110 protein-coding genes, 1 tRNA gene and 4 pseudogenes (2 of these 115 cut by a window edge) are annotated in these 110,945 nt (G+C 68.5%); 42 read left to right on the top strand and 73 right to left on the bottom strand.

Going from position 1 to position 110,945, the window contains the following annotated elements; all coding sequences use genetic code 11:
- The 4 genes from GVO57_RS09685 to GVO57_RS09670 all read left to right on the top strand — a co-directional run.
- Positions 1-1,437 carry the 3' portion of a TonB-dependent receptor gene (locus GVO57_RS09685; protein WP_160592972.1) on the top strand. The gene continues 981 nt to the left of window position 1, outside the view, so the window shows 1,437 of its 2,418 coding nt (coding positions 982-2,418); the start codon falls outside the window, past its left edge; its stop codon occupies positions 1,435-1,437.
- Between the two features lie 49 nt (positions 1,438-1,486).
- The gene (locus GVO57_RS09680; RefSeq protein WP_160592971.1) at positions 1,487-2,452 is read left to right on the top strand and encodes a tetratricopeptide repeat protein; all 966 of its coding nucleotides are present in this window, start codon (positions 1,487-1,489) and stop codon (positions 2,450-2,452) included.
- 121 nt (positions 2,453-2,573) lie between these two features.
- A complete protein-coding gene (locus GVO57_RS09675; RefSeq protein ID WP_160592970.1) occupies positions 2,574-3,947 on the top strand; it encodes a class II 3-deoxy-7-phosphoheptulonate synthase in 1,374 nt (457 codons plus the stop codon).
- Between the two features lie 333 nt (positions 3,948-4,280).
- Positions 4,281-4,769, top strand: a complete 489-nt coding sequence (locus tag GVO57_RS09670) for a MucR family transcriptional regulator (protein WP_160592969.1) — start codon at positions 4,281-4,283, stop codon at positions 4,767-4,769.
- A gap of 113 nt (positions 4,770-4,882) precedes the next feature.
- Here GVO57_RS09670 and GVO57_RS09665 read toward each other — a convergent pair whose 3' ends face one another.
- A complete protein-coding gene (locus GVO57_RS09665) occupies positions 4,883-5,557 on the bottom strand; it encodes a lysoplasmalogenase family protein (protein ID WP_233281321.1) in 675 nt (224 codons plus the stop codon).
- Between the two features lie 37 nt (positions 5,558-5,594).
- On the opposite strand from GVO57_RS09665, the gene trmFO reads away from it, so the two are divergent.
- Positions 5,595-6,920 (top strand): methylenetetrahydrofolate--tRNA-(uracil(54)-C(5))-methyltransferase (FADH(2)-oxidizing) TrmFO, encoded by a 1,326-nt coding sequence (trmFO, locus tag GVO57_RS09660; RefSeq protein ID WP_160592968.1) that lies wholly within the window; start codon positions 5,595-5,597, stop codon positions 6,918-6,920.
- Positions 6,921-6,949: 29 nt separating this feature from the next.
- On the opposite strand, the gene GVO57_RS09655 is transcribed toward trmFO, so the two are convergent.
- Together GVO57_RS09655 and GVO57_RS09650 are read right to left on the bottom strand one after the other, a co-directional pair.
- Positions 6,950-7,396: an EF-hand domain-containing protein gene (locus GVO57_RS09655; RefSeq protein ID WP_233281320.1), complete on the bottom strand. Its 447-nt coding sequence runs from the start codon at positions 7,394-7,396 to the stop codon at positions 6,950-6,952.
- Positions 7,397-7,493: 97 nt separating this feature from the next.
- Positions 7,494-8,156 carry a squalene/phytoene synthase family protein gene (locus GVO57_RS09650; protein ID WP_160592966.1) on the bottom strand — a complete coding sequence of 221 codons (663 nt, stop codon included), beginning with the start codon at positions 8,154-8,156 and terminating at the stop codon, positions 7,494-7,496.
- Between the two features lie 178 nt (positions 8,157-8,334).
- On the opposite strand from GVO57_RS09650, the gene GVO57_RS09645 reads away from it, so the two are divergent.
- From GVO57_RS09645 to GVO57_RS09635, 4 genes are read left to right on the top strand one after another with little or no spacing between them, the layout of a single operon-like run.
- Positions 8,335-10,098, top strand: a complete 1,764-nt coding sequence (locus GVO57_RS09645) for a Tad domain-containing protein (RefSeq protein ID WP_233281319.1) — start codon at positions 8,335-8,337, stop codon at positions 10,096-10,098.
- On the top strand, positions 10,095-10,409 hold the full coding sequence (locus GVO57_RS15035; RefSeq protein WP_233281318.1) for a TadE/TadG family type IV pilus assembly protein: 315 nt from the start codon (positions 10,095-10,097) through the stop codon (positions 10,407-10,409). The genes GVO57_RS09645 and GVO57_RS15035 overlap by 4 nt, the downstream gene beginning before the upstream one ends.
- Positions 10,406-10,735: a hypothetical protein gene (locus GVO57_RS15030; protein ID WP_233281317.1), complete on the top strand. Its 330-nt coding sequence runs from the start codon at positions 10,406-10,408 to the stop codon at positions 10,733-10,735. Before GVO57_RS15035 ends, GVO57_RS15030 begins: the two co-directional genes overlap by 4 nt.
- Before the next feature lie 8 nt (positions 10,736-10,743).
- A complete protein-coding gene (locus tag GVO57_RS09635; protein ID WP_160592964.1) occupies positions 10,744-11,460 on the top strand; it encodes a TadE/TadG family type IV pilus assembly protein in 717 nt (238 codons plus the stop codon).
- Between the two features lie 43 nt (positions 11,461-11,503).
- Here GVO57_RS09635 and GVO57_RS09630 read toward each other — a convergent pair whose 3' ends face one another.
- From GVO57_RS09630 to eno, 4 genes are all read right to left on the bottom strand, one after another.
- Positions 11,504-12,862 (bottom strand): pyruvate dehydrogenase complex E1 component subunit beta, encoded by a 1,359-nt coding sequence (locus GVO57_RS09630; protein WP_160592963.1) that lies wholly within the window; start codon positions 12,860-12,862, stop codon positions 11,504-11,506.
- Positions 12,862-13,869, bottom strand: coding sequence for a pyruvate dehydrogenase (acetyl-transferring) E1 component subunit alpha (pdhA, locus tag GVO57_RS09625; protein WP_233281565.1), 1,008 nt, complete (start codon positions 13,867-13,869; stop codon positions 12,862-12,864). The genes GVO57_RS09630 and pdhA overlap by 1 nt, the downstream gene beginning before the upstream one ends.
- Positions 13,870-14,007: 138 nt before the next feature.
- On the bottom strand, positions 14,008-14,373 hold the full coding sequence (locus GVO57_RS09620; protein WP_160592961.1) for an FtsB family cell division protein: 366 nt from the start codon (positions 14,371-14,373) through the stop codon (positions 14,008-14,010).
- A gap of 31 nt (positions 14,374-14,404) precedes the next feature.
- Positions 14,405-15,691 carry a phosphopyruvate hydratase gene (gene eno / locus GVO57_RS09615; protein WP_160592960.1) on the bottom strand — a complete coding sequence of 429 codons (1,287 nt, stop codon included), beginning with the start codon at positions 15,689-15,691 and terminating at the stop codon, positions 14,405-14,407.
- A gap of 149 nt (positions 15,692-15,840) precedes the next feature.
- Between eno and GVO57_RS09610 the strand changes: the two genes are divergently transcribed.
- The 5 genes from GVO57_RS09610 (at position 15,841) to GVO57_RS09590 (ending at position 18,018) form a co-directional block, all read left to right on the top strand.
- The gene (locus GVO57_RS09610; protein WP_160592959.1) at positions 15,841-16,413 is read left to right on the top strand and encodes a hypothetical protein; all 573 of its coding nucleotides are present in this window, start codon (positions 15,841-15,843) and stop codon (positions 16,411-16,413) included.
- A gap of 20 nt (positions 16,414-16,433) precedes the next feature.
- Positions 16,434-16,754, top strand: a complete 321-nt coding sequence (locus GVO57_RS09605; RefSeq protein WP_160592958.1) for a phage holin family protein — start codon at positions 16,434-16,436, stop codon at positions 16,752-16,754.
- Entirely contained in the window at positions 16,751-17,221 is a 471-nt protein-coding gene (locus GVO57_RS09600; RefSeq protein WP_160592957.1) for a hypothetical protein, read from the top strand. Before GVO57_RS09605 ends, GVO57_RS09600 begins: the two co-directional genes overlap by 4 nt.
- Before the next feature lie 2 nt (positions 17,222-17,223).
- Complete coding sequence (locus tag GVO57_RS09595; RefSeq protein WP_160592956.1) at positions 17,224-17,646, top strand: hypothetical protein; 423 nt, start codon at positions 17,224-17,226, stop codon at positions 17,644-17,646.
- Positions 17,647-17,796: 150 nt separating this feature from the next.
- The gene (locus GVO57_RS09590) at positions 17,797-18,018 is read left to right on the top strand and encodes a DUF4170 domain-containing protein (protein WP_160592955.1); all 222 of its coding nucleotides are present in this window, start codon (positions 17,797-17,799) and stop codon (positions 18,016-18,018) included.
- A 33-nt stretch (positions 18,019-18,051) separates the two neighbouring features.
- Here GVO57_RS09590 and GVO57_RS09585 read toward each other — a convergent pair whose 3' ends face one another.
- The 4 genes from GVO57_RS09585 to carA form a co-directional block, all read right to left on the bottom strand.
- Positions 18,052-18,678 (bottom strand): rhomboid family intramembrane serine protease, encoded by a 627-nt coding sequence (locus GVO57_RS09585; protein ID WP_160592954.1) that lies wholly within the window; start codon positions 18,676-18,678, stop codon positions 18,052-18,054.
- A gap of 38 nt (positions 18,679-18,716) precedes the next feature.
- A complete protein-coding gene (gene greA, locus GVO57_RS09580) occupies positions 18,717-19,196 on the bottom strand; it encodes a transcription elongation factor GreA (RefSeq protein WP_160592953.1) in 480 nt (159 codons plus the stop codon).
- 82 nt (positions 19,197-19,278) lie between these two features.
- Positions 19,279-22,524 (bottom strand): carbamoyl-phosphate synthase large subunit, encoded by a 3,246-nt coding sequence (gene carB, locus GVO57_RS09575; protein WP_160592952.1) that lies wholly within the window; start codon positions 22,522-22,524, stop codon positions 19,279-19,281.
- Positions 22,525-22,532: 8 nt separating this feature from the next.
- Positions 22,533-23,714, bottom strand: a complete 1,182-nt coding sequence (carA, locus tag GVO57_RS09570) for a glutamine-hydrolyzing carbamoyl-phosphate synthase small subunit (RefSeq protein ID WP_160592951.1) — start codon at positions 23,712-23,714, stop codon at positions 22,533-22,535.
- Between the two features lie 96 nt (positions 23,715-23,810).
- On the opposite strand from carA, the gene GVO57_RS09565 reads away from it, so the two are divergent.
- The 5 genes from GVO57_RS09565 (at position 23,811) to GVO57_RS09550 (ending at position 30,712) form a co-directional block, all read left to right on the top strand.
- The gene (locus tag GVO57_RS09565) at positions 23,811-24,263 is read left to right on the top strand and encodes a GatB/YqeY domain-containing protein (RefSeq protein ID WP_160593936.1); all 453 of its coding nucleotides are present in this window, start codon (positions 23,811-23,813) and stop codon (positions 24,261-24,263) included.
- Between the two features lie 91 nt (positions 24,264-24,354).
- Positions 24,355-25,740, top strand: coding sequence for a DNA primase (gene dnaG, locus GVO57_RS09560; protein WP_327785512.1), 1,386 nt, complete (start codon positions 24,355-24,357; stop codon positions 25,738-25,740).
- Positions 25,741-25,772: 32 nt separating this feature from the next.
- On the top strand, positions 25,773-26,276 hold the full coding sequence (locus GVO57_RS15025) for a hypothetical protein (RefSeq protein ID WP_233281316.1): 504 nt from the start codon (positions 25,773-25,775) through the stop codon (positions 26,274-26,276).
- Positions 26,277-26,302: 26 nt separating this feature from the next.
- Positions 26,303-28,312, top strand: a complete 2,010-nt coding sequence (gene rpoD, locus GVO57_RS09555) for an RNA polymerase sigma factor RpoD (RefSeq protein ID WP_407695686.1) — start codon at positions 26,303-26,305, stop codon at positions 28,310-28,312.
- A gap of 210 nt (positions 28,313-28,522) precedes the next feature.
- Positions 28,523-30,712: an ATP-binding protein gene (locus GVO57_RS09550; RefSeq protein WP_160592949.1), complete on the top strand. Its 2,190-nt coding sequence runs from the start codon at positions 28,523-28,525 to the stop codon at positions 30,710-30,712.
- Here the strand turns inward: GVO57_RS09550 and GVO57_RS15470 are convergent.
- The 5 genes from GVO57_RS15470 to GVO57_RS09525 form a co-directional block, all read right to left on the bottom strand.
- Positions 30,649-30,924 (bottom strand): DUF3526 domain-containing protein, encoded by a 276-nt coding sequence (locus GVO57_RS15470; protein WP_327785560.1) that lies wholly within the window; start codon positions 30,922-30,924, stop codon positions 30,649-30,651. The genes GVO57_RS09550 and GVO57_RS15470 overlap by 64 nt on opposite strands.
- Before the next feature lie 961 nt (positions 30,925-31,885).
- Entirely contained in the window at positions 31,886-33,259 is a 1,374-nt protein-coding gene (locus GVO57_RS09540; protein ID WP_160592948.1) for a DUF3526 domain-containing protein, read from the bottom strand.
- Positions 33,260-33,326: 67 nt separating this feature from the next.
- Positions 33,327-34,070, bottom strand: a complete 744-nt coding sequence (locus GVO57_RS09535) for an ABC transporter ATP-binding protein (protein ID WP_160592947.1) — start codon at positions 34,068-34,070, stop codon at positions 33,327-33,329.
- The gene (locus tag GVO57_RS09530) at positions 34,067-36,193 is read right to left on the bottom strand and encodes a TonB-dependent siderophore receptor (RefSeq protein WP_233281315.1); all 2,127 of its coding nucleotides are present in this window, start codon (positions 36,191-36,193) and stop codon (positions 34,067-34,069) included. The genes GVO57_RS09535 and GVO57_RS09530 overlap by 4 nt, the downstream gene beginning before the upstream one ends.
- Before the next feature lie 133 nt (positions 36,194-36,326).
- On the bottom strand, positions 36,327-38,246 hold the full coding sequence (locus GVO57_RS09525) for a TonB-dependent receptor domain-containing protein (protein WP_160592946.1): 1,920 nt from the start codon (positions 38,244-38,246) through the stop codon (positions 36,327-36,329).
- Between the two features lie 625 nt (positions 38,247-38,871).
- On the opposite strand from GVO57_RS09525, the gene GVO57_RS09520 reads away from it, so the two are divergent.
- A complete protein-coding gene (locus tag GVO57_RS09520; RefSeq protein ID WP_160592945.1) occupies positions 38,872-39,981 on the top strand; it encodes a helix-turn-helix transcriptional regulator in 1,110 nt (369 codons plus the stop codon).
- A gap of 42 nt (positions 39,982-40,023) precedes the next feature.
- On the opposite strand, the gene GVO57_RS09515 is transcribed toward GVO57_RS09520, so the two are convergent.
- The 6 genes from GVO57_RS09515 to GVO57_RS15020 all read right to left on the bottom strand — a co-directional run bounded on the left by GVO57_RS09515 (position 40,024) and on the right by GVO57_RS15020 (position 47,584).
- The gene (locus tag GVO57_RS09515; protein WP_160592944.1) at positions 40,024-41,571 is read right to left on the bottom strand and encodes an ABC transporter transmembrane domain-containing protein; all 1,548 of its coding nucleotides are present in this window, start codon (positions 41,569-41,571) and stop codon (positions 40,024-40,026) included.
- The gene (locus GVO57_RS09510) at positions 41,568-43,127 is read right to left on the bottom strand and encodes a protein kinase/lanthionine synthetase C family protein (protein WP_160592943.1); all 1,560 of its coding nucleotides are present in this window, start codon (positions 43,125-43,127) and stop codon (positions 41,568-41,570) included. Before GVO57_RS09510 ends, GVO57_RS09515 begins: the two co-directional genes overlap by 4 nt.
- Positions 43,124-44,281: a class III lanthionine synthetase LanKC N-terminal domain-containing protein gene (locus GVO57_RS09505; protein ID WP_160592942.1), complete on the bottom strand. Its 1,158-nt coding sequence runs from the start codon at positions 44,279-44,281 to the stop codon at positions 43,124-43,126. The genes GVO57_RS09510 and GVO57_RS09505 overlap by 4 nt, the downstream gene beginning before the upstream one ends.
- Positions 44,282-44,934: 653 nt before the next feature.
- Positions 44,935-46,086, bottom strand: coding sequence for a sensor histidine kinase (locus tag GVO57_RS09500; protein ID WP_160592941.1), 1,152 nt, complete (start codon positions 46,084-46,086; stop codon positions 44,935-44,937).
- Positions 46,076-47,314 (bottom strand): sigma-54-dependent transcriptional regulator, encoded by a 1,239-nt coding sequence (locus GVO57_RS09495; RefSeq protein WP_233281314.1) that lies wholly within the window; start codon positions 47,312-47,314, stop codon positions 46,076-46,078. The genes GVO57_RS09500 and GVO57_RS09495 overlap by 11 nt, the downstream gene beginning before the upstream one ends.
- Before the next feature lie 84 nt (positions 47,315-47,398).
- On the bottom strand, positions 47,399-47,584 hold the full coding sequence (locus GVO57_RS15020) for a hypothetical protein (RefSeq protein ID WP_233281313.1): 186 nt from the start codon (positions 47,582-47,584) through the stop codon (positions 47,399-47,401).
- Here GVO57_RS15020 and GVO57_RS09490 point away from each other — a divergent pair.
- From GVO57_RS09490 to GVO57_RS09475, 4 genes are read left to right on the top strand one after another with little or no spacing between them, the layout of a single operon-like run.
- On the top strand, positions 47,568-48,713 hold the full coding sequence (locus GVO57_RS09490; RefSeq protein WP_233281312.1) for an efflux RND transporter periplasmic adaptor subunit: 1,146 nt from the start codon (positions 47,568-47,570) through the stop codon (positions 48,711-48,713). The two genes, GVO57_RS15020 and GVO57_RS09490, sit on opposite strands and share 17 nt — an antisense overlap.
- Positions 48,714-48,744: 31 nt before the next feature.
- A complete protein-coding gene (locus GVO57_RS09485; protein ID WP_160592940.1) occupies positions 48,745-49,422 on the top strand; it encodes an ABC transporter ATP-binding protein in 678 nt (225 codons plus the stop codon).
- 10 nt (positions 49,423-49,432) lie between these two features.
- The gene (locus tag GVO57_RS09480; RefSeq protein WP_160592939.1) at positions 49,433-51,850 is read left to right on the top strand and encodes an ABC transporter permease; all 2,418 of its coding nucleotides are present in this window, start codon (positions 49,433-49,435) and stop codon (positions 51,848-51,850) included.
- Positions 51,843-53,081 carry a TolC family protein gene (locus GVO57_RS09475; RefSeq protein WP_160592938.1) on the top strand — a complete coding sequence of 413 codons (1,239 nt, stop codon included), beginning with the start codon at positions 51,843-51,845 and terminating at the stop codon, positions 53,079-53,081. Before GVO57_RS09480 ends, GVO57_RS09475 begins: the two co-directional genes overlap by 8 nt.
- A 13-nt stretch (positions 53,082-53,094) precedes the next feature.
- Here the strand turns inward: GVO57_RS09475 and GVO57_RS09470 are convergent, their stop codons facing one another.
- From GVO57_RS09470 to GVO57_RS09410, 13 genes are all read right to left on the bottom strand, one after another.
- A complete protein-coding gene (locus GVO57_RS09470) occupies positions 53,095-53,844 on the bottom strand; it encodes a GIN domain-containing protein (RefSeq protein WP_160592937.1) in 750 nt (249 codons plus the stop codon).
- Positions 53,845-53,930: 86 nt separating this feature from the next.
- Entirely contained in the window at positions 53,931-54,539 is a 609-nt protein-coding gene (locus tag GVO57_RS09465) for a LysE family translocator (protein WP_160592936.1), read from the bottom strand.
- 13 nt (positions 54,540-54,552) lie between these two features.
- The gene (locus GVO57_RS09460; RefSeq protein ID WP_160592935.1) at positions 54,553-55,245 is read right to left on the bottom strand and encodes a VIT1/CCC1 transporter family protein; all 693 of its coding nucleotides are present in this window, start codon (positions 55,243-55,245) and stop codon (positions 54,553-54,555) included.
- Complete coding sequence (locus GVO57_RS09455) at positions 55,232-55,768, bottom strand: helix-turn-helix transcriptional regulator (protein WP_407695685.1); 537 nt, start codon at positions 55,766-55,768, stop codon at positions 55,232-55,234. Before GVO57_RS09455 ends, GVO57_RS09460 begins: the two co-directional genes overlap by 14 nt.
- A gap of 4 nt (positions 55,769-55,772) precedes the next feature.
- On the bottom strand, positions 55,773-56,420 hold the full coding sequence (locus GVO57_RS09450) for a cytochrome b/b6 domain-containing protein (RefSeq protein WP_201752612.1): 648 nt from the start codon (positions 56,418-56,420) through the stop codon (positions 55,773-55,775).
- Positions 56,413-56,682: a hypothetical protein gene (locus GVO57_RS09445; RefSeq protein ID WP_160592933.1), complete on the bottom strand. Its 270-nt coding sequence runs from the start codon at positions 56,680-56,682 to the stop codon at positions 56,413-56,415. Before GVO57_RS09445 ends, GVO57_RS09450 begins: the two co-directional genes overlap by 8 nt.
- Positions 56,683-56,984: 302 nt before the next feature.
- A tRNA-Arg gene (locus tag GVO57_RS09440) sits at positions 56,985-57,061 on the bottom strand.
- A gap of 39 nt (positions 57,062-57,100) precedes the next feature.
- The gene (locus GVO57_RS15015; protein ID WP_160592932.1) at positions 57,101-57,559 is read right to left on the bottom strand and encodes a TonB-dependent receptor; all 459 of its coding nucleotides are present in this window, start codon (positions 57,557-57,559) and stop codon (positions 57,101-57,103) included.
- Positions 57,498-59,534, bottom strand: coding sequence for a TonB-dependent receptor plug domain-containing protein (locus GVO57_RS09430; protein ID WP_160592931.1), 2,037 nt, complete (start codon positions 59,532-59,534; stop codon positions 57,498-57,500). Before GVO57_RS09430 ends, GVO57_RS15015 begins: the two co-directional genes overlap by 62 nt.
- Before the next feature lie 48 nt (positions 59,535-59,582).
- Positions 59,583-60,035, bottom strand: a complete 453-nt coding sequence (locus GVO57_RS09425) for a DUF1178 family protein (RefSeq protein ID WP_160592930.1) — start codon at positions 60,033-60,035, stop codon at positions 59,583-59,585.
- Positions 60,032-60,862: a carbon-nitrogen hydrolase family protein gene (locus tag GVO57_RS09420; RefSeq protein WP_160592929.1), complete on the bottom strand. Its 831-nt coding sequence runs from the start codon at positions 60,860-60,862 to the stop codon at positions 60,032-60,034. Before GVO57_RS09420 ends, GVO57_RS09425 begins: the two co-directional genes overlap by 4 nt.
- A 7-nt stretch (positions 60,863-60,869) precedes the next feature.
- Positions 60,870-61,130 (bottom strand): glutaredoxin 3, encoded by a 261-nt coding sequence (gene grxC / locus GVO57_RS09415; RefSeq protein WP_160593931.1) that lies wholly within the window; start codon positions 61,128-61,130, stop codon positions 60,870-60,872.
- 58 nt (positions 61,131-61,188) lie between these two features.
- Positions 61,189-61,962: a ComF family protein gene (locus GVO57_RS09410; protein WP_160592928.1), complete on the bottom strand. Its 774-nt coding sequence runs from the start codon at positions 61,960-61,962 to the stop codon at positions 61,189-61,191.
- An 89-nt stretch (positions 61,963-62,051) separates the two neighbouring features.
- On the opposite strand from GVO57_RS09410, the pseudogene GVO57_RS09405 reads away from it, so the two are divergent.
- Positions 62,052-62,929 (top strand): annotated as a pseudogene (locus GVO57_RS09405) (class I SAM-dependent methyltransferase).
- 18 nt (positions 62,930-62,947) lie between these two features.
- On the opposite strand, the gene GVO57_RS09400 reads toward GVO57_RS09405, so the two are convergent.
- From GVO57_RS09400 to GVO57_RS09325, 15 genes are all read right to left on the bottom strand, one after another.
- Positions 62,948-63,373, bottom strand: a complete 426-nt coding sequence (locus GVO57_RS09400; RefSeq protein ID WP_160592927.1) for a (deoxy)nucleoside triphosphate pyrophosphohydrolase — start codon at positions 63,371-63,373, stop codon at positions 62,948-62,950.
- 34 nt (positions 63,374-63,407) lie between these two features.
- Positions 63,408-64,469 carry a tyrosine-type recombinase/integrase gene (locus tag GVO57_RS09395; protein WP_160592926.1) on the bottom strand — a complete coding sequence of 354 codons (1,062 nt, stop codon included), beginning with the start codon at positions 64,467-64,469 and terminating at the stop codon, positions 63,408-63,410.
- 234 nt (positions 64,470-64,703) lie between these two features.
- Positions 64,704-65,237: a hypothetical protein gene (locus tag GVO57_RS09390; RefSeq protein WP_160592925.1), complete on the bottom strand. Its 534-nt coding sequence runs from the start codon at positions 65,235-65,237 to the stop codon at positions 64,704-64,706.
- A gap of 338 nt (positions 65,238-65,575) precedes the next feature.
- Entirely contained in the window at positions 65,576-65,764 is a 189-nt protein-coding gene (locus GVO57_RS09385; protein ID WP_160592924.1) for a hypothetical protein, read from the bottom strand.
- Positions 65,761-66,084, bottom strand: coding sequence for a hypothetical protein (locus GVO57_RS09380; RefSeq protein ID WP_160592923.1), 324 nt, complete (start codon positions 66,082-66,084; stop codon positions 65,761-65,763). The genes GVO57_RS09385 and GVO57_RS09380 overlap by 4 nt, the downstream gene beginning before the upstream one ends.
- Complete coding sequence (locus tag GVO57_RS09375) at positions 66,056-66,391, bottom strand: hypothetical protein (protein WP_160592922.1); 336 nt, start codon at positions 66,389-66,391, stop codon at positions 66,056-66,058. The genes GVO57_RS09380 and GVO57_RS09375 overlap by 29 nt, the downstream gene beginning before the upstream one ends.
- Before the next feature lie 1,361 nt (positions 66,392-67,752).
- Positions 67,753-67,953 carry a helix-turn-helix transcriptional regulator gene (locus GVO57_RS09365; RefSeq protein ID WP_201752611.1) on the bottom strand — a complete coding sequence of 67 codons (201 nt, stop codon included), beginning with the start codon at positions 67,951-67,953 and terminating at the stop codon, positions 67,753-67,755.
- A gap of 128 nt (positions 67,954-68,081) precedes the next feature.
- Complete coding sequence (locus tag GVO57_RS09360) at positions 68,082-68,324, bottom strand: hypothetical protein (RefSeq protein ID WP_160592919.1); 243 nt, start codon at positions 68,322-68,324, stop codon at positions 68,082-68,084.
- Between the two features lie 293 nt (positions 68,325-68,617).
- Complete coding sequence (locus tag GVO57_RS09355; protein ID WP_160592918.1) at positions 68,618-69,811, bottom strand: phage major capsid protein; 1,194 nt, start codon at positions 69,809-69,811, stop codon at positions 68,618-68,620.
- Positions 69,766-70,488 carry an HK97 family phage prohead protease gene (locus GVO57_RS09350; RefSeq protein WP_160592917.1) on the bottom strand — a complete coding sequence of 241 codons (723 nt, stop codon included), beginning with the start codon at positions 70,486-70,488 and terminating at the stop codon, positions 69,766-69,768. Before GVO57_RS09350 ends, GVO57_RS09355 begins: the two co-directional genes overlap by 46 nt.
- Before the next feature lie 59 nt (positions 70,489-70,547).
- The gene (locus GVO57_RS09345) at positions 70,548-70,730 is read right to left on the bottom strand and encodes a helix-turn-helix domain-containing protein (RefSeq protein ID WP_160592916.1); all 183 of its coding nucleotides are present in this window, start codon (positions 70,728-70,730) and stop codon (positions 70,548-70,550) included.
- Between the two features lie 266 nt (positions 70,731-70,996).
- Complete coding sequence (locus tag GVO57_RS09340) at positions 70,997-71,461, bottom strand: hypothetical protein (RefSeq protein WP_160592915.1); 465 nt, start codon at positions 71,459-71,461, stop codon at positions 70,997-70,999.
- An 18-nt stretch (positions 71,462-71,479) separates the two neighbouring features.
- Positions 71,480-71,998: a hypothetical protein gene (locus tag GVO57_RS09335; protein ID WP_160592914.1), complete on the bottom strand. Its 519-nt coding sequence runs from the start codon at positions 71,996-71,998 to the stop codon at positions 71,480-71,482.
- A 22-nt stretch (positions 71,999-72,020) separates the two neighbouring features.
- Positions 72,021-72,482: a hypothetical protein gene (locus GVO57_RS09330; protein WP_160592913.1), complete on the bottom strand. Its 462-nt coding sequence runs from the start codon at positions 72,480-72,482 to the stop codon at positions 72,021-72,023.
- Positions 72,483-72,540: 58 nt separating this feature from the next.
- Positions 72,541-73,272 (bottom strand): hypothetical protein, encoded by a 732-nt coding sequence (locus GVO57_RS09325; RefSeq protein ID WP_160592912.1) that lies wholly within the window; start codon positions 73,270-73,272, stop codon positions 72,541-72,543.
- 180 nt (positions 73,273-73,452) lie between these two features.
- Here GVO57_RS09325 and GVO57_RS09320 point away from each other — a divergent pair, with 180 nt between their 5' ends.
- From GVO57_RS09320 to GVO57_RS09310, 3 genes are all read left to right on the top strand, one after another.
- A complete protein-coding gene (locus GVO57_RS09320) occupies positions 73,453-73,644 on the top strand; it encodes a Flp family type IVb pilin (protein ID WP_160592911.1) in 192 nt (63 codons plus the stop codon).
- A 151-nt stretch (positions 73,645-73,795) separates the two neighbouring features.
- Positions 73,796-73,975 carry a Flp family type IVb pilin gene (locus GVO57_RS09315; RefSeq protein WP_160592910.1) on the top strand — a complete coding sequence of 60 codons (180 nt, stop codon included), beginning with the start codon at positions 73,796-73,798 and terminating at the stop codon, positions 73,973-73,975.
- A 160-nt stretch (positions 73,976-74,135) separates the two neighbouring features.
- Positions 74,136-74,315 carry a Flp family type IVb pilin gene (locus GVO57_RS09310; RefSeq protein WP_160592909.1) on the top strand — a complete coding sequence of 60 codons (180 nt, stop codon included), beginning with the start codon at positions 74,136-74,138 and terminating at the stop codon, positions 74,313-74,315.
- 91 nt (positions 74,316-74,406) lie between these two features.
- Here GVO57_RS09310 and GVO57_RS09305 read toward each other — a convergent pair whose 3' ends face one another.
- From GVO57_RS09305 to GVO57_RS09290, 4 genes are all read right to left on the bottom strand, one after another.
- On the bottom strand, positions 74,407-75,855 hold the full coding sequence (locus tag GVO57_RS09305) for a M48 family metalloprotease (RefSeq protein ID WP_160592908.1): 1,449 nt from the start codon (positions 75,853-75,855) through the stop codon (positions 74,407-74,409).
- 67 nt (positions 75,856-75,922) lie between these two features.
- Entirely contained in the window at positions 75,923-76,870 is a 948-nt protein-coding gene (locus tag GVO57_RS09300) for an acetyl-CoA carboxylase carboxyltransferase subunit alpha (RefSeq protein WP_160592907.1), read from the bottom strand.
- Between the two features lie 10 nt (positions 76,871-76,880).
- Positions 76,881-77,741, bottom strand: a complete 861-nt coding sequence (locus GVO57_RS09295) for a tyrosine-type recombinase/integrase (RefSeq protein WP_160593930.1) — start codon at positions 77,739-77,741, stop codon at positions 76,881-76,883.
- Positions 77,742-77,847: 106 nt separating this feature from the next.
- Positions 77,848-79,740 carry a hypothetical protein gene (locus tag GVO57_RS09290; protein ID WP_160592906.1) on the bottom strand — a complete coding sequence of 631 codons (1,893 nt, stop codon included), beginning with the start codon at positions 79,738-79,740 and terminating at the stop codon, positions 77,848-77,850.
- A gap of 232 nt (positions 79,741-79,972) precedes the next feature.
- On the opposite strand from GVO57_RS09290, the gene GVO57_RS09285 reads away from it, so the two are divergent.
- The gene (locus tag GVO57_RS09285; RefSeq protein ID WP_160592905.1) at positions 79,973-80,665 is read left to right on the top strand and encodes a type 1 glutamine amidotransferase domain-containing protein; all 693 of its coding nucleotides are present in this window, start codon (positions 79,973-79,975) and stop codon (positions 80,663-80,665) included.
- Between the two features lie 69 nt (positions 80,666-80,734).
- On the opposite strand, the gene GVO57_RS09280 is transcribed toward GVO57_RS09285, so the two are convergent.
- Both GVO57_RS09280 and GVO57_RS09275 read right to left on the bottom strand, forming a co-directional pair.
- Positions 80,735-82,537 (bottom strand): acyl-CoA dehydrogenase C-terminal domain-containing protein, encoded by a 1,803-nt coding sequence (locus GVO57_RS09280; protein ID WP_160592904.1) that lies wholly within the window; start codon positions 82,535-82,537, stop codon positions 80,735-80,737.
- A gap of 154 nt (positions 82,538-82,691) precedes the next feature.
- The gene (locus tag GVO57_RS09275) at positions 82,692-83,162 is read right to left on the bottom strand and encodes a MerR family transcriptional regulator (protein ID WP_160592903.1); all 471 of its coding nucleotides are present in this window, start codon (positions 83,160-83,162) and stop codon (positions 82,692-82,694) included.
- Positions 83,163-83,311: 149 nt separating this feature from the next.
- On the opposite strand from GVO57_RS09275, the gene GVO57_RS09270 reads away from it, so the two are divergent.
- Positions 83,312-83,989, top strand: a complete 678-nt coding sequence (locus GVO57_RS09270) for a DUF6975 family protein (protein WP_160592902.1) — start codon at positions 83,312-83,314, stop codon at positions 83,987-83,989.
- Positions 83,990-84,281: 292 nt separating this feature from the next.
- Complete coding sequence (locus tag GVO57_RS09265) at positions 84,282-85,136, top strand: AAA family ATPase (protein WP_160592901.1); 855 nt, start codon at positions 84,282-84,284, stop codon at positions 85,134-85,136.
- Between the two features lie 39 nt (positions 85,137-85,175).
- Here GVO57_RS09265 and GVO57_RS09260 read toward each other — a convergent pair whose 3' ends face one another.
- The gene (locus GVO57_RS09260; protein WP_160592900.1) at positions 85,176-86,576 is read right to left on the bottom strand and encodes a methyl-accepting chemotaxis protein; all 1,401 of its coding nucleotides are present in this window, start codon (positions 86,574-86,576) and stop codon (positions 85,176-85,178) included.
- 139 nt (positions 86,577-86,715) lie between these two features.
- Between GVO57_RS09260 and GVO57_RS09255 the strand changes: the two genes are divergently transcribed.
- The gene (locus tag GVO57_RS09255) at positions 86,716-87,900 is read left to right on the top strand and encodes a vWA domain-containing protein (RefSeq protein ID WP_160592899.1); all 1,185 of its coding nucleotides are present in this window, start codon (positions 86,716-86,718) and stop codon (positions 87,898-87,900) included.
- A gap of 39 nt (positions 87,901-87,939) precedes the next feature.
- On the opposite strand, the gene GVO57_RS09250 is transcribed toward GVO57_RS09255, so the two are convergent.
- Both GVO57_RS09250 and GVO57_RS09245 read right to left on the bottom strand, forming a co-directional pair.
- Entirely contained in the window at positions 87,940-88,254 is a 315-nt protein-coding gene (locus GVO57_RS09250) for a P-II family nitrogen regulator (protein WP_233281311.1), read from the bottom strand.
- Positions 88,251-89,216: a sodium-dependent bicarbonate transport family permease gene (locus GVO57_RS09245; RefSeq protein ID WP_160592898.1), complete on the bottom strand. Its 966-nt coding sequence runs from the start codon at positions 89,214-89,216 to the stop codon at positions 88,251-88,253. Before GVO57_RS09245 ends, GVO57_RS09250 begins: the two co-directional genes overlap by 4 nt.
- Before the next feature lie 291 nt (positions 89,217-89,507).
- On the opposite strand from GVO57_RS09245, the gene GVO57_RS09240 reads away from it, so the two are divergent.
- Together GVO57_RS09240 and GVO57_RS09235 are read left to right on the top strand one after the other, a co-directional pair.
- Positions 89,508-90,212 (top strand): RBBP9/YdeN family alpha/beta hydrolase, encoded by a 705-nt coding sequence (locus tag GVO57_RS09240; protein WP_160592897.1) that lies wholly within the window; start codon positions 89,508-89,510, stop codon positions 90,210-90,212.
- Entirely contained in the window at positions 90,209-90,646 is a 438-nt protein-coding gene (locus tag GVO57_RS09235; protein WP_201752610.1) for a PaaI family thioesterase, read from the top strand. Before GVO57_RS09240 ends, GVO57_RS09235 begins: the two co-directional genes overlap by 4 nt.
- Positions 90,647-90,745: 99 nt before the next feature.
- Here the strand turns inward: GVO57_RS09235 and dxs are convergent, their stop codons facing one another.
- The 3 genes from dxs to GVO57_RS09220 all read right to left on the bottom strand — a co-directional run bounded on the left by dxs (position 90,746) and on the right by GVO57_RS09220 (position 93,797).
- A complete protein-coding gene (gene dxs / locus GVO57_RS09230) occupies positions 90,746-92,671 on the bottom strand; it encodes a 1-deoxy-D-xylulose-5-phosphate synthase (protein WP_160592896.1) in 1,926 nt (641 codons plus the stop codon).
- 116 nt (positions 92,672-92,787) lie between these two features.
- Positions 92,788-93,282, bottom strand: coding sequence for a Fur family transcriptional regulator (locus GVO57_RS09225; protein ID WP_160592895.1), 495 nt, complete (start codon positions 93,280-93,282; stop codon positions 92,788-92,790).
- A 146-nt stretch (positions 93,283-93,428) separates the two neighbouring features.
- Positions 93,429-93,797 carry a MerC domain-containing protein gene (locus tag GVO57_RS09220; protein ID WP_201752609.1) on the bottom strand — a complete coding sequence of 123 codons (369 nt, stop codon included), beginning with the start codon at positions 93,795-93,797 and terminating at the stop codon, positions 93,429-93,431.
- Positions 93,798-93,883: 86 nt separating this feature from the next.
- On the opposite strand from GVO57_RS09220, the gene GVO57_RS09215 reads away from it, so the two are divergent.
- Together GVO57_RS09215 and cutA are read left to right on the top strand one after the other, a co-directional pair.
- The gene (locus GVO57_RS09215) at positions 93,884-94,945 is read left to right on the top strand and encodes a COX15/CtaA family protein (RefSeq protein ID WP_160592894.1); all 1,062 of its coding nucleotides are present in this window, start codon (positions 93,884-93,886) and stop codon (positions 94,943-94,945) included.
- The gene (cutA, locus tag GVO57_RS09210) at positions 94,942-95,304 is read left to right on the top strand and encodes a divalent-cation tolerance protein CutA (protein WP_327785511.1); all 363 of its coding nucleotides are present in this window, start codon (positions 94,942-94,944) and stop codon (positions 95,302-95,304) included. The genes GVO57_RS09215 and cutA overlap by 4 nt, the downstream gene beginning before the upstream one ends.
- Here the strand turns inward: cutA and thiS are convergent.
- Positions 95,265-96,277 (bottom strand): annotated as a pseudogene (thiS, locus tag GVO57_RS09205) (sulfur carrier protein ThiS). The gene cutA and the pseudogene thiS sit on opposite strands and share 40 nt — an antisense overlap.
- 159 nt (positions 96,278-96,436) lie before the next feature.
- On the opposite strand from thiS, the gene aroQ reads away from it, so the two are divergent.
- From aroQ to accC, 3 genes are read left to right on the top strand one after another with little or no spacing between them, the layout of a single operon-like run.
- Complete coding sequence (aroQ, locus tag GVO57_RS09200) at positions 96,437-96,859, top strand: type II 3-dehydroquinate dehydratase (RefSeq protein ID WP_233281562.1); 423 nt, start codon at positions 96,437-96,439, stop codon at positions 96,857-96,859.
- A gap of 29 nt (positions 96,860-96,888) precedes the next feature.
- The gene (gene accB / locus GVO57_RS09195; protein WP_160592893.1) at positions 96,889-97,371 is read left to right on the top strand and encodes an acetyl-CoA carboxylase biotin carboxyl carrier protein; all 483 of its coding nucleotides are present in this window, start codon (positions 96,889-96,891) and stop codon (positions 97,369-97,371) included.
- A gap of 4 nt (positions 97,372-97,375) precedes the next feature.
- Positions 97,376-98,722, top strand: a complete 1,347-nt coding sequence (gene accC / locus GVO57_RS09190) for an acetyl-CoA carboxylase biotin carboxylase subunit (protein ID WP_160592892.1) — start codon at positions 97,376-97,378, stop codon at positions 98,720-98,722.
- A 108-nt stretch (positions 98,723-98,830) separates the two neighbouring features.
- Here the strand turns inward: accC and GVO57_RS09185 are convergent, their stop codons facing one another.
- Both GVO57_RS09185 and GVO57_RS09180 read right to left on the bottom strand, forming a co-directional pair.
- Complete coding sequence (locus GVO57_RS09185) at positions 98,831-99,136, bottom strand: PilZ domain-containing protein (RefSeq protein WP_160592891.1); 306 nt, start codon at positions 99,134-99,136, stop codon at positions 98,831-98,833.
- A gap of 89 nt (positions 99,137-99,225) precedes the next feature.
- Positions 99,226-100,446, bottom strand: coding sequence for a polyhydroxyalkanoate depolymerase (locus tag GVO57_RS09180; protein WP_160592890.1), 1,221 nt, complete (start codon positions 100,444-100,446; stop codon positions 99,226-99,228).
- Positions 100,447-100,590: 144 nt separating this feature from the next.
- On the opposite strand from GVO57_RS09180, the pseudogene GVO57_RS09175 reads away from it, so the two are divergent.
- Both GVO57_RS09175 and GVO57_RS09170 read left to right on the top strand, forming a co-directional pair.
- Positions 100,591-102,371 (top strand): annotated as a pseudogene (locus tag GVO57_RS09175) (ABC transporter transmembrane domain-containing protein).
- Positions 102,372-102,456: 85 nt separating this feature from the next.
- Complete coding sequence (locus tag GVO57_RS09170; RefSeq protein WP_160592889.1) at positions 102,457-103,383, top strand: SDR family NAD(P)-dependent oxidoreductase; 927 nt, start codon at positions 102,457-102,459, stop codon at positions 103,381-103,383.
- A gap of 216 nt (positions 103,384-103,599) precedes the next feature.
- Here the strand turns inward: GVO57_RS09170 and GVO57_RS09165 are convergent, their stop codons facing one another.
- A complete protein-coding gene (locus GVO57_RS09165) occupies positions 103,600-103,941 on the bottom strand; it encodes a DUF2794 domain-containing protein (RefSeq protein WP_160592888.1) in 342 nt (113 codons plus the stop codon).
- A complete protein-coding gene (gene epsC, locus GVO57_RS09160) occupies positions 103,938-104,723 on the bottom strand; it encodes a serine O-acetyltransferase EpsC (protein WP_160592887.1) in 786 nt (261 codons plus the stop codon). Before epsC ends, GVO57_RS09165 begins: the two co-directional genes overlap by 4 nt.
- On the opposite strand from epsC, the pseudogene GVO57_RS09155 reads away from it, so the two are divergent.
- A pseudogene (locus tag GVO57_RS09155) lies at positions 104,722-105,788 on the top strand (sulfite exporter TauE/SafE family protein). The gene epsC and the pseudogene GVO57_RS09155 overlap by 2 nt on opposite strands.
- Positions 105,789-105,837: 49 nt before the next feature.
- Here GVO57_RS09155 and dapE read toward each other — a convergent pair.
- The 6 genes from dapE to rnpA all read right to left on the bottom strand — a co-directional run.
- On the bottom strand, positions 105,838-106,971 hold the full coding sequence (gene dapE, locus GVO57_RS09150) for a succinyl-diaminopimelate desuccinylase (RefSeq protein ID WP_160592886.1): 1,134 nt from the start codon (positions 106,969-106,971) through the stop codon (positions 105,838-105,840).
- A complete protein-coding gene (locus GVO57_RS09145; RefSeq protein WP_160592885.1) occupies positions 106,968-107,636 on the bottom strand; it encodes a glutathione S-transferase family protein in 669 nt (222 codons plus the stop codon). Before GVO57_RS09145 ends, dapE begins: the two co-directional genes overlap by 4 nt.
- 326 nt (positions 107,637-107,962) lie before the next feature.
- Complete coding sequence (gene yihA / locus GVO57_RS09140) at positions 107,963-108,688, bottom strand: ribosome biogenesis GTP-binding protein YihA/YsxC (protein WP_160592884.1); 726 nt, start codon at positions 108,686-108,688, stop codon at positions 107,963-107,965.
- Positions 108,688-110,406, bottom strand: a complete 1,719-nt coding sequence (gene yidC / locus GVO57_RS09135; RefSeq protein ID WP_160592883.1) for a membrane protein insertase YidC — start codon at positions 110,404-110,406, stop codon at positions 108,688-108,690. Before yidC ends, yihA begins: the two co-directional genes overlap by 1 nt.
- A gap of 44 nt (positions 110,407-110,450) precedes the next feature.
- The gene (gene yidD / locus GVO57_RS15005; RefSeq protein ID WP_233281561.1) at positions 110,451-110,606 is read right to left on the bottom strand and encodes a membrane protein insertion efficiency factor YidD; all 156 of its coding nucleotides are present in this window, start codon (positions 110,604-110,606) and stop codon (positions 110,451-110,453) included.
- Between the two features lie 154 nt (positions 110,607-110,760).
- On the bottom strand, positions 110,761-110,945 hold the 3' portion of the coding sequence (gene rnpA / locus GVO57_RS09125) for a ribonuclease P protein component (protein ID WP_407695684.1). 310 nt of this gene lie beyond the right edge of the window; 185 of the gene's 495 nt are visible here — the last part of the coding sequence; its start codon lies off the right edge, out of view; the stop codon is at positions 110,761-110,763.

Below are 110,945 nucleotides of genomic sequence, written 5' to 3'. Positions count from 1 at the left end.
GGGCCGGGCGAGCTGACATCGGTCACGGCATGGCGTTACTGGAACTGGGGGCCGTCCAATGACCGCGACTTTACCGGCCTGCCGATCACAACCGTATCGGCCAATCCGTCGCGCCAGCGGCAATGGACGCAGGAAATCCGCTATGCGTCGACTGGCAACAACCGCATCGATTATGTGATCGGCCTGTTCGGCTTTCACCAGACCATCCATACCGACGGTCTGCAGGTGCAGGGCGCGGCAGCGTCGCGCTGGCTGCTCAACCCCGCCAGCGCCAATGCGAACAATCCGGCGGTGCTCGCCGGGCTGACGTCGCGCAACGACATTGATTTTTCCAACACCAGCGCCGCCGCCTTTGGCCAGCTGACCTGGCGGGTGACCGACAGGCTGCGCATCCAGCCCGGTGTCCGGATCAACCATGACAGGAAAACCGGATCCTATGTCGCGACGGTGACGACGGGCAGCGGATCGACGGTGCTCAATGCCGACCAGCGTTCGGTGCTTGCCCCGCAAAGCTACCGCGCGCGCTTTTCCGACTGGAACCTGTCGGGCGACCTGACCCTCAGCCTCGATCTCGCGCCCGATATTCTGAGCTACGCCACCTATGCGCGCAGCTTCAAATCGGGCGGCATCAACCTGTCGGGCCTGCCGCTCGATGCGGCGAACACGCCGATCCAGTCGGCGGCGACCGTGAAGCCCGAACGCGTCGATCATGTCGAAATCGGCCTCAAAAGCCAGTTCTTCAACCGCCGCCTGACCCTCAACCTTGCCGCGTTCCAGACGGCGATCCGCGACTATCAGGCGACCGTCATCAACGGCCAGCTCGGCGTGCTGCGCGGCTATCTTGCCAATGCCGGCAAGGTCCGGGTGCGCGGGATCGAGGCCGATCTGGCCGCCCGCCCGTCGGCGCGGCTCAGCCTTTACGCCAATGTCGCGCTGACCGATGCCCGCTATGTGCGCTTTGTCGACGCGCCCTGCCCGCCCGAACTGGCCGGCGGCAGCGCGGCGACCGCCGCCAGCCCCGCCGCCCCTGCCGGCACGCCGGGTGGCCCAAGCCCGGCCAATTGCGACGTGTCGGGGCAGTGGCTGCCCGGCGTGTCGCGGCTCGCGGCCTCCTATGGCGGTGAATACCGGCTGCCGGCGACGCTGTTCGGCCTGAGCGGTGAGGCCTATCTGGGCGTGGACGGCAATGCGCGGTCGCGTTTCTCGTCGAACCCGTCACGCTCGGTGCTCACCGATGTCGCCGGCTATGCGCTCACCAATCTGCGCGCGGGCTTCCGCACCGATGACCAGAAATGGCATCTGTTCGTCTGGGTCAGGAACGCATTCGACACCGATTATTTCGAGCTGCTGGCCACCCAGCCGGGCAATACCGGGCTGGTGGTCGGCCAGCCCGGCGATCCGCGCACCTATGGCCTGACGCTGTCCAGCCGCTTCTGACCCGGCAGCCGGGCTGGACAGCCGCCGGGGAAAGCCCGACAGTCGGGGCATGACCCGACTGTCCATGCCGCCTACCCGCATCGCCCTGTTCGCCGCTGCCGGGCTGGCCCTTGTCGCGGTGGCGGTGGGGGCCGGCAGGCAGGCCGGGGATCGGGACGCGGCGGAGGCCCCGGCTGCGTCCCCCGCCCCGGCTGCGCCCGCCACCGCTGCGGCACCCGCGGCGGGCGCGGGCGGCCAGCCCGCTGCCCCTGATCTCCCCAGCCTGATCACCAGGCTTGAGGCGCGGCTGCGCGAGGAGCCGGACCGGGTCGAAGGCTGGACGATGCTCGGCTGGGCGTTTTTCGAAACCGGCCGCCCGGCCGAGGCCGCAACCGCCTATCGCCGCGCCGTGCGGCTGGCGCCCGACCGCGCCGATCTGTGGTCGGCGCTGGGCGAGGCGCTGGTGATCGCCGGCGGTCCGGGTGCACGGGTGCCCGCCGATGCCGCCGCTGCCTTCCGCGCCGCTTTGGCCCGCGATCCGCGTGATGCCCGGGCGCGCTATTTCGCCGCCGTGGTCAAGGATCAGGCGGGCGACACCAAGGGGGCGGTGGTCGACTGGCTCGCGCTGCTCGCCGAAGCGCCCGCCGACGCGCCCTGGGCGGCGGAGCTGGAGGCGACGATCCGCCGCCGGGCTGCGGCGGGCGGCATCGATGTCGCGGCAAAGCTGGCGGCGCTGCCGCGCCGGCCTGCCCCGCCCGCTGCAGCTGCGCCGATGGCCGCGCAGCCCGCTGCGGCGGCCATCGCCGCCGATCCGGCCCAGCAGGCAATGATCCGGGGCATGGTCGACGGCCTTGCCGCCAGGCTCGCCGCCGATCCGCGCCAGCCCGAACGCTGGGTGATGCTGATGCGTAGCCGGATGCAGTTGGGCGAGGCGAAGGAAGCGGCAACAGCTCTTTCCAGCGCGGTCGCCGCCAATCCGGGCGCAGCCGCCGATCTGAAGCGTGCCGCGCGCGAGATGGGCGTGCCCGGCGCCTGAGAAACGACAGGCTGAGAGACGACAGGCCGGGCATAGCGGGCCGGGCACAGCCGCGCTTTAGCCGGGCCAAGCCCGCTTTCGGTTGCAATCGGGCGACGCATCCCGCATCTCGGCTGGCGTTATGGCACAGACATGGAGTCCCGACAGCTGGCGCGCATATGAGGCACGTCAGCTCCCCGCCTATCCCGACCCGGCGGCGCTCAGCGCAGCGGAGGCGGAGCTGCGCAACTTTCCGCCGCTGGTGTTTGCGGGCGAAGCGCGCGACCTGAAACGCGATCTGGCCGATGTCGGCGCGGGCAAGGCGTTCCTGCTCCAGGGCGGCGACTGTGCCGAAAGCTTTGCCGAGTTCCATCCCAACAACATCCGCGACACCTTCCGGGTGATCCTGCAGATGGCGGTGGTGCTGACCTTCGCCTCCAAGCTGCCGGTGGTGAAGCTGGGGCGCATGGCCGGGCAGTTCGCCAAGCCGCGCTCAGCCGACATGGAAGAACAGAACGGCGTCGTCCTGCCCTCCTATCGCGGGGACAATGTCAACGACATCGCCTTCACCCCCGACGCGCGGACGCCGGATCCGCAGCGCATGGTGCGCGCCTACAGCCAGTCGGCAGCGACGCTCAACCTGCTGCGCGCCTTTGCGCAGGGCGGCTATGCCAATCTGCATCAGGTCAATCGCTGGACCCATGATTTCATGGGCCGCAGCCCCTGGACCAAGAAATATACCGACCTGGCCGACCGGATCGGCGAGGCGCTGGACTTCATGGCCGCGTGCGGGATCAACCCCGAAACGGTGCCGCAGCTCAAGGGGACATCGTTCTTCACCAGCCATGAGGCGCTGCTGCTGCCTTATGAGCAGGCGCTGACGCGGCAGGATTCACTGACCGGGGACTGGTACAACACCTCGGCCCATTTCCTGTGGATCGGCGACCGGACGCGCTTTGAAGGCTCGGCCCATGTCGAGTTCCTGCGCGGCATCGGCAATCCGATCGGCATGAAATGCGGCCCGAGCCTTGAGCCGGATACGCTGCTGCGGCTGCTCGACACGCTCAACCCGGCGCGCGAGCCGGGGCGGATCACGCTCATCACGCGCTATGGCTATGACAAGATCGAGGCCGGGCTGCCGCGCCTGATCCGCGCGGTCATGCGCGAAGGCCATCCGGTGGTCTGGAGCTGCGATCCGATGCACGGCAATGTCGTCAAGGCCGCCAATGGCTACAAGACGCGGCCATTCGACCGCATCCTGGCCGAAGTGCGCGGCTTCTTCGCCGTGCACCGTGCCGAAGGCAGTTTCGGCGGCGGCATCCACTGCGAAATGACCGGGCAGAACGTCACCGAATGCACGGGCGGTGCGGTGGACGTGACCGAACAGTCGCTGGCCGACCGCTACCACACGCATTGCGACCCGCGGCTCAACGCCGCGCAAAGCCTGGAACTGGCGTTCCTGCTCGCCGAAATGCTCAACCAGGAACTGGCGGAACGGCGCAAGGCTGCCGCCTGAACCGGCCCGCAGCCCCGGTTGATCCCTGTTCGACTCGGCCGTCGCCCCAGCCGGGCGGCGGCCTTTTCCTGTGGTTTTTCCGGTCGATCCGCCTCAGGCGCGGATCCGCGCCGCCGGCTGCCCGGCGGCAGCCGGCCTTCGTCATGGCGGCCTTAATCACTTGAAATCGTTTGCAATCATTGGCCGTTACATAGGCTCGACCACCGCGCCACATCTGCGATTTGAGGCAAATACTTTGCTTGCCAAATAATATTTCCCGTTCATCTTTAGATCAGCCCCGTTGACGCGCCTAAAATGTGCTTTAAATGCAGTGCGTCCGAAACGGAGGTAATAATGGCCGATATCGACCTGTCGCCAAATATGATCGAACTGGCGACCGAGCTGACGATCGCCTGGCTGAACAACCCCAATAACCGCGCGGGCGCCGAAGATGTGCCGGCTTTCCTCAACAAGATGCATGCGACGCTGACCGGCCTGTCCGCGCATGAAGAACAGCCGGGCGAAACTTCGGCCGAAACCGGGATCGAACCGGCCGTTTCGGTGCGCAAGTCGCTGGCGTCGAAGGACGTCATCATCTCGCTCATCGACGGCAAGCCCTATAAGTCGCTGAAGCGTCATCTGTCGCGCCACGGCCTGACCCCGGAACAGTATCGCGAACGCTATAAGCTGAAGCCCGATTATCCGATGGTCGCGGAAAACTATGCGAAGCAGCGCCGCGACCTCGCGCTCAAGATCGGTCTCGGCTCCAAGGGCCGCGCCGCCCGCACCGGCGCGAAGACGCCGGGGCGTCCCGGGCGCAAGCCGGCCGCGAAGGGCGAATAAGGCAAGCCGCGCCGGGTGACCGGCACCAAGCTGGAGCGGTTTTCGATCCGATTGCATCGGATCGGCCGCTCCAGCCCTTTGTCAGACTCCTTATTCCGCGCCGCCGGCTGGTCTCACCCGGCTTGACAGCGCACCAGCGCACGACCAGCCCCGACCGCGATCAACGCCTGCCCGGCAAAATAAAGCGGCCAGACCAGCAGTGTCGCCGGCGATCCGGCGAGCGGCCCCAGACCGGCAAAGATCAGCAGATCGGAGATGACGAACAGCAGCGCCCCCGATGCCGCCAGCCTGAACCGGCTGAGCGCGGCCATCGCCGCCATCGCGGCCAGCCCGCTGCTGTAAAACGCGATGCCTGGCGCCGCAGCCCGGTCGGTGGGCAAGGAGGCGGCGAGCGCAACGACGCCCGCAGCCAGCGCCGCCACGGCGACCATCGCCGCCCGGGATGCGCGCCCGCTGCGGTGCCGCCAATAGAAAGGCACGGCCAGCACATGGCCGGCCAGAAACGCAACCGCCCCCACCGTCAGCGACACGGCATCGAGCAGCACGTCGCCAAGCGCGCCCAGCGCGAGCACAGCGGCCAGCCAGCGCCCGTCCCGCCCCGGCACCGCCGCGAACACCCAGGCCGCGAGCAGCGCCACGCCCAGCCCCTTCCACGCGATGATCAGCGCCTCCGGCGCGTGCGGCAGCAGATGCGCGGCGGGCCAATAGCTGGCCCCGGCACAGAGCGCCGCGATCAACAGCCCGCCTGTCCGCCCGCGCCAGATCCCCGCCATACCGTTCTGCCCCATATTGCACCCCTTTGCGGTCATGCTATCCGCCCGGTGCATGACGGCCAATCACGACATTCACATCATCGGCGGCGGGCTCGCCGGATCCGAAGCCGCATGGCAGCTGGCCGAGGCGGGCTGGCATGTCCGCCTGTCGGAAATGCGCGGCGTGGAGGCAACGCCGGCGCACCACACCGACGCGCTGGCCGAGCTGGTCTGTTCCAACAGCTTCCGGTCCGACGATGCCGACAGCAATGCCGTCGGGCTGCTGCACGAGGAGATGCGCCGGCTGGGGTCATTGATCATGGCGCAGGCGGATCGCCACCGCGTGCCCGCCGGATCGGCGCTGGCCGTCGACCGTGACGGATTTGCGGGGGGCGTCACCGCGGCGCTGGCCGGGCATCCCCGCGTCACGCTGGTGCGCGAACGGGTCGATGCGCTGCCGGCGGACGGCCCGGCCATCATCGCCACCGGCCCGCTGACCGCGGCGGGCCTTGCCGGATCGATCGGCGCGGCGACCGGGATGGACCAGCTGGCGTTTTTCGACGCCATCGCGCCCATCGTCCACCGCGACAGCATCGATTTCGACATCGCCTGGTTCCAGTCGCGCTGGGACAAGGGCGATGGCCGCGATTACATCAACTGCCCGCTCGACCGCGACCAGTATCAGGCCTTTGTTCAGGGCCTGCTCGACGGCGAAAAGACCGAGTTTCGCGAGTGGGAAAAGGACACGCCCTATTTCGACGGCTGCATGCCGATCGAGGTGATGGCCTCGCGCGGGCCGGAAACGCTGCGCCACGGGCCGATGAAGCCCTTTGGCCTGCGCGATCCACGCACCGGCCACCGTCCCTATGCGGTCGTCCAGCTGCGTCAGGACAATGCGCTCGGCACCTTGTGGAACATTGTCGGCTTTCAGACCAAGCTCAAATATGCCGAGCAGGTCAGGCTGTTCCGCACGATTCCGGGGCTTGAGCAGGCGGAGTTTGCGCGGCTGGGCGGGCTGCACCGCAACACCTTCATCAATGCTCCCCGGCTGCTCGACGGGCAGCTGCGGCTGAAATCGGCGCCGCACATCCGCTTTGCCGGGCAGATCACGGGGTGCGAAGGCTATGTCGAATCGGCTGCGATCGGCCTGCTCGCCGGCCGGTTTGCGGCGGCGGAGCTGGCCGGCGGCGCGCTCCCTGCCCCGCCGCGCACCACCGCGCTCGGCGCGCTGCTGGGGCATATCACCGGCGATGCCGATGCCGCGACCTATCAGCCGATGAACGTCAATTTCGGCCTGTTCCCGCCGGTGGACGGCGATGTCCGCAAGGCCGAGCGCAAGGCGCGGCTGACCGGCCGGGCGCGCGCCGATCTTGGCGGCTGGATGGGCGTCGCGGCCTGACCCCGGGCGGGCGGCCCCGCGCGATCCTCTCAGCCGCCTTCGGCCTCGGCGGGCGGCGGACAGGGCGTGCGCGGCGGCGCGCGGCGCGGCGGCCTCGTGGTCGCAAACTCGGTCCGGGTCAGCTTCTGGTCACGGTCGGCGTCGGCGGTTGCAAAACGGTCGATCGTCTTGTCGGCCCATTCCTCGAACGACAGCCGGCCATCGCCATCGGTATCGAGCCGCCGGAACGCCTTGACCCGGCTGGCGAGATATTCGTCGCGCACGACTATTCCGTCTCGGTCGCGGTCATAACGGTCGAACCGCCGCTGCTCGCGTGTGCGCTCGCTGGCCTCGGGCGGCAAAGGTTCGGCCAGACCGGCCTCGGCAGCGGTCTGCGGGGCGGACGCGGGCACCAGCGGGGCCGCGCGCTCCTCCCGGCCCGACCACCAGACAAATCCCGCGCCCAGCGCGAGCGCCAGTGCGGCCATCCCGGCCATTATCCGCATCATGCCGCACCCCCGCTTCTGAATGCGGAACGCTAGGTCAGCCGCCCCGATCCCTGCCAGTCAATGATCCGGAACCGATGCTTTTCACTCAGCGGCGCGCAATCCGGAACCAGAGCGCGCGGGCAATGCGGCGCGGCGCGCCCTGCCGCGCCGGCTGAGGCGCGCGGGCATCGGCGCGGGCCAGCACCGCCAGCAGGCCGAGCGGCGCGAGCGGCCTTGGCCAGCGTCGCGGCAGCCGCCCCAGCTCGGCACGGGCCAGCGCGAGCGCGCGGCCGGCACTGGCCGGATCGGTCAGCCGCCGCGCAGCATCGATCAGCGCCCAGAGGCGTCCGGCGGCAGCGATCTCATCATCAGGAAGACCGGTCGGGCCAAGCAGATCCGCCGCCGCTGCAAACAGCGCCGCACCACGTGCCTCAGCGTGCAGGGACAGCGCCGCCTCGTCGAGCGGCGGAGCGTCGAGCAGCGCTTCCCAGCCATCGATCAGCGGCAGCAGCCGCGCCGGCACCACCTGAGGACAGGCGGCCAGCGCCATGAGCAGCGGCTCGGCCGGCGCGGGCGCGGTGCCGAGCCCGTCCAGCGCCTGATGCCACCAGGTCAGGCGCATCTGGCCGATCGCCGGCTGGCTGGTCGTGACGACAATGCCCGCCAGCCGTTCGTCGAGCTGCCACAAAAGCGCGAGCGCACCGCGCCGCTCTGCGTCCGCATAGGCAAGCGCCAGCAGGCGTTCGGGATCGGCAATTTGCGGAGCCAAAGGGCAAAATCCTGTTAACCAAGCCTGTTAGCCCATGCTTAGCCGGGGGCGCGCATAACCGGCAACAGGGTCGCCGCATGATCCGGGCAGAAGCAGAGTCATGGCCGCACCAGACACTCTTTATAGGCCGAACGCCGGGTTCCTCGCACGGTTTCGCGCAAATCGCGCCGGCAACACCATGGCGATCATCGCCGCCGGCATGATCCCGCTCGCCGGCTTTGCCGGCGCGGCGGTGGACATGGCGCGGCTGTATGTCGTCCGCACCCGACTGCAACAGGCATGCGATGCCGGGGTTCTCGCCGGGCGCAAATTCATGACCGGCGGCACGCTCGACGCCACGTCGCGCGATCGGGCGCAGCAGTTTTTCCGCAACAACTTCACCAGCGGCTGGTTCAGGACCAGCAATCTCGTGTTCACACCTGCGGACACCGGCGACGGCCAGGTGCGCGGCACGGCATCGGTGTCGGTGCCGATGGCGGTTATGGGCATGTTCGGCTTTCGCGCGCGCGCGCTCAACGTGTCGTGCGAGGCGCGGTTCGACGTGCCGGATGCCGACATCATGTTCGTGCTCGACACCACCGGATCGATGGCCTGCACCCCGGCGCGCAACACGTCGAGCTGCAACAGCTATACCGGCTCGGTGACGGCGGTGCAGGTCGGCAATGTCTGGGCGGTGCCAGAGGAAAGCGGATCGCGCATCGCCGGGCTGAAGCTCGCGGTGCTCGATTTCTACGACACCGTCGCCAATGCCAAGGATCCATCGACGCGGATCCGCTACGGCTTTGTTCCCTATACCTCGACGGTCAATGTCGGGCGGCTGCTGCCGTCCAGCTATCTGGTCACCGACACCTGGACCTATCAGTCGCGGCGCATCGTCGGTGAACAGTTGACCGGAACCGAAACCACCGGCCCGTCGATCGCCCGCATGTCGCAGGCCGACTGCAACGCCTATCGGCTGCGCAGCCCGGCCACCGGCTTTCCGGCAACGCTGACCTATGGCAGCAACTCCAACTGGACCGCCGCGACAGGCAGCAACGCGCCGGGGACCTGCTCCACCCGGCAGCGCCCGCTTACCCCGATGTGGCGCTATGAACCGGTCGATCATGACGTCTCGGGCTATGTGCAGGGCAATGCCGTCCCCGATCCGACCAAGCTGGGCGTGACCTCGCCGGTTTGGGCGGGCTGCATCGAGGAACGGCAGACAAGCGCGCTGTCGACCTTCACCAACCCGCTGCCCGCCGATCTCGACATCGATCTGATCCCCAACTCGCGCGCGACGCGGTGGCGGCCGATGTGGCCGCAGGTGATCTACAATCGCGGCGGCAACGCAGCCGAGGACAAGATTGACAATTCGGCAGACGGCCACAGCCTAGACTGGCGCGCGACGACCAACAACAACCGCGGCGGCTTCAACACCTGCGTCAAACAGGCGCGGCGGCTGGCGGAAATGACACGGGCCGAAGTGTCGGGATACGTCAACGCAGCCGATTTCACCCCCCATGGCGGCACCTATCACGATGTCGGCATGATCTGGGGGGCGCGCTTCCTGTCGCCGACCGGGCCGTTTGCGGCCGACACCGCCGCGCGCACCAATGGCGATCCGCCCAACCGCCATCTGATCTTCATGACCGATGGCGACATGGCACCGAACGATGCTATCTACGGCCTTTACGGCTTTGAACGCCGCGATCAGCGCGTGCTTGGCGGTGCGGCGTCGAGCGACCTGACCAACCGGCACAATGCCCGGTTCAGCGCGATCTGCGAGGCCGCCAAGTCCAAGGGCATCACCGTCTGGGTCATCGCCTTTTCGCAGAGCATGACGACACGGCTTGAGCAATGCGCGTCGCCGGGCAAGGCCTATTATGCGGCCAACACCACCCAGCTGCGTGACGCGTTCCGCGAAATCGCCTCGCTGATCGCCGAACTGAGGCTGACCAAGTGAGCCGCGCCCCCGCGCCCCGCCACCCCGGCCCCGGCGCCGCCGGCACCGACATCGCGCGGCGCCTGCCGGCGGTGCTGGCCGACGCGCGCGGATCGACGATGATGGAGTTCGCGCTGATCGCGCCGACGATGCTGCTGATGCTGCTCGGCGGGATGGATCTCGCCTATCGCTCCTATGTCACCTCGATCGTCGAGGGCGAGGTGCAGCGTTCCGGCCGCGATTCGACGATCCAGGGGGTGCGGAACGCAGCGACGCGCTCGACAACCGCATCCGCGCCCAGGTCGGCACCGCGCTGCGCAACGCCACGGTGACGACCAGCCGCGAGTTTTATTCGACCTTCCTTGCGACCAAGCCGGAACGCTTTGTCGACAGCAACAACAACAATCGCCGCGATCCCGGCGAATGTTATGACGACATCAACGGCAACAACCAGTGGGATGCCCGCCCCGGCCGGTCCGGCCAGGGTGGTGCCAAGGACGTGACCCTTTACCGCGTCACCGTCACCTATCCGCGGCTGTTCCCGATCGGGCGGATGCTCGGCCTGTCGAACACCGAACAGATCGTCGTCCAGACCGCGCTCAAGAACCAGCCCTTCGCCGCCCAGTCGGTCGCACCGGTGGTCAATCGATGCACATGATCCGGTCCATGATCGCGCGCCTTTCCACGCGCCTGTCGCCCACCCGCCTGTTGCCGGCACGGCTGTCGGGCAATGCGAAAGGCGTCGCCTATATCGAGTTCGCCTTCAGCCTGCCGGCCTTTATGGGGCTGAGCATGTACGGCATCGAGGTCGGCAATTACGCGCAGATGCAGATGCGCGTCAGCCAGATCGCGCTGTCGCTGGCCGACAATGCGTCGCGCGCGGGCAGCAGCAACCGGCAGACCAACCTGCAGGAGCTGCGCGAGGTCGACCTGAGCGACGTGCTCGAAGGCGTGCGGATCCAGGGCGGGTCATTGCGGCTGCTGCAAAATGGCCGCGTCACCCTGTCGAGCGTGGAAACCAACGCCTCGGGCGGGCAGACGATCAAATGGCAGCGCTGCCTGGGGCTGCGGCAGGGAACCGGCTGGGATTCGAGCTATGGCCGCGCCGGCGACGGGGCGACCGGCAACGCCTTTGCCGGCATGGGGCCGACGGGATCGCGCGTCACCGCCCCGCCGGGATCAGCGGTGATGTTCGTCGAAATCAACTACCAGTATCAGCCGCTGCTCGGCGCGTGGCTGATCGGGCGGCCGCGCATCCACTATATCGCGTCGTTCGTCGTCCGTGACCGGCGCGACCTGAGCCTCAACAGCGGCACCGGCATCATCGATCCGGCCCCCAGCATCGGCAATGCGCGGCTGACCTGCGACAAATACACGGTCTGAACCGCCGCCCGGCCCGAACATCTCCGGGCCGGGCGGCAAAAGCTCAGCGGTAGCAGACCCGCCTGACCGCCTCGACGACGCGCGCGGCATCGACGATCGCCAGCTTTTCAAGATTGGCCGCATAGGGCAGCGGCACATCGGCATTGGTGACGCGCAGCACCGGCGCGTCGAGATCGTCGAACCCGTCCTCCATCGCGATCGCGGCGATTTCCGACGCGATCGAGCAGACCGGCCAGCCTTCCTCGACCACCACCAGCCGGTTGGTGCGCGCCAGGCTTTCCAGCACCGTCTGCCGGTCGAGCGGACGCAGCGTGCGCAGATCGACGATTTCGGCCTCGATCCCCTCGCCGGCCAGCTGTTCGGCGGCATCGAGCGCGACGCCCACGCCGATCGAATAGCTGACGATGGTCACATCGCGGCCCGGCCGCACGATCCGCGCCTTGCCGATCGGCAGCACGAAATCGTCGAGGCGCGGCACGTCGAAGCTGCGGCCATAGACCAGCTCGTTTTCAAGGAACACGACCGGATCCTCGCTGCGGATCGCCGCCTTGAGCAGCCCCTTGGCATCGGCCGCGTCATAGGGCGCGATCACCACCAGGCCAGGGACGCTTGCATACCAGGGGCCGTAATTCTGGCTGTGCTGGGCAGCGACGCGGCTGGCGGCGCCGTTCGGCCCGCGGAACACGATCGGGCAGCGCATCTGGCCGCCGGACATGTAGTTGGTCTTCGCCGCCGAGTTGATGATGTGGTCGATCGCCTGCATGGCGAAGTTGAACGTCATGAACTCGACGATCGGGCGCAGGCCGCCCATCGCCGCCCCGGTGCCGATGCCGGCAAAGCCATATTCGGTGATCGGCGTGTCGATCACGCGGCGCGGCCCGAACTCGTCGAGCAGCCCCTGGGTGACCTTGTAGGCGCCCTGATATTCGGCAACCTCTTCGCCCATCACGAACACGCGCTCGTCACGGCGCATTTCCTCGGCCATCGCATCGCGCAGCGCCTCGCGCACCGTGGTGCGGACCATTTCGGTGCCGGCCGGCACCTCGGCAGCGCGCGGAGCCGCCGGGACCGGCGCGGGCTTCGCCGCCACAGGTGCCGGAGCCGGCACGGGTGCAGGAGCGGGAGCCGGCGCAGCTGCCGGTGCCGGGGCGGCGGCTTCACCTTCCCCGGTCAGCGTCGCGATCACCGTGCCGACCTTCACATTGTCGGTGCCCTCGGCCACCAGGATCTCGGCGACGACGCCTTCGTCGACCGCCTCGAACTCCATCGTCGCCTTGTCGGTCTCGATCTCGGCCAGAATGTCGCCCGAACGCACGGCATCGCCGGGCTTGACCAGCCAGCGGGCAAGCGTCCCTTCCTCCATCGTGGGGGACAGGGCCGGCATCTTCAGTTCAATCGCCATCAGTAGGTTTCCACCAGCACGTCGGTGTGGAGTTCGGACAGGTCCGGCTCGGGCATGGTTTCGGCAAAATCGGCCGCTTCGCCGACGATGCGGCGGATCTCGCGGTCAATGTCCTTCAGTTCGGCCTCGGTGACGCCAAGCGCGCCCAGATCGCGCGCCGCCTGGTCGATCGGATCGGATTTCTCCTTCACCGACTGCACCTCGTCACGGCTGCGATATTTGGCCGGATCGGACATGGAATGGCCGCGATAGCGATAGGTCTTCATCTCGAGGATGACCGGCCCCTTGCCGCTGCGCACCCAGTCAAGCGCGACCTCGGCCGCGCCGCGACAGGCGAGCACGTCCATCCCGTCGACCTGGATGCCGGGGATGCGGAAGCTTTCGCCGCGGCGATAGAGCTGGTCTTCCGCCGAGGAGCGGTTGACGCTGGTGCCCATCGCATATTGGTTGTTCTCGATCACGAAGATGATCGGCAGCTTCCACAGCTCGGCCATGTTGAAGCTTTCATAGACCTGGCCCTGATTGGCCGCGCCGTCGCCGAAATAGGCCATGCAGACGCCGCCATCGCCGGCATATTTGTGCTTGAACGCCAGGCCCGCGCCCAGGCTGACCTGCGCGCCGACAATGCCGTGGCCGCCATAGAAGCGGTGATCGGTCGAGAACATGTGCATCGACCCGCCCTTGCCGCGCGAAATGCCCGCGGCACGGCCGGTCAGTTCGGCCATGATGACCTTGGGATCGATGCCGTAAGCCAGCATATGGCCATGGTCGCGGTAGCCGGTGATGACGCTGTCCAGCCCCGGGGTCAGCGCGGACTGGAGGCCGACCGCCACCGCTTCCTGACCGATATAGAGATGGCAGAACCCGCCGATCAGGCCGAGGCCGTAAAGCTGGCCGGCCTTTTCCTCGAACCGGCGGATCAGCAGCATCTGGCGGTAAAGCTCCAGGAGCTCATCCCGGCCGGGCTGATAGCGTTGCGGCTCGGGCGGACGCTCGCGGTTCGGGATGGCGGGCGGCGCTGAGGCTGCCTTGGGCTTTGCGGCTCTGGCCAAGATGATATCCCCTTCTGTCGAGGGCTGGAGAGAGGTTGGTGAGCGACGCCTATAGTCCGCCCGCGACCGAAATCGCAACGGCTGGATCGTCCGTCAACGCGCGCCGGTCGTAGCGTCAGGCGCGGGCGTGGAGGGCGCGTCGGGCAGCTCGTCCATCGGAATGATGATCTCGTCGGGATGGACGAGGCCCAGTTCCTTGCGGATCAGCTCGTCGGCCATGTCGGGATTGGCCTTTTTCGGATCGAGCAGGGCGACGCGGTTGGCGATGATCCGCCGCTGCTCCTCGACCCGCGCCAGTTCGGCCTCGCGCGCGGCGAGCGCCCGGCGATAATCGCCAAGCGCCAGCACGCCATTGGGCCCGACCAGCGCATAGCCCCCGAAAAAACCGATCACGAGCAGCGCGGCCGCCGGACCGGCGACCGACCTGAGCAGATGAAGGGCATTGCGGGGACCAGCCATTAACCTGTTGAATCACAGCCGAGTCGGCGAATCAACCCGCTTTGTTGCGAAAAATGGCCGCACCGGCATAGCGCGCCTGGCTGCCCAGCTGTTCCTCGATGCGGATCAGCTGGTTGTATTTGGCGAGCCGGTCGGAGCGGGCAAGGCTGCCGGTCTTGATCTGGCCGCAATTGGTGGCAACCGCCAGATCGGCGATCGTCGCATCCTCGGTCTCGCCCGAACGGTGCGACATCACCGCCGTATAGCCGGCGCGCTGCGCGGTCGACACCGCCTCCAGCGTCTCGGTCAGCGTGCCGATCTGGTTGACCTTGACGAGCAGCGAGTTGGCCAGCCCCCGGTCGATGCCGTCGGCCAGCCGGCGCGGATTGGTGACGAACAGATCGTCGCCGACGAGCTGGACCTTCCCGCCAAGCCGGTCGGTCAGGATCTTCCAGCCGTCATAATCCTCTTCGGCCATGCCGTCCTCGATCGAGCGGATCGGGTAGCGGGCGCACAGATCGGCCAGATAATCGGCCATTTCGGCCGGCGACAGGCTGCGCCCCTCGCCATCGAGCGCATAGCGGCCGTCGCGGAAGAACTCGGTCGCCGCGCAGTCGAGCGCCAGCACCACATCCTCGCCGGGACGATAGCCCGCCGTCTCAATGGACCGCATGATGAAATCGAGCGCATCGGCCGGCGAGGCGAGATTGGGGGCAAAGCCGCCCTCATCGCCCACCGCCGTCGCCAGCCCCTTGTCGTGCAGCGCCTTTTTGAGCGTGTGGAAAATCTCCGCGCCCCAGCGCACCGCCTCGCTCAGGCTGTCGGCGCCGACCGGCATGATCATGAATTCCTGGAAATCGATCGGATTGTCGGCATGGGCGCCGCCATTGATGATGTTCATCATCGGCACCGGCAGCATGTTGGCCGAAACGCCGCCGACATAGCGGTAGAGCGGCAGGCCGCACGCCTCAGCCGCCGCGCGCGCCACCGCCAGGCTGACGCCCAGAATGGCATTGGCCCCCAGACGGCCCTTGTTCTCGGTGCCGTCGAGCGCGATCATTTCGGCGTCGATTTCGGTCTGATCCTCGGCATCGCGGCCGATCACCGCCTCGGCAATCTCGCCATTGACCGCGGCCACCGCCTGCTTGACGCCCTTGCCGAGCCAGCGCGCCTTGTTGCCGTCGCGCTTCTCGACCGCTTCGAACGCGCCGGTCGACGCGCCCGAGGGCACGGCGGCACGGCCGAAGCTGCCATCTTCCAGTGTCACATCGACCTCGACCGTCGGATTGCCGCGACTGTCGATGATCTGACGGCCATGAATGTCGATGATTGCGGTCATGGAAGGGTTTTCCTACATCTGGGACGTAACGGCGTTGCCCTATCGGCGCTGCCGCCGGAACGCAAATCCGGCGCGGGCGGCGCGGAACCCGGTCGCCCGGCCGGGGGTTGATGCGAAACAGTTTTTTTCGCGGCAGAAGGAGGATTCCCATGACCGATGTCAGCCAGCTTCCCAATGACACGGCGGACAAGCTGACCGGGACCCCGGCCAGTGACGACGTGAAGCCCGACACGGCGGGCAGCACGGGTGACGAGACGGCCGACGCGGCGGAGAACGCGGCGACACCGGAAGGATCGACGGTCGAGCGGCTGCGGACCCAGTTCGGGGCCTTTGCATCTGAAGCGACCGGCAAGCTGCGCGACGCCGCCGGCCAGGGCAAGGAAAAGGCCGAAGGCGCGCTTGAGGAAGCGGCGCGCTTCCTGACCGATGCCGCGCGGACGATCGAGGACAAGATCGGCCCGCAATATGCGCGCTATGCCGTCAACGCCGCCGAGAGCGTGGCGGGCTTTGCCGCATCGGTCCGGCGCAAGGATGTCGAGGAGCTGGTCGATGATGCGCGCGAAATGGTGCGCAAGAGCCCGGCGGTCGCCATCGGCGTCGCGGTGGGCGTCGGCTTCGTGCTTGCCCGGCTGGTGCGTGCGGGGCTGGACAATAACGACGACGGCGACAGCCAGCCCTCCGCGCCGACAGACGGTGCCGCCAGCACCGGCGACGCGGCCTGATCGCGCCCGCCGGCCGGCCGATGAACGAGGATGTCCCCATCGGGGAACTGATCGGCCAGCTGGTCGAGGACGGCAAGGCATTCGCCCGTGCCGAGGCCGGGCTTTACCGCGCCCGCGCCAGGGCGGCGGCGACCCCCCTTCTCCGCGCCGCGGTGCTCGCCGGGCTGGCGCTTGCACTCGCGCTCGGCACGGTGCCGGCACTGCTCGTCGGGCTGGTGCTGGTGCTGCAGCCGGTGACCGGCACCGGGGCAGCGCTCACCATCGTGATCGCCGGCGCGCTGCTGGCGGCAGCGGGGCTGGGCTATCTTGCCTGGCGCCAGATCAGGCGGGCGGGCCGGTGAGCGCGCGCGACGAAGCCGCGCTGGCAGCAGCGCGGGCCGAAGCGGAAGCGGCGCGGGCGCAGCTGCGCGCCTCGCTGATCCGGCTTGGCGAGCGGCTCGATCCCCCGACGCTTGCCACCGAAATCGGTGCCGAGCTTGCCCAGCGGGCGCGGCGGCGCGCCGATGCCGCGACCCGCGCGATGGCCGAGCGTGCGGCAGCGGGCGCGCGCGCGGCGCTTGATCGTCCGGGCCTGATCGGTGCGCTGCTGCTGGCGGTGATTGGCATCGGCCTGCGTGACCGGATCGCGCGGGGGATCGCGCATGCCGGGAAGACCCTGTCTGCCCGCGCAACCCGCCGCAAGGCCCGTGCCGCCGCGCGCCCCGCCCCCGCCCCGGCGCACGACGCGAACGCCGACCATTCCCCCGCGCCCCCGCCCCCGCCCGGCGCAGACGAGCCGCCCTTTCTTCTTGCCGACCACGGAGTATGACCATGGCCCATTCCGATCCCTCCCCCGCACCCGCCGGTTCCAGCGCCGCCGCCAGTGCCGCCACCATGTCCGACCGGATCGATGCGGTGCGGGCGCGGACCGGCGAGCTTGGCGAAGACCTGACCCGCCGGATCGCCGATACGCCGCTGCTGGCGCTTGCCGGCGGGATTGCCATCGGGGCGCTGATCGGCGCGGCGCTGCCGCCCAGCCAGCGCGAACGCCGCACCCTCGGTCCGGTCGGGCGCAAGCTCGGCGCGGCTGCAGCCGAGGCCAGCCGCGCCGCGGTTTCTGCCGGCAAGCAGGAACTGGGCATCGGCACCGCGGCAAAGTCGCCGGTGGAGGCGCTGGCCGACCGGGCGATCGGCGCGGTCGCCGCCGCCGGCCAGGCGGCGGCCGGCGCGGTCAAGACGACCAAAAAACCCTAAAGCGTTCGATCGGTTGCACCCGATCGCGCGCTCCAGCTTTGTGTTTACCGCGTTTTCCGGGTCGCCGGGTGGGTCCACCCGGCCTGGAGACGCGCTTGCGGGAGCTTGCGGACTTGCTCCCCGGCCCGCGCCCGGCTAGGCGCGCGGGCCATGAGCAAGATGCATCTCGTGTTCGGCGGCCGGGTCAGCGACCCGCAGGGCCTTGATTTCGTCGATCTGGAAAAGATCGACATTGTCGGCATCTATCCCGACTATCGCAGCGCGGAAAATGCGTGGCGCGCCGCCGCGCAGCGCACCGTCGACGATGCCGAGATGAAATATGTGGTCGTGCACCTGCACCGGCTGCTCGACCCGGCGAAGGACGAAGCCTGAACGACCCGGTCGGCAGCGACCGCCTGCCGGCCGTCAGGCGTTGCGGTAACGCCACATCAGCAGCGGCCGGGCAAGCGCGAGGCCGGTGATGAAGCCGCCGATATGCGCGGCAATCGCGATGCGCCCGCCCGCCGCCGACAGGCCGAGCAGCGACTGGACGAATATCCAGGCCGCGGCCAGCCACAGCACGCGCACCACGAACGGCGACAATGGGCCGATCGCGCGCACCTTGGCGCGGCTGAAAAACACCGCATAGGCACCGATGGTGGCCGACATCGCGCCGCTTGCGCCGATCATCGGCACCGTGCTGCCCGGATCGACCGCCCAGTGCGCCGCCGCCGCGCCATAGGCCCCGGCGACATAGAGCACCGCACTCCCCGCCCCGCCGATCACCTGTTCGACGAACCGGCCGCAATAGACGAACATCAACAGGTTGAACGCCAGATGCACCAGCCCGGCATGGATCAGCGTTGCTGACAGCGGCGTCGTCCAGACCGGCCAGGCACCGGGCAGGTCCAGCCCCTCGGTCAGGCGCAACGGGATGAAACCGGCGGCAACCGCAAACCGGTCGCCATCGCCCATCAGCGCAACCAGCATCCAGGCCAGCGCCGTGAACACCGCGATCCAGTTGGTGACGCGGGCATTGGCGGCGTCAGGCATGGCGGTGAACCCGCATCGCGGTCGTCATCACGCCCGTGTCAGATGAACTCGATCTTCGAGACCAGATAATAACGGTCGCCCGACGGCACCGTCACCTCGACCTCATCATCGACCTTGCGCCCGATAAGCGCGCGGCCGAGCGGCGAGTTGTAGCTGATCCGCCCCAGCTTGGCATCGGCCTCGGTCTCGCCGACGATCTGATAGCGAACCGGCTTGTCGTCTTCATCGAGCAGCGTGACGGTCGCGCCGAACACGATCTTGTCGCCCGACAGCTCGGTCGGGTCGATGATCTGGGCGCGGCTCAGCCGGTCCTCGATGCGGGCGATTTCGGCCTCGATCTGGCCCTGGCGTTCCTTGGCGGCGTGATATTCGGCGTTTTCCGACAGGTCGCCATGCGCGCGCGCCTCTTCGATCGCGTCGATCACCTGCGGCCGCTCGACCGTTTTCAGCCGGTGCAGATCGTCCGTCAGCTTGCGATGGCCTTCGGCCAGCATCGGCATTTTTTCGACGGTCGCCATCAATCCACCCTTCGCCCAAGAAAATCCGGCACCCCGGGCGGCCCCGTCAGGGCCACCCGCCACACGAACACAATGTCGGGGGTCAGGCGCGGAGCCCTGAATAATATGACTGGAGCGAGCGCACTTCAAGGGGATGTGCGGCAAGTGCCGCGATTGCCCGGACGGCGGCGGCCGCAGCGGCAGCGGTGGTGAAGCTCGGCACCCGGTGGGCAAGCGCGGAGGCGCGGATCGACTGCGAGTCCTTGAGCGACAGCCAGCCTTCGGTGGTGTTGAAGATCAGATGGACGGCACCGTCCTTGATCCGGTCGACAATATGCGGCCGCCCCTGCGCGACCTTGTTGACCCGGTCGACCGCAAGCCCGGCCGCCGCCAGATAATCGGCGGTGCCGCCGGTCGCGATCACGCGGAACCCCATGCCGATCAGGTCGCGCACCGGCTCCAGGATCTGCGGCTTGTCGCTGTCCTTCACCGACACGAACAGCGTGCCCGACAGCGGCAGGGTGGTGCCCGCACCGAGCTGCGACTTCAGGAACGCGGTCGCAAAATCGCTATCGATGCCCATCACTTCGCCGGTGGACTTCATTTCCGGCGACAGCACCGGATCGATGCCGGGGAAGCGCGCGAACGGGAACACCGCTTCCTTGACGGCGATGTGCGGCACCCGCCAGTTGATCGGCGGCAGCGCGGCCAGTTTTTCGCCCGCCATCACCCGCGCGGCGATCTTGGCAATCGGCGTGCCGATGGCCTTGGCGACGAACGGCACCGTGCGGCTGGCGCGCGGATTGACCTCGATCAGATAAACCTCGCCGTCCTTGACCGCGAACTGCACGTTCATCAGCCCGCGCACGTCGAGCGCCCGCGCCAGCGCCTCAGTCTGGCGCTCGATCTCGGCAACGATCTCGTCGGACAGGCTGTAGGGCGGCAGCGAACAGGCGCTGTCGCCCGAATGGACGCCCGCTTCCTCGATATGCTGCATAACGCCGGTGACGACGACATCCTCGCCATCGCCGATCGCATCGACATCGACCTCGATGGCGTCGCGCAAATAGCGGTCGATCAGCACCGGCGAATCGCCCGACACCTGCACGGCGGTCGCAATGTAGGAATCGAGCTGGTCGGGGCCGTCGACGATTTCCATCGCGCGCCCGCCCAGCACATAGGATGGCCGGATCAGCACCGGATAGCCGATCCGCGCGGCGACCGCGATCGCCTCGTCCCGGCTGCGCGCAATGCCGTTGGCCGGCTGCTTCAGGCCCAGCTGTTCGACCAGATCGGCAAAACGCTCACGGTCCTCGGCCAGATCGATGGCATCGGGGCTGGTGCCAAGGATCGGGATCCCGGCCTTTTCAAGCGCGGAGGCAAGCTTGAGCGGGGTCTGGCCGCCAAACTGCACGATCACGCCCAGAAGCTCGCCGCGCGCCTGCTCGGCATTGAGCACCTCGAGCACATCCTCGGCGGTCAGCGGTTCGAAATACAGCCGGTCCGACGTGTCGTAATCGGTCGACACGGTTTCGGGGTTGCAGTTGATCATGATCGTCTCGAACCCCGCCTCGCGCAGCGCGAAACAGGCATGGACGCAGCAATAATCGAACTCGATCCCCTGCCCGATCCGGTTCGGCCCGCCACCCAGAATGACGATTTTGCGCCGGTCGGACGGCTGGCTTTCATCCTCGGGCGTGCCGAAGGACGGGGCCTCATAGGTCGAATACATATAGGGCGTGCGCGCGGCGAACTCGGCCGCGCAGGTGTCGATGCGCTTGAACACCGGCCGGATGCCGAGCGCATGGCGATGCGCGCGCACCACATCCTCGTGGCGGTTGACCAGTTCGCCCAGCCGCTGATCGGAAAAGCCCATCGCCTTCAGCCGGCGCATCGCGCCTGCATCCTGCGGCAGGCCGTTTGCGGCGACCTCGCGCTCGGCGGCGACGATCTCGGCCATGCGGGCGAGGAACCAGCGGTCATAGCGGGCGACCTCGTGCACCTCGTCGATGCTCAGGCCCTCGCGCAGCGCCTGGGCAGCGACGAGCAGCCGGTCGGGCGTCGGCCGCGCCAGCGCCTCGATGATCGTTTCCTTGCGCGCACCGATGAGCGCGGTTGCAGGGTTGAGCCCCGACAGCCCGGTTTCCAGCCCGCGCAGCGCCTTTTGCAGGCTTTCATGGAATGACCGGCCGATCGCCATCACCTCGCCGACCGACTTCATCGCCGTCGACAGATGCGGTTCGGAGCCCTTGAACTTTTCAAACGCGAACCGCGGAATCTTGGTGACGATATAGTCGATCGTCGGTTCAAAGCTCGCCGGGGTGACGCCGGTGATGTCGTTCTGGATTTCATCGAGCGTGTAGCCGACGGCCAGCTTGGCCGCGACCTTGGCGATGGGAAAGCCGGTTGCCTTCGATGCCAGCGCTGACGAACGCGACACGCGCGGGTTCATTTCGATGACGACCAGCCGGCCATCCTTCGGATTGACCGCGAACTGCACGTTGGAGCCGCCGGTTTCCACCCCGATCTCGCGCAGCACCGCGATCGAGGCGTTGCGCATGATCTGATATTCCTTGTCGGTCAGGGTCAGCGCCGGGGCGATGGTGATCGAATCGCCGGTGTGCACGCCCATCGGATCGACATTCTCGATCGAGCAGATGATGATGGCATTGTCCGCCCGGTCGCGGACCACCTCCATCTCATATTCCTTCCAGCCGAGCACCGATTCCTCGATCAGCACCTCGTTGGTCGGCGACGCATCAAGGCCGCCGGCCACGATCTCGGCAAACTCCTCGCGGTTATAGGCGATGCCGCCGCCGGTGCCGCCCAGGGTGAAGGACGGGCGGATGATCGCCGGCAGGCCGACATGGTCGAGCGCGGCGAGCGCCTCGTCGAGCGAATGGGCGATGCGGCTGCGCGGGCTTTCCAGCCCGATCCGGTCCATCGCCTCGCGGAACTTCAGCCGGTCCTCGGCCTTGTCGATCGCATCGGCATCCGCGCCGATCATGCGCACGCCGAACCGGTCGAGCGTGCCGTCGCGGAACAGGGCAAGCGCGGTGTTGAGCGCCGTCTGCCCGCCCATCGTCGGCAGGATCGCGTCGGGGCGTTCCTTCTCGATGATCTTGGCGACGATCTCCGGCGTGATCGGCTCGATATAGGTGGCGTCGGCAAACTCCGGGTCGGTCATGATCGACGCCGGGTTCGAGTTGACGAGGATGATGCGGAACCCCTCGGCCTTCAGCGCCTTTGCCGCCTGGGTGCCGGAATAGTCGAACTCGGCGGCCTGGCCGATGACGATCGGGCCGGCGCCGATGATCAGGATCGAGGAAATGTCGGTGCGTTTGGGCATGGCGTGTCTCAGTTCTTGCCGCTGGCCGCGCGGACGCGACTGACGAACTTCTCGAACAAATAAAGGCTGTCCATCGGGCCGGGGCTGGCCTCGGGGTGATATTGGACGCTGAACGCCGGGCGGTCGGTCAGCTCCAGCCCGCAATTGCTGTCGTCGAACAGCGACACATGCGTCTCGCGCGCATTGGCGGGCAGGCTGTCGCGCTCGACGGCAAAGCCGTGGTTCATGCTGGTGATTTCAACCTGGCCGGTGTCGAGCCGTTTGACCGGGTGGTTGGCGCCGCGGTGGCCCTGATGCATCTTCACCGTGCGCGCGCCGATCGCCAGCGCAAGCAGCTGATGGCCAAGGCAGATGCCGAACAGCGGTCTGCCCGTCTCCAGCATCTGGCGAATGACCGGCACCGCATATTCGCCGGTCGCCGCCGGATCGCCCGGCCCGTTCGACAGGAAGAAGCCGTCGGGCTTGTGCGCCATCACCTCGTCAAAGCTCGCAGTCGCAGGCAGCACGGTCACCTTCGCCCCGGCCTTCACCAGATTGCGGAAGATGTTGTGCTTGCTGCCATAATCGATGGCGACAATGTGCGGCCGGTCAGCATCCGCACCGCCCGGCTGATAGCCCGCGCCCAGCTGCCACACGCCGCCGTCCCACGGATGGTCCGCCGCGCACGACACCTGGCCGGCCAGGTCCATGCCCTCCAGCCCCGGCCAGGCGCGCGCCATGTCAACAAGCGCGGGGATGTCGAACACCCCTTCGGCATTATGGGCGATCACGCCATTGGGCGCCCCGCCCTCGCGGATGCGGCGGGTGAGCGCGCGGGTGTCGATCCCCGCCAGGCCGATCTTGCCGCGCGCCTTCAGCCAGCTGTCGAAACCCTGGGCGGCGCGAAAGCTGGACGGCGCGGTCACATCCTCGCGCACGATGCAGCCGAGCGCATGGGCGTGGTCCGCCTCCACATCCTCGTCATTGGCACCGACATTGCCGATGTGCGGGAAGGTGAAGGTGATGATCTGCCCCTCGAACGACGGGTCGGTCATGATTTCCTGATAGCCGGTGATCGCGGTGTGGAAGCACACCTCGCCGACTGCGGCACCCTCGGCGCCGAAGCCCCTGCCCCAGATCGTCTCGCCACTGGCCAGGACGAGCACCCCGGTTGGTCTTTCGGGTGCGCGCAAGGGCGTGGCGTCGGCCATGATGGGCAGGCTCCTGAACAAGGGTGACGGCGATATCGCTAAGGCCCGTCCGCTAGGCTTGCGCGGGGCGGCGGTCAACCTGTTAAAGCGGTGCCCATGATTCGCGACGACATCAAATCCGCGCTCGTTGCCGCCATGAAGGCCGGCGACAAGGAGAGCACCGCCACCCTCCGCCTGATCCAGGCGGCGATCAAGAACCGCGACATCGAGGCGCGCACCGGCCCCGCTCCCGCCGACGACGATCTGCTGGTGATCGAAGTCATGCAGAAAATGGTCAAGCAGCGGCGCGAATCGATTGCGATGTACGAACAGGGCGGCCGGCCCGAACTGGCGGCGGGCGAAGCCGCCGAGGTGGCGGTGATCGAACGCTTCCTGCCGAGGATGATGGACGATGCGGAAGCCGCCGCCGCGATCGCCGCGATCCGCGACGAGATCGGCGCGACCGGGCTGAAAGACATGGGCCGGGTGATGGCGGAGCTGAAGGCCCGCCATGCCGGCCAGATCGACATGGCGAAGGCAAGCGCGCTGGTGAAGGCCGCGCTCGGCTGAGCGCGCCGCACCATGGCTTTTGCCGTCCCCGCCCCGCCGCGCTGCGGCGGGGTTTGACACGCCGCGACCGCGCGGCAGGATCGCCCGCGTCATGAGCCTGTCCCCGGCCTTTCTCGACGAGCTGCGGCAACGCACCCTGCTGTCCGCGCTGGTTGGCCGGACGGTCAAGCTGCAGCGCGCGGGGCGCGAGTTCCGCGCCTGCTGCCCGTTTCACAACGAGAAGAGCCCGAGCTTCTACGTCAATGACGAGAAGGGCTTTTACCATTGCTTCGGCTGCGGCGCGCATGGCGATGCGATCCGCTGGCTGACCGACCAGCGCGGCCTGGGGTTCATGGATGCGGTGCGCGAGCTCGCCCAGGCGGCGGGGCTGGAGGTGCCGGCCCCGGACCCGCGCGAGGCGCGGCGGGCCGAACAGGCGCGCGGCCTGCACGAGCTGATGGCCGATGCCGCGCGCTGGTTCGCCGACCAGTTGGAGGGCGCGGGCGGCGGCGCGGCGCGCGATTATGTCGCGCGGCGCGGCATCAGCCCGTCAACCCGCACGGCCTTTGGCATCGGCTATGCGCCCGACAACCGCCAGGGACTGCGCCGGGCGCTGGCGGGCTATGGTGATGCGTTGCTGATCGAGGCCGGGCTGCTGATCGCGGTTGAGGGCAAGGAGCCTTATGACCGGTTCCGCGACCGGCTGATGATCCCGATCCGCGATCCGCGCGGCCGGGTGATCGCCTTTGGCGGGCGCATCATCGGCCAGGGCGAGCCCAAATATCTGAACTCCCCCGACACGCCGCTGTTCGACAAGGGGCGGACGCTGTTCAACCTTGACCGCGCCGCCGCCGCCGCCCGCCGCGAAGGCCGGATGATCGTGGTCGAGGGCTATCTGGACGTGATCGCCCTCGCCCAGGCGGGGATCGGGGCGGCGGTCGCCCCGCTCGGCACCGCGCTCACCGAACAGCAGCTGGAGCGGCTGTGGCGGCATGTCGACCAGCCCCTGCTGTGTTTCGACGGCGACGGCGCGGGGCAGAAGGCCGCCTATCGCGCCGCCACCCGCGCGCTGCCGCATCTGCAGCCGGGCCGCTCGCTGGCGTTCCTGACCCTGCCGCCCGGCCAGGACCCCGATGATCTGGTTCGCGCCGGCGGCGCGGCGGCGTTTGAACAGCTGGCGGCAAAGCCCGAGCCGCTCGTCGACCGGCTGTGGCGGCACGAGGTCGAGGCCGCGCCGCTCACCACCCCCGAACAGCGCGCCGGGCTGCGCAAGCGGCTGGCGCTGCTCGCCGCCGAAATCGGCGACGGCGATGTCCGCGCGCAATATCAGGCCGAGTTCCGCCAGCGTTTCGAGGCCTCCTATCTCGCCCGCCCGCCCCGCGGCGGCGGCAGCTTTAGCGGCGGATTTGGCAGCAGGCCTGCCCCGTTCCGCGCCGACGGCCGCGGGGGGCGCGCGGCGGGCGGGCAGGCGGCTTTGCCGGGTTCATTCCCCCGCTGACCGACGATGCCAAGGCGGTGGGCGCGACCGGCATGGACGCGATTCTCGTCAAGGGCGTGGTCGCCGGGCTGCTCGCCATGCCCGACCAGCTGGGCGTCCATCTGGAGGCGCTGCACATGATCCGCTTTGCCGATCCGCGGATTGCGGCTCTGGTCGGGCGGCTGGTCGAGCTCGCGCTCGGTCCCGAAATGGCTGTTCAGGAGACGCTTGATCCCGAACGGCTCGCCACCATATTGGCGGGTAGCGAGTTCGATGCGCTCGTGCGAGAAATGTTGCGTGCCGACAGCCTGCCTTTTTCCTTCACCCGGAAAGATGCCGATCCAGGCCGTGCCCGCGCCGCTCTGGCCGAGGCCATCCATGTGATGGTCGCCGGGCCGGAAATCGCGGCGGCGCTGGCAGCGACCACCGCTCAGCTGACCCGGTCGTTCGATGAGGCGACCTATAAGGAGCAGCAGCGGCTTCTCGAAATGCGTGTCGAGATCGACCGGCGGCTTGCAAATCTGCTGCAAGACGACGAAGGCGAAGGACTGACTTGAGCTCGGGCGGACAGATGGCGAAAACGATGGATGAACCGGTCGACAAAGCGGAGGGCGGCGACGCGCCCCTGATCGATCTCAACGAAGCGTCGGTCAAGAAGCTGATCACCCGCGCCAAGAAGCGCGGCTACATCACCTATGACGAGCTCAATGAGGCGCTGCCCCAGGACCAGATGTCGTCCGAGCAGATCGAGGATATCATGTCCGCGCTCAACGACATGGGTGTGAACATCGTCGAGAATGAGGACGCCGGCGAAGACGCCGAGGAACAGTCCGACGACGACGAGCTCGATACCGCCGCCGATTCGGAAGCCGGCTTCGCCCCGCTGCCCGAAAAGAAGAAGGAAACCGTCGACCGCACCGACGATCCGGTGCGCATGTATCTGCGCGAGATGGGCGCGGTCGAGCTGCTCAGCCGCGAGGGCGAAATCGCCATCGCCAAGCGGATCGAGGCCGGGCGCGACACGATGATCCTCGGGCTGTGCGAAAGCCCGATCACCTTCAACGCCATCATCGGCTGGTCGAACGCGCTCAACGAAGGCACGATGCAGCTGCGCGAGATCCTCGATCTTGACGCGATGCTCAACAAGGATCCGACGCCCGACAATCTCGAAGACGAGGAAGGCGGCGACGGCGAGATTTCCGAAAAGACCGCCGGCCCGTCGTTCAAGGACGAGGACGAGGTCGAGGAAGAGCCGGCCGGCGAAGACGATGACGAGATGACCGAGCGGCGCGCCCAGCGCCCGATGGAAGAGGATGACGAGGACAACACCCTGTCGCTCGCCGCGATGGAGGAGCTGCTCAAGCCCGGCGCGCTCGAAAAATTCGCCCGCATCGCCGAAATCTACCAGAAATTCGCCAAGCTGCAGGGCCAGCGCCTCGGCGCGATGGGCGGCGGTGCCGCCTTTGCGCCGGCCAAGGAGCGCGACTATCAGAAGCTGCGCGAGGAGCTGACCGCCGAGGTCGAAAGCGTCCAGTTCCACAACCAGAAGATCGAATATCTGGTCGATCAGCTCTACAGCTATAACCGCCGGCTGACCGCGCTGGGCGGGCAGATGCTGCGCCTGGCCGAGCGCCACAAGGTGCCGCGCAAGGATTTCCTCGACCGCTATGTGAACCATGAGCTCGATGAGAGCTGGCTCGACAGCGTGCGCGGCGTCGACAAGAAGTGGACGGCCTTTGCCAATGCCGAGGCCGATGCGGTCGAACGCATCCGCGCCGAAATCGCCGAAATCGCGCAGGCGACCGGCATGGCGCTGCCCGAGTTCCGCCGGATCGTGAACATGGTCCAGAAGGGCGAGCGTGAGGCACGGATCGCGAAGAAGGAAATGGTCGAGGCCAATCTGCGCCTCGTCATCTCCATCGCCAAGAAATACACCAATCGCGGGCTGCAGTTCCTGGACCTGATCCAGGAAGGCAATATCGGCCTGATGAAGGCGGTCGATAAGTTCGAATATCGCCGCGGCTATAAATTCTCGACCTACGCCACCTGGTGGATCCGGCAGGCGATCACCCGCTCGATCGCCGATCAGGCGCGCACGATCCGCATCCCGGTGCACATGATCGAGACGATCAACAAGCTGGTGCGCACCAGCCGCCAGTTCCTGCACGAACAGGGCCGCGAGCCGACGCCCGAGGAAATGGCCGAGCGGCTGTCGATGCCGCTCGAAAAGGTCCGCAAGGTGATGAAGATCGCCAAGGAACCGATCAGCCTTGAAACGCCGATCGGCGATGAGGAGGATTCGCACCTGGGCGATTTCATCGAGGACAAGAACGCCGTCATCCCGGTCGATGCCGCGATCCAGGCGAACCTGAAGGAAACGGTGACACGCGTGCTTGCCAGCCTCACCCCGCGTGAAGAACGCGTGCTGCGCATGCGCTTCGGCATCGGCATGAACACCGACCACACGCTCGAGGAAGTCGGCCAGCAGTTCAGCGTGACGCGCGAGCGCATCCGCCAGATCGAGGCCAAGGCGCTCCGGAAGCTCAAGCATCCGTCGCGCAGCCGCAAGATGCGCAGCTTCCTCGACCAGTGAAGCCGCCTGCGCGGTGACTGTTTCGGCCCCGTCCGGCACGTGCCGGGCGGGGCCTTTTTTGGCGGCAACCGACTGCCCGCGCACACTGGCCCGCCCGGTGCTGTCCGGCCGGATGCCGCCAGCCGGCCATTGCCGGTTGTCAGTGGCCGAAGGGCGGGCCATCATGGCGCCCGTCGGCACAGACCGGCCAGGGACGGGGCTCAAGGCGGGATGCAGGGCAGCGACGAGAATGACGGGCCCCGCGACCCGGCGGCCGCGCATGCGGCGGCCGGCGCGCTCGCGCTCCGCGCACTCGATGCGGCGGAAGAAGCTGTCTGGGATTGGGATGTCACAGGTGACCGGATCTCGCCGTCCGGTGGTTGGCCCGGCTGCTACGCCCTGCCGCGCGATGGCATCGGGGTGCTGGACTGGCGTGCGCATGTTCACCAGCAGGATCACGCAGAGCTTCGCGACTGGGCCATCCGGCTGGTCAAGGGGATTGATCGCTGTTCAGGCGCTGAAATCCGTCTGCGCACCCCCGATGGCGGCTGGCGCTGGGTGCTGCTGCGCGGCCGGGTGACGGCACGCGATGCCGCCGGTCGGGCGCTGCGTGCGCTCGGCACGGCGGGGCGGATCGATGCCCGCAAGGAAGATGAACGCCGCCGCGCGGCGCTGCTTGCGCTTCATGAACAGCTGTTCGCGCGCAAGCCCGAGCCGGGGGAAACGCTGGCGGCGGCGGGCGCGGTGCTCGGCCATTTCCTCGATGCCCGCACGGTCGGGCTGATCGAGACCGATGCCGATCAGGCGGTCGCGCTGGTCCGCACAGCCTGGACGACCGGGGGGCCACCGCCGCCCGCCGAACGCCGCCGGGTCGCGACGCTTGGTCGGATGCTCGCCGATGCGCTCAGCGGCGATGAGGCCATCGCCCTTCCCGATCTTGCTGCCGGCGATCTGCGGCGCACCTCGCCCTTTCTGGCCGGGCTTGCCGATCTGGGCATCGCTGCGGCGCTGTTCCTGCCCATGCCGGGCCGGCCCGCCCGCGCGCTGCTGTTCGCGCTCGACACCAGCCCGCGGGGGTGGAGCGCGGCGGAAATCGCCACCGGCCGCGCCATCGCCGACCGGCTGGGCGAGGCGCTGGCCGAAGCGCGCGCGCTGACCGCCCTGCGCACCAGCGAACAGCGCATGGCACAGGCGATGACTGCGGCCGGCTTTGGCGTGTGGCAATGGGATCTGCTCACCCATGCGTTTGATGTATCGGACGGGTTCGGGCTGCTGTTCGGCCGCCCGCCCAATGCCGTGCGCACCGCCGAGACGTTTTTCATGGCCGTCCACCCCGATGACCGCGACCGCGTCAGGCGCGAATGCGAGCAGCTCTGGTCGCGCGACGGCCCGGCGCTGCTCGACGTCGAATATCGCGCCGCGACGACGCGCGACGGGCCGCGCTGGCTGCGCGCCAAGGGGTCGGTGGTCGAACGCGACCGCAGCGGCGCACCGATCAGCATCGGCGGGCTGCTGTTCGACATCACCGACCGCAAACTTGCCGATTCGGACCGCGACACCGCCCAGCAGGTCGCGCTGCGCGCCTCGCGCCTGTCGGCCATGGGGGCGCTCGCCTCCACCCTCGCCCATGAGCTCAACCAGCCGCTCGCCTCGACCGCCAATTATCTGGCCGCCGCGCGGCTACGGCTCCGGGGCGCGGCGGGTTCGGGACCACAGGATCCGGGCCCTGCAACCGATGCCGGGGCCGATGCGCTGGCCCTTGTCATGCACGCCACCGACACGCTGCGCCGGGCATCGGAGATCATCCGGCGGATGCGGCGCTTCACGCTGTCGGGCGAGGTGTCGCGCAGCCTTGGCCAGCTGCCCGACATCGTCGCCGCCGCCTGGGAACAGACGCGGATGCGCGAAACCGCTGCCGGCGTCGCGCTCGGGCTGGACATTGCAGCGGATGCGACCGGCATCGACTGCGACGTGCTGCAGATCGAACAGGTGATCGGCAACATCCTGCGCAACGCCTGCGACGCGATGGCCGGCTGTGCCGACCGGCGGATCCTGATCCGCGCCCGGCGTGAGGGCGGGGATCTGCTGATCGTCATCGCCGATACCGGGCCGGGCCTTGCCCCAGAGGCCGAAGCGCGGCTGTTCGAACCGTTCCGCACGACCAAGGATGACGGCACCGGCCTTGGGCTTGCGATCTGCCGCACGGTGATCGAGGCGCATGGCGGCACCATCGTCGCGCGCCGCGCAGAGACCGGCGGCGCTGCCTTTCACATCCGCCTCCCCAACCTGCCCCTTCCCAGCCTACCGCTTCCCAGCCTTCCCACGCACCGGCCAATCCGCGCCAACCGGATTGAGGCTCAGCCGAAACGCGGCGCGCGGGCGAAATCGGCCGGGCCGAACGGCCGGTCAGAAAACAGATAGGGATAATAGAACTCGCGCAGCCGCCGGTGATAGGCGCGGACGCGGTCCTGATAGGCCAGCTGGCCGGCGACGCCGGTGCCGGCAACATCGTGCAGCGCCTGTTGCAGGCCGAGCGGCGGCAGCAGCCAGCCCAGCGTCCGTGCCGCGCGTTCGCGCCGCGCAATACCCTCGCGATAGGCCCGCGCGGTGGCCGCGACCTCGACATCCCCCAGATGCTGGAAGGCATAATACCATTTCCAGTGAAAGGCCGCGCCGACGGGGCGGTGCCGCGATAGGCGGGGTAAAGCGCCAGGAAACGCGCCATTGTCTCGCCGCGCGGCTTGTCCCAGCCGGCATGAACGGCCTCGCGGTTCGCCCGTGCCAGCGCTGCGCCATCGGGAACGGCGATGGCGCCATTGATCGCGATATTGGCCGCTGCGGGCACGATCAGCGTGGCGGCGAACCAGATCGCGCCCAGGCTTGCCGCATTGACCGACGAACGCAGGCCGATACGGGCGACCAGCACCGCAACCAGCCCCCAGAACAGGCAGGCAAGCACGACCAGCCCGGCAAAGCCGAGCGCGCGGGCCGGTGCGGTGCCGGCCCAGATGGCCGCGACCGCAAAGGGAAGCAGCAGCGCCGCCAGCACCAGCGCAAGCCGCAGCGCGATGCGCGGCGCCCAGATCCGCCGCCGCGCCGCCGGCTGGGCGCGCAGCAGCGCCAGCCGCCCGGCCTCGCCCTCGCCAGAGCGCAGATCGTGGAGCAGCGCAAAGATCACCAGCGGTGCCAAATAGATGACGACAAAAGCGAAATCGAACCGCCCGGGCAGCGCGAGTTCGGGATTTGCGGCCTCATTCTCGTAAATCTGTCCCTCGAGCGCGAGCGCACGGATGCGCAGCATTGCGGGCGCGATGTCCCGCCCGCCAAGCGCGGCGAAGGCAAGGTCCGACGGCGCGTCCCAGGTCGCGTGGAAGGTGTAATAGGCGGCCGACCCGGCATCGGCGGCGTGGCGCATCACTGCGGCTTCGTCCGCCCGCTGAAGCGCGGTCATGCGGTCGATGGCAGCGCGTTCGCGCGCGACGGTCGCAAGGCCGAGCGCAAGGCTCGCCGCCGCGAACACCGCCAGCGCCAGCACGGCGAGCAGCGCGCGCCGGTCGCGCGCCAGCAGCCGCGCCTCGCGGAGCAGATCGGCGATCATGCCCGCACCTCCATCCGCCGCGCGGCGATCAGCAGCAGCGCCAGCGCCGCCCCCAGCCAGGCCAGCAGCCGGGCGAACGGCGCGGCCATCGCCGCGCGCCGGGCCGCGGGATCGGGGGCCGCAAAGGCGAAATCCGGGATTTCGCGCCAGCTGGCGGCGGCGATGCGCGACCGGCGTTCGGCCTCGGCATCGCTGCTGCGGCGGGCATCGTCGGCGGCAGACACGCGGGTCGTGTGCATGGCGTTCAATCGCTGGACCATGTGATAACGATGCGCCTCGGCCTGATCGAGAAACGCCAGATGGGTGTTGAGATCGGTCGCCGCGCCAAGCATCGACAGCCGCCTGACCGCAATTGCCGGGCTGGCCCAGGACAGGACATCGACCAGCGCCAGCTGAGCGCGCTGGATGCCCGCCGACCGGGCCGCATAGCGGGCGAACAGCGATGCGGTCAGCCGCTCGCCCTCCGCCGACAGCGCGCCGCGATAGTTGAACGGCAGATCCTCGATGCGCGTGACGCCATATTGGCGCAGCAGCCGCGCGCGGAAGGCGGCGAAGAACGGATCGTCGGGATTATGGCTGTCGCCCAGCCGGCGCAGATCGGCGTTGATCGCCAGCTCCGTCTCGGCCCGGCCGGGAAGCGGGTGGACCAGCCCGGCAAGCGCGGCGGCCCCGCGCGGCAGCAGGATCACGGTGACCGCCCACAGCGCGATGAGCGCGATCAGCGCGCCCTGCGCGGTGCGGGCGAGCGCCGACACCGCCGTCACCACCAGCGCCCAGCCGAGCAGATAGGCAAGGCTGGCCAGCCCGATCAGCGCGGCGATGCCGGCTTCGGCCGGCGCGGTGCCGGCGGCAAGCGCAAGTCCGGCCAGCGCCGGGGCGGCGGCGGCAAGAGCGACCACCGCCAGCGCCAGCGCCTTGCCGGCGATGATCTGCATCGCGGTCGCGCCATGCGCCCTGAGCGTGACCAGCCCCCCGCCCTCACGCTCGCGCGCCACGCCGGCAAAGCCCAGGAACACCAGCAGCAGCGGTGCCAGCGTCTGCAGCACAAAGGCCGGCGTCAGCTGGCCGAACCGCACCAGCCCCGAGGATTCGCGCGCCGCGCCGAAGGTCGCGCTGTTCTGCCGGTGCCCCTCCAGATAGAGAACGGTGCCGGTAAAGGCATCAACGCCGGGGTCGAACGCCGCCAGCGGCCCGACCGGGCGGATCGCATAGCTGCCATAATGGACCATGCGGTGGGGATGGCGGCCGGGCTGGGCCTTGAACGCGCTGTCGGCTGCATGCTGGCTCGCCGCCCGCGCGGCGCGCGCCACCTCCATCTGCCGCCACGAAGTGAGCGCGGCGATCGCCGACAGCAGGATCAGCGTCGCCATGCCGATCAGCGCCAGCCGCGAGCGCAGGATCAGCCTCAGCTCCCCCCGGCAATGACAAAGGCGGTCGTCATGCCGGGTCGCGCCCCACGCCCTGAAAGGCGCGGTAGAGCGTCTGCAGGTCGAACCGCGCGCCTGTCGCAGACTGATCGCTGCCGATCATCGCATCCCATTCGGCAGCGATGCGGCCGTCGCGGATCAGCCCGATCCGGTCGGCGACATCGGCAGCGCCCAGCAGGTCGTGCGTCACCATCAGCACGCCGATGCCGCGCCGGCCGACATCCTCGACCAGCGCGTGGAAATCCTCGGCTGCTTTCGGGTCCAGCCCCGATGTCGGCTCGTCGAGCAGCAGCAGCGGCGCGCGGCGCAGCATGGCGAGCGCGATCGCCGTTTTCTGGCGCATCCCTTTGGAAAACGCCCCGGCCCGCCGGTCCCACGCGGCGGGATCGAGGCGGACGGCATCGAACGCCGCCGCAATCTCGGTCGCCGCCGGCCTGATCCCGGCAATGTCGAGGAAATAGCGGACATTCTCGCGCGCGCTCAGATGATCATAAAGCGCGACATTTTCGGGCAGATAGGCGATTGCGCGGCGCACCGCATCGGGCGCGCGCGCCGGATCCTCGCCGCCGACCAGGATCGACCCGCCGGCGCGCGGCAACAGGCCGAGGATGGCGGCGACCGTCGTCGACTTGCCCGATCCGTTGCCGCCCAGCAGCGCATAGACCTGGCCCGGCGCGACGCTGAGCGACAGACCATCGACGATCCGCCGCCCGCCCCGGTCGACCGCCAGCCCGTCAATGGCAAGCAGGTTCATGGACGTCCTCCAAAGGCATAGCGCAGCGTGACCGCGCCCGCGCGCGGCATGCCCGGCTGCACCCACAGCTGGGCAAAGCTGTTGGCATACCAGCGTTCGTTGAACAGGTTCGTCACCTCCCCGAACAGCTCGACCCGGTCGCTCAGCCGCGCGCTTGCGAACAGGCGCACCAGCGTGTGCGCGGGCAGGAAAAAGTCCGTCCCCGCCTCACCCAGCCGCCGGCCGACATGCTGGACGCCCGCCCCCAGATCGAGCGGCGTGGCGCCCAGATCGAAGCGCCGGGCGAGCTGCACATTGAGGTTGTGGCGCGGGATGTTGATCAGCGGATCGCCGGCGCGGATCGCCAGCCCGAAATCGGGATCGGCGACATCGCGCCGCGCCTCGGCATCGACAAAGGCATAGGAGAACCAGAGGGTCAGATTGCCCGGCAGCCGCCCTTCGAGATCCAGCTCGACGCCCCGGCTGCGCGCCGCGCCGACGGGCAGCGAAAAGCCGGGATTGCCCGGATCGGCGGCCAGCACGTTGCGCTTGGCGAGCGAAAACGCCGCGAGCGTGCCGGTCAGCCGCCCGTCGAACAGGCTGAGCTTGGTGCCGATTTCAGCCGAGCGGGTGGTTTCAGGATCGAAGATCTGGCCGCGCACATCGGCGCCCAGATTGGGCCGGAACCCCTCGCCATAAGCCGCATAGAGGGCGATGGCGGGCGTCGCGTCATAGACGATGCCGGCCTGGGGGCTGAACCGCGTCCGGTCGCGCCGCGCGACGACGCCGGTGGTGCGGTTGCGGCTGGTGATCGTGACATCGTCGAACCGGCCGCCCAGCCGGATCTGCAGCCGCTCGGTGAGGCGGATCTGGTCCTGCACATAGGCGCCCCAGGCCTTTTGCCGGTCCAGCCGGTCGGTCTGCGGCCCCGGCACGGGCAGCGGGAACCGACCATAGACCGGGGCGAGCACATCGATATCGTTGCTCGCCTGCGCGCTGGTCGCCGCGCCGATCACCGGCGGGCGGGCGCGCAGGAACAGCTGGCTGTTGTCGAACCGGTCATAATCCGCGCCGGCGAGCAGCCGGTGTTCCAGCCCAAACGTGTCGAACCGGCCCGCCACTTCGCCGCGCAGCACGAAATGATCGGCGGTATAGCGGCGATAGCGGCGCTGGCGCGACAGCGAGCGGCCGTCGCGGAACAGCCGCTGGCGGCCGCGCACCAGCTCCGCCTCGGTCGAGAACCCCTCCAGCCGCGTCTCGCGGAAACTGGTGCCGAGCAACAGGCTCCAGCTGCCGCCCAGATCCTGTTGCAGCTGCAGCTGCTGGCCGGTGGCGTCGGCCTCGATCGGCCCGTCGCCCGGCTCGCCCAGAAAGCGCCCGCGCGGCAGCGCGTCGAGCCGCCCGCCGATCGCCGCGATCCCGCGATCAAACGGCACTTCGGTGCGCGTCACCTCCAGATCATAGGTGATGCTGGTGCCGGCCCAGGGGTTGAAGGTGACCGTGGGCAGAAAGCCGAAGCGGTTGCTCTCGACCGTATCGCGAAAGCTGTCCGACTGTTCGGCAAAGCCGATCAGCCGCACAGCGACCGTCTCCCCGGCGGCAAGGTTGATGTCCGCCTCGCCGCGCAGCCGGTCAAAGCTGCCGCCGAGCAGCGACACCCGGCCATGGGTGGCGAAATCGGCGCGCTTGGTGACGATGTTGACCGTGCCGCCCGGCTCGCCGCGCCCGAACAGCGCGGCATTCGGGCCTTTCAGCACCTCGATCCGCTCGATCCCCGCCGCGTCGCGCGTGCCGCCAAAGCCGCGCCCGCCATTGAAGCCGTTGACCAGATAGCCGGTCGGCAGATTGGGATCGCCGGCAAAGCCGCGCACCGCAAAGGCATCCCACAGCCCGCCAAAGGCATTCTGCCGCACGACACCGGCATTGAGGTCGAGCGCATCGCTCAGCCGCGTCGCATTGGTGCGGTCGAGCCATTCGGTCGAAATCACCGAAATCGCCTGCGGCGTTTCGCGCAGCGTGAAATCGCCGCGATAGGCCTGGCGCTGGGCGGTGACCGTGATCTGCCCAACCCCCGCCTCTGCATCGTCAACATCGGCCGCCGCCGCCGGCACCGCCGCCAGGGCAAGACCGATCATCATCGCCATGCCCGATGGCGTCCGACCGCAAACCCGCATCTGTTCCAACCCCTGTTTCCGCGCCCCCTGCCGGGCGATTCCGCGCGCTTGATACAAGATAACATCACTGACGCAAGCAGCAGATGTTGCCCGCGCGCGTGGCTCAGAAATCCATCGTCAGGAACAGGGTCGCGTTGCGCGGCGCGTTGACCTGATAGCCGCCGCTGCCGACGATCTGCCAGTCATAGGCATTGGTCAGGTTGACGATGGTGAAGCGCAGCAAGGCCGGGGTGCGCGCCAGTTTGAACGTGTAGCGCAGGCCCGCATCGATGATCGTCCGCGCCGGCACCTCGACCAGGTTGAGCGTGTCCGCCACCCGCGCGCCGCGATGCGTGGCGGCCAGCGTCAGCGCCAGCCCCTCGGCCCCCGGCACCGCATATTGGCCCGACAGGGTCAGCGTCCGCCCGGTCTGGCCGAGCGCGCGGCGGCCGATCCGCCCCTCACGCACCGGCGCGCCGGTGACGCGCGGGCGCATCAGCACCGCACCGGCAACGATGGTCAGCCCGTCGGCCAAAGTGCCCGCCGCGCTCAGTTCCACACCGCGGTGGCGCACCTCGCCCAGCTCGGTGAACACATTCTGCGCGTCGGTCGCGAAATAGGGTTTGCTGACGTCGAACAGCCCGCCGATCAGGCTCAGCCTGTCGGTCACCTTCCAGCGCAGCCCGGCATCGCTCTGCCGGGTCAGGATCGCGGGCAGCACCTCGGTGCGGTTGGCCGCGCTGTCGGGCGCGATGCCACTTTCCTCCAGCCCGCGCGTATGGCTGCCATAGGCGACCAGCCCGGGCGCAAGGTCGAGCGCGAAGGTCGCGGTCGGCAGCCAGGCATGGTCGGTGGTGCGCGATCCCGCCGCGCCCGGGCGCAGCACCGTCTTGCGATAGCCGGTGCGCTGGATGCCAAGGCTGATCGACCCCCGGCCGTCCCAGCGGCCGTCATAGGCAAGGCCGGCGATCCACTGGCTGACATCTTCCACCGTCTGCGCGCCGGGGGTGAACAGCGGCTGCGGCACGTCGATCCGGTCGGTGATGCTCACCCGCCCGAACGACCGCCGGGCGCTGCCGCCAAACAGGCTGTCGCGCAGCCGCCCGCGCAGCACCGCGTGCAGAACATGGCGGCGCGGCCCGTCGCTGAGCGCGCGGCTCAGCCGCAGCTCGCCGCTGGTCGCCGCGATCTTCTGCAGCGGATCGCGCGAGATGCGCCGTTCCGCCGTGCCGTCCGGGGTCAGATCGGCAAGGATATGGGCATATTGTTCGGGCGTGCGGGTGACCGACCGGAACAGGCCGGCGGCCAGCGACCAGTCGTCGCCCTCGCGCCAGCGCGCGATCATGCCCGAATGCGTGACCATGTTGCGCGTATCGGCCCAGTCGGGGCCGATATAGTCGCGGCGCGCGACGCGCGGCGGCAGGAACGGCCCGGCGGGCAGAAACAAAGGCGTCGCTTCCCGGTCCCAGGTGTCGATCCGGCTCCAGAACGGGATGATCTCGACCCCGTCGCGCGGGCGCCAGCGCGGGGCGACCGCATAGGACGCCAGGATCGCGCCCGCGCCGCTCGCATATTCCTCGGCAAAACCCGCCGCGCCGGCGACAATACTCAGCCGGTCGCGGATCACCGGGATCTGCGCATCCAGCTCGATCCGCCCGCCGCCGAACGAGTTCAGCCCGACCATCGCGCTCAGCACCGGATCATTGCCCGCCGGGCGGATGCGGTAATCGACGATGCCGGTGGGCGCGGGCAGCAGATATTGCCGCGCGGTCAGCCCGACGCGGATGGTGTTGCTTTCGACCAGCCGGTCGGTGAACGCCGAGGGCCGGTCGATATACAGCCCCTCGATGCGGATATTGTTGGCCGCAACCGGCGAGAAGCCGCGCACGTCAGAGCTGCTGTAAAGCCCCACGCGTTCGTTGCCGACGCTGGTGCCGAACGCGTCCTCGGCCGCGACGGCAGCATTGTCGCCAACGCGCTGCGCCGCCGCGGGGGCAGCAAGGACCAGGACCGGCAGGAAAAAAGAACGGACGGCGTGACGCATGACGTGACAGTGTCACATGCCGATTTCGGGCGCAGGTGCAAGGGGGCAATGCGCGGGGCAGGCGCCACCGGCATGTCCGGGGCCCGGCATGATCGCGGGCGACGGACGGATCGGGAGACGCAGGGCCACAGGCCCACGCCCGCCATCCGCCGCCCGGACACACCCCGGCCCCGCCAGACCGGCGGGGTCCTGGTCCGATCCTGACCGCACGATGCCGCGCCGTCGATCACCCGATCGGGTGATGCCGCGGATTTCAATCAAGTCCCGCCATCCCCGCAGCCCGCACTGATCCGCCTCCCCAGCGGCGATGTTGATTTCAGTCCATTTTGGTTGTTTTACTGGCCAGGCATTGCAGAACCGGTGTGACCCATGCTGTTACCGGCTCGCAGCGATGGACAGAATATTCCGACATTTCATCACCCTGCCTCCTTCACGCGGTGTGATGATCCGGACACCGGCCGGCCGGCCGGCATGCGCCCCGCCTGACCGGGGCGAGATCCGGTCCTGCGGCCTATGGGAAGCAACTACTCCGAATGGGGTATGGCATGGCGCGATAAGACCCTGATAACGCTTGAGACAAACCACCAGAGGAAGGCGCTTCTTCTTGCCTGTTGCCGTTGATCATTTGACGGATTTCCTGCGCCGGCTGAATGGCGCGGCCCTCAGATCGGCACACAATCCCGATCTGTGGGAGGATCTTGTCCAGTCCGTCTTGGAATTCTTCGGCGTTCGCGGCGCGGCACTTGCGATCTGCGATCTGGATTCCATGGCATTCATTCACGCCATGATGTGCGGATTTCCGCTGACATCCGAACAGATCTGGTCACGCTATACCAACGAGCTGCGCCACACCGACTTTCACCCCGAATTGCTGGCCCGGCTGCCCGACGGATCCGTCTATACCGATGCCGATGCGTTTCCGGCCGAAGACCGCCGGTCGCCCGCGGTGATCGCGTGGCTGGAACGCAAGCTGGGCGTGCGACACCAGCTGTCGCTGGTGGTCAAGGAAGGCCGGCATGCCGCGTCGCTCCAGCTTCACCGGGCGCGGGCCGACGGGCCGTTCAACGATGCCGACCGCCGGGTCATGCAGATGATCGCGGCGGAAATCGACACCAGCCTGAAGATTTCGCTGCGCCATGCAGCCGATGTGCTGCGGTCCTACTGGAATGGCCTGAGCGCGCACGGAACACGCTCGATCTGCCTGCTCGACGATCAGGCCCGGGTGCTGATGGCCACCGACGCCTTCATGCGCGACCTCGCAGAGACCGGGCAGCTTCACGTCCGCAACGGCCGGCTGGGCGCGACGCGCGTCATCGTCCAGGCGCGGATCAGCGAAGCGCTGGAACGCACGGCCGCCGGTCTGCGCACCGTGCCGGTGATCGTCTCGCGCACGCCGCGCGACCCGAGCTGGGTGGCGGCGGCAAGCTTTGCGCCCCTGCCCGCCGCCCGCGAGACGGTGTTCCTCAATCGCGCGGTGGCGCTCGTCTCGCTCGAGATGCAGCGCCGCGATTCAAGCCATGTCGCCGAAACGCTGATCGATAGCTTCGGGCTGACCCCGCAGGAAGCGCGGATCGCGGTGATGGTCGGCTTCGGTTCCAACCTGACCAACATCGCCGCCGATCTGGACATCACCCGCGAAACCGCGCGGACCCACCTGAAACGCATCTTCCAGAAAATGGGTCTGCGCCGCCAGGCAGACCTGATCCAGCTGACGTCTCGGCTGCTGCGCCCCTGAACATTGCCGACAAACGGCTTTGGGGCCAGCCGGATGGCCCGATCAGACCCGCTGCGCCACGCGCTGCCGGGGTGTTTCGCCCAGCACATGGACGTGATCGAACATCGGCAGATAGTCATCGGCATTGTGCATGATCATGACGAGCATGCGCCCCTCGGTCCGGCGGCAGATTTCGCGCATCGCCAGGTCGCAGCTGGCGGTGTCCAGATTGGCGAGCGGCTCATCCAGCACATAAAGCTGTGCATCCATGCTGAGCGCGAGGCCGAGGGCGACCTTCTGCTGCTGCCCGGCGGACAGCCGGTCGGGCGCGGCGTCCAGGATCTCGGCTGCCTCCAGCCCGAACAGCGCGCGCAGCTCCGGATCGATTGGCAGGTCGCGCACCTGCATCGGCGGGAAACTGAGCGGCAGCGTGATCCCGCTCACCCGCTCCGGCAGCGTCAGCGCGCCGGTCGACGGGGCCAGATAGCCGCACAGGATGTTGGCGAGCGTGGTCTTGCCCACCCCGTTGCGGCCGATGATCAGCGCCCGCTCGCCGGGGGCAACATCCATGGAAAAGCCGCTCAGCACCGGCCGCGCGTCGTAGGAAAAACCGATCCCCGCCGCGCTCACCTCAGCGCCCGTCACATGGCGGCGCGGCGCGGGCGGCACCGCCATGAACGCCGCCAGCCGGTCAATGGTCGCGCCATAGCCATGGATTTCGGCGAGCTTGCTGAAAATATCGATCACCGTCGTCGCCGCCCGCCAGAATGCGTTCATGAAGGCGATGAACGACCCCAGGCTGAGCTGGTCGCGAAACACCAGATAGGCGCCGACAAAGATCGAACACACATCCGATACCACCATCGTCAGGTCGCTGCCCCGCTGCAACAGCCAGACCAGCCGCGACTTGCGATAGGCTGAATCGAGCGCCGAGCCGAGGCCGTGCGCGAAACTGGCGATCGTGCGGGGCACCAGGCCGAAGCCGCGCACGATCTTGAACGCGCCGACCGCGCGGGTGAGGATGTCGACGACCGCAGCCTCGCTGTCGCGCTCCACCTCGGTCAGGCGGCGGATGCGCCGGCTGACCAGCAGGCTGACGGCGGTCGACACCGGGATGATGACCATCAGGATCGCAAAGGCCTGCCACGACAGGTAAAGCAGCACCGCGATCAGCAGCACGACGGTCGTGGCGCTGACGGCCATCGCCCGCACCGTCGCCAGCATCGGCACCAGCCCGTCGCGCACATCGGAACGGATGCGGGCGACATAATAGCCGCTGCCTTCGCGCATCAGCGTGCCATAGTCGCGGCTGAAATAGGCGCGCAGCAGCCGATCGCTCACCCGCGCGACGATGCGGTTGTCGACCCTGAGCTTCCACAGCGACACGCCATAATTCAGGATGTTGATGCCGACGCCCAGCGCCAGATAGCCAAGGCCGAGCCAGACGAAATGCGCAAAGCTCTCGCGCACCGACACGGCGTCGAAAATCGCCTTCATCAGCAGCGGGTGCAGCACCGCCTCGCTGCCCGTGACCAGCGCCGCGCAGAGCATCACGAGCAGATAATGGCCGCGCTGATCGCCGAGCAGGCCGACAAAGTTGCGCATCGTCATGCGACGGCCAGCCCGTCGAGCCCGTCAAGGCAGAAGGCATCGCCGATCAGGCGGCGGCGGCGGTTGAGCGTCCTGACGACCCCGGCCAGCCCGGTCGCATAGTCGCACGAAATGCGGAACAGATTTTCACCGGGCATCGCCAGCCCGTCCTCGGTCCTGAACAGATAAAGGTCGAGCAACCCCTGCACCGGCCGCCGCGCCATCTCCAGATAGCGGGCATCACCCGAATAGAGATGCGCATCGGTCAGCACATCGACAAAGCCCGACAGGCCGTAGATCAGCCCCGGAAAACCCGAATATTTCCGGTCGAGATCGGCGAGTAGAGCACCGATCCCGTCGATCCGGCCATAGCGGATGGCGACCTTGGCGATGCCGGCGCTGCCCTGTTCGATATATTGTTCAAGCGTGGTCCGGTTCTCGGGCGATTCCGGAAAGCTGACGATGCCGGGCTCGACCTCGTGACCAAAGGCCAGATCAAAATCCAGCGCCTCGCTGCCGAGCGCACGCCATTCGGGTGCGCCCAGCATTTGCGACAGCCTGAGCAGGAACAGCGCGACGCCGCTCTGCCCATAGCCAAAGCCGATACGGATGCCGCCGCCGTCATGCCAGTGGACGCCGCGCGCGTCGCGCCGGGCGGTGGCGCGCAGCGCCTCGGCCAGCTCGACCGCCCTTGCCAGATATGCCGCGTCGCCAAACAGCTGGTGGCCAAGCAGGTTGACCATCCCGATGCCCGCCATTCCGTAATAAAGCGAGTGATGGCCGCGTGCGAGCGGACTGGCATTGGCATGATCAAGGAAACGCCGCGCCGCCCCCGGATCGCCGGCCCCCATCAGGCCAAGCGCCATGCCGGCCGTGCCGATCAGCAGGCCCGGCGGCAGATCATCAGGATCGACAGCCGCGATCTCGCGCCGGTAACGCTGCACGGCGGGGTCGGGCAGCGCCACCCCGACACTGTGGAGTGTCGATACGATCCCCGACGCGCCGAACCCGAAGCCGAGCGGGTTGCTGTGCAGGCCGTAGGGATCGATCGGAAACAGCGTGTATTTGTCATCAAGGCGGCAATTGGCGGCGATGAACCCGGCCAGTCCCTGCTCGACCTCGGCCAGATCGGGCCTTGCAGGCACTGCATCCGGGCGGTCATGCGCGACGCGCGGCAGCGGTGCCGCGATCCGCGCCGGGCGATCCAGCAGCGCCAGCGCCTGCTGGCAGGTCAGGCGCTGGGCGATCAGCCCCCGCGCCACCTCAAGCACCGGGGTGTCGGCCCAGCCGATATCAGCGACCAGCACCGGCAGCACGGTGTCGAACACGTCGCGGCGCAGATGCGCCATCGCCGCGATCGGGAACATCGAATACATCATGATCACGCCGACGGCGTAGATGTCGTCGGCAAAGCTGTTTTCCCGCGCCCGCCCGGCAGCAGCGGAGCGGAAGCCCGGGGTATGAATGTCCTGCGGTGTATCCACGCCCGGCCGGAAGGCGCCCTCGAAATCGATCAGGCGCACCGTGCCGCTGTCCTTGTCGACCAGGATGTTGGTGGGCGACAGATCGCCGATCACCACCCCCGGCCATGGATGCGGTCGACCGCCATCAACAGGCTTTTGAAGATGCCCAGATAGATGCGGTAGAAATCAGCGCTCTGCCCGGCGGTCGGATTGACACGCAGCAGCGGCGTGTTGAGCAGCATGATGTTGCGGATATCCTCGCCCGCAAGCTGCTCCTCGACCAGATAGAGATTTTCCCAGTCGCGGAAGGTCGCATGGACCTCGGGCACGATGCCCATGCCAGCGAGCGTGCGCAGAATCTCCGCCTCATGCGCCAGCCGGTCGGTCGCGTCCTGGCCGCACGCGCTGAGTTCGACGCCCGGCCGCGCTTCCTTGATGATCACGTCGCGACCGGTCTGTGTGTCCTGCGCCAGATAAACGCCGCCGGTGTTGGAAAAGGTCAGGGCGCTGCGCACGACATAGCGCCCGTGATCGAGCGTCACCGCGTCGTCCGCATCGTCGCTGCCAGCATCGGCCGGTTCGGGCGGATACAGGTCCGGCACCCAAGCCGGCAGCTCGAAATAGGGTCGGCGCTGATCGAGCACCTCCTCCCCGTCCGGCGAGGTCAGCACCTCCAGCCTGCGCCCGAGGCAGTCGAGCCGCCGCGTCGCACGCATCCCGCCATAGCGGTAATAGAGGCAGCGGCTGTCCTTGTAGCGCCGGTCCGACAGGATATAGGAGCCCTGACAGCCGTCGAGCGCGGCATAAGCAGCGTCGATAAACTCCTGAAACTCGTCGAGACTTTTGGGATAGACGGTGATGAACTTGCCCGATCCGCCGCGCGTCCAGCGCTTGGACGTCATCAGCCGCAGCGTTTCGACATCATTGGCGAACTTGAACTGGATCCGCCGCGCAATCGCGAGCGTGGCGATGCGGGTCAGGATCTCCCGGCACGACAGGTTGGTCGCCGAAACATGGATTTTCCAGCCCTGCGCCAGCAGCTCGGGCTCACCGTCCTGCGGCACCGGCATGATGTGCGTCCACACATCCGCCCGGCGCACCTGCCAGGCCGCGCCCAGCGGCTCGAGCAGCGGCCGCACCAGATCGAGCAGCTCGTCGCTTGGCGTGTAATGCGTGTAATTCAGTTCGTAGAACCGGTCGTCAGACCCGAGATAATAGGTCTTGTCGACATGGCGCATGTCGCGCAGCGAGCTTATCGAGGCCAGCATAGATCACCCGGCAGGAACGGCGCGCGGCAGCGGCGCCGGGCGCGCTCTGCGCATCACGACGGGCCGGCGCGGCGGCAAAGGACATGGCGGATCGGCAGTGGCGCCGTCCCCGGACGGCGCCACTGCCGGGCGGCGGCCGGGTGCCCGGCCCGATGGACCGGACACGCGGCCTGACCGCCGGATTAGCGCTGCGCGCTCTTCTTGCAGCAGTCGGAGGTCGAGCTGCCGGTGCTCAGCGCCGAGCTGGGCGAGTGGGTCTGATCGGGGCCATGCGCTGCAGCTTCAGGATACGGTTCATGTCATTTCACCCTTTTTTGTTCACGACTTCAACATTTTCATGTTGATGAGTCGCCAGAACCAGACCATCCGGTTCCGTCGCGCAATCAAGAGATCGTTTACTGAAGCGTCAATATTGTCCTGTTGCCGTTTTGAACTGAAGATTGTCCGCAACGGACTGAACTTGCCTACCCGTAGAGGGAATATACGGCGCATCATGCCGCGATGAATAATCCTTATTCTATCGATCCGTGACATGCGTGATGCCGCGCCATCACCAGGTCAGAGCCGTTTCCGATCCGATTGCACCCGCTCCGCCGCGCCGGCCCCTTGTTTGCCGATTTTCCAAGCCGCCGGGTGATCGGCCTGAAACCGCGCTAGGGCGCGGACGGGCGCGGCAGTTGCAGGGTGAACAGCGCCGACGGGCCCGGCCGCACCGTCAGCGTGCCACCATGCGCCTGGGCAATCTGGCGGGCTAGGCTCAGCCCGACGCCGGTGCCTTCCACCTTGCTGGTCTGAAACGGGCGGAAGATCCGCCCCGCCTGTTCGGGGGCGACCCCGGGGCCATTGTCCTCGACGCTCAGGGCAAGACCGGCAGGATCGCAGCGCAGCGCCAGCCGCACCTCCGCACGATCGCCGCGCGCCGCCGTCGCCGCTTCGGCGGCATTCTGCAGCAGCGCCCACAGCGCCTGGCCGATCTGATCGCGGTCAAGCGGCCAGCGCCCCTCCGCGGCCACCATGACCGTGAGGGTCACGCCCGGCCAGCGGCTGGCGAACAGCCGCGCCATGTCCTGCGCCAGTTCGGCAACCGGCACCGGCTCCAGCCGCGGCGGCGGCAGGCGCGCCAGTTCACGATAAGCCTCGGTGAAACGCTGCAGGCTCTCCGCGCGCCGGCCAAGCGTCGTCAGGATCTCGCGCAGCAGCGCCGGATCGGCCCCGCCGGCGTCGAGCACCGCCTCCCCGCTTTCCGCCAGCGACACGATCGGCGCGAGGCCGTTCAGCAGCTCATGGCCGAGCACATGGATCATCTCGGACGATGCCCGCGCCTCGGCCGCCTGTGCCTCCTGATCGACATCGATCAGCGACGCGACCGTCCGCCCCTGTTCCGCCCCGCCCAGCACGACCCGGTCGATCCGCCACTGCCGCCCTTCATAGCGCAAATGATGCGCTGCCGGATCGAGCAGCCCGGCGGGCACCGGCAGGATCCGTTCATCGGCCCCGAACAGCCGGCGCGCGGCACGGTTGAGCGCGCGCACATGGCCGGCAGCGATTTCGACCATCGGCACCGGCGCGCCGTCGAGGATCAGCCGGTCAAACGCGATATCCGCCGGCGGTTCGCCCCCCATGTCCCGCATCGCCGTCTGGCGGGCCACGAACAACATGCCCAGAACAGCCAGCCAGACGGCGATCAGGATCGCCCCGGCGAGCACGCCCCAATAGCCTGCCGCCCAGGCAAAATGCCCGGCCACGCCGCACCCGATCAGCCCAAGCGCATGGCCGAGAACGGGCACCCGCCGGTCAAAGCCCATAGCGCGCCATCCGCCGATACAGCGCGCCCCGGCTGAGGCCCAGCGCGGCGGCCGCGCGCGATACATTGTGGCGATGCTCCCTGAGCGCGGCCCTGATCATCGTCTGTTCGGCATCGGTCAGATCAAAGCGCGGCTCGGGCGTCGCGCTGTCCGCGACCGCCGGGCCGGCGGGATCGAGCATCGCCATATCGATCCGGCCATCCTCGGCCAGCACCACCGCCCGCTCGACCGCAAGCGCCAGGCCGCGCACCTCGTCCGGCCAGAATGCCGCCCGCAATCCCGCCTCGGCCGCCGGGGTGAAGACAGGCTGGGGCCGGCCGAACCGGTCTGCGGCCATGCGGGCGAAATGGCGCGCCAGCCGCAGCACATCATCGCCACGCCGCGAAAGTGGCGGCATGGCCAGCTCGACCGTTGCCAGCCGGCGGCGCAGCGCCGGGGTCAGGCGGTCGACCGTTTCCGCGACCGTCAGGCAGCGCAGCTCCGGCGGCAGCCGGTCGGCCAGACTGTCCTGCGCCACCGGATCGAGCGCGTCCGGATGACGCAGCAGCACCGTGCCGCCGGCACCGGCCAGCGCGGCCAGCTGGTCCGGATCGCGCACATCGACACGCATGATCGCGCTGGCGGCATCGGCCGACGCGGCATGGATCGCGCGCGCCGCCAGGGTGCGCCCGCTGCCGGGCGGGCCGGTGACCGTCACGCTCGCGCGGGTCGGCCCGACCCGCCCGATCAGCGCGCGCACTTCGGCCATCACCGCGCTTTCGCCGATCAGGGTCGGTGGCGGTTCCGCCCCGCTTATGGGTTGGACAGACGGCGATGACATCGCGGCCGGACGCAGCGTCTGCCCGGCAATGGCCGCCCGCACCTTGTCGATCAGATCGGCGTTGCGCCACGGCTTCATCACGAAATCGCGCGCGCCGGCCTGCATCGCGGCAACGGCGATGCGGATGCCGCTATGCGCGGTGATCACCACCACACAGGCCTGCGGATCGGCAGCGATGATCCGGCGCAGACAGGCCAGCCCCTCCTCCCCGTCGGCGGCCCCGGCGGTAAAGTTCATGTCAAGCAGGATCGCATCATAACGCCGGCGGGCAATGGCGGACCAGGCCTCGTCAGGTCCGTTTGCCCAGTCGACAGCATCGCCCGCAATGCGAAACGCGATTGCCACCGCGCGCGCAATCTCCGGATTGTCGTCGATCAGCAGAATCGCCGCTCCGCTTGACACGGGCACGACCTGTCCATTTGCGGACACACTGTCCGCATCTGGACGGGCATTGTTATCGGCTGTCTGGATTTCGCGTTCATTCATAGGCGTTTAGTCTTTCAGCCCGATCCCGGCGATACTGTCCGGCATGATGACCGAACAGGCGATGCAATCAACCGATTTCCCCGGCGCAGGAATGGACCGGCGGGTCGCGCGTTCAGCACGGCCGTTCTGGAAACGGGGCATAATCTGGGCCGCGACCGGGCTTTGCCTTGCAGCAGTGCTGATCTGGCGCATGCCGGCGGGCGGATCGGTCGACATGGCCGCCGCCGATATCGAGACGGGCACGGTCCGGCGCGCGCCCTTTGCCGATTATCTGCCGGTCCGGGCGGTGGTCGCGCCGCGGGTCAGCACGCTGGTGGGCGTGCTGTCGGGCGGCCAGGTTGAAAAGCTGCTGGTGCAAGACGGCGCGCTGGTGACCGAGGGCCAGCCGCTCGCCCGGCTGACCAACCCCGCGCTTGAGCTGGATGTGCTGACGCGCGAGGCGCAGATTGCCAGCCAGCTTGGCGGCATTGCCGGCGAAGGGCTGAACATCGAACGCAGCCGCCTCGACCGAGCCGAGCAGATCGCCCAGGCCAGTTACAGCACCATCAAGGCCAGGCGCGATCTGTCGATCCGCGAACAGCTGCGCGCCGAGGGGTTTCTGTCCGACGAGGGCGTGGCCAGCTATGCCGAGGAAGCCGCCTATCAGGAAAAGCGGCTGGCCCAGCTGCGCGCGGGCAGCGCGGCGGAAGCCGGCATCACCCGCACCCAGGCCGCAAGGCTGGAGGACACGCGGCAAAGGCTGGTCAAAAGCCTCGCCGCGCTCAGGGCGGGGCGCGATGCGCTCATCGTGCGCGCGCCGACCGCCGGGCGGCTGACCAACTTCACCCTGCAGCCGGGCCAGTCGCTGAAAGCCGGCGATCCGGCCGGTCAGGTCGACAGCGAGGGATATTGGAAGCTCGAGGCCGATGTCGATGAATATCATCTCGGCCGCGTCGCCCCCGGCCAGCCGGCGCGCTTTGCCGGCGGGCAGCTGACCGTCGCCAAGGTGCTGCCCACGGTGCGCGACGGGCGTTTCCGCGTCGAACTGGCCTTTGCCGCCCCGCCGCCGGGGCTGAACCGGGGCCAGACGCTCGACGTGCGCATCACCCTGGGCAGCACCGCCCCGGCGCTGGTCGCCCCGGTCGGCGGCTGGCTGGAGAGCGGCGGCGGTGCGAGCGTGTTCGTGCTCGACGCGGGTGGCCGCCATGCACGCCGCCGGGCGGTGCGTGTCGGCCGCCGCAACCCGCAACAGGCCGAAATCCTGTCGGGCCTGCGTGCCGGCGAGCGCATCATCCTGTCGAACCTGTCGTCGGTGCAGGACGACGTCATCAACATCCGCTGACACGCAACATCGGCTGAAAAGGGAGGGATCGGTGATCCGTCTGGAAAATATCGAGCGCCGCTATATCTCCGACGAGGTCGAAACGACCGCGCTCGACCGGATCGACCTTGCGGTCGAGGCGGGCGAGTTCGTGGCGATCATGGGCCCGTCGGGCTGCGGCAAATCGACCCTGCTCAACACGCTGGGCACCGTCGACCGGCCAAGTGCGGGCCGCTATCTGTTCGGCGACCGCGATCTGGCCGCGCTCGACGAACGGGCGCTGGCCCGTTTCCGCGCCGAAAATCTGGGCTTTGTGTTCCAGAGCTTCAACCTGATCGATGAACTGACGATCGAGGAGAATGTCGCGCTCGGCCTCGCCTATCGGCGCGACGCGACCGATCGCCGGGCACGGGTGCGCGCGGCGATGGACAAGGTCGGCATCGCCCATCGGGCGCGCCATTTTCCTCACCAGCTGTCGGGCGGCCAGCAGCAGCGCGCCGCCATCGCCCGCGCGATCGTCGGCGAACCGCGCCTGATCCTGGCGGACGAACCGACCGGCAATCTGGATACCGCCAATGGCGAACAGGTGATGAAGATCCTGACCGGGCTGAACGATGAAGGCGCGACCATCGTGATGGTCACCCATTCGCCCAGCCATGCCGATATGGCGAAGCGCCGGATCGACATGCTCGACGGGCGGATCATCGCCTCTGCCGCGCGCCGCCACTGAGGGGACCGTGATGACCAGCCTGTCCCTGATCAATTTCTATCGCGCGCTGACCCGCCACAAGCGCGAGGCGCTGCTGACCATTGGCGGCCTGGCGCTCGGCATCGCCGCATTTCTGGTGCTCGGCCTGTATGTGCATTTCCAGACCAGCTTTGAAAAATGGCTGCCCGGCCATGACCGGGTGCAGCTGGTGCAGACCGAATGGCGGCGCACCGACGGGCCGTTCACCGGCACCCTGCCCTATACGATGGGCGGCCTGCTCGAACAGCTGAAGCAGGATTTCCCCGGCCTGGTCGGCACCCGCATCCAGGGCGGCGAAGCGGGCGGCAGCGTCATCCATGACGGGGCGGCGGTGCTCGACGATATCGCGCAGGTCGATGCCGATTTCCTGAAGGTGTTCCCGCTGGTGATGCAGCGCGGCGATCCGGCGACCGCGCTTGCCGATCCGAATGCGGTGGTGCTGAGCGCCACCGCCGCGCGCCGCTATTTCGGCAATGCCGACCCGATCGGCCAGACGCTGGCGATCACGCTTGAGAAAACCGCGAACTACCGCGTGACAGGGGTGTTCGAGGATCTGCCCGGCAACACCGATCTGCGCTTCACAATGCTGACGCGCATCCCGGCCGTTCATGGCGAGGACTGGTGGTATAAATGGGGCAGCACCGCAGTCGCCACCTATTTGCGGTTCCCGAGCGCCGATGCGGCCAGCGCGTTCGCCGGGCGGCTGCCCGGTTTCATCGACCGGCGCGGCTTTGCCGATCTGGGGCCGAACGCGTCGGACACGGTGGCGCTGAAGCTGCTGCCGATTGCCGAGCAGCATCTTCATCCCGCCGGCAAGGAGGGCGCGTCGCTCAGGCTCACTGTCGCAACGCTCGGCCTGGTCGGGCTGCTGACGCTGTTCATCGCGGCGGTTAACTATGTGAATCTGGCGACCGCGCGGGCCGGGCTGCGCGCGCGCGAAGTGGCGGTGCGCAAGGTGCTGGGCGGGGACCGGCCCATGCTGATGCGGCAGTTTCTGACCGAATCGGTGCTGACCGCAGCGCTGGCCACGCTCCTGGGGCTGATCCTGACCGAACTGAGCCTGCCCTTCGTCAATGCCGCAGGCGGCCTGTCGCTCACCATCCCCTATGCGATCGTGCTGCCCGCGCTTGCCCTGCTGACGGTGGTGATCGGGATCGTGGCGGGGCTTTACCCGGCCCTGTTGCTGTCCGGCTTTCCACCGGCCCAGGTGCTCGCCTCGGCACGTGCGCCCGGCGGCGGGCGCAGCGGGGCGCGGACCCGCGAGGCGCTGGTCGTCCTGCAGTTCGCGCTCGCCACCGCGTTCATCATCTGCGCGCTGGTGCTGATCGCGCAGATGCGCCACGTCCGTGCGACCGACCTGGGGTTTGAGCGCGACGGGCTGCTGGTCGTCTCGTCGCTCAACTATAGCGACCTCGAACCGGGACCGACGGCGCGGCTGATGGCGGCATTCCGCGCCGTGCCCGGCGTGTCGGCGGTGACCACCGCCGATGCCGCGGTCGGGGGGCTTGGCAACAACAATCTCGACAATTTCGCCGTGCCCGGACGCCCCGGCACCGGCCCCGCGCTGCGCCGCGTTCTGGTCGGCAGCGATTTCTTCGCCGTCTACCGGCCCCGGCTGCTCGCCGGGCGGCTGTTCGACGACGCACGGCGCACCGACGATGCCTCCGGCATCCCGCCAGAGGGGGAGCGCAACATCGTCATCAACCGCACGGCGGCGGCCCGGCTGGGCTTTGCCACACCGCAGGATGCGATCGGCAAGACCTTCCAGACCGAAGGGCCGCGGACCATCATCGGCGTGGTCGAGGATCTGCGCTTTGCCTCGCCGCGCCTGCCGAGCGATCCGGCCTATTACATGGCGTTTCGCGGCGTCGCCCCGTTTCCGGTCGTGACGCTGCGCTATCGCGGCCAGACCCGCGCCGTGATGGAAGACGCGCGGATCGCCTGGCAGCAGATCCTGCCCCAGGTGCCGTTCATCGCCGACACCGGCGAGACGCATTTGCGGCGTCTTTATCAGGACGATGACCGCGCCGGGCGGCTGTTCGCCATCGGCGCGGGGCTGGCGGTGGTGATCGGCTGTCTTGGCCTGTGGGGGCTGGCGGCGTTCGACACCCAGCGCCGGGTCAAGGAAATCGGCATCCGCAAGACGCTGGGCGCATCATCGGTCAATATCGTCCGGCTGCTGGTCGGCCGGTTCGTGCGGCCGGTGCTGCTGGCCAATCTGATCGCCTGGCCGCTGGCGCTGGTCGCGGCGCGCACCTGGCTGGCCGGGTTTGACGACCGGATCGCGCTGTCGCCGCTGTTCTTCATCGCGGCAAGTGCATTGGCGGTGCTGATCGCGGTGCTGACCGTGATCGGCCATGCGTTGCGCGCCAGCCGCGCGACCCCGGCCTGGGCGCTGCGCCATGAATAGGAGCGCCTGTGCGGCGGCGCTGATGCTGTGCCTGGCCAGCCCATGCGCGGCCGAAACGCTGCGCGAAGCGATCGCCGCCGCCTATGCGACCAATCCGCAGCTGGCCGAGGCCAAAGCCCGGCAGGACGCGCTGGCCGAAAGCCCCAGCCAGGCACAGGCGCAGGGGCGGCTGACCGCCGATCTGAACGGGGCCGGCGGCTATAGCCGGTTCGACAACGGCACCGGCGGCACCGGCGCGATCACCGCCAACCTGCCGGTCTGGACCGGCGGTCGGGTGCCGGCGGCGGTGCGGGCCGCGACGCAGGATGCCGCGGCAGGCGCAGAGGCGGTGCGCGATACCGAAGCGGCGGTGCTGGAAACCGTCGTCGTCGCCTATGCCGAGCTTCTCTATGCGCAGCAGGCTGTAGCGGTGGCGCAGGCGGATATCGAGCTGCTGGCCCAGCAGGTCGCCGAAGCGCGGTCGCGCTTCCGGCTGGGGCAGGCGGCGCGCACCGATGTCGCACAGTTCGAAGCGCAGCTTGAATCGGCGCGTGCGGACCTGGCGGTCGCCGAAAGCGAAACCGCCGCCATTGCCGCCGTCTACCGCGCGACCATCGGCGCCGACCCCGGACGGCTTGACCCGGCGCCGCCGCCCCCCACCGCCCTGCCCGGATCGGTCATCGAGGCACGCGGCCATGCGCTGGCGGCCAATCCCGTGGTCCGCCGGCAACGGCTTGCCACCATGGCGGCCGCGGCGCGGATCGATCAGGAACGCGCCGAGGGCAATCCCAATCTGGGGATCGGTGCCAGCTATGGCTATGGGGTCAACGACCGGCTGGCCGCATCGCCCAATGCCGCATCGGCCAATCTGGTGCTGCGCGTGCCGCTGCTGACCGGCGGCCTGGTCGCGTCGCGGGTGCGCGCGGCCCGGGCAAGCCACCGCGCCGCCGGCTTTGCCACCATCACCGCCGAGCGCGAGGCCAGCCGGCTGGCCGAGACCGCCTGGGCCAATCTGATCGCCGCCCAGGCGCGCGCCGAGGCCAATGCCCGCCGGGTGGCCGCCGCAGAACTGGCCCTGAACGGGGTGCGCGCCGAATATGGTTTTTCGCTGCGCACGACGCTGGATATCCTGATCGCCAACGGGTCGCTGCGCGCCGCACAGCTCGCCCTGGCGCGCAGCCGCAGCGACATTCTGATCCAGCAGGCGGCGCTGCTGCGCGCGACCGGGCTGCTCGGCCCCGACAGCTATTGACCGTTCCGGCCCGTCAGCGGCCTGCCGGGCAGATGATCCGGGCCTTGCCCACATTGCGGATCGCGCAGACCGGCTGGCCGCTGATAGCGACCTGGCCTGAACCCGCGACCGTGCCTGCTGCCGGCCCGTCCACCCGCGCCGCGATCCCGCCACCGCCGGCCAGCGTGACCGACAGGCTGTCGGCCTGCGCCTGTGTCGTGTCGACAGTCCCGCGCCCGGCCAGGGTGATGACCAGCCGGCCGAGCGTTCCCGCCGCGCTGATGCCACCCTGCCCCGGAAGCGCAAGCCGGGTCTCGGCCGCGCGCAGATTGCGCAGCGTCACCTGACCCCGCCCGGCCAAAGTGACGGCAAAGCCGGGCACGCTCAGCGGGCCGATGTCGATCCGCCCCTGTTCGATCAGCCTGACGCGCGTAACCGTCGGTGCCGTGACCCGGACATGCAACCGGCCGGGATCCCCCATCGACGGACAATCGGCGCGCCCGGTGACGACGATCTCGTCCGGCCTGCCGCCCCGCGCCACCGAACCGCGCCCGCGCCGGCCCGCCCAGCCGATCACCAGCCTGTCCTCCACCACCGTCGCCGTCAGGCAGCGCAGCAGCCTCGCATCGCCCGTCGCCGCGACACGGGCCATCGCCCCCTGTTCCACGGTCAGCATTGCGTTGGCCGCGAGATCGACGGCCTCGAAACCAGCCACCGGATAGTCGCGCAGCGCCGCCCCGTCCGCACCGGCAAGCAAAACCGCAAGCGCCGCCGGCAACAGCATCGTTCCCTCCCCATCTGTATTAGGGAGCAATACGGTTAGCGCGGATCCGGTCAAGCGCGGCGGGCAGAGACTGATCCGCAATGGCGCTAATCGACAAGCGGCAGCAGGAAAGACACAGCGATGCCCAGGATCAGCACGGCAAAAAGCCGGCGGACCAGCCGGGTGCGCGCCGGATCGGCCAGCCACGCCTGGGCGCGGCTGCCGGCGGCGACGATGGCGCTGTGGATCAGGGTCGCGATCGCCGCACTGACGCCCGCGAGCAGCAGCGCGGGGCTGAGCGCGAGTGCTGCGCCGCCCAGAAACTGCGGGGCCACCACGACAAAGAACAGATAGGCCTTGGGATTGAGCAGGTTGATCAGCGCCCCGGCGACAAAGGCGCGCCGTTCCACACGACCTGCGATGCGCGGCGCGGCCGCCGCACCGGTGCCGCGCCATGTCTCGACCGCAAGCCACACCATCATCGCCGCCCCGGCGAGCCTGAGGCCCGCGAGCAGGCCGGGCCGCGCCTCGAGCAAGGCCGCCAGCCCGAGCGCCGCCAGCACCCCGTTCGCCAGCAGGCCGATCGCAACCCCGGCCACGGCGGCAAAGCCCGCCCGCCGCCCCTCGGTCGCGGCCAGCCCCGCCAGCCATGCCATGTTCGGCCCCGGGGTCAGTTCGATGAGCAGAACCGCAAGCGCAAAGCCGACAATGTCCAAGACCGGCCTTTCGCTAGACCGCGGTGCCGGCAAGCCGCCCGATGCCGGCGGTCAGCGCCATGGCAAGCGCGCCCCAGAACACCACGCGCGCCACCGGGCGGCCCATCGCCGCGCCCCCGGCGCGGGCGCCCACCGCGCCCAGCAGCGCGAGGAACAGGATCGATCCCGCCGCCTGCCCCGCCATCATCCACGCCATCGGCAGCATGAGCACCAGCATCAGCGGCAGCGCCGCGCCGGCAGTGAAGGTGCCGGCAGAGGCAAGTGCTGCGACCACCGGGCGCGCGGCCATGGTGTCGGTGATGTTGAGTTCGTCGCGCGCATGGGCGGCCAGCGCGTCATGCGCCGTCATCTGGCGGGCGACACGGTCGGCGGTCTCGGCATCGACGCCGCGCGCGCGGTAGATGGCGGCCAGTTCCTGAAGCTCGAGCGCCGGGCTGGCGGCCAGTTCGGCCCGCTCCCGCCCCAGATCGGCGGCCTCGGTATCGGCCTGGCTGCTGACCGAGACATATTCGCCGGCGGCCATCGACATCGCCCCCGCGACCAGCCCGGCGACCCCGGCGACGAGCAGCGCCTGCCGGTCCGCCCCCGATGCCGCCACGCCCAGGATCAGGCTGGCGGTCGAGACGATGCCGTCATTCGCGCCAAGCACGGCGGCACGCAGCCAGCCGATGCGGGCGACCAGATGGGCTTCATCATGCATCGGCATTGGCGGTCTCTTCCCCGCCCGCGATCATGGCCGGATCGATCAGTTCGTCAAGGAACAGGGCCAGCAGCGCCGACTGGCTGCCGACCCCCGCCTTGGCATAGATGCGCGTCAGCTGCGCCCGCACGGTGCCGGGGGCCGCCCCGCGCAGCCGCGCGATTTCGGCGGCATCGCAGCCCTTCACCGCGAACAGCGCGACATCGGCCTCCGCCCCGGTCAGTCGCCACTCGGCAAAGCGCTGGCGCACCAGATCAGCGACCGCCCGGCGGGACAGGGCGACGGCCAGATCGTCCCGCCGCGCCTGATCGATCAGACCGCGCACCTGCGCGGCCCCGGCAACCACCGCGACCAGCAGCGCGATGGCCGCCGCCCCCTCGATCAGCAGATGGGCGTTCAATCCCTCGCCCCCCAGATCGGTGACGAAATCGCCGAGGAACAGCATGGCGACCACCGCCTGCGCCGCGACGACGAACGTCATCGCGCTGGCCTTGCGGTGGAGGCGGATCTGGCGCGTCGGCATCCGCACCAGCCTATCCGCGTCCCGGCAGCATCGCCAGCGCAAGGTTGCGACGCTGCCGCCGGCTTTCAAAGGCGACGCCCGCGACATGGAGCAGGATCAGCCCGTAGAGCAGCGTCGCCGTCGCCTCGTGCACCTCCTCGGCGATGCCCTCGCCTTGCTCGCCGTCGCCGTGGTCGCCGCGCTCCTCCCGTTCATGCTCGCCCCGGTCTTCGCTGTCGGCGCGGTGTTGAGCGGCCTCGCCGCGCGCCGACGCCTCGGAAACCGTCAGCCGCGCGCCGGTGCGGGCCGGCGGCAGTCCGGCCATCGCGATCCCGGTGCCGATCACCACCAGCAATGTGGCCCAGATTGCATAGACCATCAGCGCACCGAGCGGATTGTGCGAGCGGTGGGCGACATGGCGGCCCGCCCGGATGTCGCGGAGATGCGCGACCGCCCGGCCAAGGCTGAGCGGAAATGCCGCAAAGCGCGCCTCTGGCGGCCCCACCAGCCCCCAGAGCAGGCGCAGGCCAAGGATCGCGGCAAGCGCATAGCCCACCCAGACATGCGCGGCCGACCCCTCTTCGGTGATGACGGCATTGGCGAGCACCGCCAGCGCGACCGACCAATGGGTGAGCTTGACCACCGGATCCCAGCGGCGTGCGGGGTGCGTGTCAGTCATCGTCGCGGTCCTTTTGCTCATGGGCGCGCTGCCCGGCCGGAGCGGCACGGCGGTCGCGATCTCCGTCATCCCGGCGATGATGGTCGCGCATCTGCGTCCGGTGCCGGTCGGCAGCACGGGCGTGCGCGGCATCATCGGCCCGGGGCTTGACGCCGGCAGACGGGGGACTAGCGGACGAAGAGGCCGCCGCCGCCGCTGCCGCAGGGGGCAGGACAAGCGCCGCCGCCATGATGGCGGCCGCCAGATGATTGTGGCTGGGCATGATGCAGGTCTCCTTCGCATGAGCGGGAGACGGGACATGGCTGCCGGCCCTGCCCGGCACCATCGGCGGAACGCTGATGCAGCCCGGCATCAGCGCATGCTTATGCACCCGCCGGGGGGGGGCGACCCGGCCTGGACCATGCGCTTTGGCACAGCAGCTATCGACCCCGCGGGTGGAGGAGCGCCCAAGGTCAGGGGGTTCGAACCCGCCCGGGTTCGCAAGGCCGAACGGTTGCCCGCGCCGATGCGAGGCAAGCCAGGGTCGCGGATGCGACCGCCCGGCCTTTTGGGGCAGACAAACAATGGTGCGCCCGGCGGGATTCGAACCCACGGCCCCCGGATTAGGAATCCGATGCTCTATCCTGCTGAGCTACGGGCGCACGCCATGGTTCCCTGCCGTGCCGCGATGCGGCGGTCAATCAGAAGAACAGCTTGCGGAACTGCAGCCTGACTGTCCGGCCAAGCGGGTCGAGCAGGTCGGGCTGGAACGACAGCGGGATGCTGCCCGAGGCGTCGGTGACCTGCTGGCGGGTGTTGAAGATGTTGTCGACCGCGAAGGTCAGCCGCGTGCCGCGCAGGAACGGCCGGCCGCGCACGACCGACGGGATCACCCCCAGATTGGCGAACAGCCGCAGATTGGCGGTGCCGATCGCGCCGAAGCGCAGGGCATCGCCATTCGCCTCATTGACCCGCGTCGCGCTCTGCCAGTTGGCCGACAGGCGCATGCCAAGCCCGTTCTGGAAATAGCCGGCCTGCACCTCGACCCGGTGGCGCGGCGCACCGCCGCGCGCGCCAATGGCATCGCCGTTCAGTAGATCAAGGCTCGGCCCGCCTTCGGCGATCAGGATGCGGTTGCGGAACTGGACGGTGTGGAACACCGCGAACTGCGCCCGGCCGCCAAACTGGCCGCCGCGCCCGCCGCCAAAGCCCCCGGAGGCGGACCGCCGGCACCGGCCCCGCCCTGAGGACCACCCCCTGCCCGGCTCCACCCGGCCCGCCAGGCCCACCCGGCCCGCCCGGCGCAGCGCCCGGGCGGCCGAACGCCCCGGCCTCGCGCAGCGCCTGGAAGCGCGCCGGATCGGTCTTGAGCGGGATCGACAGGTTGATACCCCAGCGCAGCTGACGGGTTTCCTCGCGCGCGAAATTGACCGGCCGGGCATCGACCTGCACCAGCCGCCCGGCGGGATCGCGCAGGAAACGGTCCGGGAACGCCGCCTCGATCGCCGCAGTCGGATTGGGCAGCGAGGCGATGGGGTTGTCGATCCGGCTGGCGACATAATTGGCCGTCAGGCTGACATCGGCCTGGCCGATCGTCGGGCGCAGCGTCAGGCCGAACTTGGTCACCTCGCGATTGTCGCCCAGCAAGGCGCGGTTGCCACCGGTCAGCTGCGTGACCAGCACCGGCGCGCCAGTCACGAAATCGAACACGCGCACATCGGGTGTCGCGATCTGCGGATCGGCCAGCTGCTGCGGGCTGGGCGCTTCTTCCTCGTTGGTGTGCGAGACGACGATGTCGACAATCGCGACCGGCGACCAGGTCAGCCCCGCGCCCCAGGTGCGCAACGTGTCAAAGTCCGACAAGCGGCGGACCTGCAGATTGCCATTGACCGACAGGTCGCCGACCGCCGCCAGAATGCCGCGCCGGCGGCTGGTGAGCGGCAGATCGATGCTGACCTGCCCCGCGCCGATGTCGCGCGCGGCATCGCCCGCGCGGGCGATGCCGCCGCGCAGCGATTCGCTGTCGAACCGGTTGCGCGTCGCCGCCAGGGTGAAGGTGGTCGAGACATCACCCGCCGGCAGCTTGAACAGCCGGCCATTGGTGGTGAAATCGCCGGTCAGAATGTCCGACACCGCCCGCGCCCGGTCGCGCGGTCCCGGCACCTGATTGGTGTCGGTGACGACACGGGTTTCGATCCGGTCCCAATTGCCGGTCATCGTCCATTGCCAGCCGCCGAGCGCACCGCCGACCGTGGTGCCCAGATGGCCATTGAGCACATCCCGCGCCTGGGTGCGCGGATCGGTGCCGGTCGCGGGCAGGCCGATCAGCGCCAGCGTCTCGGCGCGTTCGATCCGGCCGTTGAGCGTCGCGCCAACGCCTTCGGCAATGTTGCGGCTGACGATGCTGTTGACCGAAAATGTGTCGCCGGTCGGCACCAGCGTGCGGAACCGCCCCTGATCGACGGTGCTGCCCAGATCGGAGCGGTCGACATCGCGCTCGCTCTCCAGCAGCGGCTCGACCCGTTCATATTCGAACGCAAGCTCGAACCTTTTGTCATTGTCGATGCGCAGGAAATCGAGGTCGATCTCGCCGCGCGCGCCGCCGCCATCGGTGGCGCCGCCGCCCTCGATCTCGCCGGTCACCGCGCGGAACCGCGGCCGGAGGACGAAGTTGATCACCCGCTGATTGGCCTGAAAGCCGTATTTGAGCGCCACTTCCTCGGGCAGCACATCGACGCGCGCAATCGCCTCGGTCGGCAGATCACGGATCTCGGCAAAGCCCGACACGCGCCGGCCATTGACCAGCACCACCGGCTGGCCGCCGCCCCTCCCGCGAATCCCGCCGGTCTGCGGGCTCAGCTGCTGGAGCAGTTCGGCAACCGAGCTGACGCCATAGCCGCGGATATCGGCCGGGCTGAGCTGCAGCTCGGGCTGGATGTCGCCGATCACCGCGCCGCGTTCGCGCTGGCCGGAGACGACGATCTCGCCGCTATTGCCGTCGTCGCCGTCCCCCATTTCGCCAGTCTCGCCCATTGGCGGGCGGGGCATGGCGGGCGGTGCCTCCTGCGCGCGCGCGGGCGCGACCGGGGCAAAGGCCGCGAGCGCGGCGGAGGCGAACAACGCAGGTTTCAGCATGATCGGGGCTGCTAATGTCGCAAAGATGAATGAATGCTGTCGATGCGATCAGTGGCGCTGATCGGGCGGCGTGACGGGCAGCGGCAGGGGCACCAGTTCGATTCCCTCATCGGCCAGCCGCCGCGCCTCGTCCGGGCTGGCTTCGCCATGGATCTGCCGTTCCTCGGCCTCGCCATGGTGGATGGCGCGCGCTTCCTCGGCAAAGCGCGCGCCCACCCATTCGGATCCGGCGAGCATCCGTGCCTGGGCGCGGGCCAGCGCGGCGAGCAGCGCCTTCGGATCGGGCGGCCCCGCAGTGTCGCCGACCGGGGGCGAGGCCGGCTCCGCGCGCGCCGCGCCGGAGCCGATGCGCGGCGCCATCACCGCCTTGTCGATCGCCGAATCGCCGCACACCGGGCAGACAACCAGCGCCCGCGCCCGCTGCGCCTCATAATCGGCCGAGGAACCGAACCACGCCTCGAACACATGGCCGGCCGCGCATTTCAGGTCGAACACGATCACCGGGCAAGCTCGACCGGCGGGATGGCGCGGCGATGCGCCAGCACCGGAATGCGCGCCCTGACATCGGCCAGCCGGGCGGCATCGATTTCGGCAAAGCCCAGCCCCGGCGCGTCGCCCATGTCCAGCAGCACCTCGCCCCAGGGATCGACGACCAGCGAATGGCCAAAGGTCATGCGCCCATCGGCATGGGTGCCGGTCTGCGCGGCGGCGATCACGAACGCCCCGGCCTCGATCGCGCGCGCGCGCAGCATCACATGCCAGTGCGCGCGCCCGGTCGGCACGGTGAATGCGGCCGGCACGGCCAGCAGCGTCGCCCCGGCATCGGCCAGACCCCGGTAAAGATCGGGGAAGCGCAGATCATAACAGATGCTGAGGCCCAGCCGGCCGGGCGGCGCATCGACCGCCACCGCCCGGTCGCCGGGCGCATAGACGGCGGATTCGCGCCAGCTTTCGCCGCCGGGCAGATCGACATCGAACAGATGGATCTTGTCGTATCGCGCGGCGATCGCGCCGCTGCCGTCGATCACGAAGCCGCGGTTGCGCCGGCGCGCATCGGCCCCGTCGCCGGCCAGAGCGAGCGAGCCAAGATGCACCCAGATCCCCGCCTCCCGCGCCGCCGCGCGGACCGCCGCCAGCGTCGGATCATCGGCCTCGCGCGTGAGCACGGTGCCCGAGCGTTCGCGGTCCCGGTCGATCAGGTTCGACATTTCCGGCGTGAACAGCATCGCCGCGCCGCCCGCTTTTGCGGCTGCGACCGCATCGGCGATGGTCCGGGCATTGTCCGCCGGGTCGATCCCGGCGGTCATCTGCAGCAGCGCGACGCGCATCGCCGCGTCAGCCGGCGGCGAGCAGCGGGTCGAGCCCGCCCTTCGCATCGAGCGCGGCCAGATCGTCCGATCCGCCGACATGATGGCCGTCGATGAAGATCTGCGGCACCGTCGTGCGGCCACCGGCACGCTCGATCATCTCCACGCGCTGCGGCCCGCCCAGCGTGATGTCATATTCCTCGAACGCCGCGCCCTTGGACGCGAGCAGCTTCTTCGCGCGCACGCAATAAGGGCATCCGAACTTGGTGTAGATCTCGACCTTCGCCACGATTGTCATCTCCGTGTCATCCGCCTGTCGCCGCCCGTTGCCCAGCCTGACGCGCGCGTCAAGCCGCACCCGGCCGCATGTCGCCCGCCTCCGGCCAGTCCTGATCCTCGGGACCGTCCGGCCGCACCCGCGCCCAGCACAGCAGCACCACCCGCGCCGCGCCCGCCCGCTTGAGCGCGCGGGCGCAGCCATTGGCGGTCGCCCCGCTGGTATGGACATCATCGACCAGCAGCACCGTGCGCCCGGCCAGTTCGGCCCGGCATTCAGATGGGACGGCGAATGCGCCGCGCAAGGCCTTGTGCCGCGCCCGGCGGCCCAGGCCGCGCAGCAGCGGCGTCGCGCGGCGGCGCACGATCAGGTTGGGTGCGACGCGGTGGCCGGTGCGGCGCGCAATGGCACGGGCGATCAGCAGCGACTGGTTGAAGCCGCGCCGCCACAGCCGCCAGCGATGCAGCGGCACCGGGACCAGCAGCGCATCCGGTTCGCGCGCGGCATGGCCGGCCATCAGCCCGGCCATCACCCGCGCCATCGCCGGCCTGCGGCCATGTTTCAGGCGGATCGCCACGCCGCGCGCGACCGGCCCGTAATAAAGCGCGGCGTGAATGCCGTCATGATCGGGCGGCGCGGCGAGGCACGGGGCGCACCGGCTGCCCGGCTGCGCGCCATCGGGCAGGTCCGCCCCGCAGGCCGCGCAGCCGGCGCCGTGCGGAAAACCCAGCTGCCGCCAGCAATCGGGGCAGAAGCCGTCAGCCGTCGCCATCACCGCCAGACAGGCCGGGCAGCGCGGCGGCAGCGCATAATCGCGTACCAGCGCCCAGAGCCTGTCCAGCATCTTCGCCCCTCTTCCCCCCTGCCCTGCCTGCCCCCGCTTGTCCCCCGCCCGCGCGTCCGGCACAAGCGCCGCCATGTCGCTTCCCCCCCATCCGCCTCCCCCAGGTGCCGCAGATCTTCAGCCGCGCGCGCCGCCGGCTGCGCCGCGACCGGGCGGCGCGCGACTTTGCCGCGCATGATTTCCTCCATGCCCGGATCGCTGAGGAACTGCTCGACCGGCTGGATGCGGTGCGCCGGCCCTTTGCCACCGCGCTCGATCTCGGCTGTCTTGACGGGCGGATCGGCCGGGCACTCGCCGCGCGCGGCATTGCGACCATCGCCTGCGATCCCGGCCACGCCTTTGCCGCCGCCGCCGGCGGCGTGGTGGCGGACGAGGACCGGCTGCCCTTTGCCGATCACAGTTTCGATCTGGTCGTGGCGGCGGGCGGGCTGGACACGGTCAACGACCTGCCCGGCGCGCTGACGCTTATCCGCCGGTGCCTGAGGCCCGACGGGCTGTTCCTGGGCGCAATGGCGGGCGCGGGCAGCCTGGCGCGGCTGCGCGCCGCCCTGCTCGCCAGCGATGCCGACCGGGCGGTGGCGCGCATCCACCCGCAGATCGACGTGCGCTCGGCGGGCGACCTGCTGGCGCGGGCAGGCTTTGCCCTGCCGGTCGCGGACGGGGAGCGGCTGACGCTGCGCTACGGCGCGCTCGGCCGGCTGCTCGACGATCTGCGCGGCATGGCGGCGACCAATGTGCTGGCCGGGGCGGTGCCGCCGCTGTCACGGGCGGCGCTGATGCGCGCCGGGGCGGCATTCGACGCCGCCGCCGATGCCGATGGCCGCACCGCCGAGACGGTCGAGATCGTCTATATGCTCGGCTGGGCCCCGGCCCCAGCCAGCCCAAACCCGCCAAACGCGGCAGCGCGACCGCCTCGCTCGCCGCCGCGCTCAAGGCCGGGCGCGGCGACGGATCGACAACGCCTTAGGGCGACCGCGCCGCCCGCTCAGGCCGCCGGATCGTCGCCGAGCTGCGCGACCAGCGCCTCGACCAGCGGCACATCGGCAGGCGGCATCGCGAGCCCGCGCAACGCCGCCGGCCGGTGCCACGCCATGCCCGCCGCCTCGATCGCCGCCGGCGTGCCCTGCCAATGATCGATCGTGTAAAGCAGCAGCAGCAGATGCGCGCGGTCCAGCCCGGCGCTGGCGAAGGTGAGCGGGCGGCAATCGCCAGGGGCGACGGCAATGCCCAGTTCCTCGGCCAGTTCGCGCACCAGCGCCGCCTCCGGCGTCTCGCCCGGTTCCACCTTGCCGCCCGGAAACTCCCACAGCCCGGCCATCGCACGGCCTTCGGGGCGCTGCTGCACCAGCACCCGCCCGGCGGCATCGACCAGCGCGGCGGCAACGACAAGCAGCACAGGGGAGGAGGTCATAATCTTTCCTTAACACGGATTGGAAATTCGCAAGTCATTTCAAACGCTCCCGAGCGCCGTTTTCCGATCCGGCGAAAGTTTTCCCGTTCGCCTTTCGTGCCGCGCCCCATTTCAGGACCGCACCGGACGCTATCCGCGCCTGATTCCGTTGCTGGGCGTAGTGCTCCACCATGGCCAGTGATTGGCCGGTGATCGAGCTCACCTCCGCCGTCGAGCAGTCGGCCTCGAGCAGCGCATTGACCGCGTTCTTGCGCAGCCCGTGCGGGACAAGGCGGATGCCGTGCCTGGCCCCAAGCTCGGCGCACCAGTCTCGGAACGTCCCCGGGCGAAGCGGCCGGCCGCCGCGGTTCGTGAGGATGGTCAGCCCGGTGCGCGGCGCGCGTTCCAGCTCGGCTGCCAAGTCGGGCAGAAGCGGGATGCTGAGTGCTTTGCCGGTCTTCTGCTGGACGACAGAGATGCGCCCGGCCGCAATGGCGTTCCACGTCGCCCGGCACACGTCGCCGGTACGCTGCCCGGTGTAGAAATGAAGGGCGACCGCGCGACGGAAAGCGTCATCAGGGCTCGCGAGGGCCTCCTCGAGCACATGGTCGGGCCAGGGCTCGTGTGGGGTGCTTTCATACGCCTCTATGCCAGAGGTCGGATCGGGCAGCCCCTCATCGCGCGCCTGGGCCCAGACGAAGACGTTGTGGGCGACGGCAAGCATCATGTTCGCCGCCCCACGCCGATCGGCATAGTCATCCATCACATAGCGCTGAATGTCGCTGCGGCGAATGTCGCGCAGGGGCGCGGGACCGAAGATGCCCTCAAGTGCATCGAGATAGCGACCATAGGTCTCTTGGGTGCTGGCGGCCCGGTCGGTAAAGGCCGGACTCTTCCGATACAGCCGGGCAGCGTCGCTGAAGGTGCCGGCGCGATGACGGTCAGTCCGCTCCGCAACGCGGCGAAGATGCGCCAGCTTGCGCATGAATGCATCGGGCTCAGCAAACGGATCCGGGAGACGCACTCGGGGCTCGGATCGCGTCCAGTAGTAATAGTCCCGCCCTTTGGCGCGGACGCGCTTAACGCCCGCCCATGGCCCGGCGCCGCGATTGCTCATCAGCCCTCTCCCGCCAATCACCCATTCGCCTTGCGCCGGCCTTGGCCGCGTCGATCGCTTCGTCCAGGTCGTTCCTGTCCCAGCATTCGCCCCCGTTGAGATCGAAAGGGGGCGGCATGGTGCCGTCCGCAACCGCCAGGCGGAAATCGCGCTCGGAGGCAAAGCCCGCATAGGCCGCTGCGCGCTCTGCGCGGAGGGCTCGGGGCCAACCAGGAAGAGCGCGCGAGGCCACCTTCAGTCGTCCTCGCAGGCCGGCTTGCGGCTATCGAGTACGTACTCGAGCCGCATCAACGATCGACAGACGAGCGGCGGAAGGGCGACGATGGAGGAAACCGAAAACTCGTTGTCGTGGAAAGCGAACAGTTCCGAGAGTCCGCCGAACCCTACAACTAGCGGCGCATAGCGGGGGAGGTCGGCCCGAGGATCCGTGTCTGAAGGTAGTGCAGGAAGGAGGAAGAATGGGCCTCCTTCACGGCGCCAACGGCCAGCCGCAGTGAACTCTGCAGCGAGTTGCTTCACAGCCGCATGCAACTCGGGACGCGCTGCCTCAATCGCAGGCCCGGCACGCGAGGCGGGAACGCCGATCTGAGCCGTCAGAATCCGCATGAGCGAGAGGTCGACGATATCGAGAAAATCGTATCGAGGATGTCCGCCACCGGTCGAAGTCCCGACAGCTAGAGGCCACGAATGCACCGTGGCCCCGTTGACCTCAGCGGCGCGATACACGACCCCTCCCCGGTATCCGGTATACTGCGAAATGTCGGGCATATGTTCTCCGTCTACATGCACCACACAGGATGCAGGCCGTTTCTTTGAATGTCCACAGGGTTTATCTTTTCCACGCCCGGCCGCCCGGCCAGCTCCGCCGATTGCCCGCCGCCCCTCTATAACTGAGACGAAAAACCTGTTCAGCAGTCGCCCGCCTAGCTTCCTGAAGCGTCAGGCGGCACTGATTTTACGCTGCACCCCCCAGATTCTGGCCTCATCCGAACCTATTTCTCGGAACCGTTCCGAGAATCGGCTATGACCCGACCGGAAACTCTACGTCCGGTGCCACCAGTGCGATTTGCCTCAGTGGTCACCACCCGCGCGATCTGCCTCAATGGTCACCCGGCCCCGGCCAGACCCTCGGCCCGCTCCGCGGCGCGTTCAATGACGGCCGCGAGCATGTGGAGAACGTCCGGGAGCAGTCGCTCGGCCGTCAGGCCGCCGGACGTCGCGATCAGGTTCAAGGTGCCGGCAGCGCCGAGAAGCGGCTCGACAACCTCGCCGCGCATCTGGTCGGCCGGGCTCATGAATTTTCACTCCCCCGGATCGGTTCATCACTGCGAGGTTCAGGCGGCGCCGTTCTCGCGCGGCCGCCCTGGATCGGGTCTGGCCCGACCTGCAACTCCACATTCTGAGCCGCTAGTGCGATCAGCGTACCGAGGCCGCGCATCGCTTGCCGGATAAGGCCCGGGCTCAACGGATCGCGGTCTTCCCAGAAGGAGTCCTGGATCACCGCGCAAACTGCCAGCGCCTCCTGAAGCGCCTGCCGGGGGTGATAGCCGCCGGCCAGATGGTTCAGGGGATAGCAGTCGGCCAGCTCAAACTGTTCGAACGCCGACCACAGCACGTCGCGAGGCGATGGCATAGGAGCTCCGGACCCAATCATGCCTCGCCCCCTGGTTCGAAATAGTCGCGATGAATGCGAGCGTTGCGATAGCCTCGGTGCAGCCCTGCAGGATGGCGCGCGTCGGCGCCGCGGCATCAGACATCGCGGCTTCCATAGCCGTTGAGACCGCGAAGATCTGGCGGAGCAAGGGATCGACGTCCCGCGGCCGGAAATGCAGCGGCCGGGCGCCGGCGATGGTGGTTTTCAGAAGCCGGCGCGCAAACGCTTCCGCGCCCGGCCCGGCCGGGGTAATCTCGTTGACAGCCATGAGCAGCTCCAAGACAGCTGGTTAGGGTTAGGGCCGGTGGGAAGCGCCAACTTCCTACCGGCTCGTTTCCGTGATAGCAGGGTAACTGTGTCCCAGCAAGATACCTTGATATCACAGAAACGACGCGGCCCAGCGCCGACCGGCAAGGGCGTGCCGCTCATGGTTCGCATGCAACCCGAGCTTCTGGCGCAGGTGGACGCATGGATAGCTGAACGAGCCGAGACGGGGCTTAGCCGGCCGGAGGCCGTGCGAAGGATCCTGGCGCAGTTCCTTCGGGGATGACGATGAAAAGGGGCGATGCCGAAAAGGCTATCCGGAGCTTGGTTCACGACTGGGCGCGGGAACACTATCGACCCGCATCCCCCGAGGACTTCCCCCGCTTCTCGGAGTTCTGGTCGTGGTTGGAGAGGGTTATGCCCGAGGCGACCAACTTTCGCGGGGTTGAGCGCGCACGCGACGTCGCCGAGCACTGGTTTGATGAAGAGCTGGGACAAACCTGGCGCAACTGATCGCCGGCCGAGTGTCGCCTACTGGTGGGCCCGACCGCCAATAGAGGAGGCCGTGCCGTTGGCGAGGCCCTTCCAGGGCAGCGGCGGAATTGACACAGCACGGCACTTTCTTGCTCGGCTGGTTGACCGATCCGGCGGCGGCAAATAGGCTCGGAAGGCTGGCCGGAGAACCGGCCGGGGTGGCATCCATACCGCCAGGTATCAGCTAAGCTATCGAGCCATAAACGCGAACTTCAGCTGCTGGGGCCATCGCCGGGTGTGGGACCGCACTGTCTCCACCCGGCCGAACCTCAGCCGCTGATACGCGCGCACGCGAACCAGCTTCATAAGCCCGTTCCTTCTGCTTGCTCCGGGAAAAGCCCGGCCTCCGGAGAGCCTGGCCGGCTCCCCCGCCCTAAGAGGAGCTTGGCCCGTCAGCCGAAGGTAGAAGGGACGGTATGGATGCCTGACGCTGATTTTCGACCGGGATGGCGACTGGGTCAACAGCGGCAGGCTGAGTTTTCCCCAGTCTTGGTTTCCGAATTTTGAAAAGTGTCTCTATTGACAGCGAACAACTCGGCCAGCGGCGATGCCTTGGTCCAGCACGACTTCGGTGATGTACGCTAACCACTCGATTCGAGCGACGAGCGGGCTTCTGTGTGTGAAGATGAAGAAACTGGCCCCCTGTGCAACTTCATCCAGCGCCGGCTGATAGATCAAAATAATCAATGACATAATCTGTCATGATGAAGAAGTGCCGAAAACATCTTGGCGCTAGCGGAACGTCGCGCCTTAGCCCCCCGCATACAGCCGGCGCCGGGAAGGACCCAAAGCCGCGGGGGCGATCTGGCCGAGGTCACCAGCCGTGCGAGCTTACTTGGAACCTCTGCGCGGTCGGGCTGCGATCCACTCGTTGACCTCCGATTCGTACCAGGCGACGCATCGCGCGCTGAGTTGGACCTGTCGTGGGAAGCGCCCATTTTCGATCCAGCCGTATATCGTGGAGCGGCTGAGGCCGGTGCGCCGAAGAACCTCCGGTAGCCGTATCAGGCGGTCATTGCTGCGGTCGGTCATGGGCGTCATCCAAAACGCGCTTCAGGCTAGCGGCGGTCCCGACCGACTTGCATCGTGCGGCGGCCGCCAGCCGGTAACACAGACTCACTGTCAGCCTGCGGGGCGGCCGGGCGACAGTATGACCGGACTCATCCAGTCGGATCTAGCGCCCGCCGGCGTCGCCCAGGACGCGGCTTCAGATCATCGCCCGATCCAACAATCCGCGCCTTGCCCTCAGTCACGGCGCGCTCAGCGTCGAGCGCCGAAATATTTGCTCCCTGGCCGGTATCCCCGACGCTGAGGACGTCACCGACCGCTGCCACCTCCCCGCCCTCCGGCGACAGACGCACGATCGACCGATCCGCGTTGTTCAGTACCTCAATAGCGTCCATCTTCCGCTCCTATCTGGTTGCGTTTCGGGGGCGGGGTGAGGAGTCCACAGGGCGGCCCCGCCTGGTCCCGATATCCGCCCTTCGCTTCCCGGCTTGCGCGAGAGAGTGCCGAACGCCCGGATCCTCGGCCGACCGTCGCCCAGCTTTTGGGCGAAGGGGTTTCGATCGATCAGGCCGCATGTCGGTCTGTGCGGCCGCGCGCGTCTTGCTGCAGGGGCGGGGTGAGAGGAGCACAGGGCGGCCCCGCCTAGTCCCGATATCCGCCCTTCGCTTCCCGGCGACGCCTGAAGGTGTCAGGCGCCGGGATTGAGGAAGGCGCCGCGGAAATCGATCAGACCGCAACCCCAATGCATGCTCACCCGATATTCGTTGCCCAGGATGTTGAAGCCCTCGCGCATCGCGAGCTGGGGCCCCTCGTATCCATTCACATAGCCGTGTTCGAGAACCGGAGCGACGGCCGGGTCCGCGAACAAGCGCCACTGCGTCAGGGGCAAACGGGGGTCGACAAGAACCTCGTACCGGCCGGCATGCGGGTTGACCTGCGCACTGTTCGACGGGTTGATCGTCATCACAAACTGTTCGGCAGCCGTCTCCTGATCGGCGCCCACGACAACGAATCGCGGCCGGACGTTCATGAACACCTCGCCCGATACGTCCTTCTGCTGGCGCATGGCCGTCCGGGCTTCGCTGAGGCTGCTGACACTGATCGACGCGCCTGTCGCCGCGCGGTTCCCACGGCTGGCATGAAAGAGGGTGAGGCCATCGGCCATGAGGCCGCCATTGCCACTGTTGGCGGTAATGAGGCTGACCAGTTGCGCAGCCTGGGTTTCGGCTGCAGCGCGGGCCATGATGCGCAGGGGATCGCTGAAGGCCCCGAGCGTGTCGTTCACGATCGCCTGGATCGACAGCCCGAAGATCTTGCCGAACGTCTCGGCCTGATAGCCCTCGGCTCGTTCCCGGAACGTGCCATGCTTGATTTCCCCGCCCTCGTTCACCTTAGGAAGCGTGCCGAACTCGCTGACCTCGATGCTCGAGATGCGGCGAAAATCGGGAATGTCCTGCCGGAGCCGGGCGAGCTGAATCAGGCTCGACTGCGCGGATTCGAACACATCGCTCAGATAGCGGTTGCCGCTCTGCACCATCAGGTTGCTGAAATCGGACGTGGTATGCTGCGACCGCATCGCCGCCTCCACGGCCTGAAAATCGCTCATGTGGGACGTCCGCTCGCCCGCCTCCTCGAGCAGCGCGCGCGCCATCCGCGGGAGGCTCATGTTCATGAACTCGCGCGCCTGATCGCTGGGCTCGCTGCCCGACATGCGCGCATACAGGGCATCAGCCATGCGAGCTTGCAGGCGGGCGGCGGGCGGCTGCTCGCTCGTAACACGATTGAACTGCGGTGCCCCCATATCGCGCTGGGCATATCGCCGGCCGATTTCCGCCATCAGCCCTTCCGGGGTGTAGGGGGTTGCCTCGTGCCGGCCGAGCATGTCCTCGATATCGGCGACCTGCAGCCCGGCGTTGCGGGCGGCCTGCGCGATGCGGGCGGCCGAGACGGCTGCGATACCCAGGGGGCAATGGCAGCCGGGTGCGGCGACGGCGCGGGGGCAGCATCAATGGATCGGTTCACGTCCGTTTCTCCTGATCTGATAATGGCGTTGGGATCGGCAGGCACAGGAACGAGACTCACCTCGAGCAGCGCCCAGTCATCGGCGCGCCAGGTGTCGCCAGCATCGCCACTTTCGACCAGCGTCCACCGTCGCACCTGATAGCCGACCGACACCCCCCTCAGCGTCCCGGCGGCCACCATCGCCTCGGCCTGGCGGGCGGCGGGGGTATCAGCAAAGCGAACGCGGCCGACCAGCTGGCCGCCCCGGACACTGGCCGTTTCGACCGTGCCAAGAACGGCGCCAACATCGGACTGGTTGTGACCGTTGAGGAACGGACACAGACCGGTCGCAACGCGAGTTAGGTCGATCGCGGTTGCCGAGATTGCCAGCTCTTCCTGGCCGAACCATCGGGCGACGGGAGTGTCGGTTGCGAAGACGGCTTCGATCGTATGGGCTTCTGCGCTGTAACTGGACAGCTGCGCGACGCGTGTCCCGCGGGGAGCTGGCGGGCCCGGGCGATGTTCTGCGTTCGATCTGGTCATGCCGATGATATGCATCGGCGCTAGGCTCGCTGTGGATGGACAATACTGGCCAGAGACGGCCAGCGTCGGCAAAGCTAGGCCTGGCGGACCGGATCGACCCGGCACGAGCTGGAATAGTCGACCAGCTGCTCGGGGGAGTACCAGATTTTCCCGGCCATGCGGTAGTATCCGATCCGGCCGGCCCGCCGCTCCCGCCTCAGGGTGCGCTCGCTCATCTTCAGGATGCGGGCCGCACCGGCCTCGTTGTATATCTCCATGCGCACTTCCCACCTCTTTGCGCCTAAGTGACTGACGAATAGCCGCCTATTCGGATTTGCGGCGGAACCGGCCTTAGGGAGTTGCTGCCAGCGCACTTCCTTTTTGGCGCATGTGCACTTCCCACCTGTTTTCACCTAAGAAACTGACAGACAATCACTTTTTCCCCGAGTGGGAGGAGGAAGCATAGCGGGCACTGTGGCTAGCGGAACGTCGCGCCTTAGCCCCCCGCATACAGCCGGCGCCGGGAAGGACCCAAAGCCGGGGGCTATGAGCAGCCTTCGGCAGCCATTCTCTTCTCCGCAAGCGCGTCGGCCATTCCCTCGATTATCAATCCCGCCGCTTGCGATGGATCGAAGTCTTCAGAGAGGATCTGGGCAGCCGCCTTCATGAGGGCAGTTATGGCGGCCGCCTTGCTGTCGGTGTTCATCAGCGCCGACGCCATGGCCATCAGGGCCGCATTGGATATCAGCTGATCCTCTTTCCCGGCCAGCTCCGCGGCTTCCACGGTCATGCCGGCCAGCATCGGCGAGAGCAGCCCGGCAATATCGAGCCGTCCCTTCACCGGGCCAGATGCAGCGCTGGCCTCGATGCACATAGCAAGCGCGAGGGTGCGCACAGCATCCAGCCCGTGGATCCCTCGGATAGCGAGCTCATGGTGAAGCTCTCTGGCAAGCCGGGCGTCAGCCGCCATGTCGGGATGAGAGGCGTCAATGTCGAAGGGATGAGGCATCGGGGTTCCCATGCAATATCAGGAAAGGACGACGACCGAGGGGCCGCCGATCGCGTCGGCCAAGATGATCCGGGCAAATGCCATGCGGTTGCCGAACTCAGACCATATCCGGAGACGCCACCATGCTTCGCTTGGGCCACCGGTGCCGAAATCGATCGCTGCCATCCCACCGGGCGCGACATTTTGGTCGATGACGTTCGCGACCGTTCCCTGCTGAGCCCAGGTCGCGCCGTCGATAGACGAGAGCAGAGCGACCCGGCCGGCAAAGTTGGCGGTCGATCCGAAGGTCAACGAGCGCTGCAGCTGCACCTGCCGGACGTTGCCGCGGCCAGTAAAGGCGAAGGTCAACTCGACCGGCGTTCCATTGCCAGCCGCCCAGGCGTTCGCGTCGTTGGCGAGGATCAGGTCCGTTGCGGCGTCGCCGTCGAATGCATTTGCGATAGAGGATCCAGCATCAACCGCATTGTTCACGAGGGAAACGTTGGCGGTGCCCCAGCCGCCGCGAGCAGCTGGCGGCCGGGAAAGCAAGTAGCGCATTATCGGTGAACCGAGCATTGAATCAGCTCCTGTGAGACGAGTTTGAAGGGGCCGGGCTGCCATCACAGCGCGCGCGCCGGTCGGCGACCGCCTTTTCGGCGACGTCACGGCTCACTCCGAGAGCGACATAGTCGTCGACCGTTGGCAGCCTTCGCGGACCGCGTTCGACGGTTGTCGCCGGCACAGACGACTTGAAGCCGTAGCGCTCGAGAATTTCCCGTGCATCCTCGGCTGAGCAGTGGCGGCTGCCATCGGTCGGCAGCGCAGGCGCGGGCGGCGATGCGGCATCCCGTGCACGCTGAAGCTCCCGGCGGCGCGCGATGAGCAGCTCCTCCACATGGCCGACGACAGCGGGGATGATCTTGCTGGGATGGTCTGCCCGCTTTCTTGCCTCAGCGATGCCGATGCGCAGAAGGTCCGCCGGATATTCCCGGAGCGCATCGGCAGCGGCCGCCAGCCATTCGACACGGTCATCCTGTGTCATTCCGCTCGCACCGACGAGGGCAAGCGCGGGCGCCAGCGCCGTAACGATGTCATCGGGATCAGCCGGTCGGAGGCGCGCTTCGGCTTCGACGAGCCGCGATGTGGGCGAGAACGGTCTGAGCTGCTGCGGTAGTGCGGCCGACGCCGGGCTCCGCGCTTGATCGAGCGTGGTTGCGAGTTTTTCCATGGCGTGTCTCCAAAACGCGGGAGATGAATGGGATGGGATCGGAGGGCGCTTCGGCTTCGGCCGTGCAAACCGCGTCAAACGTCGCGGCGTCGCCGAAGTTTTTTCTCCACTTGCCGAGCATGGATCTGGCCTCGCGTTCGGGTACGCCGAGCGCGATCATCACCCTCAGGCCTGCCGAGAAGATATTGCCCCTCAGCCCGAGAGCGGGCGGCACAGCCGGCCGTTCCGGAGGAACGGAGATTACTGGTTCCCTGACTGTATCCGTGCCCCGTTTTTGGGGGGCTTTGACGGCAGAAGCGGGAGGCTTCCGCTTTTGGTAGGCTTCCGTTTCCGGGGCTCTTTCAAGGGCCAGCCGGTAGACCTTGATTTGCTTGGTATGGCCGGCCCGCCTCCCCGTGTCCGCAATCAGCCCAAGGTTTGCGAGGTGATCCAGCGCAGCGGTTGCCGTCTTGTGATCCATATCGCCAAAAGCGGCGATTGCAGCGGTGCTGGGATATGCGCACCCCTGCTCGTCCGCGTAGTTGGCGAGCGCGAGCAGCGCCATTTTCGATGCCAGTTTGCCGGGCCTCTGCTTGGCCGCCCAGGCAAGCGCGTCAAAGCTCATGCGCCGGCCGCCCGGCGACACATAAGGTTTTCCTTATGTCCGTAAGCCATTGCGCTCAAAAGGGCCGGTTTTCGATCGCGCAGCCCCGAAAACGGCAGAAAACCGCCGTTTTTCCGTAATCTTTCCTTAACGGCTTCGTCCTAGACCGGGCAACGCTTTTGCCAGGGGACGCGGGCAGACATGGACAGGCATTTCATCGCGCGCGTTCGCGCGTCGGAACGGGGGGCGACGGCGGTCGAATATGGCCTGCTGATCGCGCTGATCTTCCTTGCCGCGATCGGGGCCTTCAAGGCGTTCGGCGACAACGGGATCGGCATGTGGACCCGGGTGTCGAACGAAGTGGAATCGGTGAACCGCAACGCCGGCCAATAATCCGACCGTACAAAACGGTCATCGAGGGTAAAAACGGCCTTCAACGATCGATCAAGCAAATATTTAAGATTTGGGTGCGATGGTCTCCCACGTCATCGCCAGGGCGCGGCTGCTGTCCGGACGTCCTGTTCTGACTTTGAGGAGACCGGGAATGAAGACCATCCGCAACTTCATCAAGAACAGCAAGGGCGCGACCGCGATCGAATATGGCCTGATCGCCGCCCTGATCGCCGTTGCTGCCATCACTGCGCTGCGCAGCCTGGGCGGCAATGTCACCACCACCTTCCAGAGCGCCGCCAACGGCATGAACTCGACCGGCAACGGCGGCTGATAAAGCTGTGCGGGCGCGGCGAATGCATGCTCAGGGTTAACCCGTTGGACACGGCGTTTCCCGCCCCGCGTCAACTCTTTGGAAACCTGTCCCGCAATACACCGACACTGCCGATGAAAATCCGGCCGGGTATGTGGAACTGACGTCTAGGAGACCGGGAATGAAGACCATTCGCAACTTCATCAAGAACAGCAAGGGCGCGACCGCCATCGAATATGGCCTGATCGCCGCCCTGATCGCCGTCGCCGCCATCACCGCGCTGCGCAGCCTGGGCGGGAACGTGACCCGCACCTTCCAGAGCGCGGCGAACGGCATGAACTCGACCGGCAACGGCAGCTAATCGCGTCGACCCTTATCGACACGGGAAGGCGGGGCGCCCCAGGCGCTCCGCCTTTTTCGTGTTCGCGCCGGCCTTTTTCGGGGGCGATCCGTCAGCGGCGATAGACGACCAGCTTCACCCGGTCCCCCGGCCGCAGCACCGCATTGGCGGCCAGCCCGTTCAGCACCAGAAACCTGTCCAGCCGCGCATCGTCAAACGCCATGTTCTGCGCCAGACGCTGCGGCGTATCGCCGGGGCGCACGGTGACGATGTCGATCTCGCGCACCGGAATACGGGCCGCCTCCTCCGCGCTCAGCCGCCGGACGCTGTCGATGAGCGGCAGGAACGGGCCGATCCCCTGCCCGGCCGGCACGATCGTCAGCACATGATAGGCGCGGTCGGGCGCAAAGGCATAGGCGGTGACGGAGACGTCGAGCGCCCCCTGCTGGCCCGCCGCGCGGGCCGTGGCCGACAGCGTCTCCAGTCCGTTGACCCGGCCGCGCCGCCAGCCGCCGGCGGCGATCCGGCCGTTCTGCGACAGGCCGGCAAACACCCGCTCGACATAGGCCTGAAGGTCGCCCGCAAAAGGTGCGCCGGCAAACTGGGCCTGCCCGCCCGGCCCGGCGATGCTGACCGCGCGGGTGCCGTTGGTGAGCTGGAAACCCGGCGGCGCGCGGAACGCCAGCCGCAGTTCGGGGTGCAGAAACGCCTGCCCGTCAATCACCCCCTGGCGGGGATCATCGCCATAGACCATGCCGTCGAGCGCGGCGAGAAACGCGTCGCGCCCCTGTTCGCGGCCCGCCGCCGGATATTGCCGCGCGCGCGACAGCGCGCGGGCGACGCGGCTGCCCGGATCGGGATGGGTGCTGGCAAAGCTCGGCAGCTGCTGCGCCGGGCGCCCGGCCAGCCGGGCATCGAGCGCGCCCTGCGCAGCAAGCGAGGCAAGCACCCGCCCCATCGCCGCCGGGTCGTAACCGGCCCCGGCCAGATAGCGGACGCCCAGATCGTCCGATTCATATTCCTGCGACCGTGAATAGCGCAGCGTCACCAGCTGCGCGGCCTGCCCGGCGAGCTGGGTGGCCGCCGAACTGCCGGTCAGCACGCCCACCAGCACCGCGCCCAGCGTGCCGAAGGTGCTCGCCCGGCTGCGCGATGCGCCGTGCCGGGCGGCGACATGGCCGACCTCATGGCCGAGCACGGCGGCCAGTTCGGCCTCGTCGTTCATCAGCGCCAGCAGCTGGCGGGTCACATAGACATAGCCGCCCGGCACCGCGAAGGCGTTGTTGACCGGCGCGTTGAGCAGCGTGACCCGGATCGCCGAGCCCGCATCGGGCAGCCCCGACTGGATGGCGATGCGCTGGCCGATCCGGGCGACATAGCCATCCTGCGGGCCGCCATAGCTGCCGCCATATTCATCGAGCAGCTGCGGATGCGCGGCCGCGCCCTGCCGCGCCTCGGCCGGCGAAATCCCGCGCGGGGCGCGCTGGCCCTGCGCGCCGGTGCCGGCCGGAACCGTTAGCGCCAGCGCCGCCGTCGCGGCCAGAATGATCGTCCGTTTCATGCGCGGTTCCGCCTCTTTGCCGTCATGCGCTGATCGCAAAAGGCGGAACGCCGTTCCGTCGCCGCGATCAGATGCGCCCCATCGCCAGGAATTTGGCGCGCCGGTCGGCACGCAGCCGCGCCGCCGGCTGGCCGGCCAGCTGATCGAGCGCCGCGCCGATCGCCTGCCCCAGCGCGCCGATCGCCCCCGCCGGATCGCGGTGCGCGCCGCCCAGCGGCTCGGGCACGATCTGGTCGATGACGCCCAGCTGCTTCAGATCCTGCGCGGTGATCTTCATCGCCTCCGCCGCATCGGGCGCGCGGTCGGCGGTGCGCCACAGGATCGAGGCGCAGCCTTCGGGCGAGATCACCGAATAGACGGCATGTTCGAACATCAGCACGCGGTTGGCGGCGGCAAGCGCGATCGCCCCGCCCGATCCGCCTTCGCCGACGATCGCCGCCACCATCGGCACGCCCAGCTTCAGGCATTGTTCGGTGGCACGGGCGATCGCCTCGGCCTGGCCGCGCTCTTCCGCCTGCACGCCGGGGAATGCGCCCGACGTGTCGACCAGCGTGACGACCGGCAGGCCGAACCGGTCGGCCAGTTCCATCAGGCGGATCGCCTTGCGATAGCCCTCGGGCTTGCCCATGCCGAAGTTGTGGCGGAGCCGGCTCTGCGTATCGTCGCCCTTTTCATGGCCGATCACCATCACCCGGCGGTTGCCCAGCCGCCCCAGCCCGCCCAGGATCGCCTGATCGTCGGCAAAGGCGCGGTCGCCGGCCAGCGGCATGAAATCGCTGATCAGCGACGCGACATAATGCTTGAAATGCGGCCGGGCGGGATGGCGCGCGACCTGCGTCTTCTGCCAGGGCGTCAGCCGGGCATAGGTGTCGCGCAGCGCCCGGTCGGCCTTGGTTTCCAGCCGCGCGATCTCGGCGTCGATGTCGAGCGTGCCGTCAACGGCGGTCTCGCGCAGCTCGCGCACCCGCGCCATCAGTTCGGCGATCGGCTTTTCAAAGTCCAGAAACGTGGTCATGCGCCGGGCGCTAGGTCGTCCGCGCCGCCGCGTCAACGAGCGGGTGATGCGCGTTGACGAGATCGACCAGCCGGCTCGCCTCGACATGGGTGTAGATCTGGGTGGTCGCGATATCGGCATGGCCAAGCATCGCCTGCAGCGCGCGCAGGTCCGCCCCGCCGGCCAGCAGATGGGTGGCAAAGGCATGGCGCAGCCCGTGCGGCCACACCCGGTCGGGCGAAATCCCCGCCGCCGCCGCGAGCGCCTTGACGATCTGGTACAGCCGCACCCGGCTGAGATGCCCCTTGCCCGAGGGAAACAGCCAGGGCTGGTCGCCCGGCACATGGTCGGACCAGCGCGCCACCGCCGCGCGGGCGCGGTCCGACAGCGGCACCAGCCGCTCGCGCCCGCCCTTGCCGCGAATGACAAGAAAGGGCCGGTCGGGCGCGACCGCGCGGCGCGGCAGCGACACCAGCTCGGTCGCGCGCAGCCCGGACCCGTAAAGCAGCTCGAACAGCGCCGACAGCCGCAGATCGGCAACCGGCGGATGGGGCGCGGCCAGCCGCCGGTCGATCTCCGCGAACAGCCGGTCGACCTCGGCATGATCGAGCACGCGCGGCAAGGGCCGGGTCGTCCCCGGCCGGGGCAGCGCACGGCCGGGATCATCGGCGCGGAACCCCTCTTCGGCCAGAAAGGCGAGGAAACGCCGCACCGCCGCCGCCTTGCGCGCGACGGTTGACCGCGCGAGGCCCGACCATTCGTCGCCCAGCCGCGCAAGCGCATCGGCATCGGCACCGGCCAGCCCGCCGCCCAGCAGCGCGGACGCCTGCTGCAGATCGGTGCGATAGGCGATGACCGTGTTGGCCGCCGCCCCCGCCTGCGCGACCAGCATTTCGAGGAAACGGTCGATCAGCCGGCTGTCCTCGGACGGCGGCCCGGCCAGGGCGGAACCGGCAGCGGCCCCGCGCCCTGTTCCGCCGTCCGTCACGCCGGCCCCGTCACGCGCGCGTCACCGCTTCGGCGGCGATCATCCGCGCCTCCCCGGCGCGGCCGACGCGCCGCAGCGCCGCGACAATGTGCATCAGATAGGCAGGCGGCACCGCGCGCCAGTCACGCGTCTGCAGCCCGGTCGCCACCAGCAGCGCGACCGTTCCCGCCTCGCCGGCGCGGGCGGCGCGGTCGATCTCGCGCGTCCAGCTGTCGGCACGGCCAAGCGCGATGCCGCGCGGCGTGGCGAGCGCCGCGACATCGGCCGGCGACAACCGCCCCAGCCCGGCCAGCGCCGCGAGCAGCAGCGCGCCCTGTTCGCCGCCCGCTGCATCCAGATGCGCCTCGACCCGCGCCCGGTCGATCACAACCGCCCCGTCCGGCCCGCCCGCCGCCAGCAGCGCCCAGCCACCGTCGCCCGCCGGGCGGGCAGCGGCAATCGCGGCCCAGCGCGCGGCGGCATCGTCCAGCCCGGCGGTCAGCATCGCGGCGATCAGCGTGGCGGCATCGTCGGCATGATCTTCCGCCGGGGCGATCTGTGCTGCGGCACGCGCGGTTAGCACCAGCCGGGCATGGCGCAGCATCGGATCGGTCGGCTCGGTCCACAGGCCGCGCAGCGCCTCCAGCCGTTCGGCCGCGCCATCGCCGCTATAGGCGGTGCGCAGCCGGTCGCCCAATGTGCCGCCCACCTCGCCCGGATCGGTGGCATCGAATGCCGCGCCGACCAGATCGACATAGGCAAGGTTCGACAGCACGCCCAGCGCCGCCGCCCAGCCCGCCGCGTCCAGCCGCTCAGCCGCGCTGCGCATCGGCGCACGCGCCGCCCAGCCGCGCACCTGCACCCCTGCCGTGTCGAACAGCGGTGCCGGGATCGGCACGTTGAGCGCGCTCGCCAGCCCGAAGCGCCACACGGTCAGCCGGTCGACCCCTGTCCATTCGATATTGACCGCACGGCGGCCACCGGCCGCGCCGACCAGTTTCTCGGCAAGCAGCAGATCGATGCCGCGCACCCGGCCACTGCGCCGCGCGCCGTCGATCAGCACATTGGCACTGCCGGTTTCGCCCGACATGGCGGCACACATCGCCCGCGCCAGATCCCAGGCCGGTTCGCGGCTGACCGCTTCGGCGGGGCCGGTCAGGCCGCACAGCGCCGCCGGGTCGCCGGTCGCCAGCGCGACCTGCTGGGCGACGCCGATCAGGCGCGGGGTGAAGCTTGCCAGATCGACGCCCGACACCAGCATCCGCGCCGCATCGGCCTCGCCCATGCGCAGCAGCAGCCAGGCGCGTTCGGCGACCCAGTCCGCCCCGGCGACGCCGCGCGGCGCGGGCGCGCGGGTGAGGAGCGCCCGGCGCAGCAGGATCGACGCCCAGCGCGAGGCGATGGGCGCGCGCGTCTGCTGGAGCAGGACAGCGAGATAGCGGCCATCCGCCGCGCCCCATGCATCGCGGTCAAGCCCGCCCTGCGCTGCATCGATAATGCCGACCAGATCGGGGGAACGGCGCGCCGGTTCGGGCAGATCATAGGGATCGACCGGCAGCGCGGCGAGCGGATCGGCCGGATCGACCGGGCCGGTCCCGGCAGGCGACAAGGCCGGAACCGGCGCGCCGGTCTGAGGCGATCCGGGCTGAAACTGTCCGGGCAGCAGCTGCGCCGGACGGGGCGCGGCGGAGGGCGATGCGGCCGGAGCGGCGGGGCCGGAGGGCGGCTGGCCTGGCTGTGCCGGGCCGCGCGGGCGGGAGCCGGGCGAAGTCGGGCCGGGCGGGGGCGGCGCGGGGCGCGGCGGATCGGCAAAGCCCGGCGGTAGCAGCGATTCAGGCGTCTGCTGGCCGGTCGCCGGCAGGGCGGCGACCAGACAGGCGGCACCGGCGGCAAGCACGGCCAGGGTGCGGACCGGGCGCGACATTCAGCGCCCCCCGCCCGCGCAGCCGCGAACCGGGCCGCCAGCCTCAGCCGACGCATGACGGGAAACGGAAAAACGATCAGATGCGGCCCGCCGGAACATGGCCCAAGGCGCTAGCAGAGCCGGCCCAGCCGGGCAACGCCGGGCGGGTGGGCCGGCTGCAGCACATGCGGCCCGCCCCTTTTGTTTCCGGCCGGCCTTCCTATCTGGGCGCGGGCACAAGGAGCTTTACGACATGACACGGATTCTGATCGTCGCCACCTCGCACGCCGCGATGGGCGATACCGGCAAGCCGACCGGCCTGTGGTTCGAGGAACTGGCCACGCCCTATTGGGCATTTATCGATGCCGGCGCCGATGTGACGCTGGCGTCGATCGCCGGCGGTGCGGTGCCGATCGATGCCAACTCGGTGGCGGGCGAGATCGCGCCCAGCGTCGCACGGTTCCAAGCGGATGCCGAGGCGATGGCCCGGCTCAATGCCTCGGTCGCGATTGCCGATATCGATCCGGCCGGGTTTGACGGCGTGTTCCTGCCCGGCGGGCATGGCACGATGTGGGACCTGCCCGACAGCGCCGCGCTGATCCGCGTGATCGAGACGATGTGGGCGGACGGCAAGGCGGTCGCCGCCGTCTGTCACGGCCCCGCCGGGCTGGTGAATGTGAAGGATGCAGCCGGGCAGCCGATCGTCGCCGGGCGGCAGTTCAGCTGCTTCACCAACAGCGAGGAACGCGCGGTCGGCCTGTATGATGCGGTGCCGTTCCTGCTCGAGGACCGGCTGCAGGAACTGGGCGGGCGGTTCAGCGGCGCGCCCGATTTCGCCCCCTATGCGGTGCGCGACGGCCAGCTGGTGACCGGGCAGAACCCGGCATCGTCCGAACAGGTCGCGCACCTGACGCTGGCGGCGGCGCGGGAACGCATCGCCGCCTGAGCGGGACATTTCCCGTCAGGGTGCAGGAAAAAGGGGGCCGGGCCGATGTCCGGCCCCCTTTTTTATCGGTCAGGCCGCGACGGCAAAGGCTTCGGGCGCCAGCGCCATCACCGTTTCCGCCCCGCCTTCCAGCTCGCCGCGCAGGCCTTGGACGCGCGGCAGGATGCGGTCGACGAAGAAGCGCGCGGTGACCAGCTTGGTTTCCAGAAACGCGCGGTCGCCCTCGCCCGCATCGAGCAGCCGGCGCGCCGCCCCGGCCATGCGCAGCCACAGCATGCCAAGCGTCACCAGCCCCATCAGGTGCATATAGGGCACCGCCGCTGCCCCGGCATTGTTGGGATTGGCAAAACCGTTCTGCATCAGCCACATGGTCGACGCCTTGAGCACATCGAGCGCGGCGGCGAGCTTGTCCGCCTCGGCGGTGAGCTGACCCTGACGGGCGGCGGCGATTTCCTGTTCGACCAGCGCGAAAAACGCCTGGATCGCGGCCCCGCCCTTGGACGGAAGCTTGCGGCCGACAAGGTCCATCGCCTGCACGCCGTTGGTGCCTTCATAGATCATGGCGATCCGGGCATCGCGGACATACTGTTCCATGCCCCATTCCTCGATATAGCCATGGCCGCCATAAACCTGCTGGGCATCGGTCGCGATCCGGTAGCCCATGTCGGTGCCGAAGCCCTTGATGACCGGGGTCAGCAGGCTGATCAGCGTGTCGGCCTCGGCGCGTTCCTCCTCGGTCTGCGCCTTGTGGCTGAGATCGACGAGCAGCGCCCCCCACAGGCACAGCGCGCGCAGCCCTTCGTTGAACGCCTTGGCCTCCATCAGCATCCGGCGCACATCGGGATGGACGAACAGCGTGTCGGCCTTGGCCTCCGGCTCGGCGGGACCGGTGAGCGCGCGGCCCTGGCGGCGGTCGCCAGCATAGGCGACGGCATTCTGATAGGCGACCTCGCCAATGCCCAGCCCCTGCAGGCCGACGCCCAGGCGCGCGGCGTTCATCATGATGAACATCGCGGCCAGGCCCTTGTTTTCCTCACCGACCAGATAGCCGGTCGCCCCGTCATAGTTCATCACGCAGGTGGCATTGCCGTGAATGCCCATCTTGTGTTCGATCGAGCCGCAGCTGACCGCGTTGCGCGCGCCCAGCGACCCGTCGGGGTTCACCATCACCTTGGGAACGATGAACAGGCTGATGCCCTTGACGCTGTCGGGCGCGCCGGTGACCTTGGCGAGCACCAGATGGATGATGTTGTCGGTCAGGTCATGCTCGCCGGCCGAAATGAAGATCTTGGTGCCAGTGATCTTGTAGCTGCCATCGGCCTGCGGCTCGGCCTTGGTCTTGATGAGGCCCAGATCGGTGCCGCACTGCGGCTCGGTCAGGTTCATCGTGCCGCCCCATTCGCCCGAAATCATCTTCGGGCAGTAAAGCGCCTTCTGCGCGTCCGACCCCTTGGCCAGGATCGCCGCGGTCGCGCCCGCCGTCAGGCCCGGATACATCTGGAACGCCATGTTGGCGGAGGCCAGATATTCCTCGAACGCCGTCATCACGACATGCGGCAGGCCCTGCCCGCCATATTCGGTCGGCCCGGACAAAGTGGGCCAGCCGGCCTCGACAAACTGGGCATAGGCCTGTTTGAACCCGGTCGGCGTCGTTACGCTGCCATCGGCATGGCGGGTGCAGCCCTCGCGGTCGCCGATCTGGTTCAATGGGAACAGCACCTCGGCCACGAACCGGCCGCCCTCGTTCAGCACGGCATCGACCGTGTCGGGCGTCGCGCCTTCAAAGCCGGGCAGATTGGCGTAACGATCAAGCCCGATCACATGGTCGAGCACGAAGCGCGTGTCGCGCACCGGGGCGGTATAGGTCGGCATGGTCACTCTCTCCTGTCCTCGGGGCCGGATCGGGCGCCTTGAGCCAGGGGCCATATCCGGCCGCCGCCCGATCCATCCGGATCATCTGCATCATAGGTTACGAAGGCCCCCTGCGCGAGGGGCGGTGGCAATCACCGGGCTGTCGCCCGCCCGGTCAGCCGTTGCTGGCGCGATCGACTTCCTCGACCCGCTGGACGAACCGGGCCAGCTCGTCGATCTGCGCGTCGATATCGAGGCGCTGGCGTTTGAGCAGTTCGATCCGCTCATTGCATTTCTCGATCGTCACGCGCCGCTGCATGTGGCGGCCGTCGCCCAGATCGTAAAGGTCGATCATCTCGCGGATCTCGGCCAGGCTGAAGCCGGTGCGCTTGGCACGCAGGATCCAGGCCAGCCGCGCCCGGTCGCGCTTGGTATAGATGCGCGTCGTGCCCCGCCTGATCGGCGAAATCAGCCCCTCTTCCTCATAGAAGCGCAGGGCGCGCGGGGTGACGTCGAACTCTTCCGACAGGTCGGTGATGCTGTAGTTGAGCCGGTTCTGGCTGTCGGGCGTATCAACGGTCGCCGGGTGCGGCTGAGCGGCAGCTTGGGCGGCGGCGTGGGCGGCGGTTGCGGATTGGCTGACCATGTCCGCTATCAAACCAGCATTTACGTAAACGTCAAGAGGCTGCCCCGCGCGAGCCGCCGGGAGGCGCGCATAAACCGGGTCTTTACGCCCTTGGGCTAGACCGGTCGGCCGTGGCGGGACGGCAACCCGCCGGTGAGGATCGAACGGAAATGACGAACCAGGCGATCGAGACGGCCCTGAGCGGCGGCATCGCGGACATGCTGGTCTCGCTGGTCGAGGCCGATGGCACGGCCGGACACCCCTATCCGCAGTCGCCGCTGCTGCGCGACGGGCGCGAAGCCACGCGCAACCTGGCGGACGCCGCCCATTATCTGTGCGTGCTCCACGGCCGCGCGCCCGGGGTGATCGATCATGCCGCGACGCGCACCAGCCATCCGGCGGCGCTCGGCTGGCTGGCCGATGCGCGCGACGCCTTTGCCGCCGAACGGGCGCTGCTCACCCGGATCGCGGTCGCGGTCGGCCCGCTGCCCAGCACGCCCGGCCAGGCCGAAAGCGAGGCTGCCGTGCTCCAGCAGCGCCATGCCCTTGAAATGCTGTCAATGTCCGACCGCCATGGCTGCGCCCTTGGCGCGGCGTTCGCGCTCGCGCTCGACTGGCGCGCTGTGCGCCGCGTGCTCGACGCGGCGGCCGAGCGCGCGATGCTCGACATCGCGCCCGCCGCCCTGCCGCTGGAGGCCGAAACGCGGACGGTCGCCATGGCCTTTGCCGAAACCCCGGCGCTTGAACGCGCGATGAGTTTCGGCGCGCAGCAGATCCTCGCCCAGCATCGCGGGCTGTGGGACCTGCTCGAAGCGCGGCGCGCGGCACGGGCACGGCTCGCGGCCTGAAGGTTTTTGTTTTTTTCCCGCCTCGCGCGGGGAGTTGTTTGGTGCGCGCCTCACGGCGCGGGGGCGGCACCGGCCCGCTCCCCCACCCGGCCACCCATAGCGTATCCTGCCGTTGGGTGGCCGGGTGGGGGAGCGGGCCGGTGCCGTTCTTCTCAAACGAAAACACCCGGTGCCGTTCTTCCCAAACAAACGACTCCCGGTGCCGCGACAAACAACCCCGCGCTTGCCCTTCGCGTAAACGGAACCTATCCCCTGAAGCTGCCAGTCCGGAACGGTCAGCAGGAGGCGGGGAATGCGTTTTGAAGGCACCAGCGATTATGTCGCCACCGACGATCTGAAGGTCGCGGTCAATGCGGCGGTCACGCTGCGCCGGCCGCTGCTCGTCAAGGGCGAACCCGGCACCGGCAAGACCGTGCTGGCGCAGGAAATCGCCAAGGCGGTGGGCGCCCCGCTCATCGAATGGAACGTCAAATCGACGACCAAGGCCCATCAGGGCCTGTATGAATATGACGCGGTGGCGCGGCTGCGCGACGGCCAGCTCGGCGATCCGCGCGTGCACGACATCGCCAACTATATCCGCAAGGGCAAGCTGTGGGAGGCGTTTGAATCCCCCGAGCTGCCGGTGCTGCTGATCGACGAGATCGACAAGGCCGATATCGAGTTTCCGAACGACCTGCTCCATGAGCTCGACCGGATGCAGTTCCATGTCTATGAAACGCGCGAGACGATTGTCGCGCGTGAACGGCCGATCGTCGTCATCACGTCGAACAATGAAAAGGAACTGCCCGACGCGTTTCTGCGCCGCTGCTTCTTCCACTATATCAAGTTCCCCGACCGGGACACGATGCAGGCGATCGTCGACGTGCATTTCCCCGGCATCCAGAAACTGCTCGTCCAGCGGGCGATGGATATCTTCTACGACATCCGCGAGGTGCCGGGCCTGAAGAAGAAGCCGTCGACCAGCGAACTGCTCGACTGGCTGAAGCTGCTGCTCAACGAAGACATGCCGCTCGACGTGCTGCAGAACCGCGACCCGACCAAGGCGATCCCGCCGCTGCACGGCGCGCTGCTCAAGAACGAGCAGGATGTGATGCTGTTCGAACGGCTGGCGTTCATGGCCAAGCGCCAAAGCCGCCCGCAGGGCTGAACGCAAAAAGGGCCGGGGCGCGGGCGCCGGCCCGCGCGTTCAGCCGTTCACATAGGCGATTTCGAAATTGCCCCAGCGGCGGCCGCCGATCCACAGCGGCACGAACACGTCCTTCACCATCACCGAATCATGCGCGCGGTCGAGCTGATAGACCGCCATCAGGAACGGGGCGTCGCTCTTCACCGCGCGCATCGTGGCTGAATCGGCGAAGATGCGCCGGTTGCGGCAGTTGATCTCGTTCCAGGTCGGATCATCGGCGCGCGGCGGCTGCGACCGGCGGCTTTCGTGCGTGGGCAGATAGCCATTGACGTCGGAACACACGACGCCCTCGATGCGCGGGTCCGACCGGATCAGCCGGTCGATGATCGGCTGGATATGGCGATCGGCGAAATCGGCGAAGCGGTTGTCGTAGCGCGGCGGCTCCGACCCCGGGATCAGCCGATAATCGGTATCGAACACATCGGTCATGCCGATCTCGCCCCGCGCGACCGCCGCCTCGATCAGCGCGGCAACCTCGTCGCGCGCGCTGAGCGCCACTTCGACAAAGCCCTGATCCTCATGGGCAAAGCCGCTATGGACGAGCTGGTTGAACATGTCGTTCGACTTCAGCTCCATCTCGACCATCTTGGCCTGGGCATCGCGCAGCTGCGCCATGTTGGTGCGCGCATCGCCGACAAAGCCGGCCAGCTCGTCGCGCACGCGGATCGCATTGTCATGGATATGGCTGGTCGACCGCGCGATGCCGTCCGACTGCTGCTCGACCAGCTCGACGATGCGCGCGACATCGGCCAAAGTGTCGTTGACGGCGGCAAAGCTCGACTGGGCGGCGCGGCTCTTGGCGACGCCGTCGCTGATCTCGGCGATGAACCGCTCCGCCTCATGGCCGAGCGAACCCATGGTCGCGCTGATTTCCTCGGTCGCGCCGCGCGTGTCCTGCGCCAGCTTCTTCACCTCGGCCGCCACGACGGCGAAGGTGCGGCCGGCGGCCCCTGCCCGTTCGGCCTCGATCGCGGCGTTGAGCGCCAGCATGTTCGTCGTGCGCGCAATCGCATCGATGCCATGGGTGACGCGCTGCACCTGCGCCATCGCGGCGGCAAAGCTCGTCACCTGCTGGCCCAGCTGCACGACCATTTCGGTGAGCGCGGTGAACTCGGCCATCGAGCCGCGGATGATCTTCGCCCCCTCGCTCAGCCGCGCCCGCGCCTTTTCGGCGAGCAGCCGGGCCTCATCGGTCGAATCGGCGGCGCGGCGCTGATCGGCCTCGAGCGAGGCGGTGACCTTTTCCAGATCGTCGAGGACCGCCATCTGGCGGCTGAGGCTGTCGGCGACGCGGGTGACATGCACCGCCGCCGCCGTGCAGCCGACCGCAAGATCGCCGCACGACTTTGCGACCATGTCGATCGCGCCCGGATCAGCCGCCGTCACCGCGCCCTGGATCATGCCGTTCTCGCCCCGTCGCTCTGATTGTCACCCCAATCTTCAAGCCGTTAGCCGAGAAGGGTTGATCGCCGGTTAACCCTGTGGCGGGGCCGGATACCGCCTCTTGCCCCGGCGGCCGGGCCATGCCAGCCTTGTGTCCATGTTCCTGAACTTTCTCGACGAGCTGCGCCTTGCCGGCATCCCCGCCTCGCTCAAGGAGCATCTGCTGCTGCTGGAAGCGCTCGACCGCGACGTGATCGGCCAGCGGCCCGAGGATTTCTATTATCTGGCGCGCGCCACCTATGTGAAGGACGAGGGGCTGCTCGACCGGTTCGACCAGGTGTTCGGCAAGGTGTTTCGCGGCATCGAGACCAGCTATGGCACCGAGACGGTCGCAATCCCCGAGGAATGGCTGCGCAAGGTGGCCGAGCTTTACCTGACCGAAGAACAGATGGCCGAGATCGAGAAGCTCGGCTCATGGGACGAGATCATGGCGGCGCTCAAGGCGCGGCTGGAAGAACAGAAGGAACGCCATCAGGGCGGCAACAAATGGATCGGTACCGGCGGCACCTCCCCCTTCGGCGCGCATGGCTATAACCCCGAAGGCGTGCGGATCGGCCAGGAGGAAGGCCGGCACGGCAAGGCGATCAAGGTCTGGGACAAGCGCGAGTTCAAGAATCTCGATTCGACCCGCGAACTGGGCACGCGCAACATCAAGGTCGCGCTGCGCCGCCTGCGCCGGTTCGCGCGCGAGGGCGCAGCCGACGAGCTGGACGTCGATGCGACGATCGACGGCACCGCGCGCCAGGGCTGGCTCGACATCCGCATGCGCCCGGAACGCCACAATGCGGTCAAGCTGCTGCTGTTCCTCGATGTCGGCGGCTCGATGGACCCGCATATCAAGCTGTGCGAGGAGCTGTTCTCGGCCGCGACGTCGGAGTTCAAGAATCTGGAATTCTTCTATTTCCACAATTGCCCCTATGAAGGCGTGTGGAAAGACAATCGCCGCCGCTTCACCGAACGCACGCCAACCTGGGACGTGCTGCACAAATATGGCCATGACTATAAGCTGATCTTCGTCGGCGATGCGTCGATGAGCCCCTATGAGATCAGCCACCCCGGCGGTTCGGTCGAACATTTCAACGAGGAACCGGGCACGGTGTGGATGCAGCGGCTGGTCAACACCTATCCGGCGGCCGCATGGCTCAATCCGGTGCCCGAAAAGCACTGGGGCTATTCACAGTCGATCGCGATGATGCGCGAACTGATCGGCGGACGGATGTTCCCGCTGACGCTCGCCGGGCTGGACGACGCGATGCGCTCGCTCAGCCGCAAACAGGGCTGAGCGCGGGGCGGCCCCGGCCCACCCCATCAGCCCGCCCCCTCAGCCGAAGCGCGGGCCGCGCACCACTTCGACGTCGCTGCTCAGCAGCATCAGATTGTGGCTGTCGAGCAGCGGTTCCAGCCGCTCGACAAAGGCATCCGCCGCCGCGCGCGTGGTGATGGCGAGGAACATCACCTTGCCGGTCGCGCCCGACAGCTGGTCGTCGCGCCAGCGGCCATAGGCCCCCGCCCCGCCCAGCGCCGGCAGCAGCGTATAGCGGCTGACCCCCGCCGCCTGCGCCAGTTCGACCAGCGCCGGCAGCAGCGGTTCGTCGATCAGGACTTCAACCCGCCGCCGCTCTACCATCACCGTCATGCGCCCAGCCTTTCCGCGATCCAGATGTAGCAAGGGATGCCCAAAGTCAGGTTGAAGGGAAAGGTCACGGCCAGGCTCATGCCGAGATAAAGTCCGGGATCGGCAACGGGGAGCGCAAGCCGCATCACTGCCGGCACCGCGATATAGGAGGCGCTGCCCGCCAGAATGCCGAGCAGCGCGCTGGTGCCCGGCCCAAGGCCAAGCGCCGTGCCGAGCGCAACACCAAGCGCGCCCTGCACGATCGGGATCAGGATCGCGAACGCCACGGTGCGCGCGGTGAGCGCGCGCCCGTCCATCAGCCGCCGCGCGGCGATCAGCCCCATGTCGAGCAGGAACAGGCACAAAAGCCCGCGGAACAGCCCGTCATAGACCGGCCGGATCGGCGCCAGCCCATGATCGCCGGCCAGCATGCCGATCAGAAAGCTGCCGAGCAGCAGCACCACCGAGCCGTTGAGGAACGTCTCGTGAAGAAGTCCGCCGCGCGGCGCGAGTTCATCGCGCCCGCGCCGCCCGGCCCGCGCCAGCGCCAGGCCGGTGATGATCGCCGGCGTTTCCATCACCGCCAGCACCGCGACCATATAGCCGGCGGCCGGCAGGCCATGCTGGCGCAGCAGCTCGCTGCCGGTCGCAAAGGTGACGACGCTGACCGAGCCGTAATGGGCGGCGACGGCCGCCGCGTTGGTGCGGTCGAGCCGGGCGGCGGCACGCAGCAGGAAGAACACCGGCAGCGGCAGCAAAAAGCTCAGCCCGATCCCGGCGGCCATCGCGAGGCCCATTTGCGGGCTGGCCCCGAAATGCGCGACCTCCGCCCCGCCGCGCAGGCCGATCGCCATCATCAGATAAAGCGACAGGCCCTTGGCAACCGCTTCGGGCACGGCAAGGTCTGACCGCGCAAAGGCCGCAAGCGCCCCCAGCAGGAAAAACAGCACCACCGGCTGGGTCAGCGCGTCGAGCGCGGTCATCAATGCCCCCCTGTTCGAGCCTCCGTCAGCGCGGCCGGCGGATAATCGCATGACCGCCGCCCGGCAAGCCCGGGCGGTGCCGGAGGGGACGGATAAAGCCCGGCTTTACCCCGGTTGCGCCACGCCTCGTTCCGGCGCGGGGCGGCGGCACTCCGTCGCACTGCTATAGTCTACCGTTTTGGTTTGGTTATAGTGAGCGGGCCTCGTGAGAAGGGCGGCCGTGCGGGTCCAAGGCCCGGACCCGCACGGTCTTCCGCCCCCTCCCCGGCATATCAGGCAGGAGACCATGCCATGCCCCAATCCCGCCCGACCCACCCCCGCTCCACCACGCATTCCTTTTCCGCATCGCCGGCCGCGTCCGCCCCGGTGGTGCTGACCGTGCCGGGCCTGCGCGGCTCGGGCCCGTCGCACTGGCAGAGCCGCTGGGAAACCGTGCGGCGCGATACCCGGCGCATCGAACTGGGGATGTGGGACCGGCCGCGCCGCAACCCCTGGGTCACCCGGATCGACCAGGCGGTGCGCGCGGCAGGCGCGCCGGTGGTGTTCGCCGCACACAGCCTGGGCTGCATCGCGCTTGCGTGGTGGAGCGAACTGGCGGGCCTGCACTGGCCCGGCCCGGTCAGGGGCGCACTGCTGGTCGCGCCGCCCGATCTGGGGTTTCGTCCGCTCGCCGCCGAACTGGCCGATTTCGCGCCGACGCCGCGCCGCCCGCTGCCCTTTCCGGCGATCCTGGTGGCGAGCGCGGATGATCCGTGGATCAGCATCGCCGCCGCCCGCAGCCTTGCCGCCGACTGGGGGGCGCGCTTTGCCTGTGTCGGGGCGGCGGGCCATATCAACGCCGCTTCGGGCCTGGGCGAGTGGGCGGAGGGGCAGGTGCTGCTCCAGCGCCTGATCGACCCGTCTCAGCCGGCCCCGGCGCCCGGTGACGATGCCTGCGCCCGCCCGGCGCCACCGGCGATGGACGCCGCTGCCGGTTCGGCTATGGTCGGGGGATGACTGAACGGCCCCGGTTCGACACGCCCGACCAGCTGCTTGCCTATATGCGCGAGGTGGCGGTCGCGGGCAGCGGGTTCAGCCGTTTTGCCGGGGTCGAGCCGGTCAGGATCTGGAACGGCGAGGCCGAACTGGTGCTGGCGATGCGGCCCGACCTGACCCAGCATCACGGCCATGCGCACGGTGCGATTGTCGGCATGATGGCCGACAATGCCTGTGCGTGGGCGGCGGCATCGGTCGCGGGCGATGTCGTGACCGGCAGCTATACGATCAGCTTCCTCGCCCCGGCGCGGGGCAGCCGGCTGCGCGCGCGCGGGCAGGTGATCCGGAAAGGGCGGCGTCAGGTGGTGGTGCGCGCCGATGTGTGGGCGGAAAGCGACGACGCGGAGCCGGTGCTGGCCGCCATCGCGCAGGCCACCATCGTTCCCGTCGGCTGACGCGCGTTCTTTTTTTGGGCTGACGCATCGGGCCTTTGGACTGAGGCGTCGGGCCGCCATCCGGCGGCCCGGCCCGCGCATTCGGCCCGCGCGCCCGGATCAGGCGCGCGCGCCCTCGACCACCCCGACGCTGTTCTTGCGCAGCGCCTTCAGCACCGTGTCGACCAGCGCATCGGCATCCAGCCCGGCTTCGGCATATTGCAGCTCGGGCTTGTCATGATCCTGGAAGGTGTCGGGCAGGCGCAGCGTGCGCAGCTTCAGCCCGGCATCGATCAGGCCCAGATCGCTCGCCAGCGTCAGCACATGCGCGCCCAGCCCGCCGACCGCGCCTTCCTCGATCGTCACCGCCACTTCATGCGCGGCGAGCGTCTTGCGGATCAGTTCCTCGTCCAGCGGCTTGGCAAAGCGCAGGTCGATGACGCTGGTCGACAGGCCCTGCGCCTCCAGCCGGTCGGCGGCGATCAGCGCCTCGTGCAGCCGGGTGCCGAGCGACATGATCGCCACCGTCTTGCCCTGGCGCACCACGCGGCCACGGCCGATCTCCAGCCGCTCGGGCACCGCCGGCAGGTCGAGGCCGACGCCATTGCCGCGCGGATAGCGCAGCGCGATCGGGCCATCGTCATACAGGGCGCAGGTATGGACCATGTGAACCAGCTCGACCTCATCGGCGGCGGCCATCACCACCATGTTGGGCAGCGTCGCCAGATAGGCGATGTCGAAGCTGCCGGCATGGGTCGCCCCGTCCGCGCCGACCAGCCCGGCCCGGTCGATCGCAAAGCGCACCGGCAGGTTCTGGATCGCGACGTCATGGACCACCTGGTCATAGGCGCGCTGCAGGAAGGTCGAATAGATCGCGCAGAACGGCCGCATCCCCTGCGCCGCAAGGCCGGCGGCAAAGGTCACCGCATGCTGTTCGGCGATGCCGACATCAAAGGTGCGGTCGGGGAAGCGCGCCTCGAATTTGTCCAGCCCGGTGCCGGACGGCATGGCGGCGGTGATCGCGCAGATCGTCGGGTCGCGCTCCGCCTCGGCGGTCAGCGCCTTGGCGAACACGCCGGTATAGCTGGGCGGGCCGGCGGGCGCGGTCGCCTGCTTGCCCGAAACCACGTCGAACTTCTGCACGCCATGATATTTGTCCGCCGACGCCTCGGCCGGGCCATAGCCCTTGCCCTTCTGCGTGACGACATGGACAAGCACCGGCCCCTCGTCGGAATCGCGGACATTTTCGAGCACCGGGATCAGATGCTCAAGATTATGCCCGTCGATCGGGCCGACATAATAAAAGCCCAGCTCCTCGAACAGCGTGCCGCCGGTCGCCATGCCGCGCGCATATTCCTCGGCCCGGGCGGCGGCGTTCTGGAACGGGCGCGGCAGCCGGCGGGTCACGCGCTTGGCGAGGTTGCGCAGGCCGATATATTCCTGCGACGAGATCAGCCGCGCCAGATAGGCGGACAGGCCGCCGACCGGCGGGGCGATCGACATGTCATTGTCGTTGAGGATCACGACCAGCCGGTTGCCCGCGGGCTTGGCGTTGTTCATCGCCTCATAGGCCATGCCGGCCGACATCGCGCCGTCGCCGATCACGGCAATCGCCTTGCCCGGCTGGCCGGCCAGCTTGTTGGCGATGGCAAAGCCGAGCGCCGCCGAGATCGACGTCGAGCTGTGCGCCGCCCCGAACGGATCATATTCGCTTTCGGAGCGTTTGGTGAAACCGGACAGGCCGCCACCCTGGCGGAGCGTGCGGATGCGGTCGCGCCGCCCGGTCAGGATCTTGTGCGGATAGGCCTGATGGCCGACGTCCCAGATCAGCCGGTCGCGCGGCGTGTCGAACACATAATGCAGGGCGACCGTCAGCTCGACGACACCCAGCCCGGCACCCAGATGGCCGCCGGTGACCGACACGGCCGAGATCATCTCGGCGCGCAGCTCATCGGCCAGCTGGCGCAGCTGGTCGGGCGCGAGTTTGCGAAGCTCAACCGGTGTCGGGACCGTGTCGAGCAGGGGCGTGTCAGGCAGGTTGGACATGGTCTCTTTTTACGCTTGGTTACGATTGAGGCAAGGTGGTTGCGCGCCCATCGGCCGCCCCGGCACGGCGCGGCAGGGCAGGAAACCGGTGGCAATAAGTGTCAGGTGACGGCGGGTCAGGCGTCGTTGCAGTCGGCGCAGCGGCCATGCACCTCGATCACCGGCCGTTCGGGCGAAAAGCCGGTGCGCGCCGCCGCCGCGCGGACGCTGGAGGCGACGGGATCGTCGTCGATATGGGTGGTCTGTCCGCACTGGTCGCATACCAGAAAGATACAGTCGTGCAGGCAGCCCGGATGCGCATTGGCGACATAGGCGTTGGCGCTTTCGACGCGGCGGACCAGATTGGCCCCGACGAACAGGTCGAGAATCCGGTAGACGCTGTTCGCCGCCACCCGCCGCCCTTCGGCACGGGATACCGCATCGGCAATGTCATAGGCCGAGGCTGGGCGATCAAAACCGGTCAGCGTCGCGAACACGCTTTCGCGCATCGCCGTCCACTGCTCCCCCGCCGCCTCGAGCGTCCGGCGCGCAGCCCGCACCAGATCCGCGCCCTGATGCTGGGCGTGATCGTGCGGCCCATGGCCGGGCGGGGAAGAGGTATCGGCGTTCATCGCATCTGCACTCGTGATGGCACCCGCACTAATCATGGCCCGTGGCCGAGGCTTGGCCGATTTAAGGCCAGCGCCGGCAAACGGCAAGCGCGGTGCCGGATCAGCGGGCGGCGCGGCGCCGGATCAGCGCGCAGCGCGGCGCCAGATCAGCGCGCGGCGCGGCGGTTAAGATCGTGGCCGAGCGCGAGCAGCGCGACGCCGAACAGCGTCACCAGCACTTCATCGCCCTGATGCCCGAGCGTCAGCGCCCCGGCCATGACGCCTAGCCCCAGCCCGCCAATCGCAGACGGCAGCGTATAGCCATGATCGATCGCCCCGCGCACCAGCGCGACGACGCCGATCAGGATCGCGACGCCCAGGCCGATTTCATGGAAATGATGGCTGAGCAGCGCGCCGCCGGTGGTCGCCAGAAAGGTCACGAACAGCACGCTCGTCACGCAGTGCACGACGCATAGCCCGGACAGGCCGATGGCCCACCGGTCGAGCGTTGCGGTTGCTGGCAGCCTGACGATCAACTAACGACTCCTTGGGCGGCCATATGGCACTTGGCGGCCCGTGTCACAATATCACGTGCGTCACAATATAACATCGGTGATGAAAGATGGTTGCCGCGTCGCTTGATCCTTCGCTTTCCCCGGCCGGGCGCTCCGCACGGCAGCCGCGCCCGGCGGCGCTGCGCCTGTGGCTGCTGTCCGTCGCCGCGCTGGTGTTCCTCATGGTCGTGGTCGGCGGGATCACCCGGCTGACCGAATCGGGCCTGTCGATCACCGAGTGGAAACCCGTGTCGGGCACGCTGCCGCCGCTCAGCCAGGCGGACTGGGAACAGGCCTTTGCGCTCTACAAGGCGACGCCCGAATATCAGCAGATCAACCAGGGCATGAGCCTGGCGGCGTTCAAGTTCATCTTTTTCTGGGAATGGGTCCACCGGCTGCTCGGCCGGCTGATCGGGCTGGCTTTTGCGCTGCCCTTTGCCTGGTTTGCATGGCGGCGGGCGATCCCGGCCGGCTATGGCTGGCGGCTGACGGCGCTGCTGCTGCTCGGCGGGCTGCAGGGCGCGATCGGCTGGTGGATGGTCGTCTCGGGCCTCACCGAACGCACCGATGTCAGCCATTTCCGGCTCGCCGTGCACCTGATGAACGCGCTGTTCATTCTGGGCGGGCTGGTGTGGACGGCGCGCGATCTGGGCGCGCTCGCCCGCGATCCCGCGGCACGTCCGGCGCGGCTTGGCGGCGTCGATGCGCTGCTGCTGCTGATCCTTGCCGTGCAGATCATGTTCGGCGCCTGGACTGCGGGTCTCAATGCCGGGCTGGCGGCGAGCGACTGGCCGCTGATGAACGGCCGGCTGCTGCCCGAGGTGCAGGGCAGCCTGTGGGTCGCGATCGCCAATGATCCGTTCGTCATCCACTGGGTCCATCGCTGGTGGGCGTGGGTCGCGGTGGCCGCACTCGTCATCCTGTCCCGCCGCGCGCGGCGGGCGGGCGACCGGCGGGCGAGCATCGCCATCCACAGCGCCTTCGGCCTGCAGATCCTGCTCGGCATCGCGACGGTGGAGACCGGGGTGAACATCGTGCTCGCGGTGCTGCACCAGGCGGTCGGCGCGCTGGTCGTCGCCAGCGCCGCCTGGGGCGCGCATGCGGCGGGTTCCGCCGGCCGCCGCGCGTGACCGGGATCACCACCGGACTGACCAGCGTCTATGCGGTCTTCGCCGACATGGGCGAGGCCGAACGCATCGCCGGAACGGTGGTCGAGGAAGGGCTGGCCGCCTGCGCCAATATTCTTGGCCCGTGCCGGTCAATCTATCGCTGGCAGGGCCGGACCGAACGCGCCGAAGAGGTGCCCGCTCTGTTCAAGACCGCCCGCGCCGAAGCGCTGATCGCGCGCATCGCGGCGCTGCACAGCTATGACGTGCCGGCGGTGATGGCGTTCGCCGCCGGCGCTGTGCACCCCGCCTATCGCGACTGGGTGGTCGAGGCGACCGCCGCTCAGATCAGCCCGGCCAGCGGGCTGGACGGATCGGCATAGCGGCGCTTGGCCATGCGGCCGGCGCGATAGGCGAGCCGCCCGGCCTCGACCGCATGGCGCATCGCCTGTGCCATCAGCACCGGGTTCTTCGCCTCGGCGATCGCGGTGTTCATCAGCACCCCGTCACAGCCCAGCTCCATCGCGCGCGCGGCGTCCGACGCGGTGCCGACCCCGGCATCGACCAGCACCGGCACCTTCGCGCCCTCGATGATCAGGCGGATCGTCACCTCATTCTGGATGCCGAGACCCGATCCGATCGGCGCGCCCAGCGGCATGATCGCGACCGCCCCGACATCCTCCAGCCGCTTCGCCGCGATCGGATCGTCGGTGCAATAGACCATCGGCAAAAAGCCCTCTTTCGCCAGGATCTCGGTTGCGCGCAGCGTCTCGACCATGTCGGGGTAAAGGGTCCGCGCCTCGCCCAGCACCTCGAGCTTGACGAGATCCCAGCCCCCGCCTCGCGCGCCAGCCGCAGCGTGCGGATCGCATCCTCGGCGGTGAAGCAGCCGGCGGTGTTGGGCAGATAGGTGTAGCGCCGGGGATCGATAAAATCGGTGAGCATCGGCTGCCCCGGATCGGACACATTCACCCGGCGCACGGCAACCGTCACGATCTCCGCGCCCGATGCCTCGGCGGCGGCGGCATTTTCCTCAAAGCTTTTATATTTGCCGGTGCCGATGATCAGCCGCGACGAAAACTGCCGCCCGGCAACGCTCCAGCCATCGTCGCCGCCCGGCTGAGGCCCGCTCTCATGGTCACCGCCGCCGACGAAATGCACGATCTCGATCTCGTCGCCATCGGCGACCATCACCTCGCCCAGCGTCGAGCGCGGCACCACCTCGCGATTGCGTTCGACGGCGATCTTCTGCGGCGACAGGCCCAGTTCGCCGGCCAGCCCCGCCAGCGTCAGCCCGGCGGCGACGCGCCGCTGCTCGCCATTGACGCTGAGGGTGATTGTGCCGTCGCTGTGCATGTCGAATGGTCCTTGGGGGCAAGATCGTGTTCGGATAGTCAGGGGCGCAGATATGGGCCAAGCGGCCCGCCCGCAACCACCACCGCGCCCCGGCGCGGCCCGAAAACTTGAGGACCGTGCGCGCCCGATGACCAGCACCGCCACCCCGCCCTGCCCCGCATTTTCGTGCTCAACGGCCCCAATCTCAACCTGCTCGGCCTCCGCGAGCCTGAGATTTACGGCGCCGACACGCTCGACGACATTGCCGGGATGCTGGAGGATCGGGCGCGCGCGCTGGGCGTCGAGATCGAGATGCGCCAGTCGAATCACGAAGGCCATCTGATCGACTGGCTGCATGAAGCGAGCGCCGAGGGCGCGCGCGCCGTGTTGCTCAATGCCGGCGGCTTCACCCACAGTTCGATCGCGCTTCACGATGCGATCCGCGCGATCCGCGTGCCGGTGATCGAGGTGCATCTGTCCAATCCCCAGGCGCGCGAGGCATTTCGCCACCACAGTTTCATCGCCGGCGCGGCGCGCGGAACGGTTTCGGGGTTCGGGGCATTTTCCTATCTGATGGCGCTCGATGCCGCCGCTCGCTTGTGAGCCGCGCCGTCCGCCGCTAAAGCCCCGGCATGACTGACATGAAACCGGGGGCGATGCAGGTCGATGCTGATCTGGTCCGCCAGCTCGCCGAACTGCTCGATCAGACGCAGCTCACTGAAATCGAAGTCCAGGACGGGGAACGCCGCATCCGCGTCGCCCGCCAGGCGACGGTGGCGCATTTCGCGCCGATGACGCAGGCGGCAGCGCCCGCCGCGCCGCTGGCCCAGCCGGCTGCGGCAGCCGCCGCGCCCGCCGCCGAAGCGCCGGCGGCGACCAGCGCCAACGCCGTCCGCTCGCCGATGGTCGGCACCGCCTATCTGGCACCCGAACCGGGGGCCAAGCCGTTCGCGGCGGTCGGCCAGCAGGTCGGCGCGGGCGACACCCTGCTCATCATCGAGGCGATGAAGGTCATGAACCCGATCACCGCCCCGCGCGCCGGCACGGTCAAGGCCGTGCTGGTCGACAATGGCGCGCCCGTCGAGTTCGACCAGCCGCTCGTTATTGTCGAGTAAGGCGATGGCGATCAGCAAAATCCTCATCGCCAATCGTGGCGAAATCGCGCTGCGCATCCACCGGGCAGCGCATGAGATGGGGATCCGCACGGTCGCGGTCCATTCGACCGCCGATGCCGATGCCATGCATGTGCGGCTGGCTGACGAGGCGATCTGCATCGGCCCGCCGGCAGCGACCGACAGCTATCTGAACGTCCCGGCGATCATTTCGGCCGCCGAGATCAGCGGGGCGGACGCGATCCACCCCGGCTATGGCTTTCTGTCCGAAAATGCGCGCTTTGCCGAGATTGTCGAGCTGCACAAGCTGATCTGGATCGGGCCGAAGCCCGAACATATCCGCACGATGGGCGACAAGGTCGAGGCCAAGCGCACGGCCGGTGCGCTCGGCCTGCCGCTGGTGCCGGGGTCGGACGGCGGCGTCACCGATTTTGACGAGGCGCGGCGCATCGCCGCCGACATCGGCTATCCGGTGATCGTGAAGGCGGCAGCCGGCGGCGGCGGGCGCGGCATGAAGGTCGTGCCCGATGCCGACAGCCTTGAAAGCCTGATGGGCCAGGCCCGCACCGAGGCCAAGGCGGCCTTTGGCGACGACACCGTCTATATCGAGAAATATCTCGGCCGCCCGCGCCATATCGAGTTCCAGGTGTTCGGCGACGGGCGCGGCAATGCGATCCACCTGGGCGAACGCGACTGTTCGCTGCAGCGCCGCCACCAGAAGGTGCTGGAAGAAGCGCCCTCGCCGGTCATTTCGGCCGATGAGCGCGCGCGCATGGGCGGCATCGTTGCCAAGGCGATGGCCGATATGGGCTATCGCGGTGCGGGCACCATCGAGTTCCTGTGGGAAGACGGCCAGTTCTATTTCATCGAAATGAACACCCGGCTGCAGGTCGAACATCCGGTGACCGAGGCGATCACCGGGCTTGATCTGGTGCGCGAGCAGATCCGCATCGCCGAGGGCCATGACCTGACGCTGCGCCAGGAAGATGTCGAGTTTCGCGGCCATGCGATCGAATGCCGGATCAATGCCGAGGATGCTCGCACCTTCGCCCCCTCGCCCGGCACGGTCACCGATTTCCATGCGCCGGGCGGCATGCATGTGCGTTTCGACAGCGGGCTGTATTCGGGATACCGGATCCCGCCTTATTACGACTCGATGGTCGCGAAGCTGATCGTCTGGGGCCATAGCCGCGAAGGCGCGCTGCGCCGTCTGCGCCGGGCGCTCGAGGAAACCGTGATCGGCGGCGTCAAGACGACGATCCCGCTGCATCAGGCACTGCTCGACGACCCGGATTTCCAGGCCGGCGACTACAGCATCAAATGGCTGGAAGAATGGCTGGCCCGCACCGCCTGACCGGCGCGGCGTAGCCGGAGATGAAAAAGGGGCCGGATGACCGGCCCCTTTTTTTTCATGTCGCGCGCCTCGCGGTTGTTTGTGGCGCGCCTCGCGGCGCACAAACGCTCAGGATTTGAACTCCAGCCCGGCGCGCTTGCCCTTGACCCAGCAGATGCGCGCGGAGACGACCGATCCGCCGCCAAGGCCGACGGCCACCTCCTCGCCGATGCGCATCTGGCGCGGCATCCGCAGCATCAGGCCGCCCGGCGAGACATTGCCGACCGGCACCAGGAAATGCCCGTCGTCGCAGCGCAGGCCCACCATCTGGTTGATCCCGCATTCGACCCGCACTTCGTTGCGATGGTCTGACTGACGCGGCGACCGCGCGATCCGCACGGTGCCGATGCTCGAATAGTCTTCCTTGCGGGCCATGGCGCAAGCCTAGGCGGGCCATGCTTACCCGGATGTTAAACGCCGCTCCGAAAAGTTACGGGGCGGCGGAAGGCCGCCCCCGGCGCGTTTCAGCCGTTATGGCTGGTGATCCACTGTTCGACGACAGGGGCGATGCGGTCGCGCCATTTGCTGCCGTTGAAGATGCCGTAATGGCCGACGCCCTCCGCCATCAGATAGCCTTTGTGGCTGTCGGGCAGCGCGGTCGCCAGATCGAGCGCGGCGCGCGTCTGGCCCAGGCCGGAGATATCGTCGCGCTCGCCCTCGATCGCCAGCAGCGCGATGTCGCGGATCGCGCCCGGATCGACCCGCCGGCCGCGATGGACGAACTCGCCGCGCGGCAGCGCATGGGTCTGGAACACCAGATCGACGGTCTGCAGATAGAACTCCGCCGTCATGTCGCACACGGCGCGATATTCGTCGTAAAACTCCTTGGTCCGGTCGGCGCTTTCGCCATCGCCATCGACCAGATGCTTGAACATCTCCCAATGGCTCATCAGATGGTCGCCCAGGTTCATCGACATGAACCCGGCGAGCTGGAGAAAGCCCGGATAGACGCGGCGCCCGGCCCCGGCATAGCCCATCGGCACGGTCGCGATCACATTCTGCTGGAACCAGGCATGCGGGCGCTGGGTGGCGAGCGTGTTGACCGCGGTCGGCGCCTCGCGCGTGTCGATCGGCCCGCCCATCATCGTCAGCGTGCGCGGCCTGCAGGGATGATCGTCGGCCGACATGAGCGCCGCCGCCGCATAGCAGGGCACCGAGGGCTGGCAGACGGCGAGCATGTGCGCGCCCGGCCCGATCGCTTCCAGAAACGCGACCAGATAGTCGATATAATCGTCGAGATCGAAGCGGCCGTCGCTGAGCGGCACATTCTTCGCGTCGCGCCAGTCGGTGATGTAGACGTCATGGCCCGGCAGCATCCGCGCGACCGTGCCGCGCAGCAGCGTCGCATAATGGCCCGACATCGGCGCGACGATCAGCAGCCGGGGCGATCCTTCCACGCCCTCGCGCACGAAGCGCTTGAGCTGGCCGAACGGGCGGCGCAGCACGATCTCTTCGCGGACCGCCACCGTGCGGCCATCGACAATCGTTTCATCGAGCCCGAAATCCGGCTTGCCGCGCGGGGCGGCGGCATGAGCAAACACGTCGAGCGCCGAGGCGACCAGCGGTCCCATGCCGAAATAGCCAAGCGGATTGGCCGGGTTCTGGAGCAGTTCGGCACCGGCATGCGCGAACGCGCTCGCACCCGCGAGGAAGGAGCGCTGGAGTTCATAGGCCTGATAGAGCATATCGGTTCCTTGCTAGCGTCCAGCCCTGAACGCTTCGTCAACGGTCTAGGCGCAAAATCCCTGAGGCTCAATCACCGCGTCTGACAACGCGCGCCAGAGCCAGCGCAGTTGAGCGGCGGGGCCGGCGCTGCTAACCGGGCGGCGATGGCTGACAAAGAGACGGCACCGCCCAAGGAGCGCAAGCTCGGCAACCTTGCGATGATCTGGCGCTTCGCCGCCGCCTATCCGGGCCGCATCGCCTGCGCGCTCGTTGCGCTGGTGATCGCGTCGGGGGCGACGATTGCCATCCCCTATGGGTTCAAGCGGGTGATCGACCGCGGCTTCAGCTCGGGCGGCGACCCGTCGGCGGTCACCACCGCCTTTTCCTATCTGCTGATGATCGTCGCCGTGCTGGCGGTGGCGACGGCATTCCGCTTCTATTTCGTGTCCTGGCTGGGCGAGCGCGTGGTCGGCGATCTGCGCAAGGCCGTGCATGCCAATCTGATGGGCCTCGCCCCGCGCTTTTTCGAGGAAAACCGCCCGTCGGAAATCGCCTCGCGGATGACCGCCGACACGGCGGTCATCGAACAGATTGTCGGCACCACCGTGTCGGTGGCACTCCGCAACACCTTCACCGGCATTGGCGGCATCGCCTATCTGTTCGTGCTGTCGCCCAAGCTTGCCGGGTTCCTGATGGTCGGCATCCCGCTGATCGTGGTGCCGATCGTCGTGCTCGGTCGCCGGGTGCGCACCTATTCGCGCACCAGCCAGGACAGGGTGGCCGATGTCGGCACCATCGTGTCGGAAACGCTGGGCGCGATGAAGATCGTCCAGGCATTCGGGCAGGAAACGCGCGAGCGCAGCCGCTTCGCCGCCGCGGTTGAGGCGACGTTCGGCGCGGCGCGGCGGCGCATCTTCATCCGTGCGCTGATGACCGCAATCGTCATCGGGCTGGTGTTCGGATCGATCACCGTCGTGCTGTGGCAGGGCGTGCTCGACGTGGCGGGCGGGCGGATCAGCGGCGGGGCGATTGCCGCCTTCGTGCTGACCGGCGGGCTGGTCGCGGGCGCGCTCGGCGCGCTGACCGAAGTCTATGGCGATCTGCTGCGCGGTGCAGGCGCGGCCGGGCGGCTGGCCGAACTGATGGTGGCGCGGCCCGACATCACCGCGCCGCCGGTGCCGCAGCCCCTGCCCAGCCCCCGCAGGGACGGCTGAGTTTTGAACAGGTCAGCTTCCGCTATCCGACCCGGCCTGAGGTGAGCGCGCTCACCGATTTCTCGCTCGACATCGCGCCCGGCGAAACGGTGGCCGTGGTCGGCCCGTCGGGTGCGGGCAAATCGACCCTGTTCCAGCTTGCCCAGCGTTTCTACGATCCCGAGGCCGGCTGTGTGCGGATGGACGGGGTGCGGCTGACCGATGCCGATCCGGCGGAGGTGCGTGCGCGGCTGGCCATGGTGCCGCAGGAAACGGTGATCTTCGCCGCCTCGGCGCGCGACAATCTGCGCTATGGCCGCTGGGACGCGAGCGATGACGAGCTGTGGACGGCGGCCGAGGCCGCCAATGCCGCCGCATTCCTGCGCGCTCTGCCCCAGGGCCTCGACACCTTCATGGGCGAAGGCGGGGCGCGCCTGTCCGGCGGGCAGCGCCAGCGGCTGGCGATTGCCCGCGCGATCCTGCGCGATGCGCCGATCCTGCTGCTCGACGAGGCGACGAGCGCGCTCGACGCCGAATCCGAACGGCTGGTGCAGACCGCGCTCGAACGGCTGATGGCTGACCGCACGACCATCGTGATCGCCCACCGGCTGGCGACGGTGCGCGCCGCCGACCGGATTATCGTGATGGAGGAAGGGCGGATCGTTGAACAGGGCAGCCATGACGCGCTGATCGCGGCGGGCGGCCTTTATGCCCGGCTCGCCCGGCTGCAGTTCGAGGGGCTGGCCGCCTGATCGGTGCGCGGCTTGCCTCTTGTGCTTGGGGTGCCGCGCTTTCAATACAGGCCCCGCAACGAACAAACGGGGAGCCTGACTGAACATGACAATCTCGTTCAACGGACGTGTCGCCATCGTCACCGGGGCCGGCGGCGGGCTGGGCCGGGCCTATGCGCTCGAACTGGCGCGGCGCGGGGCCAAGGTGGTGGTCAATGATCTGGGCGGCACGCGCGACGGCACCGGCCAGAGCGATGCGGCACTCAAGGTCGTCGAGGAAATCGCGGCGCTGGGCGGCGAGGCGATGGCCAATGGCGGCTCGGTCACCGAATATGAGCAGATGGTCGAAATGGTCGCCCGCGCCAAGGAGCGCTGGGGCGGCGTCCATGTGCTGATCAACAATGCCGGCATCCTGCGCGACAAAAGCTTTGCCAAGATGACGCCGGAGGATTTCGAACTGGTGGTGCGCGTCCACCTGCTCGGCTCGGCCTATTGCACCAAGGCGGTGTGGGACGTGATGCGCGACCAGGCCTATGGCCGCATCCTGATGACCGCATCGTCGACCGGTCTCTACGGCAATTTCGGCCAGGCCAATTATGGCGCGGCCAAGCTCGGCCTGGCCGGGCTGACCAAGACGCTGCACCTCGAAGGCGCGAAATATAATGTGCGGTGCAACACCATCGCGCCGGTCGCGGGCACGCGGATGACCGAGGATCTGTTCCCCGAAGAGGCGTTCCGCGCCTTTGCGCCCGAAAATGTGGTGCCCGCCGCGCTCTATCTGGTCAGCGAGGATGCGCCGTCGAACGTGATCGTCGGCGCGGGGGCCGGCGGCTATCACGCCGCGCATGTGACGATGACGCACGGCGTGTTCCTGCCCGAAGCGGAACGCACGCCCGAAGGCATCGCCGCCCATTGGGCCGAAATCATCGACCGCACCGGCGAAACCGTGCCCGAATCGGGCCGCGAACAGTCGGTCGGCATCCTGACGCTGATGCAGCAGGCGGGCTTCGCCGGCCCGACCTCGACCCGCTGAGTTTGTGCCGCATCTGCGCCGCGCCCTGCGGCGCAGGCGCGGCACCTATGTTTCCGGTGCGGCTCGCGCCGCACGGCGGCACGGGAGCTTCCTTTGCGGCACCTCCCGGCGCACGGGCGGCACCGGCCCGCACCCCCACCCGGCCTCCCATAGCGTATCCTGCCGTTGGGAGGCCGGGTGGGGGTGCGGGCCGGTGCCGCTCTTCCCAAACAAAAATCAGTCCGCAACCAGCTTCATCAGCTTGCGTTCGACCGGGGCGAGCACCGGGCCAAGCTCATGGCCGCGGCGCAGCACCGCCCCGCCCTCGCCGATCAGCGCCCACATGCCCTGGCGGTTGCGGAGCGCCGGGCGCTTTTCGATCCGGTATTCGGGCCGTTCGGCGGCGCGGCGAAAGGCGCTGAACGCCGCCGCCTCGCGCCCCAGATCGATCGCATAATCACGCCACAGCCCGGCCGCGACCATGCGGCCGTAAAGATCGAGGATGCGGGTCAGTTCGGCGCGGTCGAAGCCGATTTGGACCGGATTGCGGTTGAGCGGCAGCGGCAGGACATTGCTCATCCGAACAGGTCTTTGCGCTCCGCATCCAGCGCCGTGGGGGCCGGTTCGCCGGGGTCCGTTGCGGCAGCAGCGCCGGGATCGGCGGGGACCGTCCGCGCCGCGGCATCGCGGCCGCCGCGCGGGCGGCGCTCGGCCATCAGCGCGTCGATGCGCTTCTGCATCCGCTCGATCTCGCATTTCAGGATTTCAAGCTGCTGGGTCGCCGGATCGAACCGCTCGCTGCACGGCGTGCCATAGGGAACGAAGTCGGTCGTCTCCGGCTTCACCTCGACCAGTGTCGGCCGCGCCGGGATACCCACCATCGTCGCGCCTTCGGGCACATCCTTGGTCACCACCGCATTGGCGCCGATGCGCGCATTGTCGCCCACCCGGATCGGGCCGAGAATCGCCGCCCCCAGGCTGATGATCACGCCATTGCCGATCGTCGGGTGGCGCTTGCCGCCCACCCCGTTGGTCGGGTTGGTGCCGCCCAGCGTCGCGCCCTGATAGATGGTGACATCATCGCCGATCACCGCCGTTTCGCCGATGACGACGAACCCATGATCGATGAACAGGTTGCGGCCGATGACCGCACCGGGATGGATGTCGATCGCGGTCAGGAAGCGCGAAACATGATTGACGAAACGCGCCAGCCAGAACAGCTCGCCCTCATACAGCCAGTGCGCGACGCGGTGCAGCCCGAGCGCGAGCACGCCCGGATAGAGCAGGATCTCCCACCGGCTGCGCGGCGCCGGATCGCGGGCGCGGATCGCGTCCAGATAGCTGATCAGTGCACGGGGCATGGCCCGGAATCTCCCTCGAACAGCCGCGAAGGGCACCGCCCGGACTCGGTCCGGCCCGGCGCCAAGCACGGCTCAGACGCCCAAGTTAGGCATCGCCGCGCCGGATTGCCAGCCGGTCAGGCCCCGCGCCGCACATCTGGGGATGCACCGGAACGGGACGCGGCGCATTGCCCGACAGCGCCGCCCCAGGGAAGATCGGCGCGCTGTCATCCCCGCTTGGGGCGGCCCAAGCGCTTCTTGGGTTGCCCCGCCCCGGCCAACCGGGGCAAACGGGGTGTGGCCCGCCACAGCAGGAAATGAGCACGTCTTGACCCTTGCCGATCTGCTCGCCCTGTGGCCCTTTGCGCTGATCGGCTTTGCCGCGCAGATCGTCGACGGGGCGCTCGGCATGGCCTTTGGCGTCATCAACTCGACGCTTCTCGTCAGCGCGATGGGCGTGTCGCCCTCCGCCGCATCGGCCAGCGTCCATGCGGTCGAAACCTTCACCACCGCCGCGTCGGGCATCAGCCATGTGATCCACCGCAATGTCGACTGGCGGCTGTTCCTGCGGCTGGCCATTCCCGGCGTCGTCGGCGGTGTGCTGGGTGCCACTGTTCTCAGCTCGATCGACGCTGCGGTCGCCCGCCCGTTCGTCATGGTCTATCTGGCCGGCATCGGCCTTTACCTGCTGGTGCGCGCCTGGCGCGGCCCCGGTGAGCCGCGCACCCCCGCCATGTCGCGCCGCTCGGGCTGGCCGGTGGGTTTCTCGACGCGGCGGGCGGCGGCGGCTGGGGACCGATCGTGACATCCAACCTGCTCGTCCAGGGCGGCAATCCGCGCAAGACCATCGGGACGGTCAACACCGCCGAGTTCTTCCTGACGGCGACGATCTCCGCCACCTTCCTGACCACGCTTGGCTGGCAGGCGTTTACATTGCAGACCATCGGCATCCTGGCCGGCGGCGTGATCGGCGCGCCGTTCGGGGCGGTGCTCGTCAAGCGGCTGTCGGCGCGGGTGCTGATGGCGATGGTCGGCACGCTGCTGACGCTGACCAGCGCCGTCTCGGTCTATGCGGCCTTAGCCTAAAGGGGTTGGCCGCGCGCAGGTGCCGCGCCGCCGGATCGTTCAGCCCGGCTCAGAAATGCGCAAGCGCGCGCCGCACGATCCCGCGATAGATCCGCGCGAGCCGGTCGAGATCGGCCACCGCCACCGCCTCGTCCAGCTTGTGCATCGTCGCATTGGGCAGGCCGAACTCGACGACCGGGCACACAGCGGCCAGGAACCGCGCATCGGATGTGCCGCCGCTGGTCGAAAGCTCCGCCGCGATGCCGGTTTCCGCGGCGATCGCCTCGGCGACCAGCGCCGACAGCGGCCCCGGCGGGGTCAGGAACGCCTCGCCCGAGATGCGCGGGGTGACGACCGCATTGGGCGCATGGGCATGGACGGTGCGCGCGATCAGCGCCGCCAGATCGGCCCCCCGGTGCAGATCGTTGAACCGGATGCTGATCCGCGCGGCGGCACGGCGCGGGATGACGTTGGTCGCCGGGTTGCCGACTTCCAGATCGGTGATCTCGATGTTCGACGGCTGGAACCAGTCGGTGCCGGAGTCAAGCGTCAGCGCATCGATCGCGGCCAGCGCGCGCACCAGCTTGGGCACCGGATTGTCGGCCAGGTGCGGATAGGCGACATGGCCCTGGGTACCGGGCACCTCGATCCAGATATTGACCGAGCCGCGCCGCCCGATCTTGATCGTGTCGCCCAGCCGGTCGACCGAGGTCGGCTCGCCCACCAGGCACATATCGGGTTTCAGCCCGTGCCGGGCCATGCGCTCGATCAGCGCGACCGTGCCGTGCACCGCCGGGCCTTCCTCGTCGCCGGTGATGATCAGGCTGATCGTGCCGGGCAGATCGTCGAGCCCGTCGAGCGCGGCGACAAAGGCGGCGATCGCGCCCTTCATGTCCACCGCGCCGCGGCCATAGAGCAGATCGCCCCTGATTTCGGGCGCGAACGGCGCGCTGGTCCAGCCCTGGCCGGGCGGCACCACGTCCAGATGCCCGGCAAAGGCGAAATGCGCCCCCTCGCCGCCGCGCCAGGCGAGCAGGTTTTCAACCGGCCCGTCGGGTGCATCGCCGGCCAGAAACCGGTCAACGACAAAGCCGCGCGCCGCAAGCATTTCCTCGAGCACGTCGAACACCGCGCCGGTCGCCGGGGTGACGCTGGGCGCGGCGATCAGCGCCTGGGCGAGCGCGAGCGGATCGGCCGCGCTCACGCGTCGCCGTCCCGTTCATACCGGGCCAGCACCCATGGCTCGACCAAGGCGGCGGCCAGCCAGTCCTGCATGAACGGATGGGCGGTGACCGCTTCCGCATAGGCGCGGGCGAGCGGCGGCAGCGCGACCGAATAGGTCGTAAAACGGGTGACGACGGGCGCGAACATGATGTCGGCGGCCCCGAACGCGCCGAACAGATAGTCGCCGCCGCCGCCAAAGCGCGTCCGCGCCTCGCTCCACAGATGCAGCACCCGGGCAATATCGGCCGCCACCTCCTCCGGCCAGTCGCGCGGCGGATCGGTGCGGCGCACATTCATCGGCAGCGCGCGGCGCAGCGCGGCAAAGCCCGAATGCATTTCCGCCACCATCGCGCGGGCAAGGCCGCGCGCGGCATCGTCTTCCGGCCAGAAGCGCGCCCGGCCGACCCGGTCGGCCAGATATTCGAGGATGGCGAGCGAATCCCAGACGGCGATGTCCCCATCCCACAGGATCGGCAGCTTGCCGCCGCCCGGCGCAATGTCCGGCCCGTCGCGGCGCGCCGGCCAGTCATCGTCATAGAGCGGCACGACCACTTCTTCGAACGGAAGGCCGGACTGGCGGACGGCCAGCCAGCCGCGCAGCGACCAGCTGGAATAGGCCTTGTTGCCGATAAGGAGCCTGAGCATGGCCGGGGTGTAGCCGCGCGCGCTACCGGGTGTCGAGCGGGGTTATTGGGAAAGGTTTTCTGTGCTGCGCCTTGCGGCGCAGGGGCGAGCTTGGTTGTTGCGCGCCTCTCGGCGCGGGGGCGGCACCGGAGTTACCTGTGCTGCGCCTTGCGGCGCAGGGGCGGCACCGGCCCGCTCCCCCACCCGGCCTCCCAACGGCAGGATACGCTATGGGAGGCCGGGTGGGGGAGCGGGCCGGTGCCGTTCTTCCCAATTCACAAATCCCCGGTGCCGTTCTTCCCAATCAAACGACTCCCGGTGCCGCGGCAAACAGCAAGCCCCGGCAATCAGTCGTTCACCGCCTCCAGCACGGCGGCGCGCAGTTCGGCGATGCCGCCGCCCTTTTCGCTCGACGTCGCGATCACATGCGGGTGCGCGGCGGGGTGGCGGCGTGCCTCGGCGGCGGTGGCCGCCCGCACGGCCTCAAGCTCGCTCGCCTTGACCTTGTCGGCCTTGGTCAGCACCAGCCGGTAGCTGACCGCCGCCTTGTCGAGCATCTGCATCAGCTCGCGGTCCACGTCCTTCAGCCCGTGGCGGCTGTCGACCAGCACCAGCACGCGCTTCAGCACCGCGCGCCCGCGCAGATAATCGTTCACCAGATAGCGCCATTTGCGGATCAGGTCCTTGGGCGCCTTGGCAAAGCCATAGCCGGGCATGTCGACAAGCCGGAACACCATCGGATCGCCGACATCGAAAAAGTTCAGCTCCTGCGTCCGCCCCGGCGTGTTCGAGGTGCGCGCCAGGCCGTTGCGCCCGGTGAGCGCGTTGAGCAGCGACGATTTGCCGACATTGGAGCGGCCCGCAAAGGCCACTTCGGGCGTGTCGGGTTCAGGCAGAAAGCGCAGCTCGGGCGCCGATTTCAGGAAGGTGACCGGCCCGGCGAACAGCCGGCGCGCGGCCTCGACCAGCTCGGGATCGAGCGGCGCGGCGGCGGCATCCGCCGCCTGATCGGCCGCCAGATGTCCGCCTGCCGGCTGCCCGAGCCCCAGCTGATCTCCGTCCGTCCCGGACATCAGCTGGTGACCGGGCCGGGCTGGTTCTTCAGCCCCGGATGCTGCTTGTACAGCCACCATTGCTGGGCGATGGCGAGGACGTTCGACACCACCCAGTAGAGCTGCAGCCCGGCGGCAAACGGGGCCATGATGAACATGAACACCCAGGGCATGATCGAGAACACCTGCTGCTGCACGGGGTCCATCTGCGCCGGGTTGAGGCGGAACTGCACATACATGGTGATGCCGAGCAGGATCGGCAGCACGCCCAGCGCGAGGAAGGCCGGCGGCGTGAACGGCAGCAGGCCGAACAGGTTGACCGGGGTCAGCGGATCGGGGGCCGACAAATCCCTGATCCACAGCACGAACGGCTGGTGGCGCATCTCGGTCGTCAGCATCAGCACCTTGTAGAGCGCGTAGAAGACCGGGATCTGGAGGACGATCGGCAGGCAGCCGGCAAAAGGATTGATCTTCTCGCGCCGGTAAAGCTCCAGCATCTCCTGCTGCAGCTTCGGCTTGTCGTCCTTATAGCGTTCCTGGAGCGCCTTCACCTTGGGCTGCACGGCGCGCATCCCGGCCATCGACGCGAACTGGCGCTGGGCGATCGGGAACATCAGCGCGCGGACGATGACCGTCAGCAGGATGATGGCGACGCCGAAATTGCCCACCGCCTTGAACAGCCAGTTGAGCAGCCAGAAGATCGGCCGTTCGACAATGCCGAACCAGCCCCAGTCGATCGCCTTGTCGAAGTTGGTGATCTTCAGGTCGCGCTCATAGGCCTGGAGCAGCGCCACTTCCTTGGCGCCCGCAAACAGCCGGCTGCTCGTCGTCACCGCCTTGCCGCGCGCAAGCACGGTTGCCTCGGCCGGGGTGAAGGCGGCGATATAGCCCTTGTTGCCGCCCTCTCCGCCAGTTGCCCGGAAGCTTGCATCGACGCGCGCGCCCGGTGCCGGGGCAAGCGCGGTCAGCCAGTATTTGTCGGTAAAGCCCAGCCAGCCGCCGGTGGTCGCAAAGCTGCGCCCGGCGCTGCCGCTGGCGTCGAGATCGGGGTAATTGACGTCATATTGCGCGACGCCGTCGAACACGCCGACCGGGCCGGTATGGATCGTCCAGGTGTCGGGATCGACCGATTCGCCGGTGCGGCGGATGAGCGAGAAGGCCCGCACCGCAACCGGGCCGGCCCCGCCATTGGCGACGCTCTGTTCAGCCGAAATCATGTAGTTGGCATCGATCGACAGGCGGATGCGGAAAATCTGCCCGGTGCCGTTCGTCCAGCTGAGCGTGACCGCGCGGCCGGGCGCGAGCAGCGTGCCATCGGCCTGCCACAGCGTGTCGCCGCCGGGCAGCGCCGCACCCTCGCCGGTCCAGCCAAAGGTCGCGAACGCCGCGCGGGCCGCGCCTTCGGGCGACAGCAGCCGCACCGGCGGCGCGCCCCGCGCGATCGTTTCGTCATGCTCCTTGAGCACCAGATCGTCGAGCCGCGCGCCCTTGAGGTTGATCGATCCGGCGACCGCCGGCGTGTCGATGCGCACGCGCGGGCTGTCGCGCAACACCGCCTCGCGCGGGCGCAGCGCACGGACGACGGCGGGCGTCGGGATCGCACCCGGCGCGGCGGCCGCGGTCGGCCGGCCGTTCTTGGGGGCGGCAGTGGGGAAGAAACGATCCGACAGCGCGCTCCAGCCGAACAGCACCATGGCCGACAGCACCAGAGCCAGGATCATGTTGCGCTGATTTTCCAAGCAACCGCTCCAATCAAGGACATATCCGGTCGGGGACCGGGACGTCAGGGTACGGGGTCATAGCCGTGCCCGCCAAGGGGGTGACAGCGGCAGACGCGTTTCAGCGCCAGCCAGCCGCCGCGTGCAGCGCCATAGCGCTCAACCGCCTCGATTGCATAGGCCGAACAGGACGGAAGATAGCGGCAGGTCGGCGGCAGCATGGCCGAGGGATAACGCTGCCACAGCCGGGCGAGCCCGATCAGCAGCCGCGCCGTCCCGCCCCTGCCCGCATCCGGCGGGCCTGATCCGGCCTCGGCCGCACCGGCCTTGCCTGCACCGTCTGGGGCCGAACTGTCTTCACCCGCCTCTGCCATGTCAGCGCGCCCGGCCGCGCGGCGGACCGCGCCGCCCGCCATCGGGCGCCACCTCGCCGCGCGCCACCCGGCCAAGTGCCTTGGCGAGTTCGCTCTGAAGCCGGTCGAACGCCCGCTCGACCCCGCCTTGACGGCCGATCAGCACATGATCGGCACCGGCCATGCCGCCCGTTGGCAGCATCTGCC

It is taken from the genome of Sphingomonas changnyeongensis (assembly GCF_009913435.1).
Taxonomy (GTDB): Bacteria; Pseudomonadota; Alphaproteobacteria; order Sphingomonadales; family Sphingomonadaceae; genus Sphingomonas_B; species Sphingomonas_B changnyeongensis.
Note: the sequence above shows the minus strand (reverse complement) of the source record. Positions and strands in the feature narration are given on the sequence as shown.

Coding starts and splice junctions, on each gene's coding strand:
- GVO57_RS09680 (WP_160592971.1), top strand. CDS start 1,487: ATGACCCGACTGTCCATGCCGCCTACCCGCATCGCCCTGTTCGCCGCT.
- GVO57_RS09675 (WP_160592970.1), top strand. CDS start 2,574: ATGGCACAGACATGGAGTCCCGACAGCTGGCGCGCATATGAGGCACGT.
- GVO57_RS09670 (WP_160592969.1), top strand. CDS start 4,281: ATGGCCGATATCGACCTGTCGCCAAATATGATCGAACTGGCGACCGAG.
- GVO57_RS09665 (WP_233281321.1), bottom strand. CDS start 5,557: ATGGGGCAGAACGGTATGGCGGGGATCTGGCGCGGGCGGACAGGCGGG.
- trmFO (WP_160592968.1), top strand. CDS start 5,595: ATGACGGCCAATCACGACATTCACATCATCGGCGGCGGGCTCGCCGGA.
- GVO57_RS09655 (WP_233281320.1), bottom strand. CDS start 7,396: ATGGCCGGGATGGCCGCACTGGCGCTCGCGCTGGGCGCGGGATTTGTC.
- GVO57_RS09645 (WP_233281319.1), top strand. CDS start 8,335: ATGGCGATCATCGCCGCCGGCATGATCCCGCTCGCCGGCTTTGCCGGC.
- GVO57_RS09635 (WP_160592964.1), top strand. CDS start 10,744: ATGATCGCGCGCCTTTCCACGCGCCTGTCGCCCACCCGCCTGTTGCCG.
- GVO57_RS09630 (WP_160592963.1), bottom strand. CDS start 12,862: ATGGCGATTGAACTGAAGATGCCGGCCCTGTCCCCCACGATGGAGGAA.
- GVO57_RS09620 (WP_160592961.1), bottom strand. CDS start 14,373: ATGGCTGGTCCCCGCAATGCCCTTCATCTGCTCAGGTCGGTCGCCGGT.
- eno (WP_160592960.1), bottom strand. CDS start 15,691: ATGACCGCAATCATCGACATTCATGGCCGTCAGATCATCGACAGTCGC.
- GVO57_RS09610 (WP_160592959.1), top strand. CDS start 15,841: ATGACCGATGTCAGCCAGCTTCCCAATGACACGGCGGACAAGCTGACC.
- GVO57_RS09605 (WP_160592958.1), top strand. CDS start 16,434: ATGAACGAGGATGTCCCCATCGGGGAACTGATCGGCCAGCTGGTCGAG.
- GVO57_RS09595 (WP_160592956.1), top strand. CDS start 17,224: ATGGCCCATTCCGATCCCTCCCCCGCACCCGCCGGTTCCAGCGCCGCC.
- GVO57_RS09590 (WP_160592955.1), top strand. CDS start 17,797: ATGAGCAAGATGCATCTCGTGTTCGGCGGCCGGGTCAGCGACCCGCAG.
- GVO57_RS09585 (WP_160592954.1), bottom strand. CDS start 18,678: ATGCCTGACGCCGCCAATGCCCGCGTCACCAACTGGATCGCGGTGTTC.
- greA (WP_160592953.1), bottom strand. CDS start 19,196: ATGGCGACCGTCGAAAAAATGCCGATGCTGGCCGAAGGCCATCGCAAG.
- carB (WP_160592952.1), bottom strand. CDS start 22,524: ATGCCCAAACGCACCGACATTTCCTCGATCCTGATCATCGGCGCCGGC.
- carA (WP_160592951.1), bottom strand. CDS start 23,714: ATGGCCGACGCCACGCCCTTGCGCGCACCCGAAAGACCAACCGGGGTG.
- GVO57_RS09565 (WP_160593936.1), top strand. CDS start 23,811: ATGATTCGCGACGACATCAAATCCGCGCTCGTTGCCGCCATGAAGGCC.
- dnaG (WP_327785512.1), top strand. CDS start 24,355: ATGAGCCTGTCCCCGGCCTTTCTCGACGAGCTGCGGCAACGCACCCTG.
- GVO57_RS15025 (WP_233281316.1), top strand. CDS start 25,773: ATGGACGCGATTCTCGTCAAGGGCGTGGTCGCCGGGCTGCTCGCCATG.
- rpoD (WP_407695686.1), top strand. CDS start 26,303: ATGGATGAACCGGTCGACAAAGCGGAGGGCGGCGACGCGCCCCTGATC.
- GVO57_RS09550 (WP_160592949.1), top strand. CDS start 28,523: ATGCAGGGCAGCGACGAGAATGACGGGCCCCGCGACCCGGCGGCCGCG.
- GVO57_RS09540 (WP_160592948.1), bottom strand. CDS start 33,259: ATGGCGACGCTGATCCTGCTGTCGGCGATCGCCGCGCTCACTTCGTGG.
- GVO57_RS09535 (WP_160592947.1), bottom strand. CDS start 34,070: ATGAACCTGCTTGCCATTGACGGGCTGGCGGTCGACCGGGGCGGGCGG.
- GVO57_RS09530 (WP_233281315.1), bottom strand. CDS start 36,193: ATGGCGATGATGATCGGTCTTGCCCTGGCGGCGGTGCCGGCGGCGGCG.
- GVO57_RS09525 (WP_160592946.1), bottom strand. CDS start 38,246: ATGCGTCACGCCGTCCGTTCTTTTTTCCTGCCGGTCCTGGTCCTTGCT.
- GVO57_RS09515 (WP_160592944.1), bottom strand. CDS start 41,571: ATGACGATGCGCAACTTTGTCGGCCTGCTCGGCGATCAGCGCGGCCAT.
- GVO57_RS09505 (WP_160592942.1), bottom strand. CDS start 44,281: ATGCTGGCCTCGATAAGCTCGCTGCGCGACATGCGCCATGTCGACAAG.
- GVO57_RS09500 (WP_160592941.1), bottom strand. CDS start 46,086: ATGGGCTTTGACCGGCGGGTGCCCGTTCTCGGCCATGCGCTTGGGCTG.
- GVO57_RS15020 (WP_233281313.1), bottom strand. CDS start 47,584: ATGCGCCAGATCAGCACTGCTGCAAGGCAAAGCCCGGTCGCGGCCCAG.
- GVO57_RS09480 (WP_160592939.1), top strand. CDS start 49,433: ATGACCAGCCTGTCCCTGATCAATTTCTATCGCGCGCTGACCCGCCAC.
- GVO57_RS09475 (WP_160592938.1), top strand. CDS start 51,843: ATGAATAGGAGCGCCTGTGCGGCGGCGCTGATGCTGTGCCTGGCCAGC.
- GVO57_RS09470 (WP_160592937.1), bottom strand. CDS start 53,844: ATGCTGTTGCCGGCGGCGCTTGCGGTTTTGCTTGCCGGTGCGGACGGG.
- GVO57_RS09460 (WP_160592935.1), bottom strand. CDS start 55,245: ATGCCGATGCATGATGAAGCCCATCTGGTCGCCCGCATCGGCTGGCTG.
- GVO57_RS09450 (WP_201752612.1), bottom strand. CDS start 56,420: ATGACTGACACGCACCCCGCACGCCGCTGGGATCCGGTGGTCAAGCTC.
- GVO57_RS09445 (WP_160592933.1), bottom strand. CDS start 56,682: ATGCCCAGCCACAATCATCTGGCGGCCGCCATCATGGCGGCGGCGCTT.
- GVO57_RS09430 (WP_160592931.1), bottom strand. CDS start 59,534: ATGCTGAAACCTGCGTTGTTCGCCTCCGCCGCGCTCGCGGCCTTTGCC.
- GVO57_RS09420 (WP_160592929.1), bottom strand. CDS start 60,862: ATGCGCGTCGCGCTGCTGCAGATGACCGCCGGGATCGACCCGGCGGAC.
- GVO57_RS09410 (WP_160592928.1), bottom strand. CDS start 61,962: ATGCTGGACAGGCTCTGGGCGCTGGTACGCGATTATGCGCTGCCGCCG.
- GVO57_RS09400 (WP_160592927.1), bottom strand. CDS start 63,373: ATGACCTCCTCCCCTGTGCTGCTTGTCGTTGCCGCCGCGCTGGTCGAT.
- GVO57_RS09395 (WP_160592926.1), bottom strand. CDS start 64,469: ATGAGCAATCGCGGCGCCGGGCCATGGGCGGGCGTTAAGCGCGTCCGC.
- GVO57_RS09390 (WP_160592925.1), bottom strand. CDS start 65,237: ATGCCCGACATTTCGCAGTATACCGGATACCGGGGAGGGGTCGTGTAT.
- GVO57_RS09385 (WP_160592924.1), bottom strand. CDS start 65,764: ATGAGCCCGGCCGACCAGATGCGCGGCGAGGTTGTCGAGCCGCTTCTC.
- GVO57_RS09375 (WP_160592922.1), bottom strand. CDS start 66,391: ATGGCTGTCAACGAGATTACCCCGGCCGGGCCGGGCGCGGAAGCGTTT.
- GVO57_RS09365 (WP_201752611.1), bottom strand. CDS start 67,953: ATGACCGACCGCAGCAATGACCGCCTGATACGGCTACCGGAGGTTCTT.
- GVO57_RS09360 (WP_160592919.1), bottom strand. CDS start 68,324: ATGGACGCTATTGAGGTACTGAACAACGCGGATCGGTCGATCGTGCGT.
- GVO57_RS09355 (WP_160592918.1), bottom strand. CDS start 69,811: ATGCTCGGCCGGCACGAGGCAACCCCCTACACCCCGGAAGGGCTGATG.
- GVO57_RS09350 (WP_160592917.1), bottom strand. CDS start 70,488: ATGCATATCATCGGCATGACCAGATCGAACGCAGAACATCGCCCGGGC.
- GVO57_RS09345 (WP_160592916.1), bottom strand. CDS start 70,730: ATGGAGATATACAACGAGGCCGGTGCGGCCCGCATCCTGAAGATGAGC.
- GVO57_RS09340 (WP_160592915.1), bottom strand. CDS start 71,461: ATGCCTCATCCCTTCGACATTGACGCCTCTCATCCCGACATGGCGGCT.
- GVO57_RS09335 (WP_160592914.1), bottom strand. CDS start 71,998: ATGCGCTACTTGCTTTCCCGGCCGCCAGCTGCTCGCGGCGGCTGGGGC.
- GVO57_RS09330 (WP_160592913.1), bottom strand. CDS start 72,482: ATGACACAGGATGACCGTGTCGAATGGCTGGCGGCCGCTGCCGATGCG.
- GVO57_RS09325 (WP_160592912.1), bottom strand. CDS start 73,272: ATGAGCTTTGACGCGCTTGCCTGGGCGGCCAAGCAGAGGCCCGGCAAA.
- GVO57_RS09320 (WP_160592911.1), top strand. CDS start 73,453: ATGGACAGGCATTTCATCGCGCGCGTTCGCGCGTCGGAACGGGGGGCG.
- GVO57_RS09315 (WP_160592910.1), top strand. CDS start 73,796: ATGAAGACCATCCGCAACTTCATCAAGAACAGCAAGGGCGCGACCGCG.
- GVO57_RS09310 (WP_160592909.1), top strand. CDS start 74,136: ATGAAGACCATTCGCAACTTCATCAAGAACAGCAAGGGCGCGACCGCC.
- GVO57_RS09305 (WP_160592908.1), bottom strand. CDS start 75,855: ATGAAACGGACGATCATTCTGGCCGCGACGGCGGCGCTGGCGCTAACG.
- GVO57_RS09300 (WP_160592907.1), bottom strand. CDS start 76,870: ATGACCACGTTTCTGGACTTTGAAAAGCCGATCGCCGAACTGATGGCG.
- GVO57_RS09295 (WP_160593930.1), bottom strand. CDS start 77,741: ATGCTGGTCGCGCAGGCGGGGGCGGCGGCCAACACGGTCATCGCCTAT.
- GVO57_RS09290 (WP_160592906.1), bottom strand. CDS start 79,740: ATGTCGCGCCCGGTCCGCACCCTGGCCGTGCTTGCCGCCGGTGCCGCC.
- GVO57_RS09285 (WP_160592905.1), top strand. CDS start 79,973: ATGACACGGATTCTGATCGTCGCCACCTCGCACGCCGCGATGGGCGAT.
- GVO57_RS09280 (WP_160592904.1), bottom strand. CDS start 82,537: ATGCCGACCTATACCGCCCCGGTGCGCGACACGCGCTTCGTGCTCGAC.
- GVO57_RS09275 (WP_160592903.1), bottom strand. CDS start 83,162: ATGGTCAGCCAATCCGCAACCGCCGCCCACGCCGCCGCCCAAGCTGCC.
- GVO57_RS09270 (WP_160592902.1), top strand. CDS start 83,312: ATGACGAACCAGGCGATCGAGACGGCCCTGAGCGGCGGCATCGCGGAC.
- GVO57_RS09265 (WP_160592901.1), top strand. CDS start 84,282: ATGCGTTTTGAAGGCACCAGCGATTATGTCGCCACCGACGATCTGAAG.
- GVO57_RS09260 (WP_160592900.1), bottom strand. CDS start 86,576: ATGATCCAGGGCGCGGTGACGGCGGCTGATCCGGGCGCGATCGACATG.
- GVO57_RS09255 (WP_160592899.1), top strand. CDS start 86,716: ATGTTCCTGAACTTTCTCGACGAGCTGCGCCTTGCCGGCATCCCCGCC.
- GVO57_RS09250 (WP_233281311.1), bottom strand. CDS start 88,254: ATGACGGTGATGGTAGAGCGGCGGCGGGTTGAAGTCCTGATCGACGAA.
- GVO57_RS09245 (WP_160592898.1), bottom strand. CDS start 89,216: ATGACCGCGCTCGACGCGCTGACCCAGCCGGTGGTGCTGTTTTTCCTG.
- GVO57_RS09240 (WP_160592897.1), top strand. CDS start 89,508: ATGCCCCAATCCCGCCCGACCCACCCCCGCTCCACCACGCATTCCTTT.
- GVO57_RS09235 (WP_201752610.1), top strand. CDS start 90,209: ATGACTGAACGGCCCCGGTTCGACACGCCCGACCAGCTGCTTGCCTAT.
- dxs (WP_160592896.1), bottom strand. CDS start 92,671: ATGTCCAACCTGCCTGACACGCCCCTGCTCGACACGGTCCCGACACCG.
- GVO57_RS09225 (WP_160592895.1), bottom strand. CDS start 93,282: ATGAACGCCGATACCTCTTCCCCGCCCGGCCATGGGCCGCACGATCAC.
- GVO57_RS09215 (WP_160592894.1), top strand. CDS start 93,884: ATGGTTGCCGCGTCGCTTGATCCTTCGCTTTCCCCGGCCGGGCGCTCC.
- accB (WP_160592893.1), top strand. CDS start 96,889: ATGACTGACATGAAACCGGGGGCGATGCAGGTCGATGCTGATCTGGTC.
- accC (WP_160592892.1), top strand. CDS start 97,376: ATGGCGATCAGCAAAATCCTCATCGCCAATCGTGGCGAAATCGCGCTG.
- GVO57_RS09185 (WP_160592891.1), bottom strand. CDS start 99,136: ATGGCCCGCAAGGAAGACTATTCGAGCATCGGCACCGTGCGGATCGCG.
- GVO57_RS09180 (WP_160592890.1), bottom strand. CDS start 100,446: ATGCTCTATCAGGCCTATGAACTCCAGCGCTCCTTCCTCGCGGGTGCG.
- GVO57_RS09170 (WP_160592889.1), top strand. CDS start 102,457: ATGACAATCTCGTTCAACGGACGTGTCGCCATCGTCACCGGGGCCGGC.
- GVO57_RS09165 (WP_160592888.1), bottom strand. CDS start 103,941: ATGAGCAATGTCCTGCCGCTGCCGCTCAACCGCAATCCGGTCCAAATC.
- epsC (WP_160592887.1), bottom strand. CDS start 104,723: ATGCCCCGTGCACTGATCAGCTATCTGGACGCGATCCGCGCCCGCGAT.
- GVO57_RS09145 (WP_160592885.1), bottom strand. CDS start 107,636: ATGCTCAGGCTCCTTATCGGCAACAAGGCCTATTCCAGCTGGTCGCTG.
- yihA (WP_160592884.1), bottom strand. CDS start 108,688: ATGTCCGGGACGGACGGAGATCAGCTGGGGCTCGGGCAGCCGGCAGGC.
- yidD (WP_233281561.1), bottom strand. CDS start 110,606: ATGCTGCCGCCGACCTGCCGCTATCTTCCGTCCTGTTCGGCCTATGCA.